This window comes from Microbacterium testaceum, from assembly GCF_020781835.1.
Lineage (GTDB): Bacteria > Actinomycetota > Actinomycetes > Actinomycetales > Microbacteriaceae > Microbacterium > Microbacterium testaceum_H.
On sequence record NZ_JAJGNJ010000004.1, the window covers coordinates 57194 to 172536 of the forward strand.

At 68.8% G+C, this 115343-nt stretch carries 101 protein-coding genes and 4 tRNA genes (2 of these 105 running past the window's edge); 39 read left to right on the top strand and 66 right to left on the bottom strand.

What is annotated here, in order from left to right; translation table 11 throughout:
• The 6 genes from mltG to LL239_RS07380 form a co-directional block, all read right to left on the bottom strand.
• Positions 1 to 860 carry the 5' portion of an endolytic transglycosylase MltG gene (mltG, locus tag LL239_RS07355; RefSeq protein ID WP_228162811.1) on the bottom strand. The gene continues 685 nt to the left of window position 1, outside the view, so the window shows 860 of its 1545 coding nt (coding positions 1-860); its start codon is at positions 858 to 860; its stop codon lies off the left edge, out of view.
• Position 861: 1 nt separating this feature from the next.
• On the bottom strand, positions 862 to 1335 hold the full coding sequence (gene ruvX / locus LL239_RS07360; protein ID WP_228162812.1) for a Holliday junction resolvase RuvX: 474 nt from the start codon (positions 1333 to 1335) through the stop codon (positions 862 to 864).
• Complete coding sequence (gene alaS / locus LL239_RS07365; RefSeq protein ID WP_228162813.1) at positions 1332 to 4001, bottom strand: alanine--tRNA ligase; 2670 nt, start codon at positions 3999 to 4001, stop codon at positions 1332 to 1334. The genes ruvX and alaS overlap by 4 nt, the downstream gene beginning before the upstream one ends.
• 60 nt (positions 4002 to 4061) lie before the next feature.
• Entirely contained in the window at positions 4062 to 4382 is a 321-nt protein-coding gene (locus LL239_RS07370) for an ATPase (protein WP_228162814.1), read from the bottom strand.
• Positions 4383 to 4671: 289 nt separating this feature from the next.
• Complete coding sequence (rpsD, locus tag LL239_RS07375; protein ID WP_228162815.1) at positions 4672 to 5301, bottom strand: 30S ribosomal protein S4; 630 nt, start codon at positions 5299 to 5301, stop codon at positions 4672 to 4674.
• A 177-nt stretch (positions 5302 to 5478) separates the two neighbouring features.
• Positions 5479 to 6894 carry a replication-associated recombination protein A gene (locus LL239_RS07380; RefSeq protein WP_228162816.1) on the bottom strand — a complete coding sequence of 472 codons (1416 nt, stop codon included), beginning with the start codon at positions 6892 to 6894 and terminating at the stop codon, positions 5479 to 5481.
• Between the two features lie 107 nt (positions 6895 to 7001).
• On the opposite strand from LL239_RS07380, the gene LL239_RS07385 reads away from it, so the two are divergent.
• From LL239_RS07385 to LL239_RS07395, 3 genes are all read left to right on the top strand, one after another.
• Positions 7002 to 7289 (top strand): dioxygenase, encoded by a 288-nt coding sequence (locus LL239_RS07385; protein WP_228162817.1) that lies wholly within the window; start codon positions 7002 to 7004, stop codon positions 7287 to 7289.
• 81 nt (positions 7290 to 7370) lie between these two features.
• Positions 7371 to 8870, top strand: coding sequence for a DUF349 domain-containing protein (locus tag LL239_RS07390; protein WP_374197618.1), 1500 nt, complete (start codon positions 7371 to 7373; stop codon positions 8868 to 8870).
• Between the two features lie 61 nt (positions 8871 to 8931).
• Positions 8932 to 9471, top strand: coding sequence for a type IV toxin-antitoxin system AbiEi family antitoxin (locus tag LL239_RS07395; protein WP_228162818.1), 540 nt, complete (start codon positions 8932 to 8934; stop codon positions 9469 to 9471).
• On the opposite strand, the gene LL239_RS07400 is transcribed toward LL239_RS07395, so the two are convergent.
• From LL239_RS07400 to pdxS, 10 genes are all read right to left on the bottom strand, one after another.
• Complete coding sequence (locus LL239_RS07400) at positions 9458 to 11710, bottom strand: RelA/SpoT family protein (protein ID WP_308218566.1); 2253 nt, start codon at positions 11708 to 11710, stop codon at positions 9458 to 9460. The two genes, LL239_RS07395 and LL239_RS07400, sit on opposite strands and share 14 nt — an antisense overlap.
• Before the next feature lie 67 nt (positions 11711 to 11777).
• Positions 11778 to 12764 (bottom strand): protein translocase subunit SecF, encoded by a 987-nt coding sequence (secF, locus tag LL239_RS07405; protein ID WP_228162819.1) that lies wholly within the window; start codon positions 12762 to 12764, stop codon positions 11778 to 11780.
• The gene (gene secD / locus LL239_RS07410; RefSeq protein WP_228162820.1) at positions 12764 to 14473 is read right to left on the bottom strand and encodes a protein translocase subunit SecD; all 1710 of its coding nucleotides are present in this window, start codon (positions 14471 to 14473) and stop codon (positions 12764 to 12766) included. Before secD ends, secF begins: the two co-directional genes overlap by 1 nt.
• Before the next feature lie 46 nt (positions 14474 to 14519).
• Entirely contained in the window at positions 14520 to 14972 is a 453-nt protein-coding gene (locus tag LL239_RS07415; RefSeq protein ID WP_228162821.1) for a preprotein translocase subunit YajC, read from the bottom strand.
• 79 nt (positions 14973 to 15051) lie between these two features.
• On the bottom strand, positions 15052 to 16101 hold the full coding sequence (ruvB, locus tag LL239_RS07420) for a Holliday junction branch migration DNA helicase RuvB (protein ID WP_228162822.1): 1050 nt from the start codon (positions 16099 to 16101) through the stop codon (positions 15052 to 15054).
• On the bottom strand, positions 16094 to 16714 hold the full coding sequence (gene ruvA / locus LL239_RS07425; protein ID WP_228162823.1) for a Holliday junction branch migration protein RuvA: 621 nt from the start codon (positions 16712 to 16714) through the stop codon (positions 16094 to 16096). The genes ruvB and ruvA overlap by 8 nt, the downstream gene beginning before the upstream one ends.
• 9 nt (positions 16715 to 16723) lie before the next feature.
• Positions 16724 to 17329: a crossover junction endodeoxyribonuclease RuvC gene (ruvC, locus tag LL239_RS07430; RefSeq protein ID WP_228162824.1), complete on the bottom strand. Its 606-nt coding sequence runs from the start codon at positions 17327 to 17329 to the stop codon at positions 16724 to 16726.
• Between the two features lie 48 nt (positions 17330 to 17377).
• On the bottom strand, positions 17378 to 18136 hold the full coding sequence (locus tag LL239_RS07435) for a YebC/PmpR family DNA-binding transcriptional regulator (protein WP_228162825.1): 759 nt from the start codon (positions 18134 to 18136) through the stop codon (positions 17378 to 17380).
• A gap of 10 nt (positions 18137 to 18146) precedes the next feature.
• Positions 18147 to 18767 (bottom strand): pyridoxal 5'-phosphate synthase glutaminase subunit PdxT, encoded by a 621-nt coding sequence (gene pdxT / locus LL239_RS07440; protein WP_228162826.1) that lies wholly within the window; start codon positions 18765 to 18767, stop codon positions 18147 to 18149.
• A complete protein-coding gene (gene pdxS / locus LL239_RS07445; protein WP_228162827.1) occupies positions 18757 to 19641 on the bottom strand; it encodes a pyridoxal 5'-phosphate synthase lyase subunit PdxS in 885 nt (294 codons plus the stop codon). The genes pdxT and pdxS overlap by 11 nt, the downstream gene beginning before the upstream one ends.
• Before the next feature lie 95 nt (positions 19642 to 19736).
• On the opposite strand from pdxS, the gene LL239_RS07450 reads away from it, so the two are divergent.
• Together LL239_RS07450 and pdxY are read left to right on the top strand one after the other, a co-directional pair.
• Positions 19737 to 21077 (top strand): aminotransferase class I/II-fold pyridoxal phosphate-dependent enzyme, encoded by a 1341-nt coding sequence (locus tag LL239_RS07450; RefSeq protein WP_228162828.1) that lies wholly within the window; start codon positions 19737 to 19739, stop codon positions 21075 to 21077.
• A complete protein-coding gene (pdxY, locus tag LL239_RS07455; RefSeq protein ID WP_228162829.1) occupies positions 21074 to 21925 on the top strand; it encodes a pyridoxal kinase PdxY in 852 nt (283 codons plus the stop codon). Before LL239_RS07450 ends, pdxY begins: the two co-directional genes overlap by 4 nt.
• A 10-nt stretch (positions 21926 to 21935) precedes the next feature.
• Here the strand turns inward: pdxY and LL239_RS07460 are convergent, their stop codons facing one another.
• The 3 genes from LL239_RS07460 to thrS form a co-directional block, all read right to left on the bottom strand.
• The gene (locus tag LL239_RS07460) at positions 21936 to 22277 is read right to left on the bottom strand and encodes a hypothetical protein (protein ID WP_228162830.1); all 342 of its coding nucleotides are present in this window, start codon (positions 22275 to 22277) and stop codon (positions 21936 to 21938) included.
• A gap of 324 nt (positions 22278 to 22601) precedes the next feature.
• Complete coding sequence (locus tag LL239_RS07465; RefSeq protein WP_228162831.1) at positions 22602 to 23168, bottom strand: HIT family protein; 567 nt, start codon at positions 23166 to 23168, stop codon at positions 22602 to 22604.
• Entirely contained in the window at positions 23165 to 25174 is a 2010-nt protein-coding gene (thrS, locus tag LL239_RS07470) for a threonine--tRNA ligase (protein WP_228162832.1), read from the bottom strand. Before thrS ends, LL239_RS07465 begins: the two co-directional genes overlap by 4 nt.
• A gap of 81 nt (positions 25175 to 25255) precedes the next feature.
• On the opposite strand from thrS, the gene LL239_RS07475 reads away from it, so the two are divergent.
• Positions 25256 to 26404 (top strand): ArsB/NhaD family transporter, encoded by a 1149-nt coding sequence (locus LL239_RS07475; RefSeq protein ID WP_228162833.1) that lies wholly within the window; start codon positions 25256 to 25258, stop codon positions 26402 to 26404.
• A gap of 20 nt (positions 26405 to 26424) precedes the next feature.
• Here the strand turns inward: LL239_RS07475 and LL239_RS07480 are convergent, their stop codons facing one another.
• Positions 26425 to 26814: a DUF7882 family protein gene (locus tag LL239_RS07480; protein ID WP_228162834.1), complete on the bottom strand. Its 390-nt coding sequence runs from the start codon at positions 26812 to 26814 to the stop codon at positions 26425 to 26427.
• A gap of 164 nt (positions 26815 to 26978) precedes the next feature.
• The gene (locus LL239_RS07485; protein WP_228162835.1) at positions 26979 to 27392 is read right to left on the bottom strand and encodes a PPOX class F420-dependent oxidoreductase; all 414 of its coding nucleotides are present in this window, start codon (positions 27390 to 27392) and stop codon (positions 26979 to 26981) included.
• A gap of 167 nt (positions 27393 to 27559) precedes the next feature.
• On the opposite strand from LL239_RS07485, the gene LL239_RS07490 reads away from it, so the two are divergent.
• Positions 27560 to 27922 carry a hypothetical protein gene (locus tag LL239_RS07490; RefSeq protein WP_228162836.1) on the top strand — a complete coding sequence of 121 codons (363 nt, stop codon included), beginning with the start codon at positions 27560 to 27562 and terminating at the stop codon, positions 27920 to 27922.
• 72 nt (positions 27923 to 27994) lie between these two features.
• Here LL239_RS07490 and LL239_RS07495 read toward each other — a convergent pair.
• The 3 genes from LL239_RS07495 to LL239_RS07505 all read right to left on the bottom strand — a co-directional run bounded on the left by LL239_RS07495 (position 27995) and on the right by LL239_RS07505 (position 28303).
• Positions 27995 to 28069, bottom strand: a tRNA-Val gene (locus LL239_RS07495).
• Positions 28070 to 28095: 26 nt separating this feature from the next.
• A tRNA-Cys gene (locus LL239_RS07500) sits at positions 28096 to 28166 on the bottom strand.
• 64 nt (positions 28167 to 28230) lie between these two features.
• Positions 28231 to 28303 (bottom strand) — tRNA-Gly (locus LL239_RS07505).
• A gap of 152 nt (positions 28304 to 28455) precedes the next feature.
• Here LL239_RS07505 and LL239_RS07510 point away from each other — a divergent pair.
• Positions 28456 to 28528 (top strand) — tRNA-Val (locus LL239_RS07510).
• 89 nt (positions 28529 to 28617) lie between these two features.
• Complete coding sequence (locus LL239_RS07515; RefSeq protein ID WP_228162837.1) at positions 28618 to 28974, top strand: hypothetical protein; 357 nt, start codon at positions 28618 to 28620, stop codon at positions 28972 to 28974.
• Between the two features lie 61 nt (positions 28975 to 29035).
• Here LL239_RS07515 and LL239_RS07520 read toward each other — a convergent pair whose 3' ends face one another.
• The 3 genes from LL239_RS07520 to zapE form a co-directional block, all read right to left on the bottom strand.
• Positions 29036 to 29554, bottom strand: a complete 519-nt coding sequence (locus tag LL239_RS07520; protein ID WP_228162838.1) for a type II toxin-antitoxin system PemK/MazF family toxin — start codon at positions 29552 to 29554, stop codon at positions 29036 to 29038.
• A 95-nt stretch (positions 29555 to 29649) separates the two neighbouring features.
• Complete coding sequence (locus tag LL239_RS07525) at positions 29650 to 30924, bottom strand: ammonium transporter (protein ID WP_228162839.1); 1275 nt, start codon at positions 30922 to 30924, stop codon at positions 29650 to 29652.
• 168 nt (positions 30925 to 31092) lie between these two features.
• The gene (gene zapE / locus LL239_RS07530; RefSeq protein ID WP_228162840.1) at positions 31093 to 32130 is read right to left on the bottom strand and encodes a cell division protein ZapE; all 1038 of its coding nucleotides are present in this window, start codon (positions 32128 to 32130) and stop codon (positions 31093 to 31095) included.
• 118 nt (positions 32131 to 32248) lie between these two features.
• Here zapE and LL239_RS07535 point away from each other — a divergent pair, with 118 nt between their 5' ends.
• Complete coding sequence (locus LL239_RS07535) at positions 32249 to 33151, top strand: sulfurtransferase (RefSeq protein WP_228162841.1); 903 nt, start codon at positions 32249 to 32251, stop codon at positions 33149 to 33151.
• Positions 33152 to 33185: 34 nt separating this feature from the next.
• Entirely contained in the window at positions 33186 to 33626 is a 441-nt protein-coding gene (locus LL239_RS07540) for a SufE family protein (RefSeq protein WP_228162842.1), read from the top strand.
• Positions 33627 to 33630: 4 nt separating this feature from the next.
• Here the strand turns inward: LL239_RS07540 and LL239_RS07545 are convergent, their stop codons facing one another.
• Entirely contained in the window at positions 33631 to 34839 is a 1209-nt protein-coding gene (locus tag LL239_RS07545) for an alpha/beta hydrolase family protein (RefSeq protein WP_228162843.1), read from the bottom strand.
• A gap of 25 nt (positions 34840 to 34864) precedes the next feature.
• Between LL239_RS07545 and LL239_RS07550 the strand changes: the two genes are divergently transcribed.
• The 4 genes from LL239_RS07550 (at position 34865) to LL239_RS07565 (ending at position 40059) form a co-directional block, all read left to right on the top strand.
• Positions 34865 to 35455, top strand: a complete 591-nt coding sequence (locus LL239_RS07550) for a DUF3000 domain-containing protein (protein ID WP_374197619.1) — start codon at positions 34865 to 34867, stop codon at positions 35453 to 35455.
• A complete protein-coding gene (locus LL239_RS07555) occupies positions 35448 to 36644 on the top strand; it encodes an HRDC domain-containing protein (RefSeq protein WP_228162845.1) in 1197 nt (398 codons plus the stop codon). The genes LL239_RS07550 and LL239_RS07555 overlap by 8 nt, the downstream gene beginning before the upstream one ends.
• A gap of 71 nt (positions 36645 to 36715) precedes the next feature.
• Complete coding sequence (locus LL239_RS07560; protein ID WP_228162846.1) at positions 36716 to 37924, top strand: thiolase family protein; 1209 nt, start codon at positions 36716 to 36718, stop codon at positions 37922 to 37924.
• Positions 37921 to 40059, top strand: coding sequence for a 3-hydroxyacyl-CoA dehydrogenase NAD-binding domain-containing protein (locus tag LL239_RS07565; protein ID WP_228162847.1), 2139 nt, complete (start codon positions 37921 to 37923; stop codon positions 40057 to 40059). The genes LL239_RS07560 and LL239_RS07565 overlap by 4 nt, the downstream gene beginning before the upstream one ends.
• Positions 40060 to 40216: 157 nt before the next feature.
• Here LL239_RS07565 and dxs read toward each other — a convergent pair whose 3' ends face one another.
• The 5 genes from dxs to dut form a co-directional block, all read right to left on the bottom strand.
• Positions 40217 to 42166, bottom strand: coding sequence for a 1-deoxy-D-xylulose-5-phosphate synthase (dxs, locus tag LL239_RS07570; protein WP_228162848.1), 1950 nt, complete (start codon positions 42164 to 42166; stop codon positions 40217 to 40219).
• A 165-nt stretch (positions 42167 to 42331) separates the two neighbouring features.
• Entirely contained in the window at positions 42332 to 45166 is a 2835-nt protein-coding gene (acnA, locus tag LL239_RS07575) for an aconitate hydratase AcnA (protein WP_308218567.1), read from the bottom strand.
• A 136-nt stretch (positions 45167 to 45302) separates the two neighbouring features.
• Positions 45303 to 46106, bottom strand: a complete 804-nt coding sequence (locus tag LL239_RS07580) for a DUF3159 domain-containing protein (RefSeq protein WP_228162849.1) — start codon at positions 46104 to 46106, stop codon at positions 45303 to 45305.
• Positions 46103 to 46711 carry a DUF3710 domain-containing protein gene (locus LL239_RS07585; RefSeq protein WP_228162850.1) on the bottom strand — a complete coding sequence of 203 codons (609 nt, stop codon included), beginning with the start codon at positions 46709 to 46711 and terminating at the stop codon, positions 46103 to 46105. Before LL239_RS07585 ends, LL239_RS07580 begins: the two co-directional genes overlap by 4 nt.
• A complete protein-coding gene (gene dut / locus LL239_RS07590) occupies positions 46708 to 47163 on the bottom strand; it encodes a dUTP diphosphatase (protein WP_228162851.1) in 456 nt (151 codons plus the stop codon). The genes LL239_RS07585 and dut overlap by 4 nt, the downstream gene beginning before the upstream one ends.
• 12 nt (positions 47164 to 47175) lie before the next feature.
• Here dut and LL239_RS07595 point away from each other — a divergent pair, with 12 nt between their 5' ends.
• Positions 47176 to 47667: a DUF3093 domain-containing protein gene (locus LL239_RS07595; protein WP_228162852.1), complete on the top strand. Its 492-nt coding sequence runs from the start codon at positions 47176 to 47178 to the stop codon at positions 47665 to 47667.
• Here LL239_RS07595 and LL239_RS07600 read toward each other — a convergent pair.
• Positions 47642 to 47935, bottom strand: coding sequence for a DUF4193 domain-containing protein (locus LL239_RS07600; protein ID WP_228162853.1), 294 nt, complete (start codon positions 47933 to 47935; stop codon positions 47642 to 47644). The genes LL239_RS07595 and LL239_RS07600 overlap by 26 nt on opposite strands.
• A gap of 211 nt (positions 47936 to 48146) precedes the next feature.
• Here LL239_RS07600 and sepH point away from each other — a divergent pair, with 211 nt between their 5' ends.
• Positions 48147 to 49196, top strand: a complete 1050-nt coding sequence (gene sepH / locus LL239_RS07605; protein ID WP_228162854.1) for a septation protein SepH — start codon at positions 48147 to 48149, stop codon at positions 49194 to 49196.
• Between the two features lie 11 nt (positions 49197 to 49207).
• Here the strand turns inward: sepH and LL239_RS07610 are convergent, their stop codons facing one another.
• Positions 49208 to 50335 (bottom strand): alkaline phosphatase family protein, encoded by a 1128-nt coding sequence (locus LL239_RS07610; RefSeq protein WP_228162855.1) that lies wholly within the window; start codon positions 50333 to 50335, stop codon positions 49208 to 49210.
• Positions 50336 to 50405: 70 nt separating this feature from the next.
• Between LL239_RS07610 and LL239_RS07615 the strand changes: the two genes are divergently transcribed.
• Positions 50406 to 52865 carry a DNA gyrase/topoisomerase IV subunit A gene (locus tag LL239_RS07615; protein ID WP_228162856.1) on the top strand — a complete coding sequence of 820 codons (2460 nt, stop codon included), beginning with the start codon at positions 50406 to 50408 and terminating at the stop codon, positions 52863 to 52865.
• Between the two features lie 199 nt (positions 52866 to 53064).
• Here LL239_RS07615 and LL239_RS07620 read toward each other — a convergent pair whose 3' ends face one another.
• Entirely contained in the window at positions 53065 to 55137 is a 2073-nt protein-coding gene (locus LL239_RS07620) for a DNA gyrase/topoisomerase IV subunit B (RefSeq protein ID WP_228162994.1), read from the bottom strand.
• A 162-nt stretch (positions 55138 to 55299) separates the two neighbouring features.
• On the opposite strand from LL239_RS07620, the gene LL239_RS07625 reads away from it, so the two are divergent.
• Positions 55300 to 55521, top strand: a complete 222-nt coding sequence (locus LL239_RS07625) for a DUF7455 domain-containing protein (RefSeq protein ID WP_076490439.1) — start codon at positions 55300 to 55302, stop codon at positions 55519 to 55521.
• A gap of 33 nt (positions 55522 to 55554) precedes the next feature.
• Here the strand turns inward: LL239_RS07625 and LL239_RS07630 are convergent, their stop codons facing one another.
• Both LL239_RS07630 and LL239_RS07635 read right to left on the bottom strand, forming a co-directional pair.
• Positions 55555 to 56613: an alanine racemase gene (locus LL239_RS07630; protein WP_228162857.1), complete on the bottom strand. Its 1059-nt coding sequence runs from the start codon at positions 56611 to 56613 to the stop codon at positions 55555 to 55557.
• On the bottom strand, positions 56610 to 57254 hold the full coding sequence (locus LL239_RS07635; protein ID WP_228162858.1) for an alanine racemase C-terminal domain-containing protein: 645 nt from the start codon (positions 57252 to 57254) through the stop codon (positions 56610 to 56612). Before LL239_RS07635 ends, LL239_RS07630 begins: the two co-directional genes overlap by 4 nt.
• A gap of 46 nt (positions 57255 to 57300) precedes the next feature.
• Here LL239_RS07635 and LL239_RS07640 point away from each other — a divergent pair, with 46 nt between their 5' ends.
• The gene (locus tag LL239_RS07640; RefSeq protein ID WP_228162859.1) at positions 57301 to 58323 is read left to right on the top strand and encodes a sugar-transfer associated ATP-grasp domain-containing protein; all 1023 of its coding nucleotides are present in this window, start codon (positions 57301 to 57303) and stop codon (positions 58321 to 58323) included.
• 59 nt (positions 58324 to 58382) lie between these two features.
• Here LL239_RS07640 and LL239_RS07645 read toward each other — a convergent pair whose 3' ends face one another.
• From LL239_RS07645 to LL239_RS07655, 3 genes are all read right to left on the bottom strand, one after another.
• Positions 58383 to 59081, bottom strand: a complete 699-nt coding sequence (locus LL239_RS07645) for a coenzyme F420-0:L-glutamate ligase (RefSeq protein WP_228162860.1) — start codon at positions 59079 to 59081, stop codon at positions 58383 to 58385.
• Positions 59078 to 60397, bottom strand: a complete 1320-nt coding sequence (locus tag LL239_RS07650) for an RNA polymerase sigma factor (RefSeq protein WP_228162861.1) — start codon at positions 60395 to 60397, stop codon at positions 59078 to 59080. Before LL239_RS07650 ends, LL239_RS07645 begins: the two co-directional genes overlap by 4 nt.
• A gap of 290 nt (positions 60398 to 60687) precedes the next feature.
• Positions 60688 to 61614, bottom strand: coding sequence for a proteasome assembly chaperone family protein (locus LL239_RS07655; RefSeq protein ID WP_228162862.1), 927 nt, complete (start codon positions 61612 to 61614; stop codon positions 60688 to 60690).
• A gap of 85 nt (positions 61615 to 61699) precedes the next feature.
• Here LL239_RS07655 and LL239_RS07660 point away from each other — a divergent pair, with 85 nt between their 5' ends.
• From LL239_RS07660 to sucB, 3 genes are read left to right on the top strand one after another with little or no spacing between them, the layout of a single operon-like run.
• The gene (locus tag LL239_RS07660; RefSeq protein WP_228162863.1) at positions 61700 to 63166 is read left to right on the top strand and encodes a leucyl aminopeptidase; all 1467 of its coding nucleotides are present in this window, start codon (positions 61700 to 61702) and stop codon (positions 63164 to 63166) included.
• A complete protein-coding gene (gene lpdA / locus LL239_RS07665; protein WP_228162864.1) occupies positions 63163 to 64536 on the top strand; it encodes a dihydrolipoyl dehydrogenase in 1374 nt (457 codons plus the stop codon). Before LL239_RS07660 ends, lpdA begins: the two co-directional genes overlap by 4 nt.
• Positions 64537 to 64590: 54 nt before the next feature.
• Entirely contained in the window at positions 64591 to 66348 is a 1758-nt protein-coding gene (gene sucB / locus LL239_RS07670; protein ID WP_228162865.1) for a 2-oxoglutarate dehydrogenase, E2 component, dihydrolipoamide succinyltransferase, read from the top strand.
• Positions 66349 to 66365: 17 nt separating this feature from the next.
• On the opposite strand, the gene LL239_RS07675 is transcribed toward sucB, so the two are convergent.
• Positions 66366 to 67412: a hypothetical protein gene (locus LL239_RS07675; RefSeq protein ID WP_228162866.1), complete on the bottom strand. Its 1047-nt coding sequence runs from the start codon at positions 67410 to 67412 to the stop codon at positions 66366 to 66368.
• Positions 67413 to 67532: 120 nt separating this feature from the next.
• Here LL239_RS07675 and LL239_RS07680 point away from each other — a divergent pair, with 120 nt between their 5' ends.
• Positions 67533 to 68243 carry a DUF4191 domain-containing protein gene (locus LL239_RS07680; RefSeq protein ID WP_228162867.1) on the top strand — a complete coding sequence of 237 codons (711 nt, stop codon included), beginning with the start codon at positions 67533 to 67535 and terminating at the stop codon, positions 68241 to 68243.
• A 41-nt stretch (positions 68244 to 68284) separates the two neighbouring features.
• On the opposite strand, the gene LL239_RS07685 is transcribed toward LL239_RS07680, so the two are convergent.
• Entirely contained in the window at positions 68285 to 68713 is a 429-nt protein-coding gene (locus LL239_RS07685; protein ID WP_228162868.1) for an RDD family protein, read from the bottom strand.
• Between the two features lie 131 nt (positions 68714 to 68844).
• Here LL239_RS07685 and glnA point away from each other — a divergent pair, with 131 nt between their 5' ends.
• Positions 68845 to 70269, top strand: coding sequence for a type I glutamate--ammonia ligase (gene glnA, locus LL239_RS07690; RefSeq protein WP_228162869.1), 1425 nt, complete (start codon positions 68845 to 68847; stop codon positions 70267 to 70269).
• A 305-nt stretch (positions 70270 to 70574) separates the two neighbouring features.
• Here the strand turns inward: glnA and LL239_RS07695 are convergent, their stop codons facing one another.
• From LL239_RS07695 to LL239_RS07750, 12 genes are all read right to left on the bottom strand, one after another.
• Positions 70575 to 71816 (bottom strand): multicopper oxidase family protein, encoded by a 1242-nt coding sequence (locus LL239_RS07695; protein ID WP_308218568.1) that lies wholly within the window; start codon positions 71814 to 71816, stop codon positions 70575 to 70577.
• Entirely contained in the window at positions 71813 to 72055 is a 243-nt protein-coding gene (locus LL239_RS07700; protein WP_228162870.1) for a hypothetical protein, read from the bottom strand. The genes LL239_RS07695 and LL239_RS07700 overlap by 4 nt, the downstream gene beginning before the upstream one ends.
• Before the next feature lie 19 nt (positions 72056 to 72074).
• Positions 72075 to 74669, bottom strand: coding sequence for a heavy metal translocating P-type ATPase (locus LL239_RS07705; protein ID WP_228162871.1), 2595 nt, complete (start codon positions 74667 to 74669; stop codon positions 72075 to 72077).
• A complete protein-coding gene (locus tag LL239_RS07710) occupies positions 74666 to 77113 on the bottom strand; it encodes a phosphoketolase family protein (RefSeq protein WP_228162872.1) in 2448 nt (815 codons plus the stop codon). The genes LL239_RS07705 and LL239_RS07710 overlap by 4 nt, the downstream gene beginning before the upstream one ends.
• A gap of 52 nt (positions 77114 to 77165) precedes the next feature.
• Complete coding sequence (locus LL239_RS07715; protein WP_228162873.1) at positions 77166 to 78017, bottom strand: F510_1955 family glycosylhydrolase; 852 nt, start codon at positions 78015 to 78017, stop codon at positions 77166 to 77168.
• 211 nt (positions 78018 to 78228) lie between these two features.
• Entirely contained in the window at positions 78229 to 78855 is a 627-nt protein-coding gene (locus LL239_RS07720; RefSeq protein WP_228162874.1) for a DUF305 domain-containing protein, read from the bottom strand.
• A gap of 110 nt (positions 78856 to 78965) precedes the next feature.
• Entirely contained in the window at positions 78966 to 79445 is a 480-nt protein-coding gene (locus LL239_RS07725; RefSeq protein ID WP_138178302.1) for a DUF6153 family protein, read from the bottom strand.
• Positions 79446 to 79600: 155 nt separating this feature from the next.
• Positions 79601 to 80182: a hypothetical protein gene (locus LL239_RS07730; protein WP_138178304.1), complete on the bottom strand. Its 582-nt coding sequence runs from the start codon at positions 80180 to 80182 to the stop codon at positions 79601 to 79603.
• Positions 80183 to 80211: 29 nt separating this feature from the next.
• Complete coding sequence (locus LL239_RS07735; protein ID WP_308218569.1) at positions 80212 to 80355, bottom strand: YHS domain-containing protein; 144 nt, start codon at positions 80353 to 80355, stop codon at positions 80212 to 80214.
• Positions 80356 to 80529: 174 nt separating this feature from the next.
• Complete coding sequence (locus LL239_RS07740; protein ID WP_228162875.1) at positions 80530 to 82818, bottom strand: heavy metal translocating P-type ATPase; 2289 nt, start codon at positions 82816 to 82818, stop codon at positions 80530 to 80532.
• Positions 82815 to 83168 (bottom strand): heavy-metal-associated domain-containing protein, encoded by a 354-nt coding sequence (locus tag LL239_RS07745; protein ID WP_228162876.1) that lies wholly within the window; start codon positions 83166 to 83168, stop codon positions 82815 to 82817. Before LL239_RS07745 ends, LL239_RS07740 begins: the two co-directional genes overlap by 4 nt.
• 51 nt (positions 83169 to 83219) lie before the next feature.
• Positions 83220 to 83504, bottom strand: a complete 285-nt coding sequence (locus LL239_RS07750; RefSeq protein WP_045246014.1) for a metal-sensitive transcriptional regulator — start codon at positions 83502 to 83504, stop codon at positions 83220 to 83222.
• Positions 83505 to 83598: 94 nt separating this feature from the next.
• Here LL239_RS07750 and LL239_RS07755 point away from each other — a divergent pair, with 94 nt between their 5' ends.
• The 3 genes from LL239_RS07755 (at position 83599) to LL239_RS07765 (ending at position 85173) form a co-directional block, all read left to right on the top strand.
• Positions 83599 to 84120, top strand: a complete 522-nt coding sequence (locus LL239_RS07755; protein ID WP_228162877.1) for an AAA family ATPase — start codon at positions 83599 to 83601, stop codon at positions 84118 to 84120.
• A gap of 160 nt (positions 84121 to 84280) precedes the next feature.
• Positions 84281 to 84685, top strand: coding sequence for a four-helix bundle copper-binding protein (locus LL239_RS07760; RefSeq protein WP_228162878.1), 405 nt, complete (start codon positions 84281 to 84283; stop codon positions 84683 to 84685).
• Complete coding sequence (locus LL239_RS07765) at positions 84682 to 85173, top strand: DUF305 domain-containing protein (protein WP_228162879.1); 492 nt, start codon at positions 84682 to 84684, stop codon at positions 85171 to 85173. Before LL239_RS07760 ends, LL239_RS07765 begins: the two co-directional genes overlap by 4 nt.
• Here the strand turns inward: LL239_RS07765 and LL239_RS07770 are convergent.
• The 5 genes from LL239_RS07770 to LL239_RS07790 all read right to left on the bottom strand — a co-directional run bounded on the left by LL239_RS07770 (position 85170) and on the right by LL239_RS07790 (position 91460).
• Positions 85170 to 86321, bottom strand: coding sequence for an acetate/propionate family kinase (locus tag LL239_RS07770; protein ID WP_102209310.1), 1152 nt, complete (start codon positions 86319 to 86321; stop codon positions 85170 to 85172). The genes LL239_RS07765 and LL239_RS07770 overlap by 4 nt on opposite strands.
• Positions 86322 to 86553: 232 nt before the next feature.
• Positions 86554 to 86931, bottom strand: coding sequence for a sulfate permease (locus LL239_RS07775; protein ID WP_228162880.1), 378 nt, complete (start codon positions 86929 to 86931; stop codon positions 86554 to 86556).
• Positions 86932 to 87189: 258 nt separating this feature from the next.
• The gene (mobF, locus tag LL239_RS07780; RefSeq protein WP_228162997.1) at positions 87190 to 90723 is read right to left on the bottom strand and encodes a MobF family relaxase; all 3534 of its coding nucleotides are present in this window, start codon (positions 90721 to 90723) and stop codon (positions 87190 to 87192) included.
• A gap of 118 nt (positions 90724 to 90841) precedes the next feature.
• Positions 90842 to 91054, bottom strand: coding sequence for a hypothetical protein (locus LL239_RS07785; RefSeq protein ID WP_228162881.1), 213 nt, complete (start codon positions 91052 to 91054; stop codon positions 90842 to 90844).
• Positions 91055 to 91262: 208 nt separating this feature from the next.
• Positions 91263 to 91460, bottom strand: a complete 198-nt coding sequence (locus LL239_RS07790) for a hypothetical protein (protein ID WP_138172294.1) — start codon at positions 91458 to 91460, stop codon at positions 91263 to 91265.
• Between the two features lie 197 nt (positions 91461 to 91657).
• Here LL239_RS07790 and LL239_RS07795 point away from each other — a divergent pair, with 197 nt between their 5' ends.
• The 4 genes from LL239_RS07795 to LL239_RS07810 are packed head-to-tail and all read left to right on the top strand — an operon-like array spanning position 91658 to position 102415.
• Positions 91658 to 94519 (top strand): hypothetical protein, encoded by a 2862-nt coding sequence (locus LL239_RS07795; RefSeq protein WP_228162882.1) that lies wholly within the window; start codon positions 91658 to 91660, stop codon positions 94517 to 94519.
• On the top strand, positions 94519 to 95607 hold the full coding sequence (locus tag LL239_RS07800; RefSeq protein ID WP_228162883.1) for a hypothetical protein: 1089 nt from the start codon (positions 94519 to 94521) through the stop codon (positions 95605 to 95607). The genes LL239_RS07795 and LL239_RS07800 overlap by 1 nt, the downstream gene beginning before the upstream one ends.
• On the top strand, positions 95604 to 101177 hold the full coding sequence (locus tag LL239_RS07805; RefSeq protein WP_228162884.1) for a DEAD/DEAH box helicase: 5574 nt from the start codon (positions 95604 to 95606) through the stop codon (positions 101175 to 101177). The genes LL239_RS07800 and LL239_RS07805 overlap by 4 nt, the downstream gene beginning before the upstream one ends.
• Positions 101174 to 102415: a PD-(D/E)XK nuclease family protein gene (locus LL239_RS07810; RefSeq protein WP_228162885.1), complete on the top strand. Its 1242-nt coding sequence runs from the start codon at positions 101174 to 101176 to the stop codon at positions 102413 to 102415. The genes LL239_RS07805 and LL239_RS07810 overlap by 4 nt, the downstream gene beginning before the upstream one ends.
• Here LL239_RS07810 and LL239_RS07815 read toward each other — a convergent pair.
• From LL239_RS07815 to LL239_RS07840, 6 genes are all read right to left on the bottom strand, one after another.
• Positions 102412 to 104400 (bottom strand): Druantia anti-phage system protein DruA, encoded by a 1989-nt coding sequence (locus tag LL239_RS07815; protein ID WP_102209319.1) that lies wholly within the window; start codon positions 104398 to 104400, stop codon positions 102412 to 102414. The genes LL239_RS07810 and LL239_RS07815 overlap by 4 nt on opposite strands.
• The gene (locus tag LL239_RS07820; protein WP_228162886.1) at positions 104397 to 105848 is read right to left on the bottom strand and encodes an ATP-binding protein; all 1452 of its coding nucleotides are present in this window, start codon (positions 105846 to 105848) and stop codon (positions 104397 to 104399) included. Before LL239_RS07820 ends, LL239_RS07815 begins: the two co-directional genes overlap by 4 nt.
• A 431-nt stretch (positions 105849 to 106279) precedes the next feature.
• Complete coding sequence (locus LL239_RS07825) at positions 106280 to 107416, bottom strand: alpha/beta hydrolase (RefSeq protein ID WP_228162998.1); 1137 nt, start codon at positions 107414 to 107416, stop codon at positions 106280 to 106282.
• Positions 107416 to 108435: a DUF6545 domain-containing protein gene (locus LL239_RS07830; protein WP_102209651.1), complete on the bottom strand. Its 1020-nt coding sequence runs from the start codon at positions 108433 to 108435 to the stop codon at positions 107416 to 107418. The genes LL239_RS07825 and LL239_RS07830 overlap by 1 nt, the downstream gene beginning before the upstream one ends.
• On the bottom strand, positions 108432 to 108896 hold the full coding sequence (locus LL239_RS07835) for a hypothetical protein (protein WP_125131942.1): 465 nt from the start codon (positions 108894 to 108896) through the stop codon (positions 108432 to 108434). The genes LL239_RS07830 and LL239_RS07835 overlap by 4 nt, the downstream gene beginning before the upstream one ends.
• A gap of 58 nt (positions 108897 to 108954) precedes the next feature.
• Positions 108955 to 109386 carry a hypothetical protein gene (locus tag LL239_RS07840; protein ID WP_100810653.1) on the bottom strand — a complete coding sequence of 144 codons (432 nt, stop codon included), beginning with the start codon at positions 109384 to 109386 and terminating at the stop codon, positions 108955 to 108957.
• A gap of 324 nt (positions 109387 to 109710) precedes the next feature.
• Between LL239_RS07840 and LL239_RS07845 the strand changes: the two genes are divergently transcribed.
• The 7 genes from LL239_RS07845 to LL239_RS07875 all read left to right on the top strand — a co-directional run.
• Positions 109711 to 110646, top strand: a complete 936-nt coding sequence (locus tag LL239_RS07845) for a bifunctional DNA primase/polymerase (protein ID WP_228162887.1) — start codon at positions 109711 to 109713, stop codon at positions 110644 to 110646.
• Positions 110643 to 111284, top strand: a complete 642-nt coding sequence (locus LL239_RS07850; protein ID WP_228162888.1) for a DUF2637 domain-containing protein — start codon at positions 110643 to 110645, stop codon at positions 111282 to 111284. Before LL239_RS07845 ends, LL239_RS07850 begins: the two co-directional genes overlap by 4 nt.
• Positions 111281 to 111721 carry a hypothetical protein gene (locus LL239_RS07855; RefSeq protein WP_228162889.1) on the top strand — a complete coding sequence of 147 codons (441 nt, stop codon included), beginning with the start codon at positions 111281 to 111283 and terminating at the stop codon, positions 111719 to 111721. Before LL239_RS07850 ends, LL239_RS07855 begins: the two co-directional genes overlap by 4 nt.
• A gap of 7 nt (positions 111722 to 111728) precedes the next feature.
• Entirely contained in the window at positions 111729 to 112559 is an 831-nt protein-coding gene (locus LL239_RS07860) for a hypothetical protein (protein ID WP_228162890.1), read from the top strand.
• 4 nt (positions 112560 to 112563) lie between these two features.
• Entirely contained in the window at positions 112564 to 113553 is a 990-nt protein-coding gene (locus tag LL239_RS07865; RefSeq protein ID WP_228162891.1) for a ParB N-terminal domain-containing protein, read from the top strand.
• A complete protein-coding gene (locus LL239_RS07870; protein WP_228162892.1) occupies positions 113553 to 114227 on the top strand; it encodes a hypothetical protein in 675 nt (224 codons plus the stop codon). The genes LL239_RS07865 and LL239_RS07870 overlap by 1 nt, the downstream gene beginning before the upstream one ends.
• A 185-nt stretch (positions 114228 to 114412) precedes the next feature.
• Positions 114413 to 115343, top strand: the 5' portion of a protein-coding gene (locus LL239_RS07875; RefSeq protein ID WP_228162893.1) for a M23 family metallopeptidase. It continues 65 nt past the right edge of the window; 931 of the gene's 996 nt are visible here — the first part of the coding sequence; the start codon lies at positions 114413 to 114415; the stop codon falls past the right edge of the window.

Consider the following 115343-nt stretch of genomic DNA (forward strand, 5'->3'; position numbering starts at 1 on the left):
TCGCGCAGCTGCACGGAGTTGTCGAGACGGTTCTCCGGGTCGCGCAGCGCGTCGAGGACGGCGGCAGAGGTCATCTGCTGCTGCAGCCTGTAGACCCCGGGCTGGAACGTGAAGGCGACGGAGTTGTCGACCATGTACTGGTAGAGCGAGTTCGACTCCTTCGTGACCCCCGCTTCGAACAGCTTCGGTGAGACCGACTCGCCGGTGTCGCCCGAGACGATCGTGACGCGGGCTTCGCCCGTGGCCATGCCCTCGGCGTAGTCGAGCGGCTCCCCGGTGCCGAAGAACGCCTGCACCCGCTCCCCGTAGGTGTTCCAGAGCGCGAAACCGCCGCCGACGAGTCCGCCGATGATCACGAGGACGATCGCGAGCGCGATCCACACGCCCGTGCGGCGCCGGCGTCGCGGCGGCGGGGTGGCGCCGCGGACCTCGTCGGTGCTCGCGCGACCGGAGAAGAGGTCCTCCAGCGACCCGGACGCCGGCGCGCGGCCTGCCCCGGAGCCCGCGGCGGCTGCGGCGCCCGCGCCGACGAGCACGGGCTCACGATCGTGGGAGGTCGCGGGGCGGGGAGCTTCCTCGGACGCCGGTGTCCGGGTGGGCTCGGGACGCACGGCGGGGACGGGATCGGCCGGGGCCTCGGCGTCGGCCCCAGTGCCGCGCCGTGAATCCGGGGTGGCGGCGGCCGTGGGGCCGGTCTGCGCCCTGCGGGCCTCGCGAGCCGCACGGCGGGAGGGCGGTGCCGAGACCGGGGAGCCCGGGCTCGCCTCGCCGCGAGAGGTGCCATCGGTCGCGCCGGCGCGGGGGTCGGGCAGACGGCGGTACAGCTCCGCGAACGGATCGTTGGGGTCGTTTTCGGGCATGTCAGGCGGGCTCCTGTCCCGGTGCTACGGCGGGTCCGGCCGGCTCGCCGGACTGTCGCTCCACGTCGAGCGCCTGCTGCAGCAGCACCACAGCGGCGACTTGGTCCACAATGCTACGAGAATCCCGCTGGGAGCGCCCTGCCTGCCGCAGCACGCCGTGCGCCGACACCGTGCTGAGCCGTTCGTCCACGAGACGAACGGGCACGGTCAGGGCTGCCGCCAGCTCACCGGCGAAGCGGCGTGCATCCGTCGTGGAAGGCGTGTCCTCGCCGCGAAGGTTGAGCGGAAGACCGACGAGCACCTCGAACGCCTCGTACTCGGCCGCGAGGGCCACGATGCGCCGCACCGGCTCGCCCTTGCGCGGAACCGTCTCCACGGGAACCGCGAGCAGGCCGTCGGGATCCGACCGGGCGACGCCGACGCGGGCGCGTCCCACATCGATGCCCAGCCGGATGCCGCGGCGGAACTCCGTCACGCCGTGGTCGCCCGGACGTCCGCGACGATGCCCTCGAGCGCCTGCGGCAGGGCTGCGGCATCCGTTCCGCCGCCCTGAGCGACGTCCGGACGCCCGCCACCGCCGCCGCCGAGGACGCCCGCCGCCGTCTTGGCCAGGGCACCGGCGGCGAGGCCGCGCTCACGCGCGGCGTCGTTCGTGACGACGACGACCGTCGCGCGACCGCCCGTGACGGTGCCGAGGGCGACGACGGCCGGGTCGGAGCCGAGCCTGTCACGCACCTGGAGCGCGAGCGAGCGCACGTCGTCGGCCGATGCGCCCTCGCCGAGGGACTGCGCGACGACGCGGACGGAGCCCACGGCGACCGCGGACTCGGCGAGCTGCGGGAGGCGGTCGGTGAGCGCGCGGGCCTCGAACGCCGCGATCTTCTTCTCGGCCGCCTTCAGGCTCGCGGCCAGCTCGGCGATGCGGGTCGTGAGCTGCTCGCGCGGGGTCTTCAGCGAGGTGGTCAGCTGGGACACGATCGCGCGCTCGGCGGCGAGATCGCGGAAGGCATCGAGACCCACCAGCGCCTCGACGCGGCGGTTCGAGGCGCCCACCGACGACTCGCCGACCAGGTTGACCAGGCCGATCTCCGCGCTGCGGGCGACGTGCGTGCCACCGCAGAGCTCGCGCGACCACGGACCGCCGATGTCGACCATGCGCACGGTGTCGCCGTACTTCTCGCCGAACAGCGCCATCGCGCCCGCGGCCTTGGCCTCGTCGAGCGAGAGCACGCGCGTGGTGACCTCGAGGTTGTCGCGCACGGCGTTGTTGGCGATGTCCTCGATCTCGGTGCGGGTCTCGGGCGAGAGCGCGGCACCCCAGCTGAAGTCGAAGCGCATGTAGCCGGCGCGGTTGAGCGAACCGGTCTGCGTCGCGGTCTTGCCGAGGGTGTCGCGGATGGCCGCGTGGACGAGGTGGGTGGCGGAGTGCGCCTGCTGCGCGGAGTGGCGGTTCAGGGCGTCGACCACCGTCGTCGCCGGAGCGTCGACGGACACCTCGCCCGTCGTCACCTCGACGGTGTGGCTGATGAGACCCGGGACCGGCCGCTGGACGTCGAGCACCTCGAGCTCGTAGCCGGGGCCCACGATCACGCCCTTGTCGGCGACCTGGCCGCCCGACTCGGCGTACAGGGCCGTCTCGGCGAGCACGACCTCGGCGATCTGTCCCTGCGATGCGCGGTCGGTGCTGTGTCCGTCGACCAGGATGCCGAGGACTTTCGACTCGGTCTCGAGGTCGGTGTAACCCGTGAAGACCGTCTCGCCGAGCGCACGGAACTCCCGGTACACGCTCTGGTCGGCGATCGCGCCCTTGCGGGAGCGCGCATCCGCCTTCGCCCGGGCGCGCTGCTCCTGCATGAGGGTGTCGAACGCGCCGCGGTCGACAGTGAGCCCGGCCTCCTCGGCGATCTCGAGCGTGAGGTCGATCGGGAAGCCGTAGGTGTCGTGCAGCAGGAAGGCCTCGGAGCCGGACAGCGTTGCGGCGCCGCCACGCTTGGCATCCGCCACGGACTGGTCGAGGATCGCGGATCCGGCCGCGAGGGTGCGGAGGAAGGTCTGCTCCTCGGCGATCGCGTACGCGGACAGACGCGCGTAGTCGGTCTCGACCTCGGGGTAGGACTCCTTCATCGCGTCGCGCGAGGCGGCGAACAGCTCGGGGAAGGTGGGGCCCTCGACGCCGAGCAGGCGCATCGAGCGGATGGCGCGGCGCATGATCCGGCGCAGGATGTAGCCGCGGCCCTCGTTCGACGGGGTGACGCCGTCGGCGAGGAGCATGAGCGAGGATCGCACGTGGTCGGCGACGATGCGCAGGCGCACGTCGTCCTCGTGCGACTCGGCGCCGTACGCCTTGCCGGCGAGCTTCGCCGCGAGGTCGAGGACCGGCCGCACCTGGTCGGTCTCGTACATGTTGTCGACGCCCTGCTTGATGAACGCGATGCGCTCCAGACCCATGCCGGTGTCGATGTTCTTGGCCGGCAGTTCGCCGACGATGTCGAAGTCGTACTTCGACCGCACGTTCGTGATCTCGTACTGCATGAACACGAGGTTCCAGATCTCGACGTACCGGTCGTCGTCGGTCGCCGGACCCCCGTCGATGCCGTACTCCGGGCCCCGGTCGAAGAAGATCTCCGAGCACGGGCCCGCGGGGCCCGGAAGTCCGGTCGACCAGTAGTTCGTGTCCTTGCCGAGCCGCTGGATGCGTTCCTCGGGGAGATCGGTCAGCCGGCGCCACAGATCGTGGGCCTCGTCGTCCTCTTCGTACACCGTGACCCAGAGGTCCTTCGGGTCGAAACCGAGTCCGCCGTCCTGCTCGGAAGTGGTCAGCAGCTCCCACGCGTAGCGGATCGCGTCTTCCTTGAAGTAGTCGCCGAACGACCAGTTGCCGAGCATCTGGAAGAAGGTGCCGTGGCGCGGGGTCTTGCCGACCTCTTCGATGTCGTTGGTGCGGATGCACTTCTGCACGTCCGCCGCGCGCGGGTAGGGCGGGGGCACGACGCCGCTGAGGTAGGGGATGAACGGCACCATGCCGGCGACGGTGAAGAGCAGGGCCGGGTCGTCGGTGACGAGCGAGGCCGACGGCACGATGGTGTGGTTCTTCTTCTCGAAGTAGTCGAGGAAACGCTGAGCGATCTCGGCGGTTTTCATGTCGGGTCTTTCCGTGGGCGTGCGGGTCCACCCCGGCCAGCGGGGCGGGATGCCGGGAGGTCAGTCGGTGGGGGCGGCCTTCTTCGCCGCGGCGGCGAGGGAGCCGGCCGTCTCGGCGGTCGCGTCGACGGCGGCGGCGGCGACGCCCTTGGCATCGTCGAGGATCTCGGACAGCCGCGTCTCCTGCTCGTGGTACGCCTCGCTCATGCGGTCGGCGAATTCGCCGATGCGGGCGTCGACCTGGGCGAGGAGCTCCTGACCGCGCGGATCCTTGTTGACCAGGTGCGCGGCGACGAAGCCTCCGGCGATGCCCAATACGAACCAGACCAGGCTTCTCACGATCACCACTACTTCCTCGAGCGAGCGCCGCGGGCGCGGCATCCTTTCATCGTAGGCGACAGGGTCGCGCGAGCGCGCGCCCGAAGGGAAGGATGCCGCGCCCCGCGTCGGTCCTGTCGTCGGGTCGCTCGGGCGCGGCACCGCCCTCCGCGCACACGACGAAGGAAATCTGCGGCCGAGCGGCGGCGCGAAGTGGTGACCGCCCGGTAGCGGCGTGAGTTCCTACGGTGTGTACGCGAGTGTGCTCGGAGGGAGCCGCAACGTGCGACTGCGCGGGAACGACGAAGGGCGCCGGGAGAACCCGACGCCCTTCGGCTCGTGAGTGCGGGACTCAGCGAGCGGCGTAGTACTCGACGACGAGCTGCACGTCACACGTGACGGGCACCTCGGCACGCTTCGGGCGACGCACGAGGCGCGCCTGCAGCGTCGAGAGGTCGACCTCGAGGTAGCCCGGAACGGGGGGCAGCACCTCGGCGTGCCCACCGGCGGCAGCGACCTGGAAGGGCTCGAGACCCTCGCTCTTGGCCTTGACGTGGATGAGCTGACCCGGCTTGACGCGGAACGACGGGCGGTCCACGAGCTGGCCGTCGACCAGGATGTGGCGGTGCACGACGAGCTGACGGGCCTGGGCGGTGGTGCGGGCGAAGCCCGAACGCACGACCAGGGCGTCCAGACGCATCTCGAGCAGCTCGACCAGGTTCTCACCGGTCAGGCCCTCGGTGCGACGAGCCTCGTTGAACGCGATGCGCAGCTGCTTCTCGCGGATGCCGTACTGCTCGCGCAGACGCTGCTTCTCACGCAGACGGACGGCGTAGTCGCTGTCGGCCTTGCGCTTGGTGCGGCCGTGCTCGCCGGGAGCGTAGGGACGCTTCTCGAGGTAGCGGGCGGCCTTCGGGGTGAGCGCGACGCCGAGGGCGCGCGACAGACGGACCTTGCGGCGGTCCTGGGACTTCGTTGCCACGAAGTACTCCTTCCGATGACGTGGCCGCGCCTTTCGCGGCTCACGGACGTATCGCCCCCTTCCGCCCGATCCGGAACGCACGCCGGGGCGCACCGGAAGGTGATCACAGGAAGGAGGGGATGCCCGAAAACCCTGTTTCGAGCCGGTTCATGCTACCAGAGGCGCCCGGCCGTCGATTCAGCCGCCGTCGAGGATGCGACGGATCTTCTCGAGCCGCGCGGACACCTCGCGCTCGGCGCCGTGCGACGTCGGCTGGTAGTACTGCTTCCCCCGCAACTCGTCGGGCAGGTACTGCTGGGAGACGATGCCGATGTCGCTGTCATGCGCGTACTTGTATCCCTTGCCGTGCCCGAGGCGCTTGGCTCCCGGGTAGTGCGCATCGCGCAGGTGCAGCGGAACGCGTCCGAAGCCGCCCGCCCGGACATCGGCGATCGCGGCGTTGATCGCGGTGTAGGCGGCGTTGGACTTCGCTGTCGTCGCCAGGTACACGGTGGCCTCGGCGAGCGGGATGCGTCCCTCGGGCATGCCGATGAAGGCGACGGCATCCGCCGCGGCGACCGCGATCTGGAGGGCCTGCGGATCGGCGAGCCCGATGTCCTCCGCCGCCGAGATCACCAGCCGTCGCGCGATGAAGCGTGGGTCCTCCCCCGCCTCGATCATTCGCGCGAGGTAGTGGATCGCCGCGTCGGCATCGGAGCCGCGGATCGACTTGATGAACGCGCTGATGACGTCGTAGTGCTCGTCGCCCTGACGGTCGTAGCGAAGCAGCGCGCGGTCGACCGCCTGCGCGATGTGGTCGCCGGTGATGACGGGACGGATGTCGGTGGCATCCGTCTCCGTGTCGTCGGGGCCGGTCACGCGCGCATCCGCGTCCACTGCATCGGCGTGCGAGGCGTCGTCTCCGCCGGCCGCGTCGTCGGCGGCGACCGAGGCGGCGGCCTCGAGCGCGGTGAGGGCGCGCCGCGCGTCGCCGGAGGCCAGGCGTACGAGCGCCGAGCGGGCCTCGTCGCTCAGCACGACCCGGTCGGCGAGGCCGCGCGGATCGGTCACGGCGCGGTCGACGAGGGCGCCGAGGTCGTCGTCTCCCAGGGGGCGGAGGGTGAGAAGGAGCGACCGCGAGAGCAGCGGGGAGATCACCGAGAACGAGGGGTTCTCGGTCGTGGCGGCGATGAGCACCACCCACCCGTTCTCCACTCCGGGCAGCAGCGCGTCCTGCTGGGCCTTGGTGAAGCGGTGGATCTCGTCGAGGAAGAGGATCGTCGACTGTCCGTACAGGTCGCGCTGGGTGAGCGCCTCCTGCATCACCTCACGTACGTCCTTCACGCCCGCGGTGATCGCGGACAGCTCGACGAACCGGCGCCCCGACGAGCGCGCGATGGCCTGTGCGAGCGTGGTCTTGCCCGTGCCCGGCGGGCCCCACAGGATCACGGAGACGGCCGACCCGGATGCCGAGGAGTCGGCGCCCGCGAGAGTGACCAGCGGCGATCCCGGCCGCAGGAGGTGACCCTGGCCGGCGACCTCGTCGAGGCTCGTCGGCCGCATCCGCACCGCGAGCGGGGTCTGGCCCTGGAAGAGGGCGGAAGCACTGGTCACCGATCCAGGCTAATCGCGACAGCCGACACCGGATCGTGCGTCTTTGTCGGGTCGACACGTCGATGCGTAGGATCGGGGCCGTCCGCGAGCGGGGAAGAGAGGTCGACGTGGCGACAGGTGGCAAGGACAGGCAGAGCCGCGAGCAGCGCGAGCGCGCCCGGGCGTACCAGGCCCGCCAGGAGCTGCACCGTCTTCAAGGCCGGCGGCGTGTTCGTGACAACGTCCTCGGCCTCACGATCGGGCTCGCGGTGATCGCCGCGGCGGTCGGGCTCCAGACCGTCTACTTCGTCGGCGGCCCCGGCGCCCCCGCGCCCGCGCCGAGCGTCAGCGACAGCCCGAGCCCGGCGCCGAGCACGCCGCTTCCATCCGAACCGGCGGTCTCGCCCACGTCCTGAGCCTGTGGCGACGGCATCCGTCGTACTAGGCTCGGAGCGTCCTTCTCCCCCAGGCGGCTCTGCCGCGATGAGGTGCTTCCCGTGACTTCCGTTCCCTCCCCCGACTCCCCCGACACCACCCCCGCGGTCGCCGACGACGCGGAGGCCGTGGCCGAAACGCCCGACACCACTGCGGAAAGCGCGGACGAGACCACCGCTCCGGCGGAGGGTCCGACCGACGGCAGCGCCGACGACGCACCCGAGGTCGGGGAGGCCGCGGGCGAGGCGGAGTCCGCGCCCGCCGCCCCGGCGGTCCCCGCCGTCCCCGCACCCGGGCCCCGTCCCGGGCCGCGGCCCGGTGCCCGCGTCGCCGCCCCGGTCGAGCCGTGGGGTCGTGTCGACGAGGACGGAACGGTGTCGGTGCGCGAGGGCGACCAGTGGCGGGTCGTCGGACAGTACCCCGACGGCACGCCGGACGAGGCCCTGGCGTATTACCAGCGCAAGTTCGCCGATCTCGCGGGCGAGGTCACCCTGCTCGAGGTGCGCCACCGTCGAGGTGGTGCATCGGCGTCCGACCTGCGCTCCACCGCCGAGACGGTGCGGGCCAAGGTCGACGGCGCCGCAGCGGTCGGCGACCTCGCCGCCCTGCTTGAGCGCCTGGACGCGCTCACCGCCGAGCTGGCGGAGGCCACCGAGACCGAGGCCGCCGCGGCCAAGGAGGCCGTGGACGACGCCGTGCGCGAGCGCACCGAGATCGTCGAGCAGGCCGAGGCCCTCGCCGCCCGCGACCCGCAGTCGGTTCAGTGGAAGCAGATGACCGCCGACATGTCGGCGCTGTTCGACCGATGGCAGGCACACCAGCAGAACGGTCCGCGCCTGCCCAAGTCGACGGCGCAGCAGCTCTGGCGCCGGTTCCGCGACGCCCGTGCCACGGTCGACCGGCACCGTCGGGAGTTCTTCTCCGCGCTCGACGAAACGCACAAAGCCGCCCGCGATGCCAAGACCCGCCTGGTCGAGCGGGCCGAGGCCCTCGCTCCCCGCGGTGAGGACGGGATCCCGGCCTACCGCGATCTCCTCGACCAGTGGAAGGCCTCCGGGCGCGCGGGCCGCAAGGTCGACGACGCGCTGTGGGCACGGTTCAAGGCCGCCGGTGACGCGCTCTACGGCGCACGCATCGAACGCGAGACCGCGGATGCCGAGGCCTCCAAGGAGAAGATCGAGCACAAGCGAGCCCTTCTCGAGGAAGCCGCACCGATCGTCGACGAGAAGAACCTCGCGACGGCTCGTCAGAAGCTGACCGCCATCCAGCGGCAGTGGGACGAGATCGGGCGCATCTTCCCCCGCGACAAGGAGCGCGCGCTCGATGACGAGCTCCGCAAGATCGAGCAGAGCGTTCGCGCTCGCGAGGACGCGGACTGGAAGCGCAACGATCCGGAGCAGAAGGCGCGCGCGAACGACATGACGCGCCAGCTCACCGATGCGATCGAGAAGCTCGAGGCCGAGCTGGCCGCCGCGTCGGCCAAGGGCGACAAGCGCGCCGCTGCGCAGGCGGCAGAAGCGCTCGAGGCGCGCCGCACCTGGTTGCGCGCGCTCGGCGGCTGACGTTTTCCACAGTTCTCGCCCATCGGCGCCCCGGCAGAGACCATCCCGTCACACTGACGGGATGGTCTCTCCGTTTCTGTACTTCCCCGGTGAACGGCTCTCGCTGACCGAGCTGACGGCCGCCTGCCTCGACGGTCTGCTCACCCCGATCGGTGAGGGGTTCATGCCCGCCGACGCCGTGGAGACGGCGTGGATGAGGGCGCGGAGCCTGGCGCCGCTGCTGGGTGAGCGGTGGGCGGCGGTCCGCGCGAGTGCCGCGTGGGTGCACGGCGGTCTCGCGCTCGAGCCCTCGCGTCATCACGTCCAACGCGCGGCCGCCGAACGCGTCCGGCCCGTGCGTTCCGCGGGCGTGGTCGTCCACGACGTGCGGATCCCGCCCGGTGACGTCGTGCACATCGCGGGGGTCCGCGTGTCCACGCCCGAGCGGACGTTGGTCGATCTCGCCCGATCCCCGGATGCCGATGATCTTGCAGCCGCGAGGTCCTGGGCCGCGTCCGCGCCGGAGCTTCTCGCCGGCGCGCGTGCGTGGCTCGCGCGGCACCCGCGCTTCCCCTACGGTCGGTGCGCCGACGAGGTTCTCGGGGGCGTCAGGACGACGTGACCCGATAGACGTCGTAGACCGCGTCGATGCGTCGCACTGCGTTGAGCACCCGGTCGAGATGCACGGTATCGCCCATCTCGAAGACGAACTTGCTCAGTGCCAGGCGGTCGTTCGTCGTCGACACCGTGGCCGAGAGGATGTTGACGTGGTGCTCGCTCAGCACGCGGGTGACGTCGCTCAACAGCCCCGAGCGGTCGAGGGCCTCGACCTGGATCTGGACGAGGAACACGCTCTTGGTCGTCGGCGCCCACTCGACCTCGATGAGCCGTTCGGGGTCTTCCCGCAGAGATTTCACGTTGGTGCAGTCGCCGCGGTGCACGGATACGCCGCTACCGCGCGTGACGAATCCGACGATCTCGTCGCCCGGCACCGGGGTGCAGCACTTCGCCAGCTTGACGAGGATGTCGGGGGCACCGCGAACCAGCACACCGGAGTCGCCGCCGCGGGGGGCGCGACTGCGTCCGACCTGCGGGAGGTCGATGGGACCGGTGGACGTGTCGTCGGCGCTGACGAGTGCCGTGACCTTCTCGATGACCGACTGCGTCGAGACGTGTCCCTCGCCCACGGCGGCGTACAGGGCGGAGACGTCTTCGTAGTGGAACTGCCGTGCGACCTCGGTGAACGAGTCCTGGTTCATGAGGCGCTGGAGCGGGAGGTTCTGGCGTCGCATCGCACGGGCGATGGAGTCCTTGCCCTGCTCGATCGCCTCTTCGCGGCGCTCCTTCGTGAACCAGCCGCGGATCTTGTTGCGCGCGCGTGTGCTCTTGACGAAGCCGAGCCAGTCCTGGCTCGGGCCGGCATCCGGGTTCTTCGACGTGAAGACCTCGACGACGTCGCCGGACTGCAGCTCGGTCTCCAGGGGCACGAGGCGCCCGTTGACCTTGGCCCCCATCGTGCGGTGGCCGATCTCGGTGTGCACGGCGTAGGCGAAGTCGACCGGCGTCGCGCCCTTGGGCAGACCGATGACCCGTCCCTTCGGCGTGAAGACGTAGACCTCTTTCGCCCCGATCTCGAAGCGGAGCGAATCGAGGAACTCCCCCGGATCGGCGGTCTCGGCCTGCCAGTCCGAGATGCGCGCGATCCACGCCATGTCGGTGTCGGAGGCCTTGGCATCCGTCTTGCCGCCGGCCATCCGCTCCTTGTACTTCCAGTGCGCGGCGACGCCGAACTCCGCCTGCTGGTGCATCTCGTGCGTACGGATCTGGATCTCGACCGTCCGGCCGCTCGGACCGATCACGGTCGTGTGCAGCGACTGGTACAGGTTGAACTTCGGGGTGGCGATGTAGTCCTTGAAGCGGCCGGGCAGCGGCGTCCAGCGGGCGTGGATCGCGCCGAGCACCGCGTAGCAGTCGCGCACCGTGCCGACGAGGATCCGGATGCCGATGAGGTCGTAGATGTCGTCGAACTCGCGGCCCCGCACGACCATCTTCTGGTACACCGAGTACAGCTGCTTCGGGCGCCCCATGACCCGCCCGCGGACGCGCAGTTCGCGCAGGTCGGCGTCGATCGCGTCGATCACCGTCTGCACGTATTGCTCGCGCTGGGGCGTCCGTTGACGCACGAGGCTCTCGATCTCGGCGTACAGCTTGGGGTGGAGCACGGCGAACGAGAGGTCTTCGAGCTCGCTCTTGATCGCCTGGATGCCGAGGCGATGCGCCAGCGGCGCGTAGATCTCGAGCGTCTCGGTCGCCTTCTTCGCGGCCTTGTGCGGCGGGACGAAACCCCACGTGCGCGCGTTGTGCAGGCGATCGGCCAGCTTGATCAGCAGCACCCGGATGTCGCGCGACATCGCCACGATCATCTTGCGGACGGTCTCGGCCTGCGCGCTCTCGCCGTACTTGACCTTGTCGAGTTTCGTGACGCCGTCCACGAGCATGGCGACCTCGTCACCGAAGTCGGCGGCGAGCTCGTCGAGCGGGTACCCGGTGTCTTCGACGGTGTCGTGCAGGAGTGCGGCGGCGATGGCCTTCGGCCCGAGCCCGAGCTCGGCGAGGATCTGTGCGACGGCGAGCGGATGCGTGATGTACGGCTCGCCGCTCTGGCGCTTCTGCCCGTCGTGCGCCTTGTCGGCCACCGCGTACGCGCGCTCGATGATGCCCAGGTCGCCCTTGGGGTGGTGCGTGCGGACCGTGCGCAGCAGCTTGTCGACGTCGTCCCGTCGGGCGGCGCGGGAGAAGATGCGCGGGACCAGCCGTCGAAGGGAGGACGGCGGCGGCGCGGGGGACGTGGTCTCGGTCACAGATCCCCTCCCCCGGATGCGGCGGTCAGTCTTGCCATCCTACGCCGGGCGAGGCCGGTGCCCGCCGTCAGGCGGGAACACCGGCCTTCTCACGGGCCGCGAGCACGCGGGCGTCGCGCGCCTTGATCGGGGCCTCACGCTCGCGCAGGAGCGCGTACAGCGGGACGGCGACGAAGAGGGTCGAGTACGCGGCCACGATCGTGCCGACGAAGATCGACAGCGAGATGTCGCTCAGCGTGCGGGCGCCCAGTGGGACACCGATGAAGAGGATCGCGCCCACGGGCAGGATCGCCACGACCGTGGTGTTGATCGACCGGATGAGCGTCTGGTTCGCCGCGAGGTTGACAGACTCGGCGAAGGTGCGCCCGGAGATCTCCCCGTCCTCCCGGGTGTTCTCCCGCACCTTGTCGAACACGACGGTGGTGTCGTACAGCGCGTAGGAGAGGATCGTCAGGAAGCCGATGACCGCGGCGGGCGAGATCTCGAACCCGAAGAGCGCGTACACGCCGATCGTGATGACGAGGACGTCGACGAGGCCGACGATGGCGGCCACCGACATCTTCCACGTGCGGAAGTACAGCGCGAGGATGACGAAGGTCAGGTCGAGGAAGATCGACAGACCCCACAGCGACTGGCGGGTGACGTCGGCTCCCCAGGTGGGGCCGATGAACGAGTTGGTGATCTCGGTCGTCGGGACGCCGTAGCCCTCTGCCAGGGCGGCTGACACGTCCTGCGTCTGCTGATCGTCGAGCTGGTCGGTCTGGACCCGCACGGCCTGGTCGCTGATGGTGGTGACACGGGTCGTGGCATCCGGGACCACGGATGCCACGGCGTCGGTCGCGATCGCCTGGTCGAACGACGCGGGGTTCGACACCGTGAACTGCGACCCACCGGTGAACTCGATGGAGAACTGGACCGGGCGGAACAGCGGCACCAGGGCGGCACCGATGACCAGCACCGCCGCGATGATGAACCACAGGCGTCGGCGCTGGACGAACGGGAACGAGGTCTTGCCGGAGTAGAGGTCGTTGCCGAGCTGCGTCATGGAGCGCATCAGTCGTCTCCCTCCTTCGTGGAGCGGCTATTGCCCTGGGCTGCGGCGAGCTCGGCACGCTTGCGCTCGGCGATGGTCTGTCGGCGCTGGGCTTCACCCCGCGAGCGGTTGGCTCGACCCGAGACGGCAGCGGCGGGGGCGCGGAACTGCGCGCGTCCGCGGTAGACGGCCCCGAGAGCCTCGGGGTCCATGCCCGACAGCGGGTGGCCCGAGCCGAAGAAGCGCGTCCGGGCGAGAAGCTGCATGACCGGGTGCGTGAACAGGATGAAGATGAGGATGTCGATCGCTGTCGTGAGACCCAGCGTGAACGCGAAGCCCTTCACCGTGGCATCCGCGAGGATGTACAGCACGACGGCGGCGAGGATGTTGATCGACTTCGAGATGTAGATCGTGCGCTTGGCGCGGGCCCAGCCGTCCTCGACCGCCGCGGTGATCGACTTGCCGTCGCGCAGCTCGTCGCGGATGCGTTCGAAGTAGACGATGAACGAGTCGGCGGTGAAGCCGATGGTCACGATCAGGCCTGCGACGCCCGCGAGAGACAGGCGGAAGCCCATGCGCCACGCGAGGATGCAGAGCGTGACGTAGGTGAGCACCGCCATGACGCCCAGCGAGGCGATGATCACCGTTCCCAGCGCGCGGTACACCACGAGGGAGTAGATCGCGACGAGACCGAGTCCGATGAGGCCGGCGAGGAAACCGACCTGCAGCTGCTGCGAGCCGAGGGTGGCCGAGACGGTGTCGGAGCTGACGACCGTGAAGCTCAGCGGCAGCGCGCCGTACTTGAGCTGATCGGCGAGGGCCTTCGACGTCTCCTGGGTGAAGTTGCCGGTGATGCTCGGGCGACCGTCGAGGATGATGCCGTTCATCGACGGTGCCGACAAGACCGAGCCGTCGAGGACGAAGGCGAACTGGTTGAGCGGCGCCTGCGCGCCGTAGAGGCGCTGGCTGATCTCGCCGAACTTCTGCGTGCCCTGGTCGTTGAAGGCCAGGTTGACGGCCCACTGGCCGGTGTTCTGCTCCTGGCCGTTGGTGGCGTCGCTGATGTCGGTGCCGTCCAGCTCGACCGGTCCGAGGATGTACTTCACCGACCCGTCGTCGCTGCAGGTGATGAGCGGCTGGTCGGCGGGGGCCTGCGCCGGGTTGTTCGTGGGGTTGGCGCAGTCGTAGGCCAGGAACTCGGCTTGGAGCGCGGGGGTGATCCACGACGGGTCGCTCCCGTTGGTCGGCGACGCGGTCGGCGTGGACGGCAGCGACGGGTCGGGCGTCGGGTACGGCGTGCTCTGACCGTCCTCGCCGACGAACGACGTCGCCGGAGAACCGGTGAACAGCACGGCGCGCAGCTGGAGCTGCGCGGAGCTCTGGATGCGCTCGCGCGTGGCCTCGTCCGCCTGTCCAGGGATCTGCACGACGATGTTGCGGCCGCCCTCGGTGGCCACGTCGGCCTCGCCCACGCCCGAGGCGTCGACGCGCTGACGGATGATCGAGACGGCCTGCTGCAGCTGCTCGGCGTCGGGGTCGGCCCCGTCCGTCGTCTGTGCGGCCAGGATGATCTGCGTCCCGCCCTGCAGGTCGAGGGCGAGGTCGGGGGTCCAGGAACTGGCCTGGAAGGCGTACACACCCAGCGCGTTGATGCCGAACAGCACGCCGGTGATGGCGAGCAGTCCGGTCAGCACGCGCCAAGCGTGGCGGACGGGAGTCGAGGGCGCCACGGAGTCGGCTTTCTATGCGGCGGTGGACGGAACGGACGAGGGGGCGTCAGGCCTGCGGGCGGTCCTTGTCGTCGCGCTCGACCTCGGCCTGGCGGGCGGCGCGGTGGTCGTCGCTGATCGAGGTGATGTCGCCGTCGGCGACTCCGGCGACGTATTCCGCCTCGGTCTCCTCCGCCTCGATGAACTCGTCCTCGGTGACGTAGCCCTGGGCGGGGTTCACCACGCGGAGCACGGCCTGGCTGTGCACCTTGATGACGACGCCTGGGGCGATCTCCACGTGCGCCGGCTTGTCGAGGTCTTCCCCGTCGTACTCGACCACGGTGCCGTAAAGGCCGCCCTGGAGCAGGACCTCGGCACCGGGGACGGTCTGCCGCGCCTTCTCCTCCAGCTCGAGCTTCTGCTTCTGCATGCGGCGACGCGAGCTCCAGAACATGAAGACCAGCAGGCCGATCAGCAGGATGATCAGGCCGTAGTTGGCGAAGAAGTTCGCGAAATCCATGGAGGCGGTGCACCTTTCGATTCAGGCGCGCCGTGCGGCACTGCCTGGAGGGGTCGGGGAATCCCTCGCCGAGTATAGGTCATCCCCCTTGACTGAATCGGAGGAGCCCGTCGGGGTGGGGAGCACCGAGATGGTCGTAGGCCTCGGGGGTGGCGACACGGCCCCGCGGTGTACGCCCCATGAAGCCGATACGCACGAGGTAGGGCTCGACGACCGACTCGATCGTCTCGGGCTCCTCCCCGACGGCCACGGCGAGCGTGCTCAGCCCCACGGGTCCGCCGCGGAAGCGCCGCACGAGAGCGTCGAGCACCGCGCGGTCGAGGCGGTCGAGGCCGATGGCATCCACGTCGTAGAGGTCGAGGGCGGCGTCGACCGTGCGGACGTCGGCGTCACCGGCGTCGGTTCCGGTCGACGGACCGTGCACGACGAGGTAGTCGCGGACGCGGCGCAGCAGGCGGTTGGCGATGCGGGGAGTGCCGCGCGAACGGCGAGCGATCTCGGACCGTGCGGTGCCGGGAAGCCCCACGTCGAGCATGGATGCCGAACGCGAGACGACTCGCTCGAGTTCTTCCGGCTCGTAGTACTCCAGGTGCGCGGTGAACCCGAAGCGGTCACGCAGCGGGTTGGGCAGGAGCCCGGCGCGCGTGGTCGCGCCCACGAGCGTGAACGGCGCAAGGTCGAGGGGGATGCTCGTCGCACCGGCGCCCTTGCCGACCATGATGTCGATGCGGAAGTCCTCCATCGCGAGGTACAGCATCTCTTCGGCGGAGCGCGCCATGCGATGGATCTCGTCGATGAAGAGCACTTCGCCCGGTGTCAGTGAGGACAGCAGAGCGGCGAGGTCGCCGGCGTGTTGGATCGCCGGCCCGCTCGACAGGCGCAGCGGACGGCCGCTCTCGTGCGCGACGATCATCGCCAGGGTCGTCTTGCCCAGGCCAGGAGGGCCGGACAGCAGGATGTGGTCGGGTGAGCGCTGCTGAATGCGGGCGGCGTCGAGCAGCAGCTGCAGTTGTCCGCGCACCTTCTGCTGCCCGACGAACTCGCTCAGCGAGGTCGGGCGCAGGGCCCCCTCGATCGCGAGTTCGGTCTCGTCGTCGGGGGTGCCGGCGTCGCGCACGACGTCAGCCACCGACGGGCTCCTTCCGCGCGGGACCGAGGAGGGCGAGGGTGAGCCGGAGCAGGGCCTGGACCGAGGCCCGGTCGGCCTCGGCCGCGTCCTCGGCGACGGATGCCACGGCCTCGGCGGCGACGCGTTCGCTCCAGCCGAGTCCGACGAGCGCCTGCGTGACCTGCATCGGCACCTGACCGTGCGGGGCCACCGCCGCCGGTGCCTGTGCGGGGGCGACAGCCAGCTTGCCGGCCAGCTGCACGACGATGAGCTTCGCGGTCTTCGGCCCGATGCCCGAGACGCGCTTGAACGGGGCGTCGTCGTCGTCGGTGACCGCTTGGGCGATCTGCGGCACCGTGAGGGACGAGAGCACCCCCATCGCGGACTTGGGACCGACGCCCGTCACCCCGATGAGCTGTGTGAACACCGTGAGCTCCTCACGCGTCTCGAAGCCGAAGAGCGAGAGGGCGTCCTCGCGGACAACCAGGTGCGTGTGCAGGTGCACCTGGTCGCCGACGTGGGTGGTGCGCGCGACCTGCGGCGTCACCGCGACCGAGAGCCCGACTCCCCCGACGACCACGACGAGGGTGTCGTCGCCGACGTGCCCCGCGACACCCTGCAGCGAAGAGATCATGCAAAGAGCCTACGCGCCGGTTCGGACCTTTGTTCGAGCGACACGCGTCCCTGTGGAGGGCTGGCGCTTCTCGGCATCCCGCCAGGCCTTCTGTGCGGGAGTGAGGGCGCCCCCAGACACGGGCGTCGCCGCTCCCCCGCGCCAGGCGTGGCACAGCGCCAAGGCGAGTGCGTCGGCGGCGTCGGCCGGCTGGGGCAGCGCATCGAGCCGCAGGACGCGCGCGACCATTGTCTGCACCTGGAGCTTGTCGGCCGAGCCGTAGCCGGTGATCGCGGCCTTGACCTCGCTCGGGGTGTGGGTGGCGGCGGGGATGCCATGCTCCGCCGCCAGCAGCAGCGCGATGCCGCTCGCCTGCGCGGTGCCCATCACCGAGTGGCGGTTGTTCTGCGCGAACACGCGCTCGACGGCGACGACGTGCGGATCGTGGGCCGCCAGCACCGTGCGGATGCCGGCCGCGATCGTGGCGAGGCGCTTCTCGATCGGATCGGCGACGGCCGAGCGGACCACCCCGACGTGGACGAGGGATGCCGTGCGGTCGGGCGAGACGTCGACCACGCCGATGCCGCAGCGCGTCAACCCGGGGTCGATACCGAGGACGCGCAGAGAACGAGACACGGCCCCCACGCTAAGCGCAGGGGCCGTGGAGTCGGGCAGGGCGCGCCCTTACTCGTCGTTCTCGAGTTCGGCCTGCACCTCGGCGGTCAGGTCGAAGTTCGTGTAGACGTTCTGCACGTCGTCGCTGTCTTCGAGCGCGTCGATCAGGCGGAACACCTTGCGCGCGGTGTCGGCGTCGACCTCGACCTTGAGCGAGGGGACGAACTCCACGTCGGCGGAGTCGTACTCGATGCCGGCGTCCTGCAGCGCTGAGCGGACGGTCACCAGGTCGCTCGCCTCGGTGATGACGCCGAAGCCGTCGCCGTGCGGCTCGACCTCTTCCGCGCCGGCCTCGAGGACGGCGAGCATGACGTCGTCCTCGGTCGTGCCCTCGGAGGGGACGACGATGACACCCTTGCGGCTGAAGTTGTAGGCCACGCTGCCGGGGTCTGCCAGCGTGCCGCCGTTGCGGCTGAGCGCGGTGCGCACCTCGGCCGCGGCGCGGTTCTTGTTGTCGGTCAGGCACTCGATGAGGAACGCGACGCCGTTGGGGCCGTATCCCTCGTACATGATCGAGGAGTACTCGACGGCCTCGCCGCCGATGCCGGCGCCGCGCTTGATGGCGCGGTCGATGTTGTCTTTGGGGACCGAGGTCTTCTTGGCCTTGAGCACCGCGTCGAAGAGCGTCGGGTTGCCCTGGAGGTCCGGCCCGCCGAGCTTGGCGGCGACCTCGATGTTCTTGATGAGCTTGGCCCACGACTTGGCGCGGCGGGCGTCGACGACCGCCTTCTTGTGCTTGGTCGTGGCCCATTTGGAGTGTCCGGACATGGGCTCCAGTCTAGAACGAGGGCGCCGACACCCCGGCGCGCGAACGGACGCGGTCCAGGAACCGCGCGTGAAAGCGCGTCTCGCCCGTGGATTCGGGGTGGAACGCCAGTCCGAGGAGGTTCCCCTGCTCGACGGCGACGACGCGCCCGTCGGGCAGGGTCGCCAGGGGGGCGGCATCCTGTCCGGTCTCGGTCACCACGGGCGCGCGGATGAACACGGCGTGCACCGGCGGATCGCCCAGGACGGGAACGGCGAGGTCGGTCTCGAACGATTGCGTCTGGGAGCCGAAGGCGTTGCGCTGCACGCGCACGTCGAGGCCCCCGAAGGTGCGCTGCCCCTCGATCGCGCCGTCGATGCGGTCGGCGAGGAGGATGAGCCCCGCGCACGTCCCCAGCACCGGGAGACCGTCGGCGATCGCCTCGCGCACCGGATCGAACAGGCCGAACGCGCGGGCGAGCTTGTCGATCACGCTGGACTCGCCGCCGGGCAGCACGAGACCGTCCACCTCGGCGAGCTCGGACGGGCGCCGGACGGGCCGGGCGTCGGCGCCCAGGTCCGCGAGCACGCGGAGGTGCTCGCGGACGTCGCCCTGGAGGGCGAGGACGCCGACGCGAGGGGTGTTACCAGCCACGCTCGGCCAGGCGGTGCGGCGCGGGCAGGTCAGCGACGTTGATGCCGACCATGGCCTCACCGAGTCCGCGCGAGGCCTCGGCCACGATCTTCGGGTCGTCGTGGAACGTCGTGGCCTTGACGATCGCGGCGGCGCGCTGCGCGGGGTTGCCCGACTTGAAGATGCCCGACCCGACGAAGACGCCGTCGGCTCCGAGCTGCATCATCATCGCCGCGTCGGCGGGGGTCGCCACGCCGCCGGCGGTGAAGAGGACGACGGGGAGCTTCCCTGTTTCGGCGATCTCGGCCACGAGCTCGTACGGTGCCTGGAGTTCCTTGGCCGCGACGTAGAGCTCGTCCTTGGTCTTGGCCCGGAGGGCGTTGATCTCGCCGGTGATCGTGCGGATGTGCTTGGTCGCCTCGGACACGTCGCCGGTCCCCGCCTCGCCCTTCGAGCGGATCATCGCGGCACCCTCGGTGATCCGGCGCAGCGCCTCGCCGAGATTGGTTGCACCGCACACGAACGGCACGGTGAAGTTCCACTTGTCGATGTGGTTGACGTAGTCGGCGGGCGAGAGCACCTCGGACTCGTCGATGTAGTCGACGCCGAGCTCCTGCAGGATCTGCGCCTCGACGAAGTGGCCGATGCGGGCCTTGGCCATGACGGGGATCGAGACGGATGCCACGATGTCGTCGATCAGGTCGGGGTCGCTCATGCGGGCGACGCCGCCCTGTGCGCGGATGTCGGCGGGGACCCGCTCGAGGGCCATGACCGCGACCGCGCCGGCGTCCTCGGCGATGCGGGCCTGTTCCGCGGTGACGACGTCCATGATCACGCCGCCCTTGAGCATCTCGGCGAGTCCGCGCTTGACGCGGGAGGTTCCGGTGTCGGTCATTGTCGATTCCCTTCGCGCTTCGGGGCGCTTTCTTTGGCTTAGGCCAAACCGTAGCACGGCGCAGGACATATGCTGGGCGAACCGAGAGGGGGCGTATGACCGTCGACATCACCGGACGCTCGGCATCCGAGATCGCGGCAGACCTGCGCGCACGCATCGAACGCGGGCAGCTCCAGCCGGGTGACGCGCTGTCTCCCGTGCGGGCCCTCGCCGCCGAGCTGGGCGTCAACCGCAACACCGTCGTGGCCGCCTACCGGACGCTCGCTCAAGCCGGTCTGGTCGTGGCCCGTGGTCGCGGCGGGACGCGGGTCGCCGGGCACGCGCCCGTGGCGCAGGAGGGCTACGCCGCCGGCACGGTGCTGCGCGACGTCGGGACGGGGAATCCCGATCCCGCGCTCATCCCCGACCCGGCGCCGGCGCTCGCCCGCTCCGGCCGTCCGGTGCTGTACGGCGAGCCCGTCGTCGACCCGGGGCTGGAGGCGTGGTCCCGGGAGTGGATGTCCGAGGGACTCCCCGACGTCCGTCCGCGCATCACGGTCACCAGCGGCGCGAGCGATGCCATCGAACGTCTGCTCGCGCAGGCCCTGCAGCGCGAGGACGCGGTCGCGCTCGAGGATCCGTGCTTCCTCTCGGCGCTGCACACGGTGCGGCAGGGCGGGTATCGCGCGGTGCCCGTCGCAGTGGACGCCGAGGGCATGACGGTCGAGGGCCTGCGCGCCGCGCTGGCCGACGGCGTCCGCGCGGTGATCTGCACGCCGCGCGCCCACAACCCCACCGGTGCCAGCCTGACCGCTGCACGCGCGGCGCAGCTGCGCGCCGTGCTCGCCGACCACCCGTACGTGCTCGTGATCGAGGACGACCACTTCTCGCTGCTCTCGCGCGCTGAACTCCACTCCGTGATCGGCGAAACGCAGCAGCGCTGGGCGCGGATCCGCTCGGTGTCGAAGTTCCTCGGACCCGACATGTGCCTGGCCGTCGTGGCATCCGATGACGAGACCGCCGACCGTCTGGCGCTGCGCCTCACACCCGGGACGACGTGGGTGAGCCACATCCTGCAGCGGCTCACGCTCGCTCTGGTGACCGACCCCGACGTACGCACCGGGATCGACCGCGCCGGAACCCACTACGCCGAACGCAACGCGGCCTTCGCGGTCGCACTGGCGGATCGGGGACTGCCCGTGACCGTCGGCGACGGCCTCAACCTGTGGGTGCCGCTCCCGGTGCCCGCCGCCCGCGTCCGCGAAGACCTCATGCGCCGCGGGTGGCTCGTCCGCGACGGCGACCACTTCTTCCTCTCGCCCGAGGCCGCCGGCGATTACCTGCGACTCACCGTGCATCACCTCGACGATGCCGAGACCGTGTCGCTCGCGGACGATCTCGCGAGCGCCGTGGCCGCGCTCCAGCCGTCCGTGCGAGGTGGGAGGATCGAGGGATGAAGGTCCTCTCGATCCAGTCGGCCGTCGCCTACGGCCACGTCGGAAACTCCGCCGCCGTCTTCCCGCTGCAACGCATCGGGGTCGAGGTGCTGCCGGTCTACACGGTCAATTTCTCGAACCACACCGGCTACGGCGCGTGGCGAGGACCGCTCATCTCGCCCGCTGACGTCGCCGACGTCATCACCGGCATCGAGGAACGCGGTGTCTTCGGAGAGATCGATGTCGTGCTGTCGGGCTACCAGGGCGGGGAAGGCATCGCCGACGTCATCATCGACGCGGTGGCGCGGGTCAAGAAGGCGAATCCGGATGCCGTCTACGCGTGCGACCCGGTCATGGGCAACGCCAAGTCGGGCTGCTTCGTCGCTCCGGCGATCCCCGTGCTGCTCCGCGAGCGCGTCGTCCCCGTCGCCGACATCATCACCCCCAACCAGTTCGAACTCGGCTTCCTCACCGGGACAGAGCCGGGAAGCATCGAGTCGACCCTGGAGTCGGCAGACCTCGTTCGCTCCCGCGGCCCGCGCACGGTGCTGGTGACCAGCGTCGAGCGGCCGGACCGCGAGCCGGACACGATCGAGATGATGGTCGTCGACGACGCGGGCGCCTGGATCGTGCAGACCCCGCTCATCCCCATGAAGGCGAACGGCTCCGGCGACGTCACGGCGGCGCTCTTCACGGCGCACTATCGCCGCACGGGCGACGCGGCCGATGCTCTGGCGCGCACGGCCTCGAGCGTGTTCGATCTGCTGCAGAACACGTTCGATGCGGGATCCCGCGAACTCCGTCTCATCGAGTCGCAGGAGGCCTACGCCCACCCGCGTCTGCAGTTCGGCGTTCGCCAGGTGCGCTGACCGGCCGGGATCAGCCGCCGTAGACCTCGGTGTAGGCGGCGATCCAGGCGTCGCCGTCGTCCGGGCACAGGAACGTGGTCCCGAACACCATGACGCTCGCGATCGGGCTCTCGGCGAACGTCCGATCGTCGCCCTGCAGGTCGGCCGGGAGAAGCTGGGCGAACAGGGGTGACGTGGCCACGTGCGACCTCAGCAGGTCGGCGTCGATGTCGTGGTGATTCAGGATCGCCGTCTCGCACGCGTCCGCGGCGAGGGCGAGCGACAGGCTCTCCTCCTGGTCCGTCCACGTCGCGCCCTGTTCTTCGACGTACGCCTTCTGCTGGGCGATGAACTCCTTCTGCGCCGGAGTCACGGCCGTCAGCGGAGTGCCATCCAGCGGCAGCTGCTGCTCCTCGAAGAAGCGCTCGCGTTCGGCGAAGGCGTCTTCGACATCGTCGCCGGGAGCGGGATCGCCCGACTCCTCGGGCAGCGGTGGCTGTGCCGACGGTTCCCCGGTGCGGTGAGCGGCGCGTCAGGGCCATGCGGGCCGAGCGGACTCGGCAGACGGATGCACCCGGTCGTCGTGCTGAGCGCAGTGGCGACGATGAGCGTCAGGACGAGGGGACGGACGCGAGCCTTCATGGCCCCACCGTAGCGGCGGGTTCGCCCGCGGCTCCGTGGGCTTGCGGTCGAGCCCTCAGGCGTTCCAGGCTTCGGCCACCGTGCGCCGGACGTCGCCCAGAAGCTGCGGCAGGGCCTTGGTCTTCGCGATGATCGGGAAGAAGTTCGCATCCGACGCCCACCGCGGAACGATGTGCTGGTGCAGATGAGCATCGACGCCGGCGCCGGCGATCGCCCCCTGGTTCATGCCGAGGTTGAAGCCGTCACAGCGCGACACCGCCCGCAGCACGCGCATCCCCCGCTGCGTGAGAGCGCCGATCTCGGCGACCTCTTCGTCGGTCGCCTGGTCGTACGTCGCGATGTGGCGGTAGGGGCAGACGAGGAGATGTCCCGAGTTGTAGGGGAAGAGGTTCAGCAGCACGTAGGCGCTCTTCCCGCGTGCGACGATCAGCCCGTCCTCGTCCGACTTCGCCGGTGCCGCGCAGAACGGGCAATTCTGCTCCATCGGCTCGCGTCCGGCCTGGATGTAGGCCATGCGGTGCGGTGTCCACAGGCGCTGGAACTCGTCCGGCACGCCCGGAAGCTCCGCGGCGGCGACGATCTCGGCATCGCCGGCCGCGGAGGCATCCGCTTCGGTCGTCACTCGAAGTCCTCGACGCTGTCCACGAGGGTGTGCGCCGCGATGGCGGCGGCGATGCGGGCCACCGCCTCGTCGACCGGGATGCCGTTGAGCTGGGTCCCGTCGCGGAATCGGAAGGACACGGTGTTCTGGGCCCGGTCCTGCTCACCGGCGATCAGTTGGATCGGCACCTTCTGCGTGGTGTGCGTGCGGATCTTCTTCTGCATGCGGTCGTCGCTGTGGTCGACCTCGGCGCGGACGCCCTTGGCCCGGAGCTCGGCGATGATGCCGTCGAGGTAGTCGCCGAAGTCTTCGGCCACCGGCACACCCACGACCTGCACGGGCGCGAGCCACACCGGGAAGGCACCGGCGTAGTGCTCCAGGAGAATGGCGAAGAAGCGCTCGATCGAGCCGAACAGGGCGCGGTGGATCATGATCGGACGCTTCTTCTGCCCGTCCCGATCCGTGTACTCGAGCTCGAAACGCTCCGGGAGGTTCGGGTCGACCTGCACGGTCGACAGCTGCCAGGTGCGTCCGATGGCGTCCCGGGTCTTGAGGTCGATCTTCGGTCCGTAGAACGCCGCCTCGCCCGGCACCTCGGTGAGCTTGAGACCCGAAGCGACCGCGACGTTGCGCAGCGCGTTCGTGGAGTACTCCCAGAACTCGTCGGTGCCGATCCACTTCGACTTCTCGTCGTCGCGCATCGACAGCTCGAGCTCGAAGTCGTCGAGACCGAAGTCGCGGAGCATCGAGATCACGAACTCCAGCACGCGGGTGGCTTCGGACTCCAACTGATCCGGGGTGACGAACAGGTGGGAGTCGTCCTGGGTGAAGCCGCGCACGCGAGTCAGACCGTGCAGTGCCCCCGACAGCTCGTTGCGGTACACCGTGCCGTTCTCGGCGAGGCGCATCGGCAGGTCGCGGTAGCTGCGCGCCCGCTCCTTGTAGATGAGGATGTGCATGGGGCAGTTCATGGGCTTGAGGTAGTAGTCCTGGCCCGGCTTGGTGACGTTGCCCTCGGCGTCGCGCTCCTCGTCCATGACGATGGGCGGGAACATGCCCTCTTTGTAGGTGACGAGGTGGTTCGAGGTCAGGAACAGGTCCTGCTTCGAGATGTGCGGGGTGTACACGTAGGTGTAGCCGCCCTCGATGTGCCGGCGGCGGGCGTGCTGCTCCATCTCGCCGCGGATGATTCCGCCGCGCGGATGCCACACGCTCAGACCGGATCCGATCTCGTCGGGGAACGAGAACAGGTCGAGCTCCTTGCCGAGCTTGCGGTGGTCGCGCTTGGCGGCCTCCTCGAGTCGGTGCTGGTACGCGCGCAGGTCGTCCTTCGTCGCCCACGCGGTGCCGTAGATGCGCTGGAGCTGTGGGTTCTTCTCGCTGCCGCGCCAGTAGGCACCGGCGATGCGGGTGAGGTCCCAGCCGTTGCCGATGAGGCGCGTGCCGGGGACGTGGGGTCCGCGGCAGAGGTCCTTCCAGACCGTCTCGCCCTCGCGGTTGACGTTGTCGTAGATCGTGAGCTCGCCGGCGCCGACCTCGACGCTCGCGCCCTCTGCCGCCTCCGCGGAGCCACCCTTCAGGCCGATGAGCTCGAGCTTGAACGGTTCGCCGGCGAGTTCGACGCGCGCCTCGTCGTCGGTGACGACGCGACGGACGAAGCGCTGATTCTCGCGGACGATGCGCTCCATCTCCTTCTTGATGACCTTGAGGTCTTCGGGAGTGAACGGGTCGTCGACCTGGAAGTCGTAGTAGAACCCGTCGGTGATGGGCGGACCGATGCCGAGGTTGGCCTGCGGCTTGACACGCTGCACGGCCTGAGCGAGGACATGTGCCGTCGAGTGTCGCAGGATCGACAGTCCGTCGGCGCTGTCGATCGTGACCGGCTCGACCTCGTCGTCGGCCGTCACGGTCGTGGCGAGGTCTTTCAGCTCACCGTTCACGCGCAGAGCGATGACCGAACGGTCGGGGAAGAGGGCGAAGCCGTCGGCGGGATAGGTCTGCTCCGACGGCAGGGCGGCATCAGTCAAGGCGGTCTCCTGGATGGGTCGATTCCAGGCTACCCGCCGGGCGTGGCCTCGACGGCACGCGCGGTGCCCCATAGTGGAGCGGTGACTCTGGCCATCATCGGCGGCGCGCTCTGGATCCTCGGCTTCATCGCCCTGCTCGTCGGCATCCTGCCCCCCGACGAGGCCCTCGGCGTGGCCGACCGTGTGTGGCCCATCCTGCTGTTCGTCGTCGCGGTCACGGTCGTGGCGGAGTTGGCATCCAAGGCGGGGCTGTTCGACGTCGTCGCCGCGCGGCTCGCGCGCCTGGCCCGCGGCCGGACGGTGTGGCTGTGGGTGCTCGTGGTGGCTCTGGCGACCGTCGCGACCGCCTTCCTGTCTCTGGACACCACCGCGGTGCTGCTGACGCCGGTCGTCGTGGCGATGGCGGTCGCGCGAAAGCTCGACCCTCTGCCGTTCGCCTTCGTGACGGTCGTGCTCGCCAACACGGCCTCGCTCGTCCTGCCCGTGTCGAACCTCACCAACCTGTTGGCCTCCGACGCGCTCGGGGGACATGACCCGGTCGCTTTTGTCGCGCTGCTGGGGCCGTCGGCGCTCATCGCCATCGCCGTCTCGGTCGTCGTCCTCACGGCGGTGTTCCTGCGCAGACTGCCGAAGACCTTCCCCGGCGCCCCTTCCCCGGCCGTCGCGGATCGCGTGCTGCTGCGCATCTCCGGGGTCGTGACCGTGGCGCTGCTGCCGCTGCTCGTGATCGGTCTGGATCCCTGGATGCCGGCCCTCGCGGCCGCGGTGGTCCTCGTGGGCGTGTTCGCGTGGCGCGCGCCGCGTGCGCTGAGTGTCCGGCTGGTGCCCTGGTCGCTGCTGGTGTTCGCCGGCGGACTCTTCCTGGCGGTGGGGGCGCTGGAGGCCGTGGGGATCGGACGCGTGACTTCCGTGCTCGCCGGCTCCGGGGACGACCTGGTGTCTCTCTGGCAACTCGCCGGGGTGGGGGCGCTCGCGGCGAACGGAATCAACAACCTGCCCGCCTACCTGGCCATGGAGTCCGTCGCCGACTCCCCGGCGCGCCTGGCGGCCCTTCTCATCGGGGTGAACGCCGGTCCGATCGTGACGCCGTGGGCCTCGCTGGCGACGCTCCTGTGGCACGACCGACTGGTCGCCGCCGGCGTACAGGTGCGGTGGAGCCGTTTCATCCTGATCGGGGTGGTGATCGCCCCGATCATCCTCATCCTCGCGGTGCTCCCGCTCACCGCGTGATCCCCTGCTCGCCTCTCGGATCAGGCGCGCACAGGCTCGGCCACGGGGATGGTCGGGTTCGGGACCTCCCGGAAGACCATCTCTTCGCGGGGACCCTGATCGCGCGGCACGGAGTCATCCGGTTCCGGGATGACGTACAGACCACGGCCCGAGTTCGCGTTGTAGGTCAGCGCGTGCAGCCACGTACTGCTCAGCTGCGGGTTGCGGCTGCCGTGATACTTGAACACGAGCGAGACATGAGGGTGGATGTAGACCGTCGTGCGGCCTCCCCCGATGCTGATGTCGTCCTTCCACGTGAAGGGAAAGCTTTCACCACGGCGAACCTTCGCCATGATCACCGCCTGAAGGTGCGCGAGGAGACGATCCTCGAACTCGACCTTGATGTTTCCGTCGTAGATGAACTTGCCCATGAGGACCTCCGGGGTGCGGCCCGGACCGCGCATTCCTGGCGGGAAATGACGAACGCGGATGCCGGGGGGTGTCACCGCCTCACCTCCCAACGTCTCGTGACCCGAGCACGAGTGCAAACCCGTTGTGGTCGATGCGGTTTGCGGCTAGCCCGTTCCGTCGGGGATCAGTGCGACCGGGAGATCCGCAGGATGACACGGTCACCGGGCCGACGCTGCACCCGCCGGACGAGGGCCTCCAAGCCGAGGATCGCGCGGAACTGCCAGCCGTACTTACGGCGAAGAGCCGACTCGGCGCGGGGGTCTTCGGTGCTGGGGCCGGCGATCCGGGCCCGGGCGTGGACGGTGATGGCATCCGGTTCCACCGCTCCCATGCGCGAACAGGGACGCAGGGCGACACGCTCATCGCGGCGCAACCGCTTGACCTTGCCGGTGTTGCGCTCGGTGGTGACGACGAGTTCATCGCCGTCGCGTGCGACCCAGACCGGCGTCGCCACCGCATCGCCGTTTCGGCGGTAGGTTCCGAGCGAGACGAACGGCGACGTCGCGATCTCACGCCAGAGGGTGTCGGGAACGGTCATGGCCTCACGCTACTGCTCGGGTGTGGGCGGTCGGCGGGGCTTGCATCGTCGGAGCACGGACCTCGTGGAGCTTCCCCGACGCGCGTCGAGCATTGTTCACACGAATGGAACACGACGTGCATCGGGCCTTTCGACGGGTCATGCGACCCTCGATGGAGGAGGTTCGCATGTCTCGCCGCCACATCGCGACCCACGCCTATGACTTCCATACGGGCTGGGTGCGCATCACCCCGACCGCCCTGACGCACGAGCAGGCGGTCAAGCTCCACGAACAGGGCTTCACGATCGTCCGTTCCCGGCGCGGCTGGTTCGGGACTCGGGAGCTTCCCCTGAGCTGGTACCTGAGACGCGCGGGTTCGGACACGTCCGAGGCCTCGCGTCTCGCGGTCTCACCCGCCGCCGTGTCGCCGAACGCGCCCCACGAGCGCCCCGAGGACCCCCCGGATGCCGTCGACCTCGTGGACGCGCCCGATCCGCGGCGTCCGTCACCCCGGCGCGCACGCCAGCGGAGCACGGAAGACGGGGGCTAGGGCCTGCACGGCAATCGTGCGGGGCTCCCCCCGGAAAGACGAAGCCCCCGGCAGTCCGGGGGCTTCAGGTGGTGGTGCGCGATACTGGGATCGAACCAGTGACCTCTTCCGTGTCAGGGAAGCGCGCTACCGCTGCGCCAATCGCGCCTAAGAAGGCTGTTCAGTTTTAGGCGAGGTGGCGACGGGATTCGAACCCGTGTAAACGGCTTTGCAGGCCGGTGCCTAGCCGCTCGGCCACGCCACCGTGTGTGGTTCGACCCACGTGTCGTGATCCTCCGTCGGGAACCTGACGGCGATCTTCACACTCGAGCGGATGACGAGACTCGAACTCGCGACCCTCACCTTGGCAAGGTGATGCGCTACCAACTGCGCTACATCCGCATTTCGTTCCCGGGGCTTGCCCCGAGCACTCGTAAGACATTACCCGATTCCCGCGTCCGCGCAAAACCCGACGCGCCCCGCGCGTGTCTTCTCCGGTGGTCGGAACAGCCCCGTCGCATCGGGTAAAGTAGTCGAGTCCCGTTCGGGACGATGGGCGATTGGCGCAGTTGGTAGCGCGCTTCCTTCACACGGAAGAGGTCGTCGGTTCGAGTCCGGCATCGCCCACTGCACAGCCCCCGGTCCGCCGGGGGCTTCGTCGTTCGTGGACGATGAGGGATCTTCTCGCGCCTTCGCTCTCCCGCTAGTCTCCGGGGATGGAGCAGACCGATGCGCGCCGCCCACCCGGAACTCGCCTCCGGGGATTCTCGTCGGCGATCATCCTCGTCGCCGGCGTCCTGCTCATCCCGATGGCGATCAGCCTGGTGTTCAACAGCTGGACGTCTCCCGATGCGCACGACTACGTGCGCATGGCGTTCGCGCAGGTTGCGGCGTCGGTGGTCGCGATGACCACCGCGGTGGGGCTCGTCGTGCATCGGATCGCGAGCCGGAGTCCGCTGTCGGACACTCTGTGGTTCGGCCTCATCGCCGTTCTGATCATCGCGTGGCAGGCCACGGCTCTCGCGCAGGCATCCGACACGCTGTTGCTCCGGTTGTTCCCGGTCGCCTCCTGAGCAGCGCGCCGAGCATCGGGACCACCGTGCTGCGACGAGTCGCCCGCGGGGCGGCTCGGCGTCAGTCCCGGCCCCAGCCGTACCGCTGAGCCAGAGCCGCCGCGACGGCGTCGAAGCGGCGTCGGTCCAGGGCCGCGGCCTCGCGCCGCATGCCGGACTCTTGCACGAGGTAGATCTGCTCGATGTCGACCCACGACGGTCGACCCTGTGGATCCCACTCCCCCGCGCCGAGCGCCAGGTAGTCGCGGTCCCCGGCGTGCGGCTTGCTGGTGAGGCGGACGGCGTACGAGCGGGTGGCATCCGCCCGCCCGATGATGAGCACCGGACGGTCCTTGCCGCGTCCGTCGCGCTCCTCGTACGGCACCCACGTCCACACGATCTCGCCGCCGTCGGGCGCCCCGTCGCGCTCGGGCGCATATGCCAACGTCAGATGACGTGGCGGGTCGACCTCGACGGTCGTGGTCTCACCCAGCCTCTGGCCGGGCTGCGAGGGCGGTGAGACGTTCCGACGGGGCCGGGACGGGGTCGCGGGTCGGAAGGGCCCCAGGAGGGCGGAGAAGAGGCGCGAGGCGGTTCCCATCCTCACACCCTAGACATGCTCCCGGCCTCCTCCGGGCGCACGAAGAACGGGGCGCCACGGACGAATCCGTGACGCCCCGTTCGGGGATGTGCGTGTCAGGCGCGGCTGTCGGAGAGGACGTAGCCCTCCTCGCCGTGCACGACGGTGTCGATACCGGCGATCTCGTCCTCGTTCTTCACGCGGAAGCCCATCGTCTTCTCGATCGCGAAGCCGATGACGTAGGCCAGCACGAAGGAGTAGATCAGGACCGCGAAAGCCGCGATCGCCTGGACGAGCAGCTGCGTGAACGAGCCGCTGTAGATCAGGCCCGTGCCATTGGCGAAGATGCCGAGGTACAGGGTTCCGATCAGACCGCCGACGAGGTGGATGCCGACGACGTCGAGCGAGTCGTCGAAACCGAGCTTGAACTTCAGCTCGATCGCCAGGGCGCAGACGGCGCCGGCCACCAGACCGAGGACGATGGCCCAGAACGGCGTGAGCGACGCGCAGGCCGGAGTGATGGCGACCAGACCCGCGACGGCACCCGAGGCGGCGCCGACGGAGGTGGGCTTTCCGTCCTTGAACTTCTCGACGATCAGCCAGGCCAGCAGAGCCGCGGCGGGAGCGGCGATGGTGTTGACGAACGCGAGAGCGGCGGTGCCGTCGGCGGCGAGCTCCGAACCGGCGTTGAAGCCGAACCAGCCGAACCACAGCAGTCCCGCGCCGAGGAGGACGAACGGCGGGTTGTGGGGGACGTGCGCGCCCTTCTGGAAGCCGACGCGCTTGCCGAGCACCAGAGCGAGGGCGAGAGCCGCCGCACCGGCGTTGATGTGGACAGCCGTACCACCGGCGAAGTCGATCGCGCCGACGCCGAAGACGTCCTGCATGCCGTGCGTGATCCAGCCGCCGTACGAGAAGGAGGCGTCCTCGGCGAGGCCGAAGTTGAAGACCCAGCTGGCGACCGGGAAGTACACGATCGTCGACCAGAGGAAGGCGAAGACCATCCACGAGCCGAACTTGGCGCGGTCGGCGATGGCGCCGGAGACCAGCGCGACGGTGATGATGGCGAACGTGGCCTGGAAGGCGACGAAGGCCAGGGGCGGGTAGGCCGCGCCCTCAGGCGTCTCGAGAACGCTTGCGAGGCCGAACTCGTTGAAGTCGATGGCCCACGGGAACTGCGTGGTGCCCTCCTCCGTGGCGGGGAAGGCGATCGCGTAGCCGTACAGCACCCACAGGACTCCGATGAGTCCCATGGCGCCGAAGCTCATCATCATCATGCTGATGACGCTCTTGGCCTTGACGAGTCCGCCGTAGAAGAACGCGAGTCCTGGCGTCATGAGCAGCACGAGTGCCGCTGCTATCAGGATGAATGCGGTGTTGCCTTGATCCATCTCGAAGAGAACCTCTCTGCAGGGACGCAGGTGTAGCGTCGGGTCCCCTCAGTGTTCCCAGCCCCGGTTTCCATCGGCGTTCGACTCGTGTTTCGAGTGCGTTACAGCGACGGAGCGCGTGTAAACATCGCGTTTCGCGTCGCCGCGAAGCATCGATGAAATGACCGCTCAGGAGTGCGTCAGCGCGACCAGGCGTGACACGGCGCGCAGATACTTCTTGCGGTATCCGCCGGCGAGCATCTCCTCGCTGAAGACGGTGTTCAGCGGCACGCCGGTGGCCCGGATCGGGATCTGGGCGTCGTAGGCGCGGTCCACGAAAGCGACCAGGCGCAGCGCGGCCGACTGGTCGTGGAGCACCTGCACATCGCGCAGTCCGATCGTTTCCACGCCGTCGATGAGGCGGATGAACCGCGACGGGTGCACACGGGCGAGGTGCGAGACCACATCGGTGAACGCGTCATCGGTGGCGACACCGCGCGCGGCGGCATCCCGGATCGCGTCGGCGTACTCGGCGTCCGCGAGGACCCGGGCCTCGCCGTCGATCGCGCGCTGGCGGAAGTCGGTGCCGTCGATGCGGATCGTTCGGAAGCTGTCGGCCATCGACTGGATCTCGCGCAGGAAGTCCTGTGCGGCGAAGCGTCCCTCACCGAGGGCGTTGGGGGGTGTGTTCGACGTCGCCGCCAGGCGGGTACCGGATGCCACCAGCTCGCCCAGGAGCCGGGTCATCACCATCGTGTCGCCGGGGTCGTCGAGCTCGAACTCATCGATGCACAGCAGATCGGAGCCGCGGAAGAGCTCGACGGCCTTGGCGTACCCGAGGACGCCGACCAGTGCGGTGTATTCGATGAACGACCCGAAGTACTTACGGCGGGCGGGCATCGCGTGGTAGATCGACGCGAGAAGGTGCGTCTTGCCGACCCCGAAGCCGCCGTCGAGATAGACGCCGGGCTTGATCGGCGGAGTCTTCTCGGCTCGACGGAAGAACCCGCCCCTCTTCGCCGGCGCACTCTGTCCGGCCGCGAAAGCCTGCAGCAGCTCCTTCGCCTCCTGCTGCGAGGGGTAGGCGGCATCCGCCCGATAGGACTCGAAGGTCGCTCCATCGAACTGCGGCGGCGGCACGAGGGCGCTCACCATCTCGGCCCCCGAGACGGCCGGCTCACGATCGATGAGGTGGACGACGCCGGTCGTCGCGGGCGTAGAGGTCATAGCCGTCCTGTGTCGCAGTCTTACGAGGGGGTGCCCGCTTCGACGCGGCGGTCCTAGGGTCGAAGGAGCGGTGTCCACCCTACGCCGCCCGCTTCCCCACCCCGACCGAGGAGTCATCGTGACCGTCGAGTTCGACACCACCTCCCCCAAGTTCGCCGCGTACGCCGAGCCCGGCCGCCTCGTCACCGGTGATTGGCTGCAGGAACGCCTCGGTCAGCCGGGACTGGTGGTCGTCGAGTCCGATGAGGACGTGCTGCTGTACGAGACCGGGCACATCCCCGGCGCCGTCAAGGTCGACTGGCACACCGAGCTGAACGACCCGGTCGTGCGCGACTACGTCGACGGCGAGGGGTTCGCGGCCCTGCTCAGCCGCAAGGGCATCGCCCGCGACGACACCGTCGTCATCTACGGCGACAAGAACAACTGGTGGGCCGCCTACGCCCTGTGGGTGTTCTCGCTGTTCGGCCACGAGGACGTGCGGCTGCTCGACGGCGGTCGCGACAAGTGGATCGCCGAGGGACGCCCGCTGACCACCGACCGCACCGAGCGTGACGCGACCGACTACCCCGTGGTCGAGCGGGACGACGCGCTCATCCGCGCCTACAAGGACGACGTCCTGGCCCATCTCGGCAACCCGCTCATCGACGTCCGCTCCCCCGAGGAGTACTCGGGCGAGCGCACCTCCGCACCCGCGTATCCCGACGAGGGCGCACTGCGCGCCGGTCACATCCCGAGCGCCCAGAGCGTTCCGTGGGCCAAGGCCGTGGCCGAGGACGGCGGCTTCAAGTCGCGCGAGGAACTGGATGCCATCTATCGCGACGGCGCGGGCCTGAAGGACGGCGACAAGATCGTGGCGTACTGCCGCATCGGCGAGCGCTCGAGCCACACGTGGTTCGTGCTCAAGCATCTGCTCGGCTTCGACGACGTGCGCAACTACGACGGCTCGTGGACCGAGTGGGGCAGCGCCGTGCGCGTGCCGATCGTCTCGGGCGCCGAGCCCGGCGAGGTTCCCGGGCGCTGAGCCCGCCTGTCGTGGGCGTGGGAGGATGACGGAGATGTCCGAGAACACCCTCCCCGCCCGCCTCGCCGAGATCCGCGACGAGTTCCTCGAGCTCGACGAGCCCGATCGTCTGCAGCTGCTCCTGGAGTTCTCGCAGGAGCTGCCCGAGGTGCCTGCGGAGTACGCCGATCACCCCGAGATGTGCGAGCGGGTGACCGAGTGCCAGTCGCCGGTGTACATCGTGGTCGACGTCGACGAGGCCGGACGCGTGGCGATGCATGCGACCGCGCCCGCCGAGGCTCCGACGACGCGCGGGTTCGCCAGCATCCTGGCCCAGGGCCTCACGGGCCTCTCGGCCGCAGAGGTGCTGGCGGTGCCCGACGACTTCCCGCAGAGCATCGGCCTCACCCGCGCCGTGAGCCCGCTGCGCATCGCCGGGATGACGGGCATGCTCATGCGCGCGAAGCGTCAGGTGCGCGCCAAGAGCGGCCTCTGACGCCTCACTCCTCGGTGGCGAGCCCCCGAGCGCGCACCCAGTCCTGAATGGTGCGTCTCCAGCGCGCCTCGTCGTAGTTCCACAGCTTCGTGTGGCGGGCGACGTCGAAGGTCTCCATCGTGACGAGGTCGGGGCGCGCCTCGGCGAGGGCGTGTGAAGCGTCGCTCGGCACGAAGCCGTCGTCGTCGCTGTGGAGGACGAGCACGGGGTGCCGCAGTTCGGCGGCCCGGGCGACGGCGTCGAGTCGGTCCAGCGGGATGCCGGAGCCGCTCCGGGTGAGCATCGCGCCCCAGTCGGATCGCAGGATCTGCTGCGCCAACGCCAGGACCGGCGCGGGCAGACGCAGGAGGCGTCCCTGGTAGCGCAGGACGGTGCGCCAGTCGGCGACGGGCGATTCGAGGATGAGACCGGCGATGACGTCGCGGTGAGGCGAGGAGAATTCCGTCTGCAGGCAGATGGCGCCCCCCATCGACCAGCCCATGAGCAGGATGCGTCGCGCACCCTGCCGTCGGGCGTATCCGATCGCGGCATCCACATCTCGCCACTCCGTGGCGCCGAGTCCGTAGGTGCCGGTGCGGCTACGGGGTGCGTCTCCGTCGTTGCGGTACGACACGAGGAGGCTCGTGATGCCGAGGTCGTGGAAGACGGGGACGGCGCGCAGCGTCTCGGAGCGGGTCGTGCCGCGACCGTGCACCTGGATGACCCAGACGTCGCTGTCGACGGCCGCGGGGAACTCCCACGCGGGGCAGGGGCCGACAGGCGTGCCGATCAGGGCGTTGCGGTAGGGCAACTGCAGGTCGTCGGGCTTGTCGTAGTACCAGCCGCTGAACGCCGCAGCCGGGGCCAGGTGCGCGTCGGGCGGGACGTGGGTGAGGAGCTTGCGGGTGACGGTCGCCTCGTCCTCCTTGACGACGGACCCGAGCCGCAGGTAGTCCGCGGTGCCGGTGGTGAACAGGCCGTAGCGTCCGGGCAGCGCCGTGTCCGGGGTCCGCTGCAGCGTCACCGTCTGGGCTGCCGGGTCCAGCGCCACCAGCTGGACGTCGGGCACGCGCCCGGCGGGGGTCACGACCGTGCGAGCCATGCGCAGGGAAACCGCACCGAGGGCGGTCGCGCTGAGACCGAGCGCTGCGCTCAGCGCGGCGATCGCGACTCGCAGCGGTGCCGCCGCGGGGTGCGGGGCACGGCGCCTCGCGGCGCGCCTGGGAGCGTTCATCGAGGCCTCACTCTAGTCTGTGGCCGTGACTGACCCCCGCTCACCCGAGGCGGCGACCCCCTTCGCCCGGGCGGCCGACGAGTTGCGCGCGACCACGTTCCGCGACGACTTCGTGGTGCGCGAGATCCCGTCTCCGTCGGGGCTGGCGCCGCAGTCGCTCGCGCTGGCCGGCGACGTCCGGCCCGACGCGCACGCGACGGATTCGCCGTTCGGCACCGGGCGGTTCATCCTGCTGCACGACCCGGAGGAACCGGAACCGTGGGGCGGTGCCTGGCGTGTCGTCTGCTTCGCGCAGGCGCCCCTCGAGCCCGAGATCGGCATCGACCCGCTCCTGGCCGACGTCGCCTGGTCCTGGCTCATCGACGCGCTCGACTCGCGCGGGGCCGAACGCCACTCGGAGTCGGGAACGGCGACCAAGACGCTGTCGACCGGGTTCGGCGCTCTCGCCGCGCAGGGCGAGGGGTCACAGATCGAACTCCGCGCGTCGTGGTCACCGCGCGGTCCGTTTCGCCCGCACCTGGAGGCGTGGGCCGAACTCGTCTGCATGCTCGCCGGACTCCCGCCGGGGTCCGAGGGCGTTGCCGTCCTCGGAGCCCGGAGGCCCCCGCGTGGTTGAGTACACCGTCATCGCTGATGCGCCGGGCCTGGCTGTGGCTTCGCAGTCGCTGGCATCCGGGGTCGGCCCCGTCGCCGTCGACGTCGAACGCGCCTCGGGATTCCGGTATTCGCAACGTGCGTACCTCATCCAGGTCTTCCGACGCGGCGCGGGGGTGTTCCTCTTCGACCCGTCGACGATCGAGGACTTCGCGCCGCTGCAGAACGCGATCGGCGACGCCGAGTGGGTGTTGCACGCGGCGAGTCAGGATCTTCCCTCCCTGCGCGAGAGGGGGCTCGAGCCGCGCGAGATCTTCGACACCGAGCTCGGCTCACGACTCCTCGGGCACGAGCGCGTCGGTCTGGGTGCGGTGGTCGAGCAGACCCTCGGCATCACCCTCGCCAAGGCCCACTCCGCGGCGGACTGGTCGACGAGGCCGCTGCCGGCCTCGTGGCTGGAGTATGCCGCGCTCGATGTCGAACACCTCGTGGACGTCCGGGACAAGCTCGCCGCCGAGCTCGAGGAGCAGGAGAAGACCGAGTTCGCGCGTCAGGAGTTCCAGGCCGTGCTCGAGCGTCTGCCCAAGCCGCCGCGCGACGACCCGTGGCGCCGGCTGAGCGGGCTGCACACGGTCCGCGGTCGCCGGGCGCTCGCCGTCGCCCGCTCGCTGTGGCAGGCGCGCGAGGATTACGCACGCGAGCAGGATGTGGCGCCCGGGCGTCTCGTCCCCGACCGCGCTCTCGTGGCCGCGGTGCTCGCCGACCCCTCGAGCAAGCAGGCTCTCGCCGGCGTCAAGGAGTTCAACGGGCGCGCCAGCCGTACGCAGCTGGACCGCTGGTGGAATGCGATCGTCGCGGGGCGCGAGGCGACTGATCTGCCTCCGGACCGCGTGCCCAGCGACACCCTCCCGCCGCCGCGTGCCTGGATCGACCGGAATCCCGACGCGGACCGTCGGCTGAAGGCGGCGCGGCCGGCCGTGGAGGCGCGGGCGGAAGAGCTCCGGATGCCGACCGAGAACCTGCTCACCCCCGAGACACTGCGTCGGGTGGCATGGGCTCCCCCATCCGACGTGACGGTCGAGGGCATCTCCGCCGCCCTCGCTGAGCTCGGTGCGCGGTCGTGGCAGATTGAGCAGACCGCACAGGTGATCGCCGATAGCTTTGTAGCTTCCAGCAACGCCGATCCGGACGTGTCGGAGGCGGATTCGTAGGTTCGGACAACCGATTCCTCGGGTCGCCGCGCGTTTCCTAGGCTGGCTGCATCCCAAACAATGGAGGCAGAGTGGCCGAGATGTCGGACGTCTTCTTCGTCGACGGTATGCGTACCCCCTTCGGGCGCGCCGGCGAGAAAGGCATGTACTGGAACACCCGCGCGGACGACCTGGTGGTCAAGGCGATCATCGGGCTGATGGAGCGCAACGGCGACGTGCCGAAGGACCGGATCGACGACGTGGCGATCGCCGCGACGTCACAGACCGGTGACCAGGGACTCACCCTCGGGCGCACGGCGGCGATCCTCGCGGGACTGCCGATGACCGTGCCGGGGCTCGCGATCGAGCGCATGTGCGCGGGTGCGATGACGAGCGTCACCACCATGGGCGCCTCGATCGGCGTCGGAATGTACGACCTCGCCCTCGCGGGCGGCGTCGAGCACATGGGGCATCACCCCATCGGTGCCAACGCCGACCCCAACCCGCGTTTCGTGGCCGAGAAGCTCGTCGACCCCGGCGCGCTCAACATGGGCGTGACGGCAGAGCGCATCCACGACCGGTTCCCGCACCTGACCAAGGAGCGCGCGGACCGTTTCGGCATGGCTAGCCAGCACAAGGCCCAGGCCGCGTACGAGGCGGGGAAGTTCCAGCGCGATCTCGTCCCCGTGGCCGTGAAGGATGCCGAGGGTGCCTGGGGCCTGGCCACCGAGGACGAGGGGCGTCGCCCCGAGACGACCCTCGAGGGCCTGGCATCCCTCAAGACCCCGTTCCGTCCGCACGGCCGCGTGACCGCGGGGACGTCGTCGCCGCTCACGGACGGTGCGACCATCAGCCTCCTGGCCGGTGCGGACGCGGTGAAGGAGTTCGGTCTCACACCCAAGATGCGGATGGTCTCGTTTGCCTTCGCCGGTGTGCAGCCCGAGATCATGGGTATCGGCCCGATCCCCTCGACCGAGAAGGCCCTGAAGAAGGCCGGTCTCACGATCGACGACATCGGTCTGTTCGAGCTCAACGAGGCCTTCGCGATCCAGGTCATCTCGCTCCTGGACCACTTCGGCATCGCCGACGACGACCCCCGCGTCAACCCGTGGGGCGGTGCGATCGCCCTCGGCCACCCGCTCGCGGCATCCGGTGTCCGGCTCATGATCCAGCTCGCGGCGCACTTCGCCGAGCGCCCCGACGTGCGCTACGGCCTCACGGCCATGTGCGTGGGTCTCGGCCAGGGCGGCTCGGTGATCTGGGAGAACCCGTTCTTCGACGGAAAGAAGAAGCGCAAGTGACCGACTACTCCGCCATCGACTTCTCGCCTCTGGACGCGCTCACCGCCGACGAGGTGGTCACCCGCTCCCCCGTCCGCGACGTACGGCTGCCCTCGGGCAACGTGCTGGCGCTGATCACTCTCGACAACGGACGCGACCACACCCGGCCCAACACGCTGGGACCGGCGACCCTTGCCGAGCTGGGGGGCACCCTTCAGACCCTGAAGCAGCGTGCGGCGGCCGGCGAGATCCACGCCGTCGGCATCACCGGCAAGCAGTACATCCTCGCCGCCGGCGCTGATCTGTCCGACGTGGCGAAGCTCCCGTCGAAGGAGATCGCGCGCCTCATCGCCCAGCGCGGCCATCAGGTGCTCGGTTCGCTCTCCGACCTCGGCGTCCCGTCGTTCGCGTTCGTCAACGGCCTCGCCCTCGGCGGCGGCCTGGAGATCGCCCTGAACTCGACGTACCGCACGGTCGATGCGTCCGCCGCGGCGATCGCGCTTCCCGAGGTGTTCCTGGGCATCATTCCGGGTTGGGGCGGCGCCTACCTGCTGCCGAACCTCATCGGCATCGAGAACGCGCTCGAGGTCGTGGTGTCCAACCCGCTGAAGCAGAACCGGATGCTCAAGCCCCAGCAGGCCTTCGACCTCGGGATCATGGATGCCATCTTCCCGGCGGCGTCCTACCTGGAGGATTCGCTCCGCTGGGCCGACGGCGTGCTCACCGGCCGCGTCAAGGTCGAGCGCAAGAACGAGCCCGGGAAGATCGAGCGCCTCACCAAGTGGCCCATCGCGATCAAGGTGGCGCGAGGAATGCTCGAGAGCAAGATCGGCACGGTCCCCCGCTCCCCCTACGTCGCGCTCGACCTGCTCGAGAAGGCCAAGGGCGGCACGAAGGCCGAAGGCTTCGCCCGCGAGGATGAGGCGCTGGCCGATCTCATCACGGGCGACCAGTTCGCGGCATCCATGTACGCGTTCGACCTCGTGCAGAAGCGCGCGAAGCGGCCCGTCGGAGCCCCCGACAAGGCGCTGGCGAAGAAGGTCACGAAGGTCGGCGTGATCGGCGCGGGTCTCATGGCCTCGCAGTTCGCCCTGCTGTTCGTCCGCAAGCTGCGGGTCCCGGTGGTCATCACCGACCTCGACCAGGGACGCGTCGACAGGGGCGTGGCATCCATCCGCGAGGAGATCGGCAAGCTGGAGGCGAAGGGACGCCTCGACGCCGACACCGCCAATCAGCTGCGATCACTCGTGCACGGCACCACCGATCGCGGGGAGTTCGCGGACTGCGACTTCGTGATCGAGGCCGTGTTCGAGGAGGTGGGCGTCAAGCAGGAGGTGTTCGCCGCGATCGAGAAGATCGTCTCCGAGGACGCGATCCTCGCCACGAACACCTCGTCGCTGTCGGTCGCCGAGATCGGCTCGGCGCTCGAGCACCCCGAGCGGCTCGTCGGCTTCCACTTCTTCAACCCCGTCGCGGTCATGCCGCTCATCGAGGTCGTCAAGACCGGAGCCACCTCCGACGCAGCGCTGTCGACGGCATTCGTCGTGGCGAAGGGGCTCGGCAAGAACGCGGTGCTCACGGCCGACGCGCCCGGGTTCGTCGTGAACCGCTTGCTCGCGAAGGTCATGGGCGAGGCGGCCCGGGCAGTGTACGAGGGCACGCCGATCACGGTCGTCGAGAAGGCGTTCGCGCCTCTCGGTCTGCCCATGGGGCCGTTCCAACTCATCGACCTCGTCGGCTGGAAGGTCGCCGCCCACGTGCAGGACACGATGGCCCACGCGTTCCCGGAGCGCTTCTTCGCGTCGGAGAACTTCCACGAGCTCGCGGCGCTGCCCGAGGTCGTCGAGAAGGACAAGGGCGGTCGTGTCACCGGCTGGACCAAGGCCGCGCAGAAGGTGCTCGTCACCGGCAAGACGCCCGTCCCGCCCGAGACGATCCTCGCCCGCGTGCAGGACGGCCTCGCGCAGGAGATCAAGATCATGCTGGACGAGGGCGTGGTCCCCGAGGTCCAGGACATCGACCTGTGCCTGATCCTCGGTGCCGGCTGGCCGTTCATCGACGGCGGCGCATCGCCCTACCTCGACCGGGAGGGTGCCTCGCAGCGCGCGTTCGGTGACACGTTCCACCACCCGCCGATCCGCGGTATCGGCGGCTGAACACCGGGACACGACAGCGGCGCCGTCCCCGAGGGGGCGGCGCCGCTGTCGTGTCCCGGGTGCTGCGACGGAAACAGGCTGGTGCGATGAGAACAGGCCGGAACGCTGCGTTCCGGCCTGTTCTCCGAGCATCCCCTGTTCCGGGGACACCTCGCGCTCAGCGCTCGGCGTCGTCGCGCACTCGCGCCTCGGGCAGCCACACCGGCTCGGTCTGCCGAGCCATGGGCACGCGCGTCCCGAGCACCTGAGCCACGACGTCGTGAGCGATCTTGGAAGCCGTGAGCCCGGCATCCTCGAGGATCTGCTCGCGCGAGGCGTGATCGATGAATTCGTCCGGGATGCCGAGTTCGTCGACGGCGGTGTCGACGCCGGCCTCGCGCAGCACCTGACGCACGCGGGTTCCGACGCCGCCGACGCGGATACCGTCCTCGATCGTGATCACCAGCCGGTGCTCGCGCGCGAGGTCGATGATCGACGGCTGGACGGGGATCGCCCAGCGGGGGTCGACGACCGTGGCGCCGATGCCCTGCGCGCGCAGGCGCTCGGCGACGTCCATCGCGAGGTGCGCCATGGGACCGATTCCGACGAGCAGCACGTCGTCCGACGAACCGCGCGCCAAGACGTCGACGCCGTCGGGCAGCCGTTCGATCGCCTCGAGGTCGGCGGGAACGCCGCCCTTCGGGTAGCGGACCACGGTCGGGGCGTCGTCGACGGAGACGGCCTCGCGGAACTCCTCGCGCAGTCGTGTCGCGTCGCGCGGTGCGGCGATCCGGATGCCGGGCACCAACTGCAGCATCGCGAGGTCCCAGATGCCGTGGTGACTCGGGCCGTCGGGGCCCGTGACCCCGGCTCGGTCGAGCACGAAGGTCACGCCGGCCTTGTGCAGGGCGACGTCCATCATGACCTGGTCGAATGCGCGGTTCATGAAGGTCGCGTAGATCGCGACGACGGGGTGGAGCCCGCCGAAGGCCAGGCCCGCGGCGGAGGCCACGGCGTGCTGCTCGGCGATGCCGACGTCGTACACGCGTCCGGGGAAACGCTCGGCGAAAGATTGGAGACCGGTCGGTCGCAGCATCGCCGCGGTCATCGCGATGACGTCATCGCGCTCGGCGCCGACGGCGGTCAGCTCCTCGGCGAAGACGTCGGTCCACTGCGGATCGCTGCCCGAGCCGAGGGCTTCACCCGTGATCGGGTCGATCTTGCCGACGGCGTGGAACTGGTCGGCGGTGTCGCTGAGAGCGGGCGCGTACCCGCTGCCCTTGTCGGTGATGGCGTGCACGATGACGGGTGCGCCATAGGACTTGGCCAACTCGAGCGTCTCGATGAGGGACTCGAAATCGTGCCCGTCGATGGGCCCGAGGTACTTGATGTCGAGGTTGCTGTAGAGCGCCTCGTTGTTGGTGAAGCGCGACAGGAACCCGTGGGTGCCGCCCCGGACACCGCGATACACGGCGCGGGCCGCAGGCCCGAGGCGCCGGAACAGGGTGTCGGAGCTGCGGTGCAGGTGTCGGTAGGCCTCGTTCGTGCGGACCCGGTTCAGGTACCGGGCCATGCCGCCGATGGTCGGGGCGTACGAACGGCCGTTGTCATTGACGACGATGACGAGGTTGCGGTCGTTGTCGTCGCTGATGTTGTTCAGCGCCTCCCACGTCATGCCGCCGGTGAGCGCTCCGTCGCCGACCACCGCTACGACGTGGCGGTCGGTACGACCCGTGCGCGAGAACGCGCGTGAGACGCCGTCGGCCCAGCTGAGCGAGCTGGACGCGTGCGAGGACTCGACGATGTCGTGCTCGCTCTCGGAGCGCTGCGGGTAACCGGCGAGACCGCCGCGCGAACGCAGCTTGGCGAAGTCCTGACGTCCGGTGAGGATCTTGTGCACGTACGACTGGTGCCCGGTGTCGAAGATGATCGGATCGGCCGGGGAGTCGAAGACGCGGTGCAGGGCGATCGTCAGCTCGACGACGCCCAGGTTGGGTCCGAGGTGGCCGCCCGTACGGGCGACGTTCTCGACCAGGAAGGAACGGATCTCGGCGGCGAGCTGCCGCAGCTGATCGGGGGTGAGACCGTCGAGGTCACGGGGACCGTGGATGCCGGGTAGGAGAGCCATGTGACTCCTCTCGTGCGGTTCGCGCAGAAGCCTGCGCGTCTGTCGATTCTAGTCTCGGCACCCGGATCGGGCCCGGCAAAGGCTTGCCAGCGAGCCATCGATGGTGTCCGAGAATGCGACGTGCCCCGGGGGTCGAAACCCCCGGGGCACGGACGCGGTGACGTGTCAGACGAGCGAACGCAGCACGTACTGCAGGATGCCGCCGTTGCGGTAGTAGTCGGCCTCACCGGGGGTGTCGATGCGGACCACGGCGTCGAACGTCACGGTCTGCTTGCCCTCGGGCGAGAACTCGCTCGGCTCGGCGGTGACCTTGACGGTCTTCGGCGTCACGCCCTCGTTGAGCTGCTCGAGACCCTCGATCGAGACGATCTCGGTGCCGTCGAGGCCCAAGGACTTCCAGCTCTCCCCGGCGGGGAACTGCAGCGGGACCACGCCCATACCGATGAGGTTCGAGCGGTGGATGCGCTCGAAGCTCTCGGTGATGACCGCCTTGACGCCGAGGAGGTTGGTGCCCTTGGCCGCCCAGTCGCGCGACGAGCCCGAGCCGTACTCCTTGCCGCCGAACACCACGAGCGGGGTGCCCTGAGCCTGGTAATTCATGCTCGCGTCGTAGATGTAGGACTGCGGGCCGCCCGGCTGCGTGAAGTCGCGGGTGTACCCGCCCTCGACGATCTGACCGTCGTTGACGGCGGCGACCATCTCGTTCTTGAGGCGGATGTTGGCGAACGTGCCGCGGATCATGACCTCGTGGTTGCCGCGGCGCGAGCCGTAGGAGTTGAAGTCCTTCTGCGCGACGCCGTGCTCGGTGAGGTACTGCGCGGCGGGGGTGCCCGCCTTGATGTTGCCCGCGGGGCTGATGTGGTCGGTCGTGACCGAGTCGCCGAGCGTCGCCATGACGCGCGCACCGGTGATGTCGCGGACCGGAGCGGGCTCCATCGTCATGCCCTCGAAGTAAGGGGCCTTGCGCACGTAGGTGGAGTCGGCATCCCACTCGAAGACCGGACCGGTCGGGGTGGGAAGGTTCTTCCAGCGCTCGTCGCCCTCGAAGACCGTGGCGTACTGCTGGATGAACTGCTCGCGCGAGATCGACGCGTCGATGATCGACTGCACCTGGTCGGGCGCCGGCCAGATGTCCTTGAGGAAGACGTCGTCGCCGTTCTGGTCCTTGCCGAGCGGGTCGGTCTCGAAGTCGAAGTTCATCGAGCCGGCCAGGGCATAGGCGACGACGAGCGGCGGCGAGGCGAGGTAGTTCATCTTCACGTCGGGGCTGATGCGGCCCTCGAAGTTGCGGTTTCCCGAGAGGACAGCCGTCACGGCGAGGTCGTTCTCGTTGATCGCCTCGGAGACCTCCTCGATGAGGGGGCCGGAGTTTCCGATGCAGATCGTGCAGCCGTAGCCGACGGTGTAGAAGTCCAGGCCCTCGAGCGCCTTGTCGAGGCCCGACTTCTCGTAGTAGTCGGTGACGACCTTCGAGCCGGGGCCGAGCGTCGTCTTGACCCACGGCTTGCGCTTGAGGCCCTTGTCGACGGCGTTCTTGGCGAGCAGACCCGCCGCGATCATGACCGACGGGTTCGAGGTGTTGGTGCACGAGGTGATCGCGGCCAGGGTGACCGCGCCGTTGTCGAGCAGGTAGGACTGGCCCTCGGGAGTGGTGACCTTGACAGGCTTGGACGCGTTCGCGGGGTGACCCGACGAGATCAGCACGTCACCGCTGTGCGAGTGCTCCTCGCCCGGCACGGGGCCGGGGTCGGACGCCGGGAAGGACTGGTCGGACTCGAGGTCGACGATCGAATCCGACGTCGAGGCGGCTGCGTAGTTGAGGATGTCCTTCTCGAACTGCGACTTGGCCTCGGACAGCAGAATGCGGTCCTGGGGACGCTTGGGGCCGGCGATCGAGGGGACCACCGTCGAGAGGTCGAGCTCCATGTACTCGCTGAAGACCAGTTCACGCGCCGGGTCGTGCCAGAGCTTCTGCTCCTTGGCGTAGGCCTCGACGAGGGCGACCGTCTGCTCGTCGCGACCGGTGAGGCGCAGGTACTCGAGCGTGACGTCGTCGATGGGGAACATCGCGGCGGTGGAGCCGAACTCCGGGCTCATGTTTCCGATGGTGGCGCGGTTGGCCAGCGGCACGGATGCCACACCCTCGCCGTAGAACTCCACGAACTTGCCCACGACGCCGTGCTTGCGCAGCATGTCGGTGATCGTGAGGACGACGTCGGTGGCGGTGACGCCCGCGGGGATCTCGCCGCTGAGCTTGAAGCCGACGACGCGCGGGATCAGCATCGACACGGGCTGGCCGAGCATGGCGGCCTCGGCCTCGATACCGCCGACGCCCCAGCCCAGCACGCCTAGGCCGTTGACCATCGTGGTGTGGGAGTCGGTGCCGACGCACGTGTCGGGGTAGGCGCGCAGGACCCCGTCGACGCTGCGGTCGTAGACGACCTTCGCGAGGTGCTCGATGTTGACCTGGTGGACGATGCCGGTGCCCGGCGGGACGACCTTGAAGTCATCGAAAGCGGTCTGGCCCCAGCGCAGGAACTGGTAGCGCTCACCGTTGCGCTCGTACTCGATCTCGACGTTGCGCTCGAGGGCGTTCTCGCTGCCGAAGAGGTCGGCGATGACGGAGTGGTCGATGACCATCTCGGCGGGCGAGAGAGGGTTGATCTTGTTGGGGTCGCCACCCAGAGCCGTCACGGCCTCGCGCATCGTGGCGAGGTCGACGATGCACGGCACGCCGGTGAAGTCCTGCATCACGACGCGGGCGGGCGTGAACTGGATCTCGGTGTCGGGCTCCGCATCCGGGTTCCAGGAGCCGAGCGCGCGGATCTGCTCCGCGGTGACGTTGGCGCCGTCTTCGGTACGGAGGAGGTTCTCGAGCAGCACCTTGAGGCTGAACGGGAGCTTCTCGTATCCGGCGACGGTGTCGATGCGGAAGATCTCGTAGTCGGTGCTGCCGACCGTCAGGGTGCTCTTGGCACCGAAGCTGTCAACCGTGGACACGATCGTCTCCTTCGTCGGCGAATGCGCAGGCGTCGGCCCGCTCCTCTCCCATCTTCCCCACGCGATGCGGAGGATGCCAGGAAGGCCGACCTAACCGCGGAGGAGGGAGATTTATCTTGATGTCAAGATAAATATATCAGGCCTCGCGGCGGGGGGAGAGAGCGCGCACGGCGAGCCACGTCACCGCGAGCATGGGCGCGAACAGCGGCAGCCCCATGATGATCTTCAGCGTGCCCAGCGCCGTGACGTCGCCGGCGAAGTACAGCGGGAGCTGCACGATCAGGCGCGCGGCGAACAGCGCGGCCCAGCCGAGCGACAGCAACGAATAGACCCGGCGCTTCTTCTTGTCGGCGCGCCAGGACGTCCCCTCGCCCAGGAGATAGCCCGCAACGAGTCCCACCAGAGGCCAGCCCACGAGCACCGACACCAGGAAAGCCGTTCCGTACGCGCCGTTGGTGAAGAAGCCGAAGACGAAGTTGTCCTGGCCGCGGCCCGTGAACAGCGCGAGGAGGGCGGCGGCGACCGTGGCGAGCAGCCCGCCGATCGCGGCGCTGGGCGGCGACTTCGCCAGCAGGCGGGCGATCGTGAATACGAGCGCGAGGCCCACCGACACGCCGAGGCTGAGAGGCAGGTTCCCCTGGCGCGTCTCGGGGTCCGCCGTGACGGTGAAGAGCACGACGAAGGCGAGCGAGGGCAGGACGGATTCCAGGATGCCGCGCCATCCGCCCATCGCCGACCACACTGCAGCGCCGGTCGAGGAGTGCTTCGACGGGTCCAGTCCTGCGCGGCGCGCAGCCCCACCGAGCGCGGCCGACACGCTGTCGACTGCGGACGGGGGCTCGAGAGGGACGCGCCCCGCGTCGACGGGGTGCGCGGGGTCGACCGGACGAGCGGGGTCGCCCGGGCCGGCGGGCTCGCCGGCGCGCGAAGCGCCGCTCATGCCGTGCCGGGGGCGGTCGGCATCCGGAGGGGGATCAGATCACGCGGCGGCATGGGCGAACCGCCGCGGACGACCACGATCGAGCGGAACAGGTCCTCGACCGCGGCCGCGGCCTCGACGTCGGAGGTCGCGGCACCCCCGATGACGCCGCGCAGGAACCAACGGGGTCCGTCGACACCGACGAATCGGGCGAGGCGTTTCGCCGCGCCGTCGGCCCCCGCGACAACGGGGACCTCCGCCAGCAGTTCGGGACCGAGGGGCCCCTCGCGCTCCTCCACGCGGCCGCCCTGCTGTTTGACCTGCTGACGGATCTGGTCGCGCGTCTCCGCCCACAGCCCGCTCGAACGCGGCGCGGCGAAGGGCTGCACCTGCAGGGTGGAGTCGGCATAGTCCAGACCGACCGCGACGATCCGCTTGGTCTGCTCCTCGACCTCGAGGCGCAGGTTCAGCCCCTCTCGCGGAAGGATCTTGATGCCCCCCAGGTCGATGTAGGGCCGGACCGCATTCGCCTCGGCCTCATCGAAGGGCCCGGCGGTCTCGCGGTCCGCGGGACCGCTCTTGGCCGGCGCGGCCGCGTCGATCTGCTGCTCGGAGTCGTCGGTCATCGGGTGCTCCCTGAAGAGGTCTGGTAGCCGCTGGATCCGAAGCCGCCCTCTCCTCGCACGCTGGCGGGGAGCTCGTCGACGGGGAGGAAGCGAACGGGCGGGACGGGCATGACGATCAGCTGCGCGATGCGGTCTCCGACCGCGATCTCGTAGGGCTCGTCGAGGTCGGTGTTCAACAGCGCCACCTTGATCTCGCCGCGATAGCCGGCGTCGATCGTGCCGGGTGAATTGACGATCGTGATCCCGTGCTTGGCGGCCAGGCCGCTGCGCGGCACCACGAACGCGGCGTACCCCTCGGGCAGCGCGATGCGCACTCCCGTGGAGACGAGGGCGCGGCGACCGGGCTCGAGACGCACGGCCTCCGCGGCGACCAGGTCGGCACCGGCGTCGCCGGGGTGGGCGAAGACCGGGGGCTCGGATGCGACAATGAGGACGTCCACCGTTTCGGTCACCCCACGAGGGTAATGCAGAAGAGGGGGTGCGGCATCCGCACCGGAACCGAGTACCGCGAACGCCTCAGCCCGTCGCTGTGGGCGCTCGTCGCCGCAGCGGTGTGCGGTCCGATGGCGGCCCTCGTCTTCTCGCCCATCGACACCACTCTGGCCCTGGTCGTCGGACTCGTCGTGGCCGTCGCGATCGTCGCGGCGCTGGTCGCGCTCTCCCCCGTCATCGAGGTGCGCGACGGTGAACTCCGCGCCGGACGGGCGCACATCCCGGTCGCGCTGCTGGGCGTGCCCGCCGGCGTGGTGGCGGAGCAGGCGCGCACGGCCCGCGGGAGTGGTCTCGACCGGCGGGCCTGGCATGTCATCCGGGGCGGGATCGACGGGATCGTCACGGTGCCCGTGACCGATCCCGAGGACCCGACTCCGATGTGGGTGTTGTCCACCCGGACGCCGGATCGCCTGGTCGCGGCGATCCAGCGCGCTCAGGTCAGGCTGCGCACTCCAGGCAGATGAAGCCGGAGCCGCTCTCCTCGGCGATCTGGGAACGGTGCTTCACCAGGAAGCAGTTCATGCAGGTGAACTCGTCTTCCTGAGGGGGGAGCACGACGACGTCCAGCTCGATGTCCGAGAGGTCGGCGCCGGGCAGCTCGAAGCCCGAGGGGTTGTCGGCATCCTCGTTGTCGATCGACCCCGACGTCTTGTCGGGCACGCGCTCTTTGAGGGCCTCGATCGACTCGCTGTCGTCCTCGGTCTTGCGCGGTGCGTCGTAATCGGTGGCCATGCGTGAAGGTCTCTACTTCCGGTTTTTCGTGGTGCATCGCCCGAACGGGCGGCCATAGTTTGCATGACCCGACCCCGATAAGCAAATGCGCTCGACGGGGTTTGTGCGGGTTGCGAGGCGTCAAACTCGCGGCGCGCCCGCGTTATTCCCGGCTCCAGCCCCGGGCGCGTGTCAGCATGGGCGTCGACCGCAGATCGGAGGGGTGTTTCGCATGGAACAGCTCAAAGTCATCGGAACCGAGGATGACGTCCTCGTCGTCGCGACCGAGACGGGTGAACGTTTCGCCCTGCCGCTCGACGAGGTGCTGCGCGCGGAAGCGCGCCGTGCGCGCCGTGGGCGCGAGCACGACGACGAGCGCGCTCCCCGTCCGAGCCCGCGCGAGATCCAGGCGCACATCCGCGCGGGACTCTCGGCGCGCGAGGTCGCGACCCTTCTGAACGCCCGCCTGGAGGACATCGAGCGCTTCGAGGGCCCCGTGCTGGCCGAACGCGAGCACGTCGTCGCCCAGGCCCTCGCCGTTCCGGTGCTGCTGGGCGGTGCCCTCGAGCAGGACGCCCCCATCACTTTCGGCGCCGCGGTCCGGGCCAAGCTCGCCGAGGCCGGCGCCTCGTCGGAGCGCTGGACGAGCTGGAAGGACTCCTCGGGCTGGATGGTGAAGCTCGAGTTCACGGCGAACGGGATCGATCACGATGCCCGCTGGGGCTTCGACCCGCGGCGCAGCAGCCTGTCACCACAGAACGCCGACGCGATCCAGTTGTCCCGACAGGGTTCGCTGCCGGAAGGGCTCATCCCCCGGTTGCGGGCGCTGGACACCCCGCTGCCCAAGGACGACTCCCGTTTCGACAGCGGTGCCTTCGGCCCGCGTCGCCTCGACATCGAGGACGAGCCCGGCGTGGAGGCCACCGGTCCCGTCGCGTCCGCCGTGCAGGCCGCGGCGATCAAGCGCGCTCCCGACGCGCCGGTGACCTCGTCCGAGACGGCCGACCTTCTCGAGGCCCTGCGTCGCCGTCGCGGACAGCGTGAGCCGCTGCCCGGCCCCGTCGAAGCGCGCGAGCCCGAGCCGCGCACCCCCAGCGCCCCGGTGGCGCTGTTCGACGCCCTCGAGCCCGGCTACCGGGGCGAGGAACCCGAGGCCGAGGCCGAACCCGAGCGGAGCCCCGCCCCCCCGGCATCCACCGAATCCGGTCGTCGCGCGAAGGGGCGTCCCTCGATGCCGTCGTGGGACGAGATCGTGTTCGGTGCCCGCACCGACGAAAGCTGAGGCGGGGTTTCTCAGCCGAAGGCGCCGAGACGCAGGAGCGGAACCGTCCGCTCCTCGTCGGTGAGCGAGCCGTGCTGGCCCACCATGCGCTGCGGACGCTTGTCGGTCTCGCGGTCGTCGTAGTAGGCGTAACGGCCGCGCGCGGCGACGACGATGTCACCGATGCGGTCGCGCACCTCGGGGGCGACCGTACCGAAGAGTCCGGCCCCGATCGCCTCGTCGCGCGTGAGGACCCAGGCCCGCGACTGCTCGCGTTCGCGCCACCGGGAGGCCACGGCATCCTCCGCGCCGGGCTCCGTGTATAGGTGCAGCATGCGCGGCTCGCCGCCGACGATCTCGACGCCGTCGACGAGCGCATCGGCGTCGGTGAGCAGCACATGCTTGTGCGCGGGAACGTCGACCATGCCGTGGTCGGCGGTGACGAGCACGCCCGTGGTGGGCTCGATCGCACCGGCGAGGTCGCGCGCGGCCGCGTCGGCGCGTTCCAAGGCGTCGGTCCAGCGATCGGACTGCCACCCGTCGCGATGACCGGCGCTGTCGAGGTCGGGGGCATAGAGGTAGACGAGGGCTCCCGGATGCCGAGACGCGAGCTCGGCGGCGATCGCCGCGCGCTCGCGCACGTCTCCGGCCGACACGAACTCGGCTCCTCGCAGCGTCGCGGCGGTGAAGCCGGTGCCGGTGTAGTCGGGGCGGGACACGACGAAGCACGGACGCCCGCGCTCGGACTCGATCTCGAACAGAGGGCGGCTGCGCTGCCACGTGCGCGGGTCGAGCCCGTCGGTCTCCCATCCGTGCAGCTGGTTCGCCGCCGTGTTCGTGCCGGGGATGCGCGTGCGGTAGCCCACGATCCCGTGGACACCGGGGTCGGTTCCGGTGAGCAGGCTCGTGAGCGCGGCGGCGGTCGTCGACGGGAACACGGTGCGGGCCACGTCGCGGCGCGAACCGACGGAAGCGAGGAACCGCGCGTGGCCACGACGCTCGGCCAGGTTGTGCGCGCCCAGCCCGTCGATGACGAACACCACGGCACTGCGGGCCGGCGCGAACCACTCGGAGCGCCCGTCGAGGGCAGCGACCGCCTCGGACACCACACCGGTGAGGCTCCGGGCTCGCGGCGAGGCCGCCGGTAGGCTGAGAGACATCGGGGCCAGTCTTCCACACGACTTTCCGCCCCCGTCGAGATCGACGCCCGCCCGACCCGAGGCCGCACCTATGCCCGATTCCCGTTCCTCCGCCGCTTCCCCCGCCCCCGAGCGCATCGAAGACGTCGATGTCTCGGCGGAGATGCAGGGGTCGTTCCTCGAGTACGCGTACTCGGTGATCTACTCGCGCGCGCTGCCCGACGCCCGCGACGGATTGAAGCCCGTCCAGCGGCGCATCCTCTACCAGATGGCCGAGATGGGGTTGCGTCCCGATCGCGGGCACGTCAAGAGCGCCCGCGTCGTCGGTGAGGTGATGGGAAAGCTGCACCCTCACGGCGACGCCCCGATCTACGACGCCCTCGTGCGCCTGGCGCAGCACTTCTCGCTGCGCGTGCCGCTGATCGACGGGCACGGCAACTTCGGGTCCCTCGACGACGGCCCCGCGGCCCCGCGTTACACCGAGGCGCGGCTCGCACCCCCCGCGCTCGCGCTCACCGAGAACCTCGACGAAGACGTCGTGGATTTCGTGCCCAACTACGACGGCCAGTTCCAGCAGCCCGATGTGCTGCCGGCCGCGTTCCCCAACCTGCTCGTCAACGGCGCGACCGGTATCGCGGTGGGCATGGCCACCAACATGGCGCCGCACAACCTCATCGAGGTCGTCGGCGCGGCAACGCACCTCCTGCAGCACCCGGATGCCACGGTCGAAGAGCTCATGGAGTTCGTCCCGGGCCCCGACCTGCCCTCCGGCGGCATCATCGTCGGCCTCGACGGGATCAAGGACGCCTATACGAACGGGCGCGGCTCGTTCCGCACCCGGGCGAAGGCGTCGATCGAGTCGCTCGGGCCGCGGCGTACCGGCATCGTGATCACCGAGCTTCCGTACCTCGTCGGCCCGGAACGGGTGATCGAGAAGATCAAGGATGCCGTGCAGTCGAAGAAGCTCACGGGCATCGCCGACGTCACCGACCTCAGCGACCGCCAGCACGGTCTGCGCCTGGTCATCGGTATCAAGACGGGGTTCGACCCGAAGGCGGTGCTGGAGCACCTGTACCGGTTGACGCCGCTCGAGGACTCCTTCGGCATCAACAACGTGGCCCTCGTCGACGGGCAGCCGCAGACGCTCGGCCTTCGCGACATGCTGAGGGTGTACCTCGACCACCGCATCCGCGTCGTGACACGACGCAGCGAATACCGGTTGGCCCGCAAGCGTGAGCGCCTGCACCTCGTGGAGGGCCTGCTCATCGCGATCCTCGACATCGACGAGGTCATCCAGGTGATCCGCTCGTCCGACGACGGCGAGCAGGCGCGGACGCGTCTCCAGGAGGTGTTCGACCTGACGCACCCGCAGGCCGAGTACATCCTCGAACTGCGTCTGCGGCGTCTGACGAAGTTCTCCCGCATCGAGCTCGAGGCCGAGCGCGACCAGCTTCAGGCCGAGATCGACCAGCTCGTCGAGCTGTTGGGCAGCGAGGCGCTCCTGCGCGGTCAGGTCGCGAGCGAGCTCGAGGCCGCCGCCGAGGCGTACGGCACCCCGCGGCGCACGATGCTGCTCAACGGCGGACCGGTGCAACCCCGGTCGGCCAAGGCCGCGGCGGCCGCCGATCTGCAGATCGCCGACGCGCCCTGCCGCGTGTTCCTCTCGGCGACCGGCCGGATGGTGCGCGCCGAACTCACCGCGGATGCCCCCGGCGGTGGCGTCGTGCCGCCGACGCGGCGCGCCAAGCACGACGCCATCCGTTCGTCGGTGGACACGACCACGCGCGGCGACATCGGCGCGGTCACATCGTCGGGACGGCTTGTCCGGTTCTCGCCCGTCGACCTGCCCTCCGTCCCCGGCAACGCCGTGCAGCTCGCCGCGGGCACGAAGGTCGAGCAGTATCTCGCTCTGGGCAAGGGCGAGCAGGTCGTCGCCCTCGTGCCCTTGACCGACGGCGCGCCCATCGCTCTCGGCACGGCTCAGGGCATCGTGAAGCGCGTGGCCGCGTCCGAGCTCGGCATGAAGCCCGAGATCGAGATCATCTCCCTCCGCGACGGCGATCGGGTGGTCGGGGCGGCTCCCGCCTCGGATGCCGCCGAGCTGGTGTTCGTCGCCAGTGACGCCCAACTGCTGAGGTTCGACGCCTCGTCCGTGCGGCCGCAGGGGCGTTCGGCCGGCGGCATGGCCGGCATCCGGTTGTCCGACGGCGCGCACGTCATCGCCTTCGCCGTCGTGGGCGGCTCCGCGTTCGACGCGGTCGTCGTGACGGTGGCGGGGTCGACGGCGGCGCTGGCGGGGACGGATGCCGGCAGCGCCAAGGTCTCGGCCTTCACGGAGTTCCCCGCAAAGGGCCGCGCGACCGGCGGGGTCCGAGCCCAGCGTCTGCTCCGCGGCGAAGACGCACTGACCCTCGCGTGGGTCGGGTCCGACCCGCGCGCTGTCGGCACCGACGGATCGGTGCGGCCGCTGCCCGAATCGGGAGCCAAGCGCGACGCATCCGGGCAGCCTCTCGACGCCGTGATCGGCGCGATCGGAACCGTCATTCGCTGACGCTGTGACGTCCCTGGGGTGGCCCCGGGCGCCGCGCCGTCGTGCGGAGGTCGGTGGCGACACGCCGGTGGGTCGGGATTGTGTGCGGCGTGTCTGCTGTGGAGTCCGCGGGACTGTTCGCGCGCCGGCCTGTGACCTCACGAAGCGAGCGCGGACGGATGCGGGGTCCGAGGAACGTCCGGCTGCCGGCGCGCGACCGTCAGACGTCGATGCGCTCGCGAGCCAGCCGGTCGCTGGAATCGACGATGAACTCGCGGCGCGGCGCGACGTCGCTGCCCATGAGCAGGTCGAACACCTTCGCTGCTTCCTCGATATCACGCACCTGCACGCGGCGGAGGGTGCGGCCGGCGCGATCCATCGTCGTGGTCGCGAGCTGGTCGGCATCCATCTCGCCCAGACCCTTGTAGCGCTGGATCGGCTCCTGCCAGCGCTTGTTGGCCTTCTTGAGCTTGGCGAGCAGGCCGTGCAGTTCCTGCTCGCTGTAGGTGTAGATCGTCTCGTTCGGCTTGGAGCCCGGATTCATGACGATCACCCGATGCAGCGGCGGGACAGCCGCGAACACGCGGCCCGCCTCGACGAGAGGCCGCATGTAGCGGAAGAACAGCGTCAGCAGCAGGGTGCGGATGTGTGCGCCGTCGACATCGGCGTCGCTCATCAGGATGATCTTGCCGTAGCGGGCGGCGTCGAGGTCGAACGAGCGCCCGGACCCGGCGCCGATGACCTGGATGATCGAGGCGCATTCGGCGTTGGACAGCATGTCGCTGATCGACGCCTTCTGCGTGTTGAGGATCTTGCCGCGGATGGGCAGCAGCGCCTGATAGGCGCTGTTGCGTGCGTCGCGCGCCGTGCCCAGCGCCGAGTTTCCCTCGACGATGAACAGCTCGGAGTCGGCGACGTCGTTGGAACGGCAATCGACGAGCTTCGACGGCAGCGACGAGGACTCCAGCGCGTTCTTGCGACGCTGCGTCTCTTTGTGGGTGCGCGCCGAGATGCGCGCCTTCATCTCGGAGACGACCTTCTCGAGCAGCAGGGCCGTCTGGGCCTTGTCGTCGCGCTTGGCGGATGCGAAGCGCTCGGTCAGTTCCTTGGCGACGACCTGGGACACGATCTGACGCACCGCGGGAGTGCCGAGGATCTCCTTGGTCTGTCCCTCGAACTGGGGCTCGGGGAGGCGGACCGTCAACACGGAGGTGAGACCGGCGAGGATGTCGTCCTTCTCGATCTTGTCATTGCCGACCTTGAGCTTGCGGGCGTTCTGCTCGACCTGCCCGCGCAGGATCTTCATGAGCCCCTGCTCGAAGCCCTGCTGATGTGTGCCGCCCTTGGGCGTGGCGATGATGTTCACGAACGACCGCGTCGTGGTGTCATAACCGGTTCCCCAGCGGACCGCGATGTCGACCTCGCACTCGCGGTGGACCTCGGTGGGCACCATCGAGCCACCGGGCTGCAGCACGGGAACCGTCTCGGTGAAGGTGCCCGTGCCGGTGAGGCGCCATGTGTCGGTGATGGCGGCGTCGGGGGCGAGGAAGTCGGCGAATTCGGAGATGCCGCCGTCGAACCGGTAGCTGGTCTCGACGGGTTCGTCTCCGCGCTCGTCGGCGATCACGATCTCCAAACCGGGAACGAGGAACGCGGTCTGTCGCGCGCGCTGGACGAGCTCATCGAAACCGAAGGAGGCGTCCTTGGTGAAGATCTGACGGTCGGCCCAGTATCGGATGCGGGTGCCGGTGACGCCGCGCGGGGCCTTGCCGGCGATGCGCAGTTCGCTGCTGCGTTCGAAAGGCGTGAACGCCGAGTCGGGGCCCGGGCCGGCGAAGACGCCGGGCTCGCCCCGGTGGAAGGACATCGCGTAGGTCTTGCCGCCGCGATCCACCTCGACATCGAGGCGCTCGGAGAGGGCGTTGACCACCGACGCGCCGACACCGTGCAGACCGCCCGAGGCCGCGTACGAGCCGCCGCCGAACTTGCCTCCGGCGTGGAGCTTGGTGAAGACGACCTCGACTCCGGTGAGCCCCGTCCGGGGCTCGACATCGACCGGGATGCCGCGGGCGCGATCGCGCACTTCGACGCTGCCGTCGGCGTGCAGCACGATGTCGATGCGCGAGCCGTGGCCGGCGAGGGCCTCGTCGACGGAGTTGTCGATGATCTCCCACAGGCAGTGCATGAGCCCGCGGGAGTCGGTGGAGCCGATGTACATGCCCGGGCGCTTGCGCACCGCTTCGAGTCCCTCGAGGACCTGGAGATGATGGGCGGAATACTCGGATGTCACGATCTCCCAGCGTAATCGCGGGCTCCGACATCGCCTTGCAGACACACGGCGCCGCGGGGTCGGCGTACGCGCACAGCGAAATGTCACGCACACGCGGCATAGGGGAAACATCCCCGTGGTTCTATTGACAGACTCGCCCAACGACCACCGAGGAGGGCACCCGAGATGACCACTACGACTGCACCCGACGCGTCCGTCGTCCTCGACCACCGCCTGACGGCGGCGGATCGCTGTGACTCTTGCGGAGCGCAGGCCTACATCGCCGCCGAGGTCAACGGCAGCGAACTCCTGTTCTGCGCCCACCACGGGCGCAAGTACGAGGAGAAGCTCCGCAGCATCGCGACGTCGTGGCACGACGAGACCGCTCGTCTGCACGCCGCCGACTGACCCGACTTCGTCCGAACGGGCTCCGGGCCGCTCTCACCGAGCGGAACGGGGCCCGTTCGGCGTATAACGGCGGGGCACGCACGACGAGACGCGGAGCGCGATCTCCTCGCCGATCGTGTCGATGAGTTCGGCCAGGTCTGTCGCGGATGCCACGCCCTCACGTCCGAACACGGTCACCTCGTCACCCGGCTCGGCATCCGTCCACCCCTCGACGATCGACCACGTCGGCTCGATGGCCAGGACGCGGCGCGGGCCCCCGGGAGTCGCGACCGAGAAGCGACCCTGCAGCGCCGAGGGCAACCCGTGCAGGTGTCCGACATCCACCCGCACCGCGTCGGCGCCGACGGAGGTCACCGTCGCAGTGAGGGCGGAGATCGGCTCGATCCCGAGCTCGGGCTCGCCCGGCCCGCCGGCGGGGCGAATGCCGTACGAGAACGCCCCGACACGCACGAGATCTTCGCGGAACGACGCGCGGGCGAACCCGGCGGCACTGGCGGCGAGGTGCGACAAGCGGGGCGTGAGACCCGCCTCGACGGCCGCGTCGCGCGCAGCGAGGAAGATCTCTCGCGCGTCGTCGTCGTCGGCGTCCGAGGCCTCCGCGATGTGCGACCAGAGCCCTTCGAAGCGCGCGGTGCCCGCGGCCACGAGATCCGATAACCGCTCCAGGGCAGCGCCCCACCGCTCGGGACGGATGCCGTTGCGGTGCAAACCCGTGTCGATCTTGAGGTGCACCCGTGCGGGGGCGGCGGGAGTGGGAAGGGCCGCGAGATCGTCCAGGAGCGCCTCGTCGCCGATGCCCAGGTCGAGACCGGAGGCCACGCCCGCGGCGAGATCGTCGGCGCCGCCGAGGAGCCAGACGAAGATGCGCGCGTCGGGGCCGGCGACGGCACGGACCGCGCGGCCGGTCTCGACGTCGAACGCGCCGAACCAGCTGACGCCCTCGGCGGTCGCGCGGCGCACGATCTCGTCGATGCCGTGCGCGTACGCGTCGTCCTTGACGACGAGCATGTGCTGCGCGGGCGCGACGGCCTCGCGCACCCGCGTGAGGTTACGGGCGAAGGCGTCGAGGTCGACGCGGTACTCGACGCTCACGCGACTACCGTCCGCACGGCCCGGCCGCCGACGACGGCGACGATCTCTCCGGCGCTCCATCCCGTGGCATCCGTCCACTCCCCCAGCGAGGGGTGGCCCGCATCGGGGTCGCCGAAGAACACCACGTCGGAGCCGCGCAGGGGACGGGCGTCCTCGATGTCGACGACGCAGACGTCCATCGCGACGCGGCCGACGATCCGGTGGCGGCGGCCCGAGATCGTCACGTCGGCGATGTTCCCGAGCGAGCGCACCACGCCCTGTGCGTAGCCGCCCGTCACCAGTGCCACCGAGGTGTCGCGGCTGGCGCGGTGGGTGTAGCCGTAGGAGACGCCCTCGCCGGTGAGAAGCGGCTTCGTCCCCAGCACGCGCCCGTGCAGCGAGAGCACCGGACGCGCGCGCAGGTCACCGCCCGGCAGGCCGAACAGGGTCGCCGCCTGGAGCTCATCGGCGTCCACATCGAGGGATGCCAGGACGGATGCCACCCAGTCCGCGCCGTGCCCCCAGGCGTCGACGGCGAGGACGTCGTCGGCGGGGCCGGCCGGTGTGAGCGCGGCATTCGCGCGTAGGTTCTGCTCGGACAATCGGGCCACAGGAGCCACTCCCCGCCCGGCGTCGGCACGGGCGGGAGGCGCGGAGGTCACGGCATCTAGACTATCCGGGTCCCCCGTCGCCGACCTCGGAGCGTCAATGCCTCAGCAAGGTTTCTCCCTCGTGCCCCGCCTGCGCTATCTCGCCGGGCGCGCCCGCCGCATCGACGTCGGGTCGGTGATCGAGCGAGCGAGGGAGGCCTCGGCGCAGCACGGAAAGTCCCTCCCGCTCGTCGTGGCCGACATGCTGTACCAGGCGGGTGTGAAGAACGTCGGCTTCCAGGACTACATCGACTACGACTTCGCGATCCTCAGCCCCGCCGAGCGCGCGACCTACATGACGCACCCCGTGTCCAACCAGATCTCGCAGAAGTACGACCACCCGGATTACCGCTACATCTTCCAGGACAAGGTCGAGTTCGACCGTCGCTTCAGCGAGTTCCTGCGCCGTGACTGGATGGTCGTCGACGAGACGAATGCCGACGAGCTGCGCGCCTTCACCGAGCGGCTCGGCACCATCGTCACGAAGGAGCCCGTGGGCCAGGCCGGTACCGGTGTGCACCGGTACCACGCCGCCGAGGTCGAGGACTGGGCACAGTTCCACCGCGGTCTGCTCGAACGCGGCGAGATCCTCGTCGAAGAGGTCATCCGCCAGCACGACGACCTCGCGGCCGTCTGCCCGGGCACGGTCAACACCACGCGTGTCACGGCGTTCTTCGATGGCGAGAAGACCCACATCCTGGCGATGGCCCAGAAGTTCGGCCGTGGCGCCGTCAGCGACCAGATGACCTTCGGCGGCTTCTACACGATGCTCGACGAGAACGGCCACGCCCTCGGTGCGGGCTACGACTCGCACGGACACGTGCACGAGGTGCACCCCGACTCCGGCGTCCGCATCGGCGACTTCCAGCTGCCGATGATCGACGAGGTGAAGGAGTTCGTCGACCGCGTCGCCCGCGTGGTTCCCCAGGTGCAGTACGTCGGCTGGGACATCGTCGTGGGGCCGGACGGTCCCGTCCTCGTGGAGGGCAACTGGGGCGCGGGCGTGTACGAGAACAAGCCCAGCGTCACCGGCATCCGCACCGGTCACAAGCCGCGCTACCGCGCCGCTATCGGTTTCTGACGTCCGGATGCCGAAAAGGCCCGCCCCGGGATCGGGGCGGGCCTTTTCGGCGTGTGGTTTCAGGCGGCGCGGACGATGCCGAGCGGCGTGGACTCGTGTCCCTGACCGAGCGGGTTGTCCTTGAGGATCGCGACGAGGCGCTTCTCACCGGCCTTGTCCATCGTGGAGCCGAGGATGTTGCCACCCAAGTCGTTGATGTCGACGACGGCGACCTCGAGGTCGATGCCGAGCAGGGCCTTCAGGTGCGTTGCGACCTCGCGCGGACGCTCCGGTCCGAGGACCACGGCCTGGTTGTACGGCGGGATGGTTCCCTTGGTGGGGCCGTCGATCGCGCGGGCCTTGTCTCCTGCGATGCGGTAGAAGTCGCCCTTGCGTCCGAACGCCTTCGTCACGGCCGAAACGGCCGCGGCGAAGAGGATGCGCGGGGTGCCGCACTCTCGCAGCGCCATCTCCATCGTCTCGGGCATACCGAGTCCGATGCCGTAGGGCGTACGGGTGACGTACTTCGACAGGAACAGCGCGAGCTTGCGCGGCTTGATGCTGTCGAGCTTGTACGAACGGCCCTGCGTGATCGCGACGATCTTCTCGGTGACGAACAGCAGGTCGCCCGGCTGGACGGCATCCTTCGCGTACTCGAGGATGAACGCGTCGAGGTCGTCGCCGGGCATGACCACGCGCGTCCGGATCGGGATGCGCGCGAAGGTCGTGCCCTCGACGGAGACGGTGAGTGCCTTGCCGGCGTTGGCCTGACCGCTCATTCGAGGTAGTCCCGGAGCGACTGCGACCGGCTGGGGTGCCGGAGCTTGGCCATCGTCTTCGACTCGATCTGGCGGATGCGCTCGCGCGTCACGCCGAAGGTGTCGCCGATCTGGTCGAGGGTCTTGGGCTGACCGTCGCCGAGACCGAAGCGCATGCGGATGACGCCGGCCTCGCGCTCGCTGAGCGAGTCGAGAAGCGACTCCAGCTGACGCTGCAGCATCGTGAAGCCCACCGCGTCGGCCGGAACGACCGCCTCGGTGTCCTCGATCAGGTCACCGAACTCGCTGTCGCCGTCCTCGCCGAGCGGCGTGTGGAGGGAGATGGGCTCGCGGCCGTACTTCTGAACCTCGATGACCTTCTCGGGCGTCATGTCGAGTTCGCGGCTGAGCTCTTCGGGCGTGGGTTCGCGACCGAGGTCCTGCAGCATCTGGCGCTGGACGCGGGCGAGCTTGTTGATGACCTCGACCATGTGCACCGGGATGCGGATCGTGCGGGCCTGGTCGGCCATGGCGCGCGTGATCGCCTGGCGGATCCACCACGTGGCGTACGTGGAGAACTTGAAGCCCTTGGTGTAGTCGAACTTCTCCACCGCACGGATGAGGCCGAGGTTGCCCTCCTGAATCAGGTCGAGGAACTGCATGCCACGCCCGGTGTAGCGCTTGGCGAGCGAGACGACCAGACGAAGGTTGGCGCCGAGCAGGTGACTCTTCGCGCGCTGACCGTCACGGGCCACCCACTGCAGGTCGAGACCGAGCTGGCTCGTCTTCTCGGCCGCCGACATGTTCGACAGCTTCTCTTCGGCGAACAGACCCGCCTCGATGCGCATGGCGAGCTCGACCTCTTCGGCCGCGTTCAGCAGCGGGACTTTACCGATCTGCTTGAGGTAGTCCTTGACCGGATCGGCGGTCGCGCCGGTGATCTGCGTCGAGTAGACGGGGACGTCGTCCTCGTCGCTCGAGGAGATGACGATCGCGCCGGTGGGCAGCGCCTCGGTCGGCGCCGCCGGGGTCTCGTCGTCGTCGTCGGTGTCGTCGTCGGCCTTCTTCGCCGCGGGCTTGGAGGTGTCGTCGTCGTCGGTGTCGTCGTCGGAGTCGTCCGCGACCTCGATCTCTTCGTCGAGGTCTTCCTCGATGTCTTCCTCGTCGAGGTCGTCCTCGGCCTTGGTCTTCGACTTCGCCTTGGCCGGCGTCGCCTTGCCCTTGGCGGGGGCCTTCTTGGCCGCGGTCTTCTTCGACGCGGTCGTGGTCTCCTCCGCGGTGTCGAGGTCGGTGTCCTTCTCACTGCGGGAGCGGGTCTTGGTGTTCGTGCCTGCCACGTTTCGCCTTTCACCGGGAACGTACGTTGCACGGCCGCCGGTCGTTCTCGGACACTAGTAAGACCCTTGTCAAGTCCGATCCTGTGGAGCGGGCTCCAGGTTCGGCCGACAACGGGTCAGGTTCTTCATTGTCTCACATCCGGGGCGCGGGACTTGACGCGCACCGGGCATCTATGCGTATGCAACGGATTCGCCGGTCGACGTATTCCTCGACGTCCCGGGGATCAGTCCGCTCTGCCTCCCCCGCGTCGGTTCTGATGGCGGCGGTATCCGTGCTCGCGTGCGGGAGCTCAGCCCATGCGTCCGCGGCGGTCGTCGTCGCCGGGACGGGTCGCGAGGAATCGTTCGAGCTCGGCGGCCAGTTCGTCCGCACTCGGGAGGTCGCCCGTGTGAATGATCGGGGTCGCCTGCGTGGAGCCCGCCATATAGGCGTCGTACCGCTCCTCGAGACCCTGCAGCATCCGGGTGAGCTCGTCGCTGCCCTCAACCTGCTCGGCGACCTTGCTCACGAACTCCCGGTTCTCTTCGCGCAGCACCTCGCCCGAGAAGACCAGACCCGTCGCGACGGTCAAGCTGTCGAGTGCGGCGAGAGTGGCCGCCGGGTACTCGGTGTCGCCGAGATAGTGAGGGACGAGCAGAGCGAATCCGGCCACCTTGGCCCCGGCTTCGGCGAACCGGTATTCGAGGAGGTGACCGACCGTCGAGGGCACGTGGGTGTGCGGACGCCAGACCGAGTGGGCCTCGGCGAGGTCGGCGCGGGTACCGCTGACGGTCGTGCCGATCGGCCGCGTGTGGGGCACGGGCATGGGGATCGCGTGCACCCAGGTGACCGACGACACCTGCAGGCCGGCGCTGAGTTCGAGGACGCTCTCCACGAAGGCCTCCCAGAGGAAGTCCGGCTCGTATCCCGCCAGTAGGAGGAACGGGTGGCCGAGCGAGTCGTGGGCGAGCGACAGCTCGAGACGCGGCGGGCGGTAGTCGGTGAGGTGATCCTCGACGAACGTGATGAGCGGTCGCCGCGCGCGGTAGTCGAGCAGCGTGTCGTTGTCGAAGACGACGACGGGGTGGGGCTCGAGGTCGTCGCGGAAGTACTCCACCAGGCGGGCCACGGCGCCCCCGGCGTCGGTGAACCCGGTCAGCGCGATGACGAGCGGGAGCCCGGACGGCACCGGCGGCGCGGCGGGAGCGCGGTCGTACAGCGGCGCGGGATACGGCATACGTCCACTCTACGAGCCGCTCCGGACACGGCGGCGGCGGAGCGTCCCGCTTCTAGCGAACACCCGCGAACCTAGGATGGAAGCTATGCCTTTCCCCTCCGTGACGCACACCGATGTCTCCGTCCTCGACTCCGACGCCGACGCGATCCTCCTCGTGGTCGCGAAGTCCGGCGGGACCGCGCCCGATCCGCAGGGCTGGGACGGCCTCAACGCCTCGCTCGAGTCGGTGGGTTTCTCCGGTGCCTCCGGTTCGTTCCAGCGCGTGCACGTTCCCGGCGTCACCCGCCCTGTCGCCGTCGTCGGCGCCGGGCCCGCCCCGGATGCCGCCGCGCTGCGCGACGCGGTCGGGACGGGACTGCGTCAGTTGACCGGCTTCGAGCACGTCGCGGTGCAGTCGCTCGTCGACACGACCTGGGCGCCGCTGGCAGAGGGCGCCGCGCTCGGCGGCTATCGCTTCGCCGGCTACAAGAGCGAGACGCCCAAGCCCCGCGCCTCGCGTGTGACGATCCACACCGCCGAAGCGCCCACGGATGCCGAGCAGAAGGCGGTCGCGGCCGTCGCCGGCGCCGTCGCGCTCGTAAAGGACCTCGTGACCGCCCCTGCCGAGTGGCTGGGACCCGCCGACTTCGCCGACGCGGCGGTGGCGGCCGTCGACGGTCTTCCGGTGAAGGTCGAGGTGCTCGACGAGTACGCCCTCACGGAGGGCGGCTACGGAGGAATCCTCGGTGTCGGCCAGGGATCGGACCGTCCTCCCCGCCTGGTCCACCTCGAATACTCCCCCACCGAAGCCGGGCGCCACGTCGCTCTGGTCGGCAAGGGCATCACCTTCGACACCGGTGGCTTGTCGTTGAAGCCCGCGGCATCCATGGTCGGCATGAAGTACGACATGTGCGGCGCGGCGACGGTGCTCGCCGTCCTCCGAGCTGCCGCCGAGATGGCGTTGCCGGTCCGCGTGAGCGCGTGGCTGTGTATCGCGGACAACATGCCCTCCGGGCGTGCGACGCGCCCGGGAGACGTCTTGCGCATGCTCGACGGGAGCACCGTCGAGGTGCTCAACACCGACGCGGAGGGACGACTCGTCCTCGCGGACGGCCTCGTCGCCGCGAGCCGGGAGAACCCCGACCTCATCGTCGACGTCGCGACCCTCACCGGCGCGATCACGGTTGCGTTGGGCAACCGCCACACCGGTGTCATGGGTGAGGACGAGGCGGTAGCCGAGTATCTCGCCGCGGCGGGTCGGGTGGCCGAACTCGCCTGGCAGCTCCCGCTTCCCGACCATATGGTCGACGAACTGGACTCCCCCATCGCCGATCTCCAGAACGCGAAGATCGGCGATCCCGCGGGTGGGTCGCTCTTCGCCGCTCTCTTCCTCCGGCACTTCGTCGGACGGGTGTCGGATGACGCCGACGCCCCTCGCATCCCCTGGGTGCATCTCGACATCGCGGGCGTCGGCATGAACAAGGCAGCGCCGTACGGCTTCACCGACAAGGGCGTGACCGGAGCGACGGTGCGATCCCTGATCGAGCTGATCGCGGCCGGGAGCGTGCGGTGACCGAATACACCGCCGATGTCGTCGTGCTCGGCGGCGGGAGCGGTGGCTACGCCGCTGCGCTGCGCCTCGCCGAGCTGGGGAAGGACGTCGTCCTCGTCGAGAAGGACAAGCTCGGCGGCACGTGCCTGCACCGTGGTTGCATCCCCACCAAGGCCCTCCTCCACGCCGCTGAGGTCGCCGACGCGGCCCGGAGCGCCGGCGATATCGGCGTGCAGGCGTCGTTTGACGGGATCGACCCGGCACGGGTTCGGGCGTATCGCGAGGGGATCGTCGCCAAGAAGTTCAAGGGCCTCGAGGGCCTGATCTCCGCACGTGGTATCCGCGTCGTCCCCGGTGAGGGCGCTCTGGAGGCCGGTCCCGCGGTGCGCGTGGGTCAAGACGTCTATCGCGGATCCGACGTGATCCTCGCGACCGGTTCGTACAGCCGTACGCTCCCCGGACTCGAGATCGGCGGGCGTGTCCTCACCAGCGAGCACGCACTGGATCTCGACGTCGTGCCCGAGCGTGTCGTCGTGCTCGGCGGTGGCGTGATCGGCGTGGAGTTCGCCAGCGTCTGGCGTTCGTTCGGCGTGGAGGTCACGATCGTCGAGGCCCTGCCGCACCTGTTGCCGGCCGAGGATGCCTCGTCCAGCAAGGCCCTCGAGCGCGCGTTCCGCAAGCGTGGCATTTCCTGCCAGCTGGGCCGGCGTTTCTCGTCGATCGCCCAGTCCGAGACCGCGGTCACCGTCGTCCTGGACGATGGCACGAACCTGGATGCCGACTACGTGCTCGTTGCGGTCGGTCGAGGTCCCGCCACTGCGGGTATGGGGTTCGAGGAGGCCGGCGTCCGGCTCGACCGCGGATTCGTTCAGACCGACGAGCTTCTGCGCACGACGGTCCCCCATGTGTGGGCGGTCGGCGACATCGTGCCGGGGCTGCAGTTGGCCCACCGCGGATTCCAGCAGGGCATCTTCGTGGCCGAGCAGATCGCAGGCCTGTCGCCGGTGCCCGTGCCCGACACCGACGTGCCCCGCGTCGCGTACTCGCATCCCGAGGTCGCCTCGGTCGGCTTGACCGAGGCCCAGGCGCAGGAACGTTTCGGCGCCGACGCCGTCCGCGCGTACGAATACAACCTCGCGGGCAATGGACGCAGCGAGATCATCGGAACGGCGGGCATCGTCAAGATCGTCCGCCGTGTCGACGGTCCCGTCGTCGGCGCCCATCTCGTGGGCGACCGGGTCGGCGAACTCATCACCGAGGCGCAGCTCGCGGTCGGATGGGAAGCCCACCCCGAGGACATCGCCCCGTTCGTCCACGCCCACCCCACTCAGAGCGAAGCACTGGGCGAGGCCTTCCTCGCCCTGGCGGGCAAGCCGCTGCACGCACTCTGATCCCCCAGCCGTCACTAAGCTAGACACCGCATCCGGTACGAAGGAGACATATCCATGAGCACTTCCGTCGTCCTCCCCGCTCTCGGCGAGAGCGTGACCGAGGGAACGGTCACCCGCTGGCTCAAGCAGGTCGGTGACACCGTCCAGGAGGACGAAGGTCTCTTGGAGATCTCGACCGACAAGGTCGACACCGAGATTCCCTCGCCCGTCTCGGGCGTGATCGAGGAGATCCTCGTCCAGGAGGACGAGACCGTTGAGGTCGGCGCCATCCTGGCCAAGATCGGCGACGGCTCCGGTGCCGCCTCGTCCGACGACGCCCCCGAGGCGGCGCCCGCAGAGGACGCCGCGGAGGCCGCCCCGGCGCCCGCTGAGCCCGCGGCCGCAGAAGAAGCGCCTGCGGAGGAGGCTCCCGCCGAGCAGCCAGCCCCGGCCCCCGCCCCCTCCGGCGACTCCACCGAGGTCAAGCTGCCCGAGTTGGGCGAGAGCGTCACCGAGGGCACGATCACTCGCTGGCTGAAGGCGGTCGGCGACGATGTGGCAGTGGACGAACCGCTCCTCGAGATCTCCACCGACAAGGTCGACACCGAGATCCCGTCCCCGGTGGCCGGCACGCTGCAGGAGATCCTGGTTCAGGAGGACGAGACCGTCGCGGTGGGTTCGGCCCTCGCCCGCATCGGCAGCGGCGCAGCCGCTCCTGCGGAGGCGCAGCCCGCGCCGGCGATCGAAGACAAGCCGATGCAGCAGCCGCAGCCGAACGAGGTGCAGGAGGCACCCGCGCCCGCGGCCGAGAAGCCCGCCGAGCAGCCCGCGCCCGCTGCGGAGAAGCCGGCCGCGCCGGAGGAGAAGCCCGCCGCGCCTGCTGCACCGGCTGCTGCGCCCGCGTCCAGTGGTGACGAGGTCACCTACGTCACGCCGCTCGTGCGTCGCCTTGCTCAGCAGCAGGGTGTCGACCTCTCGACGGTGACCGGCAGCGGTGTCGGTGGTCGTATCCGCAAGGAAGACGTGCTCAAGGCGGCCGAGGCGGCCAAGGCTGCCCCCGCTGCCGCGGCTGCCCCGGCGCAGACCACTGCCGCGGCCGCTCCGATCGAGGTTTCGCCGCTGCGCGGCACCACGCAGAAGATGTCCCGTCTGCGGAAGGTCATCGCCGAGCGGGCCGTGGCGTCGATGCAGGCGACGGCGCAGCTCACGACCGTGGTCGAGGTGGACGTCACCAAGGTGGCGGCGCTGCGCGACCGCGTGAAGGGCGAGTTCCAGCAGAAGACGGGCGACAAGCTGTCGTTCCTTCCCTTCTTCGCTCTCGCCGCGGTGGAGGCGCTGAAGACCTACCCGATCATCAACTCGACGGTCGAGGGCGACGAGATCGTCTACCCCGCCCACGAGAACGTCTCCATCGCCGTCGACACCGAGCGCGGCCTCCTCACCCCGGTCGTCAAGGACGCCGGCGAGAAGAACATCGCTCAGCTCGCGCGCGAGATCGCCGACCTGGCTGCCCGCACGCGCGACAACAAGCTCAAGCCGGACGAGCTCGCCGGCGGCACGTTCACGCTGACCAACACGGGATCGCGCGGCGCGCTGTTCGACACTCCGATCGTCTTCCTCCCGCAGTCGGCCATCCTCGGCCTGGGCGCGGTCGTGAAGAAGCCCGGTGTGGTCTCGGTCGACGGCAAGGATGCGATCTCGGTCCGTTCCTACGTCTATCTCGCGCTGTCGTACGACCACCGCATCATCGACGGCGCCGACGCTGCTCGGTTCCTCGGTGCCGTGAAGGCCCGTCTCGAGGCGGCGCAGTTCGAGGGAGACCTCGGGATCTGACCGACCCGACTCCCGGCTCATGATGGCTGGTCCGCGACGTCTCTGACGGAGCGGACCAGCCATCGGTCTTCATCGCGGACGAGTGTGACGTACTGGGCGTGGTCGCCGGCGGTGAGGCGCACGACCACGAGACCTCCGAGATCGTCGATCATCGCGAGGTCGGAGGTAGCCGGATCCAGGGGCCGGGGCTCGTCCGGCTCGGCGGGAGACTCCCGGAGGGCGGAAGCGCACGCGTCGTCGTCGCACGTCGCGACGGCGGTCAGAACCGCGGCGACGGCCGCCGCTACGTCATCGGGCGACGGGGTTCGCGCTGGCGGTGAGGACGTCGACTCTGCGTCTGCCCGCTGCGCGGCGACGCCGTCCGGCTTCGCGCCGTCTGATGCATGTGTCGCCGGCGCCGCCACCGACGGCGTTTCGCTGCTGCTCGCGGCCGGTGTCGAACGTGAACGAGCCGGCAGAGTCTCCCCGTTCGCATCGGGAGCCGCCGATGGCGGCGCGATCGACAGCGCGGCGGTCGCGACGACCGCCGCCACCCCTACCCCGGTGAGCACGACGCGCGGCCTGAGACGGCGGGCGAGGGTCCGTAAGCGGTCGATGCGCGGCGCGCCCTGGGCGTCCAGAGGGTCTTCGCGCTGTGTCGACGGCGCTTCGGGGACCACAGGCGTCAGCGGCCCGAGCACGAGCGGGCGTGGATCAACCACCGCGAGCAGACGTCGCTCGAGCCGGGCCCACACCGGGGGCGGGTCGGTGAGAACGCCGTCGTGGAGGCGCGCGAAGCCGGGCCGGACGTCGGCGTCGACGAGAGACACCAGGTCGTCGAGGACGGCTGCGGTCACGGTGAGCACGTCCGGGCCGCGAGGGTCTTCGCAGAGCACCGGCCGGCCCTCCGCAGTGAGCCGCCACTGCGCTCCGACTGCTCTCGACGGTGCGTCCGCGCACCCGCGTACGACCGCGATGGCCAGTGTGGCCGCTTCGCCGGCCGTCAGAGGAACGCCGCTGCGCCGTCGCCGGTGCAGGTGACCTGCGACGCTGTCGATCGTCGTGTCGAAGGGGCTCGAGTGCATTCCCCGATGCTCGCGCGCTGTAGGGACCGCCCGAGGGGATCCGAGCCGCTGACGGGGATGGACTCGCGATCGGCGCCGATGGGGAGGAGGCGTGCCAGGGGCGAAGATAGAATCGTTCCCATGGCCGCTCGCACCTCCACCCCCGAGAAGCGTCCGGGATTCTTCTCCCAGCTTCGCACCCTGTACACCTTCACGCAGAAGGAGTACCGCTGGCTCCCCTTCGCCCTGGCCGGCATCGTGCTCGCGGGCATCGGCCTGGGCGTCGTCGTCGGGTTCCTGATCCCTCCGGTCGCCGCCTGGAGCGTCATCCTCTGGGGTGTGACGGGTCTGCTCGCCGGCATCCTGGTCGCGATGATCATGATGACGCGTCTCTCCACACGCGCGATGTACCGGAAGATCGACGGGATGCCGGGAGCCACCGGCCACGTGCTCTCGTCGTCGCTCGGGCGGAACTGGCAGGCCTCTGAGACCCCGATCGGCGTCAACCCGCGCACGCAGGAGGCCGTCTACCGGGCCATCGGCCGCGGCGGTGTGGTCCTGATCGGCGAGGGTTCGCGCACACGCCTGTCGCGGCTCATCAACGAAGAGCGTGCCCGCGTGCAGCGCGTGGCCGCCGGTGCGCCCGTCACGGTGCTCTACGTCGGCCACGGTGATGACGAGGTGCAGATCAAGGACCTGGCGTCCGCGATCAAGGCTCTTCCGAAAAAGGTCGATCGCACGACGCAGGCCGCCATCATCAAGCGCGTGTCGTCGGTCTCGCAGGGGCTGTCGTCCTTGCCGATCCCGAAGGGCGTCGACCCGACGAAGATGCGCGCTCCGCGTCCGCGCTGATCATGACGAACGGCCCCGCTCCTGCGGGGCCGTCTCGTTTGTCAGCTTCGGACCAGGACCGTGCCGACGGCTTTGTCGTGCAGACCCCGCTGGTCGGCATCCCACACGACGGCCGGAATGATGAGCCCCAGCAGCACCGTGCGCACGATCGGGCGCCAGATCCCCACCCATCCCCCGGATGCCAGTTCCAGCCGCATCCCGAGGAGCCGGTGACCGGGGCTTCCCCCGATCAGCGGAATGAAGACGATCTGAACGAGGAAGAAAATGAGGTTCGTCGCGACAGGATTGGCGAACGGCACGCCGGTCACCGGGTCGGGGGACGAGAAGAAGGCGAACCCGATCAGGCCGGCGCACGCGACGTCGACCAGGAGGGCCGCGATGCGTCGTCCGGGTCGCGCGATGGAGCCGCGACCCTCGCGGGGAAGGCCGAGCCGCTGGCCCGGGTAGTCGTTGTCGGCGGGGGCGGTCACCTCTTCAGCGTAATCGGGCCCGCGTAACACGCCCGAAACATCCGAGATATCGCCGAGACACTGGTTCTGGATAGGGTCGAGGAGGCCGGGCGAGGCCCGCCGATCCCGAATGTTCTACCTCTGGAGTCTTCATGTTCAAAGATTCGTCCGAGGTGCTGAAGTTCATCCAGGACGAGGACGTCAAGTTCCTCGACATCCGTTTCACGGACCTTCCTGGCGTGCAGCAGCACTTCAACATTCCCGCCTCGACCGTCGACGAAGAGTTCTTCACCGTCGGACAGCTGTTCGATGGCTCGTCGATCCGCGGGTTCGCGAACATCCACGAGTCGGACATGCAGCTCATCCCCGACGTGACGACGGCGTACCTCGACCCGTTCCGCGAGGCGAAGACGCTCATCATGGTCTTCGACATCTACAACCCGCGCAACGGTGAGATCTACTCGAAGGACCCGCGTCAGGTTGCCAAGAAGGCGGAGAAGTACCTCGCCTCCACGGGCATCGCCGACACCGCGTACTTCGCCCCCGAGGCCGAGTTCTACATCTTCGACGACGTCCGCTACGAGGTGAAGCAGAACGCGAGCTTCTACTCGGTGGACTCGGAGGAGGGCGCCTGGAACACCGGTCGTGTCGAAGAGGGCGGAAACCTCGCCAACAAGACCCCCTACAAGGGTGGATACTTCCCCGTCTCCCCCGTCGACAAGCAGGCCGACCTGCGTGACGACATCAGCCTGAAGCTGATCGAGGCGGGCCTCATCCTCGAGCGTGCGCACCACGAGGTGGGCACCGGTGGTCAGGCGGAGATCAACTACCGTTTCGACACCATGGTGCACGCGGCCGACGACATCCTGAAGTTCAAGTACATCGTCAAGAACACCGCCCTCGAGTGGGGCAAGGTCGCCACCTTCATGCCGAAGCCCCTCTTCGGCGACAACGGCTCGGGTATGCACACCCACCAGTCGCTGTGGAACGACGGCAAGCCGCTGTTCTACGACGAGACCGGCTACGGCGGGCTCTCCGACATCGCGCGCTGGTACATCGGTGGCATCCTGGCCCACGCCCCCGCCGTCCTCGCCTTCACCAACCCGACGCTCAACAGCTACCACCGCCTGGTGAAGGGCTTCGAGGCTCCGGTCAACCTGGTGTACTCGGCCGGTAACCGCTCCGCGGCCATCCGTATCCCGATCACGGGCACGAACCCCAAGGCCAAGCGCATCGAGTTCCGTGCTCCGGATGCCTCGGGCAACCCGTACCTCGCCTTCGCGGCGCAGCTGATGGCCGGCATCGACGGCATCAAGAACCGCATCGAGCCGCACGAGCCGGTCGACAAGGACCTCTACGAGCTCCCCGCCGAAGAGGCCAAGGGGATCCCGCAGGTTCCGAACTCGCTGCTCGACTCGCTCGAGGCGCTCCGCGCCGACCACGAGTTCCTGCTCGCCGGCGGCGTCTTCACGGAGGAGCTCATCGAGACGTGGATCGAGTACAAGATCGAGAACGAGATCCAGCCGATCGCCCAGCGGCCGCACCCCTTCGAGTACGAGCTGTACTTCGGGGTCTGATTCCGAGGGGTCTTAGGGACCGCACTCCCGGTTTCCGAGGCCAGCAATTTACTGAGCCCCAGGCGGCAGTTGCCGTCTGGGGCTCAGTCTATCTCTGGACGTTTACGGACGGCTACGGGCAGTAAACGGACAGGTTTTCGGACGGGACGGACGACCGCTTCTGCGGTGCCGTCAGCGGCCGCGGCGCGGCCAGGTTGACCGACAATCAAGCCGCGTCGTGTGACGATGCGGTCACACCGCATTGACCCACGGCCCGTCCGGTCGACGGCGCCGTTACCTGTTCACTGACGTGACCGGGTCCGTAGTCACGCCCGATAGCCGATCACCGTGGTCATGCCGGTTTCTGCGTGGTAGATGTTGTGGCAGTGGGCGACCCAGAGGCCGGGGTTGTCGGCGTCGAAGTCGACGGTGAGGGTCTGTTTCGGCAGGATGATCGAGGTGTCCTTCCGGGGGCCGCCGTCTTGATGCTGGTAGGTGTGACCGTGCAGATGGAAGGGATGCCACATCGTCGTCTGGTTGTCGATTGTGAGCCGGACACGCTCCCCCTGCCGGATCTCATGTGCGCCTCGGAGCGGGTCCCTCATGTCGAAGCGGCGGCCATCGACGCCCCAGTCGTAGGCGGCCATGCTTCCGGTGAGCGCGATGGAGATCTGCCGATCGGGCCCCCTTGTCGGCAGCGTTACCTCACCGGCTGCCCTGAGTAGGTCTGCGGTACCGACGCGGTCGCTGTCCAGTTCCGGGACGCTTACGTCGACTGCAGGCACCGAGCCGTCGCCGGTACGGACGAGCGCGAAGCCGCGGTCGCGCTTGCCTTCGGCTTGCGCGATCAGGGGGAAGACGCCATCTGCAAAGGTGATGACCGCGTCGTAGCGCTCTCCCATGCCGATGAGGATGCTGTCGACTTCGGTCGGAGTGACGGGAAACCCATCCGTGTGAGTGATCGTGAGCGTGTGTCCGCCGACTACGACGCGGAATGCGGTGTCGCTACCGGCGTTGATGATCCGAAGCCGAATCCGCTGACCAGGCGAGGCAGTGAACTGGGCGGGGTCCCCAGCCGGTTTCCCGTTGATGAGGTAGGTCGGGTAGTAGACGTCACCGGCGTCGCCGCCGAGTAGGTCGGACGTGGCGCCCATGAGCGTGTTGCCCATGCGCATGAACATATCGCCTGTCATCGTTCCCATCCCCCGGCTCAACTCGGCGAGGACCTCGTCGGGAGTAGCGGTAACGCCGTCGAGCCAGTCGTCGAGGATGATGACCCATTCGTCGTCGTAATCTCCGGCCTCGGCAGGATCCTCGACGATCAGTGCTCCGTAGGGGCCGCGGTCCAGCTGCACCCCGACGTGAGGGTGGAACCAGTAAGTTCCAGGGTCGGAGGCGATGAACTCATAGTCGAAGCTCTCGTCGGGCCGAATGGGCTGCTGGGTGACTGGCGGTACGCCGTCCATGTCGTTGCGCAGTGCTAGCCCGTGCCAGTGCACGGAGGTGTCGGTGTCCAGCTGGTTGCGCACGGTCGCTTTCAGCGTGTCTCCAGCGCCGAGACGGATCACGGGGGCCGGGATCGAACCGAACGCCCAGGTGGCTGCGGTGCCACCGGGTCGAAGGTGTTCTGCGGATCATCGACGTGGACGCGCGGATCTCGCAGCACCTCGTCGAACAGCTGCTTCCACGCGGCGGCATGGATGGCGGCGGTGTTCGTCACGACGCCGTCCAGGTCGAAGAGGACTGCGTCGTAGGTGGTGTCAAGACGATGAGTCCTCTGCGCCTGCGATCGCCGATCGGCCCTCATCGTGACGCACCGTGAGGGTTCATGACGCGCCGCCGGACGCCGAGGCCGTGGTGGGCGTGCTCGCGGTTGCCGGATCGGCCGGGGCGGGCAGGCGCAGCCGCTTCAGAAGGAGCGCGTTGACCGCGACGATGACGCTGGAGCCGGACATGCTGATGGCGGCGATCTCTGGGGTGAGCATGATCCCGAAGGCCGGGTAGAACACTCCGGCAGCGATGGGCAGCGCGATGGCGTTGTATCCGATGGCCCAGCCAAGGTTCTGCCGCATCTTCCGTAGCGTTCCCTTGCCGATCTTCAGCGCGATTGCGACGTCCAGCGGGTCGGAGCGCATCAGCACGACGTCGGCGGTCTCGATCGCGACGTCGGTGCCGGCGCCGATCGCGATGCCGAGGTCCGCCTGGGCGAGGGCGGGCGCGTCGTTGACGCCGTCGCCGACCATCGCGACCTTCTTGCCGGCCTTTTGCAGCTCGGCGATCTTCGCGGACTTGTCCTCGGGGAGCACGTCGGCGATGACCGTGTCGATGCCCAGCAGCGACGCGATCCGTTCGGCGGTGGGCTTGTTGTCGCCCGTGAGCATCGCCACCTCGATACCCTGCTCATGCAGCGCGTCGATCGCAGCTCTTGCGGTGTCACGGGCGGCATCGGCAAGGGCGATGACCCCGGCGATCTTCCCGTCGACAGCGAACATGATCGCGGTGCGACCACCGTTGGCGAGTTCCTGCTGCTGCGCGTCGACCGCGCTGGTGTCGATGCCCTCGGATGCCATCAGCCGGGCGTTGCCGAGGACGACCTGCTGGCCGTCGACGGTCGCGATCGCCCCTTGCCCGGTGACGTTGCGGAATGCCGTCGCGGTCCGCCGAGGGATGCCGCGTTCGTCGGCATAGGTCACGATCGCTTTCGCCAGCGGGTGCTCGGACTCTCGCTCGAGCGCCGCGGCGAGGGACAACAGCTCCAGGTCGTCCAAGCCGACCGGGAGGTAGTCGGTGACCTCCGGTTCACCCTTGGTGAGGGTGCCAGTCTTGTCCAGCACGACTGTGTCGATGCGGGCGGCGGTCTCGATCCCGGAGGCGTTCTTGAACAGCACGCCGCGCTTGGCGCCCAGGCCGGTGCCGACCATGATCGCGGTCGGTGTCGCGAGTCCGAGAGCGTCGGGGCAGGTGATGACCACGACGGTGATGGCGAACAGGATCGCCATCGGCACGTCCATCCCGGCCAGGAACCAAACCAGGAAGGTGAGGGTGCCGCCGATCAGGGCGACCAGGACGAGCCAGAACGCGGCCCGGTCGGCAAGACGCTGGCCGGGTGCCTTGGAATTCTGCGCCTCCTGCACGAGCTTGACGATCTGCGCGAGCGCGGTGTCGGCGCCGACCTTCGTTGCCCTCACTCGCAGCGTGCCGACGGTGTTCACGGTCGCGCCGATGACCTCTGAGCCGGGCGCCTTCTCCACCGGCATGGACTCGCCAGTGACCATCGACTCGTCGACCTCGGACTCCCCCTCATCCACGGTGCCGTCGGTGGGGATCTTCGCCCCGGGGCGGATCAGCATCAGGTCGCCAGGGACCACCTCGGACGTGGGGATCTCCACCTCCTCACCGCCACGGATGACGACCGCGCGGGCGGGGGCGAGCTCCAGTAGGCGGCGGATGGCGTCGTTCGCCCCACCGCGGGCGCGCATCTCCACCCAGTGCCCGAGCAGCACGAAGGTGGCCAGCACGGTCGCGGCCTCGTAGAACACCTCGCCGCCGCCGGTGAGGGTGATGATCAGGCTGTAGATCCAACCGGCGCCGACGCCGACCGCGACCAGCACCATCATGTCCAGCGTGCGGGCGCGCAGGGCACGGTACGCCCCGTCGAAGAAGATCCAGGCCGAGTAGAAGATCACCGGCAGTGACAGGATCAGCATGAACACGTCATCGCGCAGCCCGAACGGGGCCGGCACCTCGAACCCGATCACCTCCCGGCCGATCGGCGACCACAGGGTGATCGGGATCGACAGGATCAGCGCGACCAGGAACCGGTTGCGCATGTCGCGGATCATCGCGTCCATCGACATCCCGCCGTGCCCGCCGTGGCCCATCATCTCCTGCGCACTGTGACCCGACGCCTCCGTCCCGTGATCGTGCCCGTCCCCGGCGGATGCCGGATGGCCAGCATGCTCATCACCCGCTCCCGCCGCCGGGTGGGGGTGCTCGCCAGCGACCGCGATACCCTGCCCGGGGGTCCGGTGATCTTCATGCCCCTCATGCCCGTCGTGCGGTTCATGGCCGGCATGCTGGGGATGCCCGCCCAGATCGGTGTGCACCTCGTGCGTCCCGTGACCGGCATGGGTGTCGTGCCTCTGCATGGTCGCGTGGTTGTGCGGCTCGTGGGTGGGGTCACAGATATGGTCGGGCACGGACTGCCCGGCGCAGTGGTACCCGCATTCGATGACCCACTGCTGCAGGTGCGCGACGGAGGTGGTCTGCGGATCGTAGGTGACGGTCGCTGTCTGCGAGACGGGGTTCGCATCGACGCTGATCACACCCGGCTGGCGGGCCAGGTGGGCTTCGGTGACATTCTTCGAAGTCGCGCGGATCATGCCGCTGACCTGCAACGTCACGGTCTTGGTGTCGTTCATTGGTGTTCCTTCCCGATGGCGGGGTCGGTGGTGCCGGGGTGGGGCCATTGCCAGTCGGCGACGGCGGAAATGTCGGTGCCGTGCTCGCGAGTGTGGGCGCGGGCGCGCAACCGGGCATCCTGCAACTCCTGACGCAGTCCGGCGTGACGTGCGGCCAGGCCCGGGACGTGATCCAGAACGTCGATCGCGAGCCGGTACCGGTCCAGGTCGTTGAGCATGACCATGTCGAACGGGGTCGTCGTGGTGCCCTTCTCCACGAAGCCGTGGACGTGCAGGTTCTGGTGCCCCGCGCGCTTGTACGTGAGCCGGTGGATTAGCCACGGGTAGCCGTGGTAGGCGAAGATCACCGGCTTGTCGGGAGTGAAGATCGCGTCGAACTCCCTGTCCGACAGTCCGTGCGGGTGCTGGTCCTCGGACTGCAGCCGGGTCAGGTCGACGACGTTCACGACCCGCACGCTCAACTCCGGGATGTGCTCGCGCAGCAGCGCGGCCGCGGCGAGGGTCTCGAGGGTGGGCACGTCTCCGGCCGCGGCGAGGACGACATCCGGCTCGGTGCCTTCGCTCTCGGTGCCGGCCCAGGGCAGGATGCCGAGCCCGCGGGTGCAGTGCTCGATCGCCTCATCCATGGTCAGCCACTGGGGGGCGGGCTGCTTGCCGGCGACGACGACGTTGATGTACCCGGTGGAACGCAGGCAGTGGTCGTAGGTGGACAGCAGGGTGTTCGCGTCGAACGGCAGGTAGACCCGCACGACGTCGGGGCTCTTGTTCAGCGCGACGTCGATGAAGCCGGGGTCTTGGTGGCTGAATCCGTTGTGGTCCTGCCGCCAGACGTGACTGGACAGCAGGTAGTTGAAGCTCGGGATGGGCTCCCGCCACGGCACATACCGGGCGGCTTCGAGCCACTTGGCGTGCTGGTTGAACATCGAGTCGACGATGTGGGTGAATGCCTCGTAGCAGTTGAACAGCCCGTGCCGCCCGGTCAGCACGTAGCCTTCGAGCCAGCCCTGGCACTGGTGCTCGCTGAGCACCTCGATCACGCGGCCGGTCGGGGCGAGGTGTTCGTCTACAGGGAGCACGGCCGCGTTCCACTGTTTGCCGGTGGCTTCGTAGACGGCGGGTGCGATCCGGTTGGAGGCGGTCTCGTCGGGTCCGAAGATGCGGAAGTTGTCCGGGTTGTCCCGGATCACATCGGCAAGCCATTCTCCGAGCACCCGAGTCGCCTCCGCCGATGTGGCGCCCCGCCTATCCGGGTGAACCAGGTGCGCGTACGCGCGGAAGTCACCGAGGCGCAGCGGGACGCTCAGCTGCCCGCCATTGCCGACGGGGTTCGCGCTCATCCGCCGCGCGCCGTCTGGCGCGACCGCGACCGTCGCCGGGAGCGGGGCGCCGGCGGCGTCGAAGAGTTCGTCGGGACGGTAGGAGCGAAGCCAGTCCTCGAGGATCCGCAGATGCTCCGGGTTGTCGCGGACCTCGGCGAGCGGGACCTGGTGGGCGCGCCAGGTGCCCTCCACGGGGAGCCCGTCGATGACCGGCGGGCAGGTCCAGCCTTTCGGGCTGCGCAACACGATCGCCGGCCACACTGGCCGCCCCTCCAAAGTTCCGTTCGCGGCGCGGCCCTTGATGTCGGCGATGCGGTCCAGCACCGTGTCCAGCACTCCCGCGAACCGCGCGTGAGACTCCCGCGGGTCCTCGTCGTCGAAGCCGACGGTGACGACGAACGGCTCGTGACCGTAGCCGCGCAGCAACGCGACCAGCTCCTCCTCGGGGATGCGGGACAGCACGGTCGGGTTGGCGATCTTGTAACCGTTCAGGTGCAGGATCGGCAGGACGACGCCGTCGTGGGCGGGGTTGAGGAACTTGTTGCCGTGCCAGGCCGTGGCCAGCGGCCCGGTCTCAGCCTCCCCATCGCCGATCACGCACGCGACCAGCAGGCCCGGGTTGTCGAACGCGGCGCCGTAGGCGTGCACGAGGGAGTACCCGAGCTCCCCGCCCTCGTTGATCGACCCGGGCGTCTCCGGGGACGCGTGCGAGGGGATGCCACCGGGGAAGGAGAACTGCCGGAACAGCGCCCGCAGCCCGTCCTCGTTCTGAGCGATCTGGGGGAACAGCTCCGTGTAAGTGCCGTCGAGATAGGCGTTGGCAACCATCCCCGGCCCGCCGTGCCCTGGCCCCGTGACGTACAGGGTGTCCAGGTCGCGGTCGATGATCGCCCGGTTCAGGTGCGCGTAGAGGAAGTTCAGCCCCGGGGTCGTGCCCCAGTGCCCCAGCAGCCGCGGCTTGATGTCGTCACGGGTGAGGGGCGTGCGCAGCAGCGGGTTGCCCTGCAGGTAGATCTGCCCGATGCTCAGATAGTTCGCCGCGCGCCACCACGCGTCCACCCCGGACAGGGTTTCCGCGGTGAGCGGGGTGGTGTGGCGGACCCAGCGGGTCGATGTCGTGCTCATGGTCGGTGTCCTCCGGATCCGCGGCTGCAGCGGCCGCCGGGTGTGATGGTGTTCATGATCGTGCTCCTGACGGGAGGACCACGGTGGCTTCGGTGCCGCGCATCCACACGACGCCGCGGTCGTCGACGAGCACGATCGCGCCGTCGGCGGTGGTGCCGAGCGCCTGGACGGTGCCGCTGGCCGTTCCGGACCTCTCCCAGCCGGCGCCGTTGAGGCGCCAGAGGGCGCCGTCAGTGTCGACGCCGACCAGCCCGCCCGCCGGATCAGACTCCAGCAGGTACAGCAGCGGCGCGTCGGGGACAGGGGCGAAGGTGGCTCCGGCATCGCGGCTCTCCTGGACCCCATCCTGCGTCGCCGCGTAGAGGGCGCCGTCGAGTGTGGCGGCAAGGTCGACGGCAGGCAGATTGGCGCCGTCGACCCAGGTGGTTCCGCCGTCGGGGCTGGTGCGCACGGTGATCGAGCTGGACCCGATCCCGTAGATCGCCTCGGCGGTGGCGGTGAGGACGTGGAAGTCTTCCTGCCCGGTGAAGGCGACCGGCTCCCAGGTGGCGCCGGCGTCGATGCTGCGGACGATGCCGAGGTTGTGCTCACCGAGCTCGGTCGGCGTGGCCGGTCCCGGGTGCCCGGATGCGTAGAGCGTGTCGCCGTGGGCGGTGAGGCCCATCGCGTCGAAGTCGTTGCCTCCCACCGGGCCTGCGAGCACGCCGGCGGCAGTGAGCGTGTACAGGCCCGTGTGCGTGCCGAGCAGCACGGTGCCCTCACCGAGGTCGATGATGCCGTGCACATGCCCGAACGCAGGCTCGGTCGGTGCGGGCGCCGGGGCGGTAGAGCCCGCGCAGCCGGCCAGGAGGAGCCCGACGGCGACGATTGCCGCCGCGGCGACGGCGATGGTTTGGCTTCTCATGCGATGGCTCCGATGAAGAGAACAGTCGCCACGGACAGGATGATCAGGGCGAGGAGGATGGCCACCAGGGAGGCGGCCAGGGTGCGGGACGTCATGACGGGGGCCTTTCGACGGGTCACGCTGCCGGTTCCTGGAAGCGATGGCCTGGCGGGTCGCCGGGGCTCGGGCGGAGCCGGCTTGGTGTCGGCTCCGCCCGAGGGGCCGGGGGGGGTCAGAGGGTAGCGAGGATGTCCTGCATCGTGGTGATCTCGTCGGTCTGCCCGTCGATGATCTGCTGCGCCAGCGCGGCGACATCCGGGTTCTGCCCGTTGTCGAGCACCATCTCGGCCATCATGACCGCGCCCTGGTGGTGGGTGATCATGCCCTCCAGAAACAGGCGGGTCGCCTCGACACCGGTAGCGGCATCGAGGGCCGCCATGTCCTCCTCGGACATCATCCCGTCGCCGTGGTCCATGCCCTCCATGCCGCCCATGCCGGACATGGAGTCGTCGTAGGGGATGCCCCAGTCCTCGAGCCAGCCCTTCATGGTCTGGATCTCGGGATCCTGAGCGGCCTTGATCTGCTCGGCGAGGGCCACGACCCGCTCGTCGATGCCGTCCTTGGCCAGGATCTGATCGGCCATCTGGATGGCCTGCTCGTGGTGGGGGATCATCATCGTCACGAACATCTCGTCCGCCGAGTTGAACGACGCTTCCTCGGTGGGGTCGGGTGTCGTGCTGGTCATGCCGCCGGGGCCGTGATCCATGCCGGGCATAGAGCTGCCCGTGGGGGCGCAGCCGGCGAGCACGAGCGCGATGGCGAGAGCGCCGGTGGTCAGCGCGAGGGTACGGAAACGCATGAGAGGGGTCCTTATCTGTCAGTCGAAACGGGTGAGCTGATTCCGCCCGCCCGGGGTGGGCACGGCGAGAGAACCGTCCGGCACGCGGTCGCGCCGGCACGGGCGGGGAATCAGGTTCGACTGATGGACAGGACGAGGAGAGAGGGTGGTCGCGGGTGCGGCAGCGCGGCCAGGACAATGCGTCCGTGGAGTCGCAGCAGGGCGAGGGCGACGCCGAGGCGAGCCAGCAGGACCGGCGCCAGCAGCACGATGGCGGCGGCTAGCAGTGCTAGCGCGCACACCATCGTCAGCATCGAGTGATCCGGCACTCCGCCCGAGCCGCCACAGTCGCCTGCGCAATGACCGGCAGCAGCTTCGGAGTTCATGCCGGGCGTGGTCTCGGTCGCGGTGACGGCGCTCATGTCGGTGCCGGCGTCCACATGGGCGGATTCGAACGCGGTCGCCGTCGTGTCGGAATGCCCGCCCAAGAGGGTGCCGGTGAGTGTATGCATGGCCAGCAGGCCGGCGATCAGCAGAAGGGCGGTGGTGAAGGTCAGCAGGAGCCGGTGCAGCCCGGACCGGGCGTGCACGAGAGCTCGGATGTGGTTCACCGCCGACCTCCTTCCCGCATCCAGGTTACTCCGGGCGCGCCGGATTCTGATCGGCGCGCACCTGAGGCGACGCGCGAGCGTCGTGACCAGCCGAGTCGACTGAACCGGGCCGCGGTGCGGGCGAAGATCCTGGATGGCACGTGTCGGGCGCTCGGTCATCGTAGGCCGGCCCCGCTGCGATGGGACTTCTCGATCAGTGCGAGCAGCCCGAGGGTGTCGTCTTTGATCTGGGTGCGTCCGACGGCCGCCCAGTTGCGGTCCAGGTGGCGACGGAGGTAGTCGAGGACGTGCGCGAGGGCGACGGTGTGCCACGAGGCCGATTGGGCTGGATTCGCGGTATTGCCGAACGCGACGGCGCGAATCAGGTGACCTTCCGGGGCGGTGACCTGCCCGACCGTGAGCAGCTCTTGCACGAGGGCGGGCGCGTCGGCGGGTGAGCAGCAGCCGAACCGCGCGAAGGCGGCTTCCAGCACAGCGGGGTCGCGCATAGCCGGGTTGAGTTTAGGGGCGCCTTCCTTGACTTCGCCCACGATCATGTCCGGCATGCCCGGCCGGGCGCCGAGCGCAGGGTCCGGATCGTCGCCGGGTGCGCGGTTGAGCCGGATCGCGAGGATGTCCAGGTCGGTGACGGTGCGGGGCCTGTCGGCACCGGCCGCGTCCAGCACCGGGTACTCGGCGACGGTGAAGTATCCGTTTACCCGCAAGTACGCTTGCACCAATCCAACCGCCGTGTCCACCGTGCGCTCCGTTCTGTCGCCGTCGTCAGTCAGGCGGCGTGGGCGTAGCGGGCCGGGTCGGCGTCGAACAGCGGACCGCACTCGGGGCAGCAGAACCAGTAGCGGGCGCCCTCGTAGTCCCGGAACAGGCCGCGTTGCTCGGCCCACGCCGGATCGACCCGGTTGCCAGGCATCACCGGACAGGTCACCAGGTTCGTTGCCCCCGCCGGAGGCTCGTGATGGTGATGCTCGTGCGCGCTGTGATTCTGCGCTCCGTGAGCATGCTCGTGAGCGTGGTCATCCGTGTGGTCGCGCCCCGAGTGATCGTGGTCGTGGGACATGATGTCTTCTCCTTCTTGAGCGATGGGTCAGGCCCGGATCGGGGCGGGCTCCCGCGAGACCGGGGCTGCGCTGGGGGTCGGGACGGACAGGGGGCGGAAGCGGCGCAGCCGGAGGCTGTTGGTGACCACGAACACGCTGCTGAACGCCATAGCGGCGCCGGCGAGGATGGGGTTGAGCAGGGCGAGCATCGCGACCGGGATCGCGGCGACGTTGTACGCGAACGCCCAGAACAGGTTCCCCTTGATCGTGCCCAGGGTGCGGCGGGCCAGCCGGATCGCATCCGGGACCAGCACCAGGTCTCCGGAGACGATGGTCAGGTCGGCGGCGGTGATGGCCGCATCGGTGCCGGTGCCCATCGCGATGCCGAGGTCCGCGGCGGCCAGGGCGGCGGCGTCGTTCACGCCGTCGCCGACCATCGCGACCACGCGTCCCGCGGCCTGGAGCTCTCGGATGGTGTCGAGCTTGCCCTGCGGGGTGACCCCGGCACGGACGTCCTCGATGCCGACCTGGTCGGCGATCGCGCGGGCGGCGCCCGGGTTGTCGCCGGTGAGCAGGATCGGGGTCAGCCCGAGCGCTCGGAGTCGGGCGATCGCCTCGGGGCTGGTGGGCTTGACGGTGTCGGCGACGCTGATCGTGCCGCGCATCTGCCCGTCCCACGCCACCACCGTCACGGTCGCTCCCGCCGATTCGTCCGCCGCGATCGTCGCGGCGAGCTCCTCGGGGACCGGGATGGCCCATCGCGTCGTGATCCACGAGGCGCGGCCGGCAGCGACCATCCGGCCCTCGACGATGCCGTGCACGCCCTGACCGGCTTCGGCGGAGAAGGACTCCACCGCGCCTGCCGCAACGGTCGCGGCGGCGGTGATGGCGCGGCCGATGGGGTGCTCTGAGCCGTGCTCCAGCGCGGCGGCGACTCGGAGCAGTTCCGCCGGGTCGGTGTCTTCGGCGGGGTGGATGCCGGTGACGGTCATGGTGCCGGCGGTGACCGTGCCGGTCTTGTCCAGCACGACGGTGTCGATGCGGCGGGTCTGCTCCAGCACCTGCGGTCCGCGGATCAGGATGCCCAGCTGCGCGCCGCGGCCGGTTCCCACCAGCAACGCGGTCGGCGTCGCCAGCCCGAGCGCGCACGGGCACGCGATGATCAGGGTCGTCACCGCGGCGGTGAAGGCGACCTCCAGCCCGGCTCCGGCGATCAGCCAGCCGGCGAACGCGGCCAACGAGAGGACGATGACGACGGGCACGAAGATCGCCGAGACCCGATCGGCGAGGCGCTGCACCTGCGCCTTGCCGGTCTGCGCCTCCTCGACCAGCCGGGCCATCCGGGCCAGCTCGGTGTCCGCTCCGACGCGGGTGATCTCCACCAGCAGGCGACCGCCGGTGTTCACGGTCGCGCCGACGACGCGGGAGCCGGGGCCGACTTCCACCGGCACGGACTCGCCGGTGAGCATCGACTCGTCCACCGCCGAGACGCCCTCGGCGACCAGGCCGTCGGCGGGGATCTTCTCGCCCGGCCGCACCACGACGCGGTCGCCGGGGACGAGCTGGCCGACGGGGATGCGCTGCTCGACGCCTGTCCGGAGGACGACGGCGTCCTTCGCGCCGAGCTCGAGCAGGGCTCGAAGCGCTTCCCCGGACTGCCGCTTGGCGCGGACCTCGAGGTAGCGGCCGAGCAGGATGAACACGGTCACCAGCGCGGCGACCTCCAGGTATACCTCGTGACCGCCGGACTGCGGGGTGCCGACGAAGGTGACGCTCATCCGCATCCCTGGCATCCCGGCGCCGCCGAAGAACAGCGCATACAGCGACCAGCCGAACGCGGCCAGCACGCCGACGCTGATCAGGGTGTCCATCGTGGCCGCGCCGTGGCGGGCGTTGATCGCCGCGGCCCGGTGGAACGGCCATGCCCCCCACACCACCACGGGGGCGGCGAGGGTCAGGGCGAGCCACTGCCAGGAGGTGAACTGCAGCGCAGGGATCATCGACAGCACCCCGACGGGCACCGCCAGAAGCGTCGAGATGATTAGCCGCTGCCGCAACGACAGCAGCTCCTCATCGCGAGGCGCACCAGCTTGCCCCTCGACGGGGTCGGTGGCGGGTGGGGCAGGAACGGTCGCCCCGTACCCCGCCTGCTCGATGGCCGCGATCAGCTCCTCCACCGCCACCGGGGACTCGGCGTGGACACGGGCCTTCTCGGTGGCGAAGTTGACGGTCGCCTCCACCCCGGGCAGCTTGTTCAGCTTCCGCTCGACCCGCGTCGCGCACGACGCGCACGTCATCCCGGTGATGTCGAGATCGACATCCGTAGCCGTACTCATGACGCGCTGGCGAGGCTGTATCCGGCCTCCTCGACCGCCTCCCTCACGCGGGCAGCGTCCACCGGGGCGGTGCTGGACACGGTCACCGTCGAGACGCCGCCCGCGTGCAGATCGACCTCGACGCCGGAGACGCCGTCGATGGCGGAGACCTCCTCGGTCACACTGCGCACGCAATGCGAGCAGGTCATCCCTTCCACCAGGAACTGCGCCGACACGCCACCCGCCCCAGGCTGAGCCGGCGGTGCAGCCTCGGCCTTCGCCGCGGTGCCGTGCGTGGTCGGGCTGCAACACGCGCAACCGCCGCCGCTGGTCGCCTGCAGTCCGAGGTCCTGGAATCCCTGTCCGGTCATGATGTGCTCCCTTCGCGAGCATTGAATGAATGTTTGTGGGGACGAATGTCTCTAGGAACGGACCAGCCGCGCGATCGCGGCGTTCGCCTCACGCAGCTTTTCCTCCGCGACGGGGCCACCCTCGGCGGTCGCCTGGGCGACGCAGTGCCCGAGGTGATCCTCGAGCAGGGTCAGCGCGACCGACTCCAGCGCCTTCGTCACCGCGGAGACCTGGGTGAGGATGTCGATGCAGTACACGTCCTCATCGACCATCCGCGCGATCCCGCGCACCTGACCCTCCGCACGACGCAACCGCGCCAGCAGCGCCTGCTTGTCATCCACGTATCCGTGTGCCATTCCGACCACCTCCTACCTGACCATATACCTACTAGGGGTATAGGGTACATGACAGTCCAAATATTCCCGGAGAACGCAAATTGAAAGGGCGAACGTGACTAACTGGTACGTCATCACCGGTGGGCCTAGCTCGGGCAAGACCACGACCGTGAACCTGCTACGCGACCGCGGCTACACCACCACCATCGAGCACGCCCGCCACTACATCGATCTCCAGCGCATCGAGGGGCGAACCGTCGAGGAGGTCCGCGCCAAGCAGCGCGAGTTCCAGCGCGGCGTGCTGGACATGCAGCTCGCCGAGGAAGCCGCCCTCGATCCCGCCACGACGGTGTTTCTGGACCGGGCCATCCCAGACTCGCTGGCCTACTACCGCTTCCTGCAGCTCGAACCCGACCCGATCCTGGTGGCCGCGCTCGAGCAGGTGGACTACCGCACGACGTTCATCCTGGACCTGCTGCCGCTGGCGCCGGACTACGCCCGCACCGAGGACACCGCCGCCCAGCAGCGGATCCATCACCTGCTCACCGAGGTATACGCGGCGCTGCCGTTCCCGATCGTGCACGTCCCAGTGCTCGGGGCGCAGGAGCGGGTCGACTTCATCCTCGACCGGCTCTAGCGCCGGTCGCCGCTCCCGGGCGCCTACTGCCCGGGTGTGGAAGGCAGGACTCCTCATAACATACCCCCCTAGCGTATGCAAGCCGGTCGTCGACCGCTGCCGCCTGGCCTACGGTTCTTCGCAACCGACCCGATACGGGCCGACGAGAAGGAGGACTGAGATGACCATCGCGGATCAGATGCTCCGGACCCACCCGAAGGATCTGGGAGACCTCGATCAGGCGGCACTACTGGCCTGCATTCAGGCCTGCGTCGACTGCGCCCAGGCGTGCAGCGCGTGCGCCGACGCCTGTTTGAGCGAGGACATGATCGCCGACCTCACCAAGTGTGTGAGGACCAACCTCGACTGCGCGGACCTATGCGAGACAACCGGTCGCATCCTGTCGCGGCGCACCGGCTACGACGCGAACGTCACGCGAGCCACCCTGGAAGCCTGCCGCACCGCGTGCGCGGCCTGCGCCGACGAATGCGAACAGCACACCGGCATGCACGAGCACTGCCGGGTGTGCGCGGAAGCCTGCCGGACGTGCGAGCAGGCCTGCGAGAAGCTGCTCGGCCTGCTGTGAGCGACCACACCCCGCACGAACGGGCCTCGCACACCGGCGGTGCGAAGAGCTACCTCCGCCTGCTCATCGCGCTGGCCCTGAGCCTGGTGGTGATGTACTTCTTCACGTTCGCACTGATCAACGTCGTCGGCGATCTCTACCTGAACATCAGCAACCTCTACATGGCCCTGATGATGGTGTTCCCGATGGGCATCATCATGATCGCGATCATGTGGCGCATGTTCCCGAACAAGCCGCTCAACATCGGGCTCATCGTCGCATTCGCCCTGCTCACGGTCGGCGCGTTCTTCATGGGAAGGGCCGCGACGTTCGTGGGAAACCAGCAGTTGCTGGACTCGATGATCCCCCACCACTCCCGAGCCATCCTGCTCTGCGAACAGTCGAACATCACCGACCTGGAGATCAAAGACCTCTGCGGCGAGATCGTCGAGTCCCAGCAACAAGAAATCGATCAGATGAAGGACATCCTGCAGCGGCTCGGGAACTAGACCGGCCCTGCTGGATCAGCGTCGGGCCGAGTCACCGCGGCTAGAGACTGCCGGGCGATCTCGAGCTCCTCGTTTGTGGGCACGACCAGGACGGCGGTCGGGGAGCGGGAGTCGGAGACCGTCCGCGCCTCCCGCCCCGCCGTCGCGCGGTTGCGCTCGTCGTCGAGGCGAATCCCGAGACGCTCCATGCCGGAGACGGCGGCGGCGCGGGTCGCCGGGGCATTCTCGCCGACACCGCCGGTGAACACGATCGCGTCGGCGCCGCCGAGCTGGCCGAGGTAGGCGCCGAGGTAGTGCCGCAGCCGGTAGTGGTAGACCTCCAGCGCCGCAGTCGCGGCGGGATCGCCGGCGACCGCAGCCGCGTGGATGTCGCGCATGTCCTCGGTGCCGGCCAAAGCGCGCAAGCCGCTCTCGCGGGTCAGCAGCTCCTCAAGCTCGTCCCATCCGAGGCCCGCTCGGCCGAGTGCGATGAGCACTCCGGGATCGAGGTCGCCGGCGCGGGTGCCCATGACGAGTCCTGCCAAGGGCGTCATGCCCATCGAGGTGTCCACGGACCGCCCGCCGGCGATCGCGCAGGCGGAGGCGCCGTTCCCCAGATGGAAGACGATCAGCCGCAGCTCCGACAGCGGCCGCCCCAGCCGCTCGGCCGCCCGGGCGGAGACGTATTGGTAGGAGATGCCGTGGAACCCGTACCGGCGGATCCGATGCTGCCGGACGAGCTCCGGCGGCAGCGCATAGGCGGTGGCTGCCGGGGGCAGGGTGCGGTGGAACGCGGTATCGAACACCGCCACGTTCGGGACGCCGGGGAACACGGCGCGGGCGGCGCGGATGCCCGCGAGATTGACTGGGTTGTGCAGCGGCGCCAAGGCGGCGAGATCGTCGATCTGCTGCTCCACCTCGTCGGTGATCAGCGTCGCGGAATCGAACCGGCTGCCGCCGTGCACCACCCGGTGACCGATGACGCCGACAGGTTCATGGCGCAGCTCGGCAAGCAGATCCCGGATCGCGGCACCGTGCCCCGTTCCCTCGGAGGCATCGTGACCGAGCCGTTCCACGGTGCCGCCCCGGATTGCCGTTCCGGACTGCCCGTCGACCAGCCGCCACTTGATCGAGGAGGAGCCCGCGTTCAGCACCAGCACGACGGTCATCCGTAGCCCCCAGAAAGTGCTCTATCGTCATCGTCGTCGGATTCTATGTGCCATGAGTGGCCCCCCGTCGATGCCAACTCCGAACCTTCCACGCGTCGGTGCTTCTTGCGCCTGACGGCGTCCAACGAACAGCCGGAGTCGGCTAATCGGCGCGCTAGCGCGGTAGCGCCTCGGTCGCTCCCTCCCCCCTTTCGCGCGGCCTGCGGTATGAGAGGCGCGACAGCGGGGCTTGTCAGCCTCTCGTAGAGGCGAGCACCGGAGGAGGCCCGCCCATCGCGTAAGCCGCCGACTTCTGCTCGAAGGCTTGGCGCCGCTCGGCGCGGCGAGCCCGGATCAGGATGATGAGGGTGATCGGGCCGTTGACGAGGAACTTCAGCGCGTTCCAGATGAACAGCAGCACGACCAGGTTCAGCCAGCCCGGCCCGCCGTCGGCGATCCACACCGTCAGCAGCCACGCGCCGAGCAGGTACAGCACGGCGATGAGCATGGCGGGCACGCCCCACTTCAGGCCGCGGCGCGTGTGCAGCGCGTCGAGCAGGATGTTCGTCGGCATGTACGTCCGCAGGAACAGCCGAACTCGGATGCTGAGATTCCAGAGCAGTCGGAACACGATGTCCGCCTCCCGAGAGGGTGCGTAGCTCCGCCGAGGAGGTAGATCATGTGGTGAGTGTCCCGAGGGACCGTCGCAAGCGACCTAGAAATCGTGGCTACTACCTCAAGATCAGGGTACGCCCGACCCGCGAGACGCGGAAGGGATGCGGCGGGAGTCGCGAGAGCGCCAAGTAAGGAGCCCCGCGTCTGGCGCGCACTCCAGCCCAGTGGCATGTCGGCTCGCAATGAGCAGTCGCTGAGCATGCCCGTTCTGCCCTTACAGGCGCGGCCCAGCGACCCTGAGACTGCGGGTGGTCGGTCCAGGTTCTGCCGCGCGTACCGCGAGCTGTTGCGCGCGAAGGGTCGCGGCGCGTGCTCGTGCCGCGTCTGCGCGTTGCGAAGCATCATCGCCGACAAGGCCGAGCCCCCTGGCCACGGCGATGCCGTACTTGTCGCGATAGGCCGCGACGGTGCGTGCCTCGCGTCGCCAAAGTGCGGCGAGCTGCGGATCAGAGGGTTCCATCCCGAGTCCCGAGATCCACTCCCCCGAGGACTCGACGGCCTCGGTGACGAGCGCGTCTGCTCGCTGCTCGATGAGCGCGGCACGTTCACGGAGTGCGCTGCGCATATCGTCGTCCATCGGGCCGAGCGCGGGAGTGACGACTCCGGCGATGGGCGTGGCGGGCTGGCGCACGCGCCCCGCGCCGTTCGTGTGCTCCAGGGCGCGGATCACCCGCTCGTGGAGCACCGCGGCCACATCGCCCGCGTCATTGAGCGGACGAGAAGCGACGAGAGCGCTCAGAAGGCGCTCGGCATCGTAGCCGTCGGCTTCGGCTCGGCGCAGCTCTGCGCTGAGCACGCCGAACGCGGTCGAGTCGATTGCTGCGGATGCCTCGGCCTCGGTGAGCCGCGTCCTTCGCAGCAGAGCCTCCCACCGTGGCTGTTGCGCGGCGGCGGCGATGGTCTCGTATTCGGCGGCGAGTTGCGCGACCGAGCCCCACACATCCTGCTCGGCGGCGATCGTCTGGCGGGCGGAGAGTTCCGCGCCGACGTGCTGGAGCACCCCGGCGAGCACCTTGCGCGCCGCGACCACGAGGGTGTCCTGAGCGGGCGGGTGAATGTGGTCATCATCGGGGCGGTTGAGGGAGACATAGGCGAAGTTCCCGGCCTTGCCACGGGTCATGGCGACGTAGAAGTTCTCGCGGGTCGCGCCGGGCTCGATGAGCGTGTGTCCGGTGTCGACCGTGACTCCTTGCGCCCGGTATGCGGTGACCGCGTAGCCGAGTTCGACATGCTCGGCGACGTATCCGGCAGGGAGTCGCAGCGTCGCGCCTCCGCGTCGCCCGGCAGGCCGCACTCGTAGCGACCCGTCGATGCCGATGGCGGTGATCGTCCACCGGCTGCCGTTGCGCACCCAGCCGCGTCCGGTGCGCAGTTCACGGTCGTTGCGGCGGGTGATGATCGCGTCCCCGACGGACGCCTCGGTGCAGTCGTGCAGCCGCACCTCGGCGCGCGCGTCGACCTGCCCGGCGAGGATGAGGTCGGCGCGGGCGCGCCGGTTCAGGGTGGTGACCATCGCGCTCGACTCGGCAATGAGGATGCTCGCCAGCCCCAACGCGCGGTCGCGCTGCCAGGCGGCGTAGGCGGCGTCGGCCATGCGCTCGGTTTCGCCCGCCCGGATACGACCGTGGGCCTGGTAGGTGTCGATGGCTTCGATGCGGCCGTTGCGTAGATCGCGGGTGGCACCCTTCTCCCAGGCTGCGGTGATGCGGCGCACGTCGGTCAACTCGGGCACGTCGGCACGGTCGGCGACGAGCATCCCGAACGCTCCCCCGGCGTCGACGGACTGGAGTTGCGCGGGATCGCCCACGAGCAGCACCTTCGCTCCGGCGTCGGCTGCGACGCGCACGAGCCGGTCGAGCGCGAGCGTCCCGGCGAGGGATGCCTCGTCCACGATCACGAGCTGCCCGGCGGTGAACCCGGTGCCGTGGTCGCGGTGGGTCTGCCACCACTTCGCGGTGTTCTCCGTCGGGATGCCGAGGTCACCGGCCAGCACCTCGGCCGCGACCGCGGACGGTGCCAGACCGACGACCGCGCCGCGCCCGTGCTCGGCCTCCCACGCACGCCGCAGCGCGCGCAGCGCGGTGGTCTTCCCCGCCCCCGCAGGGCCGACGAGCAGGTCGAGTACCCGACCCGACGACGCAATCGCGGTGAGTGCGGCGCGCTGGTCGTCGCCGAGCGCGCGCCCACGGTGGGGTTGCAGCGCGTGCGCGACGATTGCGTCGGCCAAGCGCGGCGCAACCTGCTCGCGGGAGCGCGCAAGTAGCCGGTCCTCGGCGGCGAGCACCGCGGCACCGCTGTAGCGGGCGGCGTTGCGAGGCCGGAATACGCTCGTCCCATCCGGGCGCTGGAACGCGGCGGGACTCGAGGCCAGCTCAGACGGGGTGAGCCGGATGGATGCTCGCTCCGCGGCGTCCGCGATCATCCCCGTGATCGCGTCGCGGTCCTCGGTGGCGGCGAAGCGCCAGCCCATCGTCCGCCGTGCGGTCTCCGCGTAGAGGTTCCAGCGGCTCCACGTCGTCCGCTTCTCCGCGACCGCGGCCACCACGGCCGCGCCGAGACGGGCGACCTGCTCCAACGGCACGTCTTCGGCGTGCAGCAGCCCGGCTGGCTCGACTGCGAGGGCTTCCCGTGCCCACGCGGTCGCGTCGCGCCCGAGCAGGCGGCTCGCGCGGGCGCGCCACTCCTGGGCGAGGTCGACGAGCGGGCGAACCTCCTTGTCGGGCCGGGTCGCCAGCGTCGCCTGCTGCCGCAGCCGGATGATCGTCTCCCGTGACGGCGCGTGCCCGTGCGTTCGCTCGTACTCGGCGATCAGCCTGTCCTTCTCGATGTCGATGTGCCGCGACCGGGACGAGAACTCGGCGACCAGCTCCTCGGGCACCGTGGCGACCGCCCACACCGGGTTGCGATCCGCGCCCCGGTCGCGCCGCTCCCAGCCGACGCCGAGCGCGCGAGTGAGGTGGTCGGCGAAGACCGCGTTGTGCAGCTCACTCAGCGCCACGGTCGCCGCGTGCAGCGGCCGGCTGTCCAGCGACCGCCACTTGCCGTCGAACACGGTGCGCACCTTGTTGCTCACCACGACGTGCGTGTGCAACTGCGGATCGCACGCCCGCGAATCGAAGTGATCGAACGCCGTGGCGATCAGTCCTGTCACCTCCACCTGTGCAACCGCGCCGTCGCGCGAGGTGGCACCCGAGCGCGTGGCCGCAACCTCACGCTCCATGAACGCAACGACATCCGCAACCGCCGCATGGTGAGCCTCGGCGATCCGCGCCTGGGTCACCGCATCCGCAACGCCCCAAAGCACCGATGCGGACTTCGGCAGCGAGAACGTGAAGTCAAACCCCGCGACCGCACGCCGCGATCTGCGCGCCGATTCCTCCGCTTCGATCACCGCGACCGCCTCGGCACGCTCCGCCGCGCCCAGCGCCGGGTCGAGCCGGGCCAGCCTCGCGGCGATCCGATGCTCGACGCTCGGGAACGCCGGGTACGCCTTCCCCAGCGGATCGCCCGTCACCGGATCAAGGCCCTCGCCGAGCAGGAGCTGGAGCTGCGCCTCGGACACCTGTGCACCCTCGTGGACCTCGCCGTATCCAAGCGAGGCCAGGCCGCTGCCCATCCACCGGCCGGGCGGGGTGCCCTGCTCGGCGTAGTAGCGGGTTAGTGGCATCGAGAGTGCCCGCTCGCCGTCGGCGGACGCCACGGTGCGCAGCAGATACTTGTAGCCATCCCCCGCGCCCAGGACCCGCATCGAAACCGACACCCGGCACCGCCTCTCTCGACAGAGAGGTAAGCCACCTGAGCCCGCCGTCAGGCGGGGTCAGCCTCGATGTGCCAGACGTGTACTGGTCTCTGGAGGGCTTCCGAGATCAGACAAGGCGGGCGCGGACGACGGCGATGTCGCGCTCATGATCGCGCACGATCCTGTCAGCCTTGGTCGTGAACTCCGACTTGTGGATCACGACGAGCCGGATACCCTGCTGCGGCAGGATCTCCGCCTTTCGCTGGTCGTAGAGCCGCCGCTGCTCGCCACGGGGCACACCGGAGACGGTCGCGCGGCGGTCGAACAGCGGGACGGCCACGGTGTGCTGCTTCTCCTGGAACTCACCACGAGCCCCAGCGCAGGCCAATACCCGTCGACAGGGAGCCTGCGAGCCCGTCCGGTCGTCGGCGACACGTCGCCGACAAGCCACAGGAACGTCGCCTGTCGCTCCCCGCAGACCCCGATCACCTCGTCGCAGAGGTCGAGAACGTAGTGCTCATCACTGTCGGCGCGCTTGCCCACGATGCCTACACGTACTCGATGACTGCCACGACGCGTATGACGCCGTTGAACTCGTCGCCGCCTGCGACGGTGGATAGGGCGACGATGCGGTGCTCCGGCCGGACCGCGAGCTCCTGCGCGAGCACGTCCTTGATCGAGCCGCGCATGAAGTTGTCGACGCGCACCTCCACGATCTCCTGGGTGCTGGTCAGTCCCTGAGCCATGTTCGTCCCTTCGGTGCCCTCGGCCGCGTGCTCGCCACGATACGGCGCACGAGCGACACCTGCTTGCCGAGGATCGTGAGCGGCGAAGTCTGTGGCTACGCCGCCCTTGGCCGACCGGATGTCGCAGGTCTCGGCCAGACTGTAGGGCAATGTCGCGTTGCGTATGAGGACAGCGATCCGTGTGGAAGGGGGGTGCCGTGACACCGTTGACCCCCGATGCTGCGCTCGATGTGCTCGGCGAACTCCACGCTCGCCTTGACTCAAACTTCCGTAGCCTCCAGGAGTCTCGCCGCGCACTCGACACCGACGCCCCTGTATTCGCCTTGGAGCATGGACTTTCCGCGACCGACTTGGACGCCTTGCGTTCCGCTGTCCGCCATGCAGTGGCGCAGGGATTTGACCATCGCTACTGGCGGCAGAACTGGCTTCCGTTCATCGTCTACGCCGCTGAGTCCGGTTACGACTACATCGGCGGCGAGTATTGGCTGAGCTTCGAGCAGTCGACACCGGGATGGGCGCAATACGGCAGTCGCGACCGCATTCGGATGTGGTTCCGCAAGTTCAATACCGAGTACGGCGGAGCTGTCCCGAAGGGCGCGTTCGCCAAGAACTTCCCGATCATCGCGTGGCCGATCACACACGCGGTGCTGCCGGTCTACCTCCAGCGCTACCTCGCGCAACTCCTCTACGAGTTCCGCATGGGGCTGACGACCAGCCTGCTCCAGAACCCCGAGGAACTTGGCGAGCACCTTGCGGCACGCACTTGGGGCTACACCGAACGGTTCCGCATCTTCTGCGAGAACACTTCCCTGCTCGGTCAGGTCGCTGCCGCGTTGCTCTCGGGCGAGGGGGAAGAGTCCCCGTACTTGCTCCACTCGACGCTGCTCCGCCTGGTCGATGGACTCGAGCAAGAGCGTCAGGCGAAGTTCTGGCTGAACCGAGCACGCCAGGCGGCGAACCAGGTGCGGGCGCGCGGGTTTCAGCCAGGTGTCCCGCGCGGGACAGGAACGGCCTCACACGATCGTCTGCCGAGTCCGACTGATCCGCGCCTCGTGCTCCGTGGGGGCGAGAACGGCTGGCAATTGTTCGCGGAACTGCCCGAACTCAGCACGCTCAGCGGTCGGCTTCCGCACGTCTACGAGGAACTCCGCACCAAGCGAGCGCGGGTCGAGGGTGCCGACCAGACGATGGTGGCGCGAGGTCGGCTGACTGCGGCCGGTCAGAAGATACGCCTCACGCGACTCCCGAACCCCGAAGTGCCGTTCATTCAACTGGAGAACGGCGAGCCTGCCGTCAACGCACTCGTCCGCGATCAGGTGGAGGTCAGTCGCGGACCGATCTGGCTCTTCAAGCGCCGAGCGCCAGGGTCGGCCGTCGAGGTCAAGGGCAAGCTGATCCACCCTGACAGCACCTACCTCGTCATCCACGATGGTGACTGGTCGGTGCCTGATCTGCCGTGGGTGGAGTCAACCGCCCTCGACGTTGTCGATGCCGAGGCGGTACGGCTTATGGTTCCTGAGCGTCTGACCGAGGAAGCAACCGCTGCCCTGGTCGCGTCGGGGCTGAGCGTCATATCCGACGCGATCATCCGTCCAGTCGGCTTCGCCGCCAGCGCGTGGGACGGCGAAGGTGCGGTGGAGTGGCTGGCTGGTGAGCCAGGGCTTGTCGGCATCCGCGTTCAGCAGATCCCGAGCGTGCTGACGCTCACCCTTGCCGGCAACCGCTACACGCTGGATTGGCCGGACGGCGAACGCGAACTCTTCCTAAGCCTCGATGATCTGCCCGTCGGTTCGCACGAGCTGAGAGTCACGCTGACGGGTGCGCAGGAGCAGGCGCTTGTCGAGGGCTCACTTCAGGTCACCATCCGTGACCCGCAGGCTCGCTCCGAAGCGGCCGAGGCTGGCGAGGGCATCCGCCTGCTGGCGTCGCCAGCTCGTCCCACCATGAGCGAGCTGTGGGAGCCGGAAGCGATCACAATCGCCGGCCCCGAGGGGCTTTGCGTTGACCTGGCCGTCGCGCTCCGGTCGGAGACGAGCGCGGAGCTTGCCAGCATCCGCCAGCAGATCACGCTCCCACTGCGCCCCGCCGACTGGGCCGGTGTCGCCAAGAAGGTGCGTGGCGACAGCCGTTTCAGCCGCTACTTCGACCAGGCAGAGTCGATCGAGCTTTCGGTCTCTCGCGCTGGTGTCGGGTACGCCGTCCTCGCGGCGGATCGTGGCTTCCAGCCGCTTCGATGGCAGCTGCTTCGAGACCGTGAAGGCAACCGTGCGCGTCTCATCGATCGGACGGACAGCGGCGCGACCCGCATCGAACTCTTCCGTGTGGAGTCGCCGCTGGCTGCCAGCTTCTGCGATGCCGGAGCGGACATCGAGCTTCCGGCATCTGGCGGACTGCTCCGCGCGGTTGCTGGGGAGGGCGTCGAAGCCACGGCGACGATCCTTCTTCCGACCGACCCGAACGAGCTTCGAGGAGCGCGTCGCCTCGTTCCCGACGTCCCGACGGGCAGCAAGACACCAGAAGAAGCGATGAAACTCGTTCGCGCCTATCAGCTATGGGCCGACGCTGATCTCCCTGGTGACGTGTTCGCGCAGTTCCAGCGCGACGTGGTGCTGGCGGCGATCACCCGAGCCTTGGTGTCTCTCATCGCTGGAGGCCGGTGGGCGTCGGTCGAGCGGGATATGGCGAACGCCGGGAACCTGGAGGACTTCCTCGACGATATGCAGCGGGTAGTCGGAGAAGCGGAAGAGCAGAAGAAGCTGGCGAAAACGATCGGCACGAGCCTCCACGCCTGGCTCAATCCAGCGTCACTCTTGACTGGCTTTGCCGAAGTCGCGGAGAGCGCAATCCGCACGAGCGGGATCGTCAACCGCCCTTCGGCGGCTCGCTTCCTCCTCACCCTCGCGGGGCATCCTGGGCAGATTCTTCAGTGGGAGGCAGGCGAGCGCGGAGTGCTACTCCAGTACGTTCTGAACTCGCCCATCCTGCTGCGGGCGGCACGCTTTGCCGTGCTTGGCACGAGGGCGCTCAAAGGCGCCGAGGAAGCGCGGAGGGGGTTCTGATGGAGCTTTCGCTACGGACTGCCGACGAGGTTTCCGCGATCTCGGTACGAGTGCTGGGGCTGGATGAGGACAGCATCGCGCTGGACTACCCCGAGGCATTCAGCGCCTCGCTTCGGCGGGCGGCCGCATTCCTCTGCCCGACGACGCCGAGGGCGCTCGTGGACACGGTGCTGGAAGTCCTAACGCCGGTGATCCCGCAGCCGCCAACACGCGACGACCTGATGGGGACACTCGACCAGATGATCTCGACGGGCGATCTGCTCGAATTGGTCGACACGACCAGCGACCGTGCGATGCGCCTCCTCTATCTCGGACCGCCGAGCTTCATCGAGCGGTCGCCTGGTCGCTATCTCCTGACGGGGATTCGACCACTCGGACTGCCCCTCGTCGGAAGCGACATCACCGTCGAGCACGAGGGTTACGCGCGGACGGCGGTGCTCGACGCCGACGACGCCGAGACGCGGCTTCGCGCAGCCGGACTTCACGAGATCAGCCAGACACGGTGGATCGGACAGCCGGCTTCGATGTCCGCAGCCGATTTCCTGACGCAGTACCGGACTCGACTCGACGTCGCGCTGGCCGCAGGCTTCGTCGACGGGCTAACGATCATCGACCCTGCTAGTCGGCCGACCTACTATCGCGGTCGCTGGCGCAATCCGGCCGAGGGCGACTCCGGCGACTTCGTGGGGAGGCGTCCCCAAGCGTATGGCGCGGACCGCTGGTGCCTTGTGCGACTGGTCGACGGTGCTCCCGAACGCCTCATTGATCTTCCCGTCGACAACTCTGTGGCTCCGGCTCGGGATGAGGCGTGGCGACTCCAGGCTGCGATCGACGCCGCGCGAGGCACATCGCTTCCGTACCGCACTCGTCCCATGCCGGGGGTCGATCACGCGCAGGCTGTCGTTGACTTCTTTTCGCCGCTGCCAAGTTGGGCGGAGCGATACCTTGGACTCGTCGGATTGTCGGTGGAGAAGTCGCGCGGTGCGCTGTTCCCCTACCGGCTCCCGACATCCGCGCTGACAGGTCTCGCGTCGGTGTTGACCGAGACCCTGTGGATGACCACCACGACCGATGAGGAAGTCCAGTGACGGCAGAGGCCCCAACGATCGCTGAGACGATCACCAAGATTCAGGCTGCTCTGCGCGACTACATCGAAGCGACCTATCACGTCGGGCATCCGACGCTCACCGAACAACGACGCACGCTGTTGGACGAGGACGGCGTGATCTTCCGCGCACCGTTCATCGAGAGCACCCCGCGCTACCAGACTGACCGGCGCTTCTCGGAGCTGGCGCTCGACCCAGCAGTTCAGACGCTGTTTGCTCGTCTCACCAGTTCGGACGAAGGAACCCCGCTCCTCTACGACCCGCCCTACACGCACCAGGCAGAAGCTCTGGAACTCACCATGCGCGACGGATTGAGCCTGGCGGTGACCACGGGTACCGGCTCTGGCAAGACCGAGTCGTTCCTTCTCCCGATGCTGGCGAAGCTCGCGGCGGAGGCAGCTCATCGCCCGGAGTCGTTCGCTCGTCCTGCGGTGCGCGCCTTGATCCTGTACCCGATGAACGCGCTGGTGAACGACCAACTCGGTCGACTTCGCTTGCTCCTCGGCGATGCCCGCGTGACGAGTCAGTTCCAGTCGTGGGCGCATCGCCCGGCGCGCTTCGCCAGATACACCAGCCGCACGCTCTACCCCGGTGTGCGGAAGGTGGAACGCGACCAGCAGCGGCTCAAGTCCATCGAGGACTTCTACATCGATCTGCTCGACCGGAGTGATGACCCGGCATCGCGGTATCACGCGGACGCGACCGCACTCGTCGGCAAGCTCAAGGAGCGCGGGAAGTGGCCCGCGAAGCCAGATCTCCGCGAGTGGTACGGGGCGAAGGGGTCGCGCTGGAAGAAGGACGGGGAGTTTGTGCGCGCCGTCCTCCAGTCCCGCGACGCCGAACTCTTGACGCGGCATGAGGTGCTTGAAGCCCCGCCGGACGTGCTCATCACGAACTACTCGATGCTCGAATACATGATGATGCGCCCCTTGGAGCGCCCGGTCTTCGATGACACGCGCGAGTGGTTGGCGACCAATCCCGACGAGAAGTTCTTGCTTGTCGTGGATGAGGCGCACCTCTACCGGGGTGCTGCGGGAGCTGAGGTCGCCCTGCTCTTGCGGCGGCTGCGTGCCCGGCTGGGTATTGATGCGGATCGCCTTCAGGTGATCGCCACGAGCGCGAGCTTCGACAGCGCCGACTATGCGCGGAAGTTCGCCGCGCAGCTCAGTGGCAAGGACGCTGACGACTTCCGTACCATCGTCGGGAAGTTGGCGCTTCGCCCGGCGGCAGACGTCGGTTCTGCTGTCGACGCCTCCGAACTCGCAGCGGTCTCGCTTGACGATTTCTACGACGGCGAGGCAGAGAGCGAACGCATCGAAGCCGTCGCCGGCCTCCTGGCGTATCGCGGAGTGACCGCCGAACCAGACGCGACGGTCGGCGCGCTCCTCGACCAAGCGCTCGCCTCCTACGAACCCATGAACCTGCTCGTCAACGAGACGATGCAGCAGGCCCAGCCAGTCAGCGAACTCGGCGCGAAAGTGTTCCCTGGTGTCGATCGGGAGACAGCAGACCGCGCAATCACCGCGCTTGTCGCCCTGGGGAGTGCCGCTCGTCTCAAGCCCGACGACGCGGGTCTTCTCCCGTGCCGCGTCCACGCCTTCTATCGAGGCTTGCCCGGCCTTTGGGCGTGCGCTGACGCCGACTGCCCCGATCTGGATCGAGAGCAGTACCCGGCGCCAGGACCAGTCGGCAAGCTCTACGCCCAGCCCCACGCGACCTGCTCCTGTGGTGCCCGAGTCTTCGAACTCTTCACCTGTCGGCACTGTGGATCGGCGTACCTGCGTGCCTACACCGACGATCTTGCGAACCCGTCGTCGCTGTGGCACGAACCAGGTATCAGCTTCCAGGTGGCCTCGGGTGCGGTTCAGGAACTCCAGCCTCTCGACCTGCTGGTGGAAGAGCCAGATCCCCAACTCGCCGCGCAGCCCGCCGACCTCGATCTCATCACCGGGCGTCTCGACCCGATGAAGCTCGGCTCGCGGATTCGCACGGTGTATCTGCCAGGCAAGCGAGCCGGCGAGGTCGTAACCGCCGACGATGAGGAAGATGACGGCACCAGCGAGGTTAAGGCGGACGGCGAGTTCAAGCCTTGCGGGGTCTGCGGACAGATCGCTGGGTTCGGTCGCTCTTCCGTTCAGGATCACCAGACCAAGGGCGACCAGCCGTTCCAGGCGCTGGTGACGCGGCAGATCGAGGTTCAGCCCCCGTCACGCCCGTATGAAGACTTCGCACCGCTACGCGGTCGGAAGGTGCTGGCGTTCTCCGACTCGCGGCAGGTGGCAGCTCGACTCGCGCCGAACCTCCAGAACTACGCCATGCGCGACGTGATCCGCCCGCTCATCGTGCGCGGATGGAGCGAACTGTCGACCATCCCTGGGATCGGGAAGCAGCTCAGTCTGGAGCACTTGACACTTGCTTCAATGGTGGGGGCGAAGCGGCTCTCGGTGCGGCTTCGCCCTGAGCTTCGTCCAAGCGAATCGATGAGCGCGCTCGCTGACGTAGGGCGGGTCATCGACGCCGGTGCGCTCGACGGCGACGATGATGCGCGGACTGAGCTAGTCATGATGCAGCCGCAAACGCCGGAGTCGCTCCTCAAGGCCATCTACAAGACCCTGACCGATCGCTACTACGGGCTGTCCTCGCTAGGGCTTGCCTCGCTGCGCGAGCGGGGGTCGCTTCGTCAGGAACTGCTCGACGTCCTGCCAGACATCCCGGGCGTCGCAGATAGCGACGAGCGGAAGCTGGCGCTCGTCCGCCTGTGGCTGGCCCAGTGGAGCACACCGTCGTGGGGCATTTGGTTTCCCTCGATGACCGCCGACTGGCGTGGCGTCAAGGAGGGCGTGCGCTCGCACTCCGGCAAGTTCCGTCCGTTCGAGCGATGGCTTGGCTCCGCCACCATCAGCAAGCAGTTCAACCAGGACTGGCTGCCGACGCTGCGTCAGAAGTTCTGCGAGACCGCAGGGAACAAGTACTTCCTGCTCGCCAATCGGATTGCGCTCGAACTCGGCGGTGAATGGGGCTACTGCGAACGGTGCCGCTATACCCAGCGTCCATTCCCTGGCGCGACAAAGTGCGTCAACTGTGGAGCTAACGAGGTCCGCGTCCTTGACCCTGAGACGGACCCTGTTTTCCAGGCGCGCAAGGGGTACTACCGCGCGAGCACCGTCCGTGCGCTCGCCAATCCGCCCGAGCCGCCGATGAGCATCATCGCGGCCGAGCACACCGCCCAGCTCAACGCGGCGCAATCCGACGCGGTGTTCTCGAAGGCGGAGGAACACGAACTGCTCTTCCAGGACGTTAACCTCGGGCTTCCTGGGCCGAACGCCCAGGAGCGGGCAGCCATCGACGTGTTGTCATGTACGACGACAATGGAGGTCGGGATCGACATTGGCGCGCTCTCAGGCGTCGCCCTCCGCAACATGCCGCCGTCCCGCGCCAACTACCAGCAGCGTGCTGGTCGCGCTGGACGTCGTGGCAATGCGGTCGCAACGGTGATCGCCTTCGGCAGCGCCGATACCCACGACGACCACTACTTCCGCGAGCCAGCCGAGATGATCCGTGGCCGCGTTGACGACCCTGTGCTCACGATGGACAACGACGAGATCGCTCGTCGGCACGTTGTTGCCTACCTGCTTCAGCGGTACCACCAGGATCGGCTGCCGACCTTCGACCCCGCGACGCAGTCCTCGCAGTTGTTCGAGGTGCTCGGCACGGTTCAGGATTTCGTCGGCGCTCAGTCACCCCTGAACCGCACCGACTTCGCGCAGTGGCTGGCAACACACGAGGCTCAGCTCAGGACCGACATCGACGGCTGGCTCCCATCTGAGTTGTCATCCGAGAGCCGAGACGCTGTCCTCGGCGGCATTGTCAGCAAGACACTGGAGGATATCGACGAGGCGCTCGACCTGACCGCCGAGGGTACGCTGCCGAAGCCGGTCGAGGGGGATCTCCCGCCAGAGGCGGAAGAGGTCGAGGCGGAAGGCCCTGGCGAGGACGGTGCGGAAGAACCAAGCCCTCAGCGCAGCCAGACCAATCTGCTCGACCGCCTGCTCTACAAGGGTGTGCTGCCTCGGTATGCCTTCCCGACCGACGTGGCCGGATTCCATGTCTTCGACGTGGACAAGTCCGAGCGTTTCCGAGCAGCGTTCCGCTATGCGCCGAGCCAGGGGCTTCCGGTAGCGCTGAGTCAGTACGCGCCGGGCAAGGTCGTTTGGATCGACAACAAGGAATGGCGTTCCGGCGCGATCTACTCTCCGGTTCAGGCGGAGCGGTACAACGCCTGGCAGGGGCACAAGCTCTACTTTGAATGTACGGTCTGCCACTACGCCAACTACTTCGATCAAGAGGAGGCGCACCGTGGTGAAACCCGCGAGTGCCCCGCTTGCGGGTCTGAAGACTCCTTCGGCAAGGCGATGGCCTGGATGCGCCCGCCAGGGTTCGCGCACCCCGCCTACGAAGACCCTGGCACCAGCCCCGATGATGCTCCGGCGCGAAGCTATGCCACCCGCGCCAAGCTCGTCGCCCCTGGTCCTGCCGACGACTCCGCCTGGACTCACGTCACCGACCGCGTTCAGCAGACGTACCACCGCGAGACGCTGCTGGTCACGAACACCGGACCAAGAAATGAGGGCTACACCTACTGCTTCAAGTGCGGCCTGATCGAGCCGACCAAGTCCGCGACCGGCGTGGTCGTCGGGCAGCACAAGAAGCCGTATCCAGACGAGCAGGAGCCGAACTGCCCCGGCTCGTCTTCCACGAGCGGTCTCGTGCTCGGGACCGACTTCATCACCGACGTGCTGCTGGTGCGCCTCAAGGTCAAGCCTCCCGTGCGCCTCGGCCCTCAGCTCCTGTCCACCCAGGTCGCGCTCCGCACCATCGCGGAGGCGATGACGATCGCAGCTACCCAGCGGCTGGACATCGAGGCCACGGAACTTCAGGCCGAGTACCGCCCCGCGTTGACGCTCGGCGGCGCTGAGGGACTCGAGGCAGAGGTCTATCTCTACGACACGCTTGCGGGTGGCGCGGGGTTCACGCGTCGGGTCGAACAGTTCGGCATCGAGATACTTCGCCAGACACTTCAGCGGCTCGAGGAGTGCCCTGCGGACTGCGACGAGTCCTGCTACCGCTGCCTGCGGAGCTTCCGCAATCGCTTCGAGCATGGCCTGCTCGATCGCAAGGTCGGCGCGAGCCTGCTCCGGTACCTGCTCGACGGAACCGCGCCGAGGCTTGACGAAGCTCGCCTGGCGCTGTCAACGGACCGCCTCTATCGCGATCTCGTCGGGCGCGACATCGCTGGCGTGACTTTCGAGCGTGATCAGCAGGTCAGCATCGCCGGCATCGGGCAGGTGGTGGCACCGATCCTGGCGACGAAGGGTGACCGGCAGTTCATCTTCGGCGTTCATGGCCCTCTGACTCCTGACCTTGCGCCCGACCTCGCGCTCAACGACGCCAAGGAGAACCAGACGACCATTCCGGTTCGTCTCATCGACGACATCGTAATCTCACGGAACCTGCCGAACGCCAGCCACCAGGTCGAGAAGGCGCTGGCGTGACGCAGGCAGCAGGCACGATCGACACAGGCATTGCGTCGAGCCGAGCCTCGTTGCCTTCGCCGCCGAACTACTGGAGCTACTCGTCCCTGAAAGAGGTCGAAGCCTGTCCTCGCCGCTATGCCCTGGCGCGGGCAACCTACCCAGACCTCTGGGATGGACGTGGCTACCCATCGCTACCGAGCACGCCCGCCTTGTTCGGCGATGTCGTCCACGGTGCGCTCGAAGTCGTCGTCAAGGCGCTCGCAGAGGCCGGCGTCGAGTCGCCCCAGGCAGTCGAGGCAACGATGGTGCTCCGCGATCTCGGCGGACTCACCTCCGTCGTCGAAGAGATGGTGACCAAGAAACTGGCCCCGCTGGAGGGGAACCCGCGCCTCGACCTTGACCGTCGTCGCCGGATTGCGCGGGAGCTTCGTGCTCAAACCCCCGATGCTCGCGTCCAGGTACAGACCTATCTCAGCCGGACGGTGTTCGCTCCGCGCCCGTCTGGGTCGAGCAGCATGCGGGACGGGAGTGCTGCCGCACGGGGAGGTGCGTCTGCGCGCAGAGCACTCGGGGAGGGATCGCACGCCGAAGCGGTGCTTGTTGCCGAAGAACTGCGCCTGCTGGGGCGTATCGACCTCCTCACCATCGCTGGTGAGTCGGTCGACATTGCCGACTACAAGACCGGCGTCGAAGCCCCCGGGCATCACGAGCAACTACGGTTGTACGCCCTGCTCTGGGATGCGGACCGCCAGTCCAACCCTGCTCGATTGGCGACGGCGAGCTTGACCGCCGCGTATCGGGACCATGACGTCGATGTTCCCGTCCCGTCGAGCGAAGACCTCGACGCGCTTCGGGTGTCCCTGTCTGCTCAGATTGAGCGTGCCGATGCCGAGCTTCGGTTGGGGGTGCCGACGCCTTTGCCGAGTCCGGCGAACTGCGAATGGTGTGCGGTGCGCCACTTGTGCGCTGCCTATTGGGAGGGGGTGACTCGGGAGCTGACGGCCATCGGCGACGGCGAGTGGTTCGACTACGAGGGGAGGATCGGGAAGCAGAACGGCCAGCGGAGTTGGTGGGTCGTCGACCCCGAGACGGGCATCGACCAGTTACTGCTCCGAACCACCTCGTCAACACCGCCTTTCGCGCCCGGCGATCATGTTCGACTTCTCGGGCTCCGCTACGAACTCGATCCCGAGGCGCACACGCCGGTTGCTCTCCTGACGGCCTCCTCGGAGGTGTTCCAGGTCGTGTCGTCCTAGAAGTTCTCGACGAAGAGCGTCACGTCGCCCTGCTCGACGTCTGCCGTCTCATCGTTCGGCAACGGCACTCGCGCGGCGTGCCGGAGCGGTCGCACCAGCCGATGAGCACGCATCGACTCGCGCACTGGCTCCTGCTCTGCGCGGCGACGTCCCCAGCGCTCGAACCACCAGCCCACGACCTTAGCTTCGCCATCGGTGAGATCAGCGTCGATCAGGTAGGCCGGGTCGGGGTCGATGCCCAGCGAGTAGTCGCGCAGGTTCTCAACCAGGCGCACGCCGTAGACGATGCGCTCGCGGCCATGCTTCAGCAGTTCGTTGGTCGGCCATCCGAGCGCGGCAAGCCCGAGCCGGACCTTCCGCAGGCGTGGACTCACCCCTTCACCGAACAGGCTGTTGACGCGAACCGTCGCTCCCTTGAGCCGCGACAACCGCACCAGCGCTTCGACGGTCTCATCGGTGAATTGCGAGGTGCCGAAGGAGCGCGACCGACCAAGCTCCTGGAAGCGGATCTGCTCATCCTGCGGGCCGCCCATAACGTCCGCAGGCCAGCGAAGTCGGTTGTACTGACTCGATCCGCTGCCGTAGAGCGACGTGGTGCTGATGAACGAAAGGCGTGACTCGCGCTCGATGGGGCGTCCCGCGATTGACGAGGCGATCTCGCTGGGGCGGGCGTACTTGGCGCGATACGCCGTGACGACCTTCGGAGAGACCGCAAGCGCCCCAACGAGCTTGCCTGCGGCGAGCGCACTGTATGGAGCGACAGCACCGCAGACCGTGAGATCGGCAATGACGGTGCCGACCCGCTCACCCCGAGCGCGACGCATGAGGCGGCGAATCTGCGCCCGAGCCTTCGTGTCCTTGAGCGCCTCCTTCAGCCCTTCGGCTGTCGGAGTCGGGAGCAGGTACGGACCGAGGACGGAGGCAATCTCCAGGGTTTCCGCGAGCACCGACGCGCGCTTGCTCCGAAAGAGCGGCGTCAGCGCGCGCTCCTGCCAGGAGTCCTGCTCGATCTGACGCACCGCGTGGAGTGGTGAGCGGTGGTGCTTCTGGCGATGCCGCTCAGCATCGGCTCGGAGCAGCGCGATGACGTCGGGGGTGGGGTGCCGAAGGTCCGTGGGCTGGATGACAGCGTCCCGCAGGAGGTCATCGAGGTAAATCTCACTGAGCTGACCGTCGATGCGCTCGGTGAGCCACACGGCGATCTCGTCAGTGGGCTTTGCGCACACTGACTCGAGGAAGGTGTCAGTGTCCCATCCGATCCACTGGTCGCGCTCGGCAATCTGAACGACAGGGCTTGAAATGGCGGCGAGACCGATCACGGCGTGGTGCGGCGTCGCCGCGTCCCGAATGAGGATGGGCATCGAGCGCCCAGGGACCGTGAAGTAGGCATTAGACCAGGTGTGGCGGAAATAGCGCCAGATGTCATGGAGGGCGAAGCCCGTCAGCTCACACTTCCCGCCGTCGACGATCTGGATGTAGGGGCGGATGACGGTCTCGGGGTGGGGTTCGCGCTCCAGGGCGTCAGCTAGCTCACGCCCGTCGCGCATCAGGCTGAACACGGAGACCAGCCGTCCCCTGTGTTCGCGTGGCTTCTCCATGCCCTCGACGAACCGCCTGACGCTCGGTTTCCGAAGTTGCGGGTCGCGCCGCAGATGCTCTTGGCGCCGGATGCGTACCTTCTCGATGCCGGGGTCGGAGTGCGACGGCGGCGGAGTCAGCAGCGGCCCGTGCTTGTAGTCGGTCAGCAACCACCCCTGATCCAAGAGGTCGATCAAGGTGTGCGCGGCGGCAGCCAGGGTCGGCTGGTTGTAGAGGTCGCCCAGCTTCGCCTGCGCGAACCAGTACATCCGGTCGATCGCCTCGGTTGGGTCGAGGGTCGTCGCAGCGAGTGCCTTACACAATCGGAGGAATCCCTCGCGCTCGACGCGGCGGGTTCCGCTCGGCAGCGAGATGTTGATGAACTTCGGCTCGTCCTCGTGGCTCATGACTTCTGCAGCATCCGTCCGTAGGTCGCACCCCACACGCGGAGCAGGTCACGATAATCCTGCTCGCTCGCACCGACAGCGGCGACCGAACGCGCGAACGAGAGAAGCAGCAGTTCCAGCGCCGTGCGGACGGGCGCACCCGAGTCGCCCAACTCCTGGAGCGGGCGGTACAGCGCGGCGAAGCCAGGGTGGTCGATGTTCATCGTGACGTTGAGGTGGCGCTGCTTCAGCGTCAGATCGAACATCGACTCTCCCGACAGTTGGTCTGCCCCAAGGTGGTACCTCAGCGCTCCGGTGGTGCGTCCCGAGGTGCGGATCACAGGGAGGTCGGCGTCGGCGGCACCGGCGATGCGGCAAGCACCTTGGACGGTTGCTTCGAACTTTACCTCCTCGAAGGCTTGCCGGACGCGGGCGTTGAGGACGCGGGCGATGGATTCCAGTTCGGGTTCTAGCGCTTCACGAAGCGCAGCCGTGGGGCGCACCCCCTGCTTGTTGACGGTGATACCGAAGTGCTCGTCGAGCGCGGGTTCGAACTCGATCTCGCACCGCCACCAGTCGTCGTAGTTCTCTTTCCGCTTGCCGCCCATGAGGTACCAGCCGCTGGCGATCTCCCGCCCCGCGCGCAGGATCGAGACGCCACCATGCCCCACAATCCCGACCTTCCTCTTCGTGGCGTTGTCGAGGTGATGCCAGCGGGTGACCGGCAGCATGGCGAACGTGACGCTGACGAAGCTGGTTTCCCCAGCGGCAGTCGCAATCTCGTAACGGATTGGCTCGAACGCCAGATCTGCAGAGTGCCCGTTGAGCTTCGTGGAGAGCAGCATCGGATCGAGTGGTTCGACCGTATGCCCGTTGATCCGCAACGTCAGCCCCCGGTCGAGGAACTTCCGGAACATCCGACCCAGATCGCGGTGGAGCGAGCGATCCAGCCAGGCGAGGCGGCGGTACTCAATCCGGTCGCACTCCGTCCAGACGACACGGCAACCAGATGGTGCGGCGCCTCTCGCGCCATCGTGGAGCGCTAGCGACTCTCCCTCGCCCCGCGCCACCGAGTCGACATCGAGGTGAACCGCTCGCGCAACGGTTCCCGCTTGCCACGCTGTCACCTCGACCTGACGTGCCTGGCTTAGCGACGCAGCAGGTAGCCCCATACCGAACCGTCCGAAGGAGGATCGCGAGTCAAAGCGAGATGATCCACCAAAACGCAGGCAAGCCGCCAGTTCTTCCTCAGTCATACCCGTGCCGTCATCCTCGACGCAGATCCGAGGAAGCGCGTCAGGGTCGCTCCGACCGATGGTGATGTCGATAACGGCGGCGCTCGCTTGAAGCGAGTTGTCGATCAGTTCTGCCAACGCCGTAGAGAGGCTGACGTAACCCGACTCGCGGATCGCCCTGATGAAGTTCGCGGGTACGAGCAGGTCGGACGCGTGGCCCTGAGAACGGCCCATTATGACTCCCTCCGTCAGAGATGGGGTTACGTCTAGGGTAGCTCGCCGAGGCGGTCCGCCGCAGGGGAAATTCTGAGAGAAGTGCGGCCCAACACACCGCCGCGAGTGGCAGAGTAGATCCAGCAGGCCACCTAGAGATCCTCCGCAACCTGAAGGTCGTACCGCTACCAGCGAAGCCCTCGTCGCACGCCTGCTCAGCGAGAGGCTCGACGACAGAAACCCTCGCCAATGAGGTGCACCTCTCGCCCCGGCAGAGCACCAAGAGGGTCTCCGTCACGTTTGGCAGGCCGCCGCTCGTCTACCTCACCGCGCCCCACGCGGCGGATGGCGAGACTGCTGGCGGAGGCCGACCTTACACACCGGCTGCCGCCGAACGCCGCGAGTGCAGACGCACGCCTCGTAGGCAGATGCCAGTGTCCTTGATGAGACAGTCAAGACGGGACGTGCGCGGCGAGCCAGGCGATCACTGCGCTCTGCCATCGGTCGGGGTCAGAGTTCCACGAGAGCGTATGTCCGGCCTCGAAGGTCTCCAGCGAAACAAGGCCAGGCCGAGCATCTCGGAGTGCTTGTGAGAGCCGTATCGGTACGGAGTCGTCGTGGGTGCCGTGAAGGATGAGCGTGGGCGCGGTGAGTTCCTCGGCACGAACCGTCCAGTCGAAGGATCGGATCGGGATGCTCTCGGGCAGGCCGACCATCCGGGCCAGCGGGCGGAGCGTCAGCCACGGGATCGCGAGGCTGCCCGCGGCTGAGGGGAGTCCGCTGCGGGTGCAGTTCGCCTTGATGACCTCGGTCCAGTCGAGCACGGGCGAGTCGAGCACGAGACCGGCGATGCTGCGTCGATACGACGGGTGGTGAGCGAGCTGGAGCGCGATGGCCGCGCCCATCGACCATCCGAACAGCACGACCTGTCGGGCTCCGTGCCGCATCGCGTACTCAATGGCGGCCGCGGCGTCGTCGGCCTCGGTGAAGCCGAGTGTTGAGCGACCGTTGCCGACTCCCGGGCCTTCGCCGTCGGCTCGGTAGCTGATGACGAGCGAGGTGTAGCCGCGCTCGGTCGCGGCGAGCACGGCGCGAAGCGTTCCGGCTCGGACGCTGCCGAGGCCATGTAGGTGGATCGCCCACGTCGACCTGCCGCTGTCGCCGTCGATGCGCCAGGCGGGGGCAGGCCCCGCGGGGGTGTCGATGGTGATGTCGTGTGCATGAAGGCTGGCGTCGTGCGGGGTCGCGTAGTAGATGCCGCTCCAGGAGACGTGATCGCCAGCCCTGAGAGTGAGCCCCGATGCCGTGCTCGTCACCCGTCGTGCGATCAGAGTCGGTCCACGGTCGAGCACGTCTTCGGAGAGTTGCGCCCAGCCTCCGTTCTCGAACCAGAGGTTGTACGCGCCTTCGGCTGCGGTCTGGCGAGTTCGGTCGAGCACGATGAGAGGGCCGTCGCCGTCGCGCTCAACCTCGCGGACGGTCAGGTCGTATCGCCGCGTGCTGGGGGCTGTTAGCCGCCGCGCGATCACCCAGCCGACACCCAACGCGCCTGCCGCAACGAGTCCGGCACCTAGCGCGACCCGTCGCATCACGAACTGCCCTCCTGGCCGACCCGGCCTCCTGGCGAAGCGGTGGTCCGTGTCGCTCTCGTGTCGAGTCCGAGGAGGTGGCTCTCGGCGCGATTCAGCAGGGCGCGCTCGGCTGCGCTGATGTCGAAGGTGACGCGCGGGTCGATCATCGCGTCGCGGATCTCAACGATCTCTCGGTGTAGACGGCTCTCCAGGTCATCCGCGCTCGCAGCGAGCGGGTCTGCTTGGCTCAGCCCAGGCCGCACGAGGGACGCCCGCTTCCAGAGAGGCTCCAACTGTGTCGCGAGGCCGACGGTGCGCTTCCGGCGCATGTCGTGCTGTGCGCGGCGGACGACAGGCTGCGCGGCGAAGCCCGCGCATAGGAAAAGGAACGCGAGTAGAGAGAGCGGTTCGTAGGCGCGTTGGACGGCGCGCATGAGATCGAGATGTCCTGTGACGTGTGCGACATCCATGATGAGCACGGCCAGGCACAGTCCGCCGCCGAACGCCGATCCCAGGCTCAGCAGAGCCGAGGGGAGACGCTGGATGCCGGAGCTGCGCAGATATTGCCGCGCGGCGAGGATCATCATCGTCGTGATGACGAGGAAGAAGTAGCTGAAGTTGATGATCGAGTAGGCCGCTGCTGCGGGTTGCGCGCCGAGGTCGATCATGAACCGAGTCGTGGTTGTGCCTCGGTCGATGAACACGAACGTCGTGGTGATCGCAAGAAGCGAGGTGAGGAGCACCGGGATGCCCACGGCGACCCGCACGAGCCTGGGGCGGTACTCGTCAGCCTTCATGACGCCTCGACCGAGAAAGAAGATCCCGGTCATCAGCAGCCCATCCGAAACGAGGGTTGTGACGTTCGTGCCGCCAAGAAGCGGATCGGTGACGAGGTAGATGGCGTCGACGTTCAGGGTCATCGCGACGGCAATCGTGAAGGAGGCGTAGGTGATGCTTCGATCCGCCCGTTTGCGGCGGAAGATGAGCAGGCTCGCCACGAGCGCCCACATGAGCGTCGCGACGAGCGCCTGGATCACCCGAAAATCTCCGAATAGCGGGACTCGGCGAACACCGATCCTCGGATGCCCGCGGCCAGCCGATCTGCGAGCGACTCGGCGGCGATCTCCGTCTCACTGTCAATGTCCTGTCGCTTGAGCAGGCGTCCGCGCGTGTGAGGAGGGATGTTGGGCAGCAAGACGTCCCCGGCTGTGCAATCGTCGCCCTCCGTGTGACCGAGGATCATGTGGGCCAGCTCGTGAAGGACGAACTGCTGGCGGTGCAGTGCAGAGTCGCTGCGTGCGTGGAGCACGAAGTCCTCGGTGTCGGTGACCAGCCAGAGCGCACAGATGCCGTCGCGGGTGTCGAGGTCGGCGAGTTCGACGACGCGGAGCCTACGATGGCGCCGTTCCTGTATGGCCTGGAGAAGGTGCGCAAGCGTGAATCTGCTGCCGAGCCGCAGATCGGAGACGGCGGCCGTTACGGTCTCTTCGGTGTTCACGTTTACCCCCTCTCGGCCGAGCAGCTACTGGCCTCGGCTCCGTGGTGCGCGACACCCGTCAGTGCTCGGGTGTTCGCATCATTTCCTCGTCCAGGAACTTGCTGATGGCTTGGAGCGCCTTCGGCGAGATGTCGCCGAGTGTGCGGGCAGCGTAGGACTTCACCTTCGCTGCACGCATCGAACGCACGAGGTCGAGTTGGGCGGAGACCTTCTCCGGGGTTGCCACGCCGCTCTCCCCCGCAAGAAAGGCAGCATCAACGTCGAAGAAGTCCGCGAGTCCCTCGAAGATTGCGGTGTCTTGAACGTATCGGTGGCCGTTGACCATGTACGTCCATCGAGATCGAGACAGGCTGATGCCACGTTGTCTCAGATACTCCGCGATCTGCGAGTAGGTCGGTTCGGAGCCGGACTCGGCGACAGCGACATCCATCAGAAGTCGCAGGCGTTTGGCGAGGTCGTCAGCCGCAGCCTGACTTTCGTCTTCAGTCATCGTCGCTGACCCCCCTTCCCTTCGGGAGGGCCAAGGCATCGACGTAGCCCAGGCCCAAGGGTAGTTGTGCATGCTCAATCTACCCGTTGAGCATGCACAAATCAACTGTTGCGCATGCTCAACGTGCGGTGTTAGAACGGAATCTCGGGAGAGTTTTGAGCATGCTCAACGCGGCTATCCGGTGAGCGGGAGGTTCCATGAACGCAGCGCGACCCCGCAGCCTGCCTGCGTTGCCCGCCGGACGGCGACCGTCTCTTGGGAACCCCGGCGCACCTGATCGACAAGAGCCGCACAGCTCACGACCAGGCCAGAGGAGGTGCCGAGATGACGATGCCGGAAGCCTCGCGCGGAGAGCGCCAGTCGCTGGATGCCGCCGCCCTGCTCGCCTCGCTCACCGGGCTGTCGCCGAGCGCCGCAGCGTGTCGCTACGCCGAGGCAGGCATCCCGGTCTTTCCCTGCGTCGCAGGAGGCAAGCGCCCGCTGACCAAGCGGGGATTCCACGAGGCGAGCACCGAACCACGCCAGGTCGCTCGCTGGTGGGCGCGGTGGCCGCGCGCCAACATCGGGATGCCGACGGGCCAGCTCTCCGGGCTGGAGGTCGTGGATGTCGACGTGCACGGGGCGATCCGCGGCTTCGCAGCGTTCGAGCTGGCCCGGCGCGAGGGGCTGACGGATCGCTGGGCCGCGTTCATTCGCACGCCCTCGGGCGGAGTCCATGCCTACTACCCGGCCGATCCCGAGCTGGCGCAGCCGTCCTGGCAGGTGGCGCGTGCTGGCATCGACTTCCGAGGATCGGGCGGCTACGTCATCGTGCCGCCCTCGATCATCGCCACCGATGCGGGGCAGAGTGCGTATGCCCTCATCGGCTCCGGGCGAGGCGATGCGGTTCCCATCGATGCCCGCGCGCTGCGGCAGTTTCTCGATCCGCGATCGGCGCGCCCGATGCCCGTCATCCCTGTCGAGCGAACAGACGGCGTTGACGTGGAGCGGATCGCCCGCTGGGTCGGGATGCGCGGCGAGGGCGAGCGCAACCGCGGCCTGTTCTGGGCCTCGTGTCGGCTCATCGAGGCGGGCATCCCGCCCGACCGCGTGCGTGCCGCGCTGGTGCCGGCTGCCGAGCGCGCAGGCTTGCCCGCGCCGGAGATCGAGACGACGATCCGCTCGGCGCACCGCGTAGCGAGGGGCGCACCGTCTGCGCCCGCCGCCAGTTCCATGCCCAGCCATGCAGCTCAGCCTTCATCGGGTCAGGTGCTCTCGTGATCCCCGGCAACACGCAACAGCCGCGCGGGCGGATCGCCGTGTGGACGGCGGTGGCTGGGACCGTATTCATCGCCGCAGCCGCCTTCTGGCTGTCGTTCACGGCGCTCGCCGACCTCGCGCGACGTTCCGGCGTCGATGAGAGCCAGGCGTGGGCGTGGCCGCTCATCGTGGACGGCATCATCGTCGTCGCCACGGTGTCCGTCGTCGCGCTCGCGGGGCAGCGTGCCGCCTGGTATCCGTGGCTGCTGCTCATGGCTGGTGCCGCGGTCTCGGTCGCAGCCAACGCGATCCACGCGGTCGTCGCCGCAGACGCCGACGTTCCTTCTGCGCTCGCGGGATCGGTTGCCGCGGTTCCGCCGCTCGTGCTGCTGGCGATCACGCACCTGACGGTGGTGCTCACCCGACGGTTCCGTGCAGAGCCGTCGACCCAGACGACCGAGTTGGTGCCGAGCGCGGTCGAGTACCTGTCGCCGGAAGCGCCTGCGCACCTTGCTCCTAGAGAACTCGCTCTGCGGATGAAGGAGGACGGCATGACGAATACCGCCATCGCTCGTGCGACCGGGGTGCATCCGTCCACGGTCGGTCGTTGGCTGGCGACGCCCGCGCTCGCCGCCGCATCGGAAGGAGGCGCGCTGTGAACGACGAGCTGCCAGAAGACGAGCATGCCCGTCGGCTTGCCGATGTCCTCCACACACTGAAGCCGACTCCCAGCGAGGCTGCTGAGATCTCCGAGCTGGCGCGCCACACCGACCCGTGGCTCGCCGCGCAGACGTGGCGCGGCGGCCACCCACTCCTGGAGCGCCTGAGCGCAGAGCACGACCGCAGCCAGGTGGTGTGGGTGCGCCCGACCGAGCTACTCCCGTCCGCTTCGGCCCGCATGATCGGGCGCGGCATCGACCTGCGCACCGAGCTGGCACGCCGCGTCGAGGAACGTCGGCAGACCTCGCCGCAGGCAACTCCGATGACCCGGCCAGGCATCCGGGCGCGTGCCCAGGGCATCGCGCCGCTCTCCGCGTTCGGGCAGTCGCCCGCACACCAGTCCCCTGTCAGCCGCGACCCGCTCCGACGCCTGTGAGCACACCATGTCTGCCCCGCCCGCTCCACCGTCGTTCCGCACCCCGGAGGGATTACGCGCGCTCCTGGAACGTCTGCACGACGATGGGAAAGGCGCGTGGCAGCGCGACGTGGATGTCGCGGCGCTCATGGATTACACGGCGGGTCGGTACGCGAGCCTCGCGCGAAAGCACGGCCTCGACCCGTGGGAAGCGGCGAGCGCCGCGTTCGACGCGATGCGCACCCCGGCCGTGCGCAACGCGGAAGATCCGTGGGCCGTCGTCACCCGTGCTGTGCAGGTCACACTGATCGCTGAGGAACGAGGCAACGGACTGCTGTGCTCGACGCATCAGGCACGCAGGCCGCAATACAGCGGTTTCCACGACCCGGAGCGGTTCAGCGACCGGGAGAACCCGCTCACCGCCTACCACGAAGCGTTGCAGGTCGCGCCCGCGGGTGAGGACGAGAACGAATCGGACGACGAGGCATCTGGCGTCGTCCGTGCAGTCGAGGACGCGATCAAGCTACTGACGCTGCTCGACTGGCCGGAGCAGACGGCGCGCGCAGCCATCGAGCACATCTGCACTCGACTCGGCGACGCGCCGTCGCGGGCGAGCGCAGCGGAGTCGCTTCGGCGAGACCCACACGCTCGGGCCGTGCTCGATCTGTCGTCGACGAGCTGGAACGCGCTGCTCCGTGCGATCCTCGGCAACCCCGATCCCGATCAGGCCCGCACCGCCGTCGGCCGCGGCGTGCTGTACCGCCTTCTTGTCGGCGAACCCCTGCGCGCGCTGCTCACCGATGACGACCTCGTGCTGCTGCTCGGCCTGAACGCGCCCACTCTGGCGGGGGCGAGGTGAGCGCATGGCGGCGAGCACCGGGCACATCGAGCTGGAGCGCACCATCGACTCCATCGTCGTCGGCAGCCGTCATCGCGTGGAACTGGGCGACATCGACGCACTCGCAGCATCCATCGAACGTGACGGACTGCTCCAGCCCCCGACCGTGACGCCGGAGGGGGTGCTCGTATGCGGCGCTCGCCGCATTGCCGCGCTGCGCAAGCTCGGCTACAAGAAGGTCAACGTGTTCGTGCGCTCCGGGATCAGCGACCGGCTCCAGAGGCTCATGGCTGAGCAGGCCGACAACGTGCTGCACAAGCCGTTCACGCAGACCGAGGCCGCGGCGCTGTACCGCGAGCTGAAGACGCTCATGGCCGAGGATGCCGCCCGTCGTCAGGCGGCGACGCAGTTCGGTGCGGGCTGGAAAATCGCCGGAACGAGCGGTGGTGCCGTCACGGCACCACCGCTGATCGGCGCTCCGGGCAAGTCCCGTGCGCAGGCCGCGCTCATGGTCACCGGGCGCAAGTCGTACACGAGCCTGGAGCAGATCAACGATCTCCAGCGGATCGCGAACGACCCCCGCCAGCCGGAGGATGTGCGCAGCTTCGCCCGCTCCGAACTCGACGCCATCGACCGGGGCGCGTCGATCACCACGGCGCACGCCCGCACCATCGCCATGCTCGCGATCCCGCAGGATGAGCCCGAGCCGCCCGGCGAGCTGGAGCTGCTCGCTCAAGAGGCGCTGGAGCGCGCGAAGCAAGGACGCAAGCGAGGCCCGGCTCCCGCGCCAGCGACAAGCCCCGTGCCGGTTCGCTACCCGGTGCGGGCGTTCACGCTCACCTGGAACGACCTCGATCAGTGGTGGTCGCACTACGACCCCGCCGAGGTCGGCACCGCACTGAGCGACGAACAGTGGGAGCACGTCGAGGCGATCCTCGACGCCACCGTCCGCTTCTTCGACGCGGCCCGAGCCGCCCGCGCCGCCCGCCAACGTCGCGCCAAGGAGAGTGCCTGATGCCGCAGACTCGCTTCCCTCGTCGCCTCATGATCCTCCTGATCGTCGGTGCCGCCGTGCTTGCCGTCCTCGTCGGAGTCGGGCTCTACGGGTTGCTGCTCGCACCTCGATCCGAGCCTTCGCCGGGCGGCAGCTCCACGAGCGGCCCATCAGGCGCTTCCACCAACGCACCGTTCCCGACATCGAGCGCGCCGCCCGCCGTCCGTGAGTCCGACGACCCCGAGACGTTCGCGCGAGCCCTCGCCATCGCGCTGTTCACATGGGACACCGCGACCGAGTTCGGGCCGACCGACTACGCGCAGGCCATCGTGGATGTGGGCGACCCCTCCGGCAATGAGACCGCCGGACTCGCCTCTGACGTGCGCACCTATCTCCCGACCGCGGACGCCTGGGCGCAGCTCCGCACGATGCAGACCCGCCAATGGCTCGACATCAACGACGTGTTGGTGCCGGACGAGTGGGCGACGGCGCTGGAGCAGGCAGCCGAGGGACAGATCCTTCCGGGCACCGTCGCCTACACGATCACCGGCATACGACAACGTGAGGGCGTCCACGGCATCGAGCCCGTGACCAGCTCCCACGAGGTCGCGTTCACCGTCTTCATCACCTGCGAGCCGACCTTCGATACCTGCCGCGCGCTTCGCATCTCCGAGCTTGACAACCCCCTGCGTTGATCGGCACCCGCATGAAGAAGCTCGTTGTGGTCATCGCCACCCTCGTCGCAGTGCTCCCCATGAGCCTGGTCGGCGTGGGTCTGCTCGTGTCGCCCGCTGTATTCGCCGCATGTCTCTCGTCAAGCTCCCTCGTTGTCGGGCCGATCCCGGAGTCGCTCACAGCCACGACGCGCGCGGGCGAGACCGTGACCCTCAACCACGAGCAGCTAACCCATGCAGCCACCATCATCACGGTCGGCGCGCAGACCGAGGGCGTTGGTCGCGCTGGCATCGTCATCGCGCTCATGGCCGCACTCACCGAGTCGCGGCTACGGATGCTCGCAAACTCGGCTGCGATACCAGAGTCGAACGATTTCCCGAACGACGGAGAGGGCAGCGATCACGACTCTCTTGGTCTATTCCAAATGCGGCCGAGCGCAGGATGGGGCACCGTCGCAGAGCTGATGAACGCGACCTACCAATCGCGCGCCTTCTACGGAGGTTCGAGCGGGCCGAACTACCCATCACCGCGCGGACTGCTCGACATACCCGACTGGCAGCACCTCGACCCTGGCGAGGCAGCGCAAGCGGTCGAGGTCTCGGCATATCCCGACCGCTACCAGAACTACCAGCCGGTCGCCGAGGCGATCCTCGCTGCACTCACGCGCCGCGCCGAAACCACGCCGGGCGGTACGCCGCTCGGCAACGTACCCGAGACGACCGCCATCGTCTTCCCGCTGCCGAGCGGGACGTGGGTGAACACCAGCGACTTCGGGTGGCGCGAAGACCCCTTCACTGGTGAGCGAGCGTTCCACTCGGGAACGGACTGGGCTGCCGACGACGGCACGCCGATCCTCGCGCTCGCCGATGGCGTGGTCAGCTTCGCCGGGCCGTCGGGCGGCTACGGCAACCTCATCATCATCGAGCACACCATCGATGGACAGCGCATCGCCTCCGCCTACGCCCACATGTGGCAGAGCGGCGTCCTCGTCAGCGTCGGGGATCGCGTCGTTGCAGGGCAGCACGTCGGCAACGTCGGTTCGGCGGGCAGGTCGACCGGAGCCCATCTGCATTTCGAGATCCGGCCAGGCGGCTCGAACGCAGCGGCCGTCGATGCCGAGCCGTGGCTTGCCGCCC

What these genes read in the sequence shown, in the direction of transcription:
- LL239_RS07480 (WP_228162834.1), bottom strand. Translation starts at nt 26,814, where the DNA reads ATGGGCAAGTTCATCTACGACGGAAACATCAAGGTCGAGTTCGAGGAT.
- LL239_RS07820 (WP_228162886.1), bottom strand. Translation starts at nt 105,848, where the DNA reads ATGGGCCGTTCTCAGGGCCACGCGTCCGACCTGCTCGTACCCGCGAAC.
- glnA (WP_228162869.1), top strand. Translation starts at nt 68,845, where the DNA reads ATGTTCAAAGATTCGTCCGAGGTGCTGAAGTTCATCCAGGACGAGGAC.
- LL239_RS07655 (WP_228162862.1), bottom strand. Translation starts at nt 61,614, where the DNA reads ATGCCGTATCCCGCGCCGCTGTACGACCGCGCTCCCGCCGCGCCGCCG.
- mobF (WP_228162997.1), bottom strand. Translation starts at nt 90,723, where the DNA reads ATGCGGGTCCTGGGCGCGGGGGATGGCTACAAGTATCTGCTGCGCACC.
- LL239_RS07675 (WP_228162866.1), bottom strand. Translation starts at nt 67,412, where the DNA reads ATGCACTCGAGCCCCTTCGACACGACGATCGACAGCGTCGCAGGTCAC.
- LL239_RS07710 (WP_228162872.1), bottom strand. Translation starts at nt 77,113, where the DNA reads ATGAGCACGACATCGACCCGCTGGGTCCGCCACACCACCCCGCTCACC.
- pdxS (WP_228162827.1), bottom strand. Translation starts at nt 19,641, where the DNA reads ATGACCGACACCGGAACCTCCCGCGTCAAGCGCGGACTCGCCGAGATG.
- LL239_RS07770 (WP_102209310.1), bottom strand. Translation starts at nt 86,321, where the DNA reads ATGACCGTCGTGCTGGTGCTGAACGCGGGCTCCTCCTCGATCAAGTGG.
- LL239_RS07865 (WP_228162891.1), top strand. Translation starts at nt 112,564, where the DNA reads ATGGCGGCGAGCACCGGGCACATCGAGCTGGAGCGCACCATCGACTCC.
- LL239_RS07840 (WP_100810653.1), bottom strand. Translation starts at nt 109,386, where the DNA reads ATGACTGAAGACGAAAGTCAGGCTGCGGCTGACGACCTCGCCAAACGC.
- pdxY (WP_228162829.1), top strand. Translation starts at nt 21,074, where the DNA reads ATGAAGGTCCTCTCGATCCAGTCGGCCGTCGCCTACGGCCACGTCGGA.
- LL239_RS07525 (WP_228162839.1), bottom strand. Translation starts at nt 30,924, where the DNA reads ATGGATCAAGGCAACACCGCATTCATCCTGATAGCAGCGGCACTCGTG.
- LL239_RS07600 (WP_228162853.1), bottom strand. Translation starts at nt 47,935, where the DNA reads ATGGCCACCGATTACGACGCACCGCGCAAGACCGAGGACGACAGCGAG.
- LL239_RS07370 (WP_228162814.1), bottom strand. Translation starts at nt 4,382, where the DNA reads ATGCCGCGCCCGCGGCGCTCGCTCGAGGAAGTAGTGGTGATCGTGAGA.
- LL239_RS07395 (WP_228162818.1), top strand. Translation starts at nt 8,932, where the DNA reads ATGGTCTCTCCGTTTCTGTACTTCCCCGGTGAACGGCTCTCGCTGACC.
- sucB (WP_228162865.1), top strand. Translation starts at nt 64,591, where the DNA reads ATGAGCACTTCCGTCGTCCTCCCCGCTCTCGGCGAGAGCGTGACCGAG.
- LL239_RS07580 (WP_228162849.1), bottom strand. Translation starts at nt 46,106, where the DNA reads ATGAGCGGCGCTTCGCGCGCCGGCGAGCCCGCCGGCCCGGGCGACCCC.
- LL239_RS07700 (WP_228162870.1), bottom strand. Translation starts at nt 72,055, where the DNA reads ATGAGGGCCGATCGGCGATCGCAGGCGCAGAGGACTCATCGTCTTGAC.
- LL239_RS07815 (WP_102209319.1), bottom strand. Translation starts at nt 104,400, where the DNA reads ATGAGCCACGAGGACGAGCCGAAGTTCATCAACATCTCGCTGCCGAGC.
- LL239_RS07715 (WP_228162873.1), bottom strand. Translation starts at nt 78,017, where the DNA reads ATGAGAAGCCAAACCATCGCCGTCGCCGCGGCGGCAATCGTCGCCGTC.
- zapE (WP_228162840.1), bottom strand. Translation starts at nt 32,130, where the DNA reads ATGACCTCTACGCCCGCGACGACCGGCGTCGTCCACCTCATCGATCGT.
- LL239_RS07515 (WP_228162837.1), top strand. Translation starts at nt 28,618, where the DNA reads ATGGAGCAGACCGATGCGCGCCGCCCACCCGGAACTCGCCTCCGGGGA.
- ruvA (WP_228162823.1), bottom strand. Translation starts at nt 16,714, where the DNA reads ATGATCTCTTCGCTGCAGGGTGTCGCGGGGCACGTCGGCGACGACACC.
- sepH (WP_228162854.1), top strand. Translation starts at nt 48,147, where the DNA reads ATGGAACAGCTCAAAGTCATCGGAACCGAGGATGACGTCCTCGTCGTC.
- alaS (WP_228162813.1), bottom strand. Translation starts at nt 4,001, where the DNA reads ATGAAAACCGCCGAGATCGCTCAGCGTTTCCTCGACTACTTCGAGAAG.
- LL239_RS07450 (WP_228162828.1), top strand. Translation starts at nt 19,737, where the DNA reads ATGACCGTCGACATCACCGGACGCTCGGCATCCGAGATCGCGGCAGAC.
- LL239_RS07625 (WP_076490439.1), top strand. Translation starts at nt 55,300, where the DNA reads ATGACCACTACGACTGCACCCGACGCGTCCGTCGTCCTCGACCACCGC.
- LL239_RS07860 (WP_228162890.1), top strand. Translation starts at nt 111,729, where the DNA reads ATGTCTGCCCCGCCCGCTCCACCGTCGTTCCGCACCCCGGAGGGATTA.
- LL239_RS07415 (WP_228162821.1), bottom strand. Translation starts at nt 14,972, where the DNA reads ATGGATTTCGCGAACTTCTTCGCCAACTACGGCCTGATCATCCTGCTG.
- LL239_RS07520 (WP_228162838.1), bottom strand. Translation starts at nt 29,554, where the DNA reads ATGGGAACCGCCTCGCGCCTCTTCTCCGCCCTCCTGGGGCCCTTCCGA.
- LL239_RS07585 (WP_228162850.1), bottom strand. Translation starts at nt 46,711, where the DNA reads ATGACCGACGACTCCGAGCAGCAGATCGACGCGGCCGCGCCGGCCAAG.
- LL239_RS07615 (WP_228162856.1), top strand. Translation starts at nt 50,406, where the DNA reads ATGCCCGATTCCCGTTCCTCCGCCGCTTCCCCCGCCCCCGAGCGCATC.
- dxs (WP_228162848.1), bottom strand. Translation starts at nt 42,166, where the DNA reads ATGGCTCTCCTACCCGGCATCCACGGTCCCCGTGACCTCGACGGTCTC.
- LL239_RS07825 (WP_228162998.1), bottom strand. Translation starts at nt 107,416, where the DNA reads ATGCGACGGGTCGCGCTAGGTGCCGGACTCGTTGCGGCAGGCGCGTTG.
- LL239_RS07490 (WP_228162836.1), top strand. Translation starts at nt 27,560, where the DNA reads ATGTCTCGCCGCCACATCGCGACCCACGCCTATGACTTCCATACGGGC.
- LL239_RS07645 (WP_228162860.1), bottom strand. Translation starts at nt 59,081, where the DNA reads ATGAGCGGTCAGGCCAACGCCGGCAAGGCACTCACCGTCTCCGTCGAG.
- LL239_RS07800 (WP_228162883.1), top strand. Translation starts at nt 94,519, where the DNA reads ATGGAGCTTTCGCTACGGACTGCCGACGAGGTTTCCGCGATCTCGGTA.
- LL239_RS07680 (WP_228162867.1), top strand. Translation starts at nt 67,533, where the DNA reads ATGGCCGCTCGCACCTCCACCCCCGAGAAGCGTCCGGGATTCTTCTCC.
- LL239_RS07870 (WP_228162892.1), top strand. Translation starts at nt 113,553, where the DNA reads ATGCCGCAGACTCGCTTCCCTCGTCGCCTCATGATCCTCCTGATCGTC.
- LL239_RS07750 (WP_045246014.1), bottom strand. Translation starts at nt 83,504, where the DNA reads ATGGCACACGGATACGTGGATGACAAGCAGGCGCTGCTGGCGCGGTTG.
- LL239_RS07745 (WP_228162876.1), bottom strand. Translation starts at nt 83,168, where the DNA reads ATGACCGGACAGGGATTCCAGGACCTCGGACTGCAGGCGACCAGCGGC.
- LL239_RS07720 (WP_228162874.1), bottom strand. Translation starts at nt 78,855, where the DNA reads ATGCGTTTCCGTACCCTCGCGCTGACCACCGGCGCTCTCGCCATCGCG.
- LL239_RS07790 (WP_138172294.1), bottom strand. Translation starts at nt 91,460, where the DNA reads ATGGCTCAGGGACTGACCAGCACCCAGGAGATCGTGGAGGTGCGCGTC.
- LL239_RS07760 (WP_228162878.1), top strand. Translation starts at nt 84,281, where the DNA reads ATGACCATCGCGGATCAGATGCTCCGGACCCACCCGAAGGATCTGGGA.
- secF (WP_228162819.1), bottom strand. Translation starts at nt 12,764, where the DNA reads ATGCGCTCCATGACGCAGCTCGGCAACGACCTCTACTCCGGCAAGACC.
- LL239_RS07640 (WP_228162859.1), top strand. Translation starts at nt 57,301, where the DNA reads ATGCCTCAGCAAGGTTTCTCCCTCGTGCCCCGCCTGCGCTATCTCGCC.
- LL239_RS07845 (WP_228162887.1), top strand. Translation starts at nt 109,711, where the DNA reads ATGACGATGCCGGAAGCCTCGCGCGGAGAGCGCCAGTCGCTGGATGCC.
- LL239_RS07740 (WP_228162875.1), bottom strand. Translation starts at nt 82,818, where the DNA reads ATGAGTACGGCTACGGATGTCGATCTCGACATCACCGGGATGACGTGC.
- LL239_RS07435 (WP_228162825.1), bottom strand. Translation starts at nt 18,136, where the DNA reads ATGTCCGGACACTCCAAATGGGCCACGACCAAGCACAAGAAGGCGGTC.
- LL239_RS07485 (WP_228162835.1), bottom strand. Translation starts at nt 27,392, where the DNA reads ATGACCGTTCCCGACACCCTCTGGCGTGAGATCGCGACGTCGCCGTTC.
- LL239_RS07545 (WP_228162843.1), bottom strand. Translation starts at nt 34,839, where the DNA reads ATGAACGCTCCCAGGCGCGCCGCGAGGCGCCGTGCCCCGCACCCCGCG.
- LL239_RS07595 (WP_228162852.1), top strand. Translation starts at nt 47,176, where the DNA reads ATGCAGAAGAGGGGGTGCGGCATCCGCACCGGAACCGAGTACCGCGAA.
- LL239_RS07660 (WP_228162863.1), top strand. Translation starts at nt 61,700, where the DNA reads ATGCCTTTCCCCTCCGTGACGCACACCGATGTCTCCGTCCTCGACTCC.
- LL239_RS07735 (WP_308218569.1), bottom strand. Translation starts at nt 80,355, where the DNA reads ATGCCTGGCAACCGGGTCGATCCGGCGTGGGCCGAGCAACGCGGCCTG.
- LL239_RS07610 (WP_228162855.1), bottom strand. Translation starts at nt 50,335, where the DNA reads ATGTCTCTCAGCCTACCGGCGGCCTCGCCGCGAGCCCGGAGCCTCACC.
- LL239_RS07705 (WP_228162871.1), bottom strand. Translation starts at nt 74,669, where the DNA reads ATGAACGACACCAAGACCGTGACGTTGCAGGTCAGCGGCATGATCCGC.
- LL239_RS07540 (WP_228162842.1), top strand. Translation starts at nt 33,186, where the DNA reads ATGTCCGAGAACACCCTCCCCGCCCGCCTCGCCGAGATCCGCGACGAG.